Source organism: Microbacterium oxydans (genome assembly GCF_900095745.1).
In the GTDB taxonomy this organism is placed as follows: Bacteria; Actinomycetota; Actinomycetes; order Actinomycetales; family Microbacteriaceae; genus Microbacterium; species Microbacterium oxydans_B.
Genome location: NZ_FMIR01000017.1, coordinates 283,351 through 397,469 on the forward strand (window position 1 = coordinate 283,351; position 114,119 = coordinate 397,469).

Consider the following 114,119-nt stretch of genomic DNA (forward strand, 5'->3'; position numbering starts at 1 on the left):
GCGTACCGGGTCGTCGGTGTTCTCGGCGCGGTGGATGGTCGCGACCTGGAACTCGCCGGGAGTGAGCCCCAGCTCGTCGATGAGCACGGAGGGCTCGCCCGAGAGCTCGTCCCTGGTCGAGTAGAGGACGTCCGTCATCACGTCGCCGACGAGGACGGAACGGGCCTCGAGCCCCTCATCGGCGAGGTGCGCCATGGCGACCTCGGTCGGCGCGAGCAGGATGTCGGCCGCGTGATCGGTGAGCACGCGGTTGTGCTCCTCGGGCATGCGACGGTTGAACGACCGCAGGCCGGCCTCCAGGTGCGCGACGGGAATGTGCATCTTGACGGCGCTCAAGGCGGCCGCCACCGTCGAGTTCGTGTCGCCGTAGACCAGCACCCAGTCCGGTGCGTGGGCGTCGAAGACGGCATCGAGCTGTCCCAGCATCGCGCCGGTCTGCACACCGTGACTCCCCGAGCCGACACCGAGGTGCACGTCGGGGCTGGAGATGCCGAGCTCGGAGAAGAAGATGTCCGAGAGCATCGGGTCGTAGTGCTGACCGGTGTGCACGATGACGTGTTCCACTCCGGCCTCACGCGCGGCGCGGTCGATGGGGGCGAGCTTGACGAACTGCGGGCGGGCGCCGACGACGCTGAGGATCTTCACCCTACGATCCTATGCGGCGCGCGCCGCCCGTCGTGCCCGGCGCTGTGCGAGGAGCGAGGCCGAGAGGAAGCGCAGCGGGGCGTCACGGTCGAGCGTGCGGTGCAGCGAGGGCGTGAGCATCGCGCGGGGCTGCGCATACCGTCGCCGCCGTTCGACGAGCGTGGCGACGTCTTCGACCGGGGCGTTCGCCCGGAGCCGATCGATGAGCTCGCCGTCGAGGCGCGAGAGCGAGCTCAGCGCCGAGGGCGCCGACCTCAGCAGCGTCTCCAGCGCGGACGCCGCATCGCTCACGGCGGTGGCGTCCAGCTCACGTCGGCCCAGCGCCCCGAGCACGTGCACGCGGATGAGTTTGCGGGTCACAGCTGCTCGGGCCATCTCACCGAGACCGCCCCACGTGTCCTCGGCGACGAGCAGCGGCGCGAAGGCGAGCTCGGTCGCGAGAGTTCGAGCGGATTCCGTGACACGGTCGACAGCATCGTCGCCGACGAGGTACGCGTCGCCGTCAGCCGCGGCGACCACCGTGCGCGCACCGAACCACAACCGGATGCTGGGGGCGATGTCCTCCCCCGTCTCCAGCCCCTCCACGGGGCGTGCGTGTTCACGGAGGGCGGCGGAGAAGAGTCCCATCGTGCTCGTGCGATAGCTCAGACGGTCACGCACCGGGTCCAAGACGACACGGCCGGGACGGCGCGGTGGCGTGGGGAACCCCTCCCCGACCGCGGGGATCAGCATCGCCGGCAGCACAGCGTCCGCTCCTCTTTCCTCGGCACGACGGACCCAGCCGTCCAGGGCGCCAGGACTGAGTCGATCGTCGGAGTCGATCTTCGTGAACCACGGAGCCCTCACCCGGTCGAGGGCGAAGTTCATCGGTCCGGCCGGCGACGGGATCCCGTCACGGAACCCGACGACTTCGACCCTGGCGTCCTCGGCATACGGCCCGAGCGCCGCTCGGATGCGATGCTCCTCGATGTTGTGCGCCACGACGAGAAGACGCACCGGCACGTTCGTGTGCTCGAGGACGCTCTGTGCGAGTCTGCGCACCGGCCGCGATGCGGAGTGCACCGGAACGAGCACGTCGACCTGTGCGGGCGTGGCCATCGTCATCGGCCCGCGATCGTGTCGATGGCGCTCTTCCACACCGGCATCTGCGCTTCTGCGGACAGCTCGCGTGCCGCGTCGGCCGCCGCCGCCTTGAATCCGTCGACCCCCTGCGGGGTGAGTGCATCGAGCGCACGCGCCACGGCGTCGGCGGAGAAGTCGTCGGAGACGACACCCAGTCCGTGGCGCGTCAGCGTCGCGGCCATCTCCGGCGACGGTCCGATCACGAGCCCGAGCCGGGCCTGCACGTACTCGAAGAACTTGTTCGGCATGGCATACGCGTTGTTGTAGTTGGTGGGCGCGAGGATGTGGATGCCGACGTCGTAACCGGCGAGGGTGTCGATCAGCGAGTCGAACGGTACCGGGTCATGCATCCGGACCGTCGGCACCCGTGCTGCCGCCGCCCGGAGCTCTTCCAGATACGCCGGATCGTTCGGCGGGAGATACAGGTCGAGCGTGACATCCGCGGAGGTGCGCTCCATCGCCTCGATGAGCGTGCCGAGTCCGCGATTCCGCAGCGCCGCACCGGCGTGGACGACCCGGATCGGCGACGTCGTCGGGTGAGGTTCGCGCTCCGAGTAGGCGGGCGCGTTCATCACGAGCTTCGTGTCGAAGGCGAACTCGCGTCGATAGCGGTCCGCGATCGCTCGGCCGACGGTCGTGGTGGAGGATGCCTTCGAGACGAACTTCCGCAGCTGCCAGCGCAGGAACGGGGCGACGAAGAGCCGGAAGGTCAACTTCTCCGTGTGCAACGTGGGCGCGTACTCGTGCAGATCGACGTGGAAGCCCTTGGTCGGCGCGAGGCCGGCGGCCACACCGGCGGACTCCACCTCGTTGGCGAGGATCACGTCGAATCGGTGGCCGGCGAGATGGTCACGCGCCCACGCCAGGGCACGGTTTCCCCAGTACGCGCGGCGGTACTGTCGGGCGATCATCGCCGCGCGGGGATAACGCCAGACCGCGAGCTCTTCCGGGATCTCGAAGTGCTCGACGCTTCCCTCGGGCTTGGGCCCATAGCCGCAGGTGACGATCTCCCAGTCGTCTTGGAAGAGCTCGATCTGACGCCGCACCCGAGGGTCCGACTCGATTCGGGAGAACGAGAGGACGAGCAGCTTCATCTTTGTCCCTTCCTGTCCAGCGCCGTCTCATACACGGCGTCGAAGGCGGCACGGCGCGCGTCGTCCGAGAAGCGGAGCTCTGCACTGCGGCGGATCTCATCGCGGTCTCGATCCAGAACGTCTTCGACGGCGGCCGCCCAGTCCGTCGCGTCCGTCGTGCCGACGAGTGCCCCGTCCTCGGCGCGGACGAACTCGGTGTGGCCACCTTCATCGCCGACGACGACGGGGAGTCCATGACGGAGCGCTTCTGCGATCGCCACTCCGAAGGTCTCCCCTTCCGTCGGAAGGAGGAAGACGCGAGCCGAGCCGAGCAGGCCCGAGATCTCGGCGGGATCGACGTTGCCCCGTAGCTCCACCCGGTCTCGAACCCCCAGTTCGGACGCACGCGCGAGCACACGATCGCGCTCGGGGCCGTCGCCTGCCCAGATGAGACGGGGGTCCCGGCCTCGTCCCACCAACGCCGCGACGGTTTCGACGGCGAGCACGGGGCGCTTGCGTCCGATGAGCCCACCGACCCCGACGATCACCAGGTCGGTGATGTCGCGTGGCTGCGCCACCGGCGCTGACACCGCGTTCGGTACGACGACCGTCGGGCCCGTGCGCGTGCGGCGGACAGCGGTGGCGAGCTGCTCGCTGACAGCGATCACCACGGCTGGATGCTGAAGCAGTCGCGCCATCCAGCCGCCGACCACGCGCACCGGGAGAGGCGCGGTACGCGGGCTGAGCAGGCCGGACCAGTGCTCCGTGTGCACCCACGGAACAGACAGCGTTCGTGGCACGGCAGGCAGCGCGGAGATCGCGTGGCTGTGCACGATGTCGACACCGGCGGCACGTTCTCGGATGGCTCGACGCGCGCGACGGATCCCCCGGAGCGACGCCGCGGCATACGGGATGCGTTCGACGGCCGCACCGTCGAGCGGTCGATCGGTCGACGTGCTCAGGTGCAGCACCGACACCTCGTGGGACCGGCGGAGAGTCTCGACGTCGCGTTGCACGAAGACGCCGGTCTGCGGGTTCTCGACGGTGGGATACCACGGGGTGACGATGAGGATCCGCATCTCAGCTTCCCTCGCGCCCGGCGATCGCATCGAGGCTGCGCCGCCAGACCTGGACCTGCTCCTGCGCACCCAAGGCGTGGGCGCTGGCGTGCGCACGCTCCTTGTACCGGCGAACGTCTTCGACGGTCAGCGCATCGATCGTGCGAGTGAGGTCGGCGGCGTCGAAGCCGTCGGCGACCGCGCCGAAGCCGTACCGTTCCACGTACTCGCGCATCTCGGGCGATGGGCCGATCAGGACGCCGAGACGGGCCTGCACATAGTCGAAGATCTTGTTCGGCAGGGCCCACGTGTTGTTGAAGTTCGTCGGCGGAAGCAGGTGGATGCCGACGTCATAGGCGTTGATCGTGCGGATCAGGTCCGCATACGGCACGGGATCGAGGATTCTGACCCGCGGGCTCCCCTCGGTGAGAGCGCGCAGCTCCTCGAGGTAGTCCGGGTGGTTGGGGGTCAGATACAGATCCAGGGTCGCATCCGCACTGGACGCCTCGACCGCCTGGATCATCTCGTCGAGGTTGCGGTTACGCAGACACGCACCACTGTGCACCAGGCGCAACGGCCCCGCGACCGGAGTCGGAGTCAGGTCCGCGAAGGGGGCGGCATTCGTGACGAGCTCCGGACGGAAGCCGAACTCCTTCTCGTACTCACGGATCAGGCCGTTGCTCACCGTCGTCCAACTCGCGGCCTTCGACACATACGTCCGGCAGATCCACTCGTGATACGGCTTGATGCGCCGAGCCCACGCCGCATGCTCCTCGTTCAGACGCGGGGTGTACTCGTGGAGGTCGGCATGGATGCCGAGGCGCGGACGGAGCCACTGCGCGACGCCGACCGCTTCGGGTTCGTTCGCGAGGATGATGTCGTACTCACCGCGGGGAAGATGCTCGCGGACCCACTTGACCGCCGAGATCCGCCAGTAGACGGCGCGGTAGGCGTGGAGCGTGATCAGACGCCCGTTGTAGTCCTGGTAGTCGGCAGACCGCGGCACCTCCCAGTGGGCGGCCACCCCCTCGGGTGCGGGACCGTACCCGACTGTGGTGAGCTCGAAGTCGTCGCGGAAGGCGACGACCTGCTTGAGCACGCGCGCATCGGAGACGATCGGCGAGAACGAGATCAGCAGCAGACGCGGCTTAGTCATCCGTCGGGTCTTTCGTCAGACCGGCCAGCGCAGCCTGATGGGCGAACTCGGGCTCCTGCGCGATGACCTCTGCGAAGGTGCCGCGGGCGCGGACCTCTCCGTCCCGGAGGAACCACACCTGATCCGAATGCCGGATCGTCGACAGCCGGTGCGCGACCGAGATAACGGTGATCTCTGCGCCGAGCGCATCGATGGAGGCCGTCACCGCAGCCTCCGTTCGCGTGTCGAGCGCACTCGTGGCCTCGTCGAGGACGAGCACGAGCGGCTCTGCGTAGAGGGCGCGCGCGATCCCGAGACGCTGGCGCTGACCGCCGGAGAGCTGGAGCCCTCGGTCGCCCACGCGTCCGTGGATGCCGTCCGCTCTGGCTTCGACGACGTCGAGCAGCTGCGCCTTGCGCAGCGCTTCGCGCACGCGGGTCTCGTCGAAGTCATCCGTCCAGGTCAGGGCGACGTTCTGTGCGATCGTGGCGTCGAAGAGCGCCACGTCCTGTGGGACGTATCCCACGCGCCCGCGCCACGCGGCCATGACATCGGTGAGGTCCTGGTCCCCCAGCGCGATGTGTCCTGCCGTCGGGGTGAGGAGTCCGAGAAGCAGATCGACGAGTGTCGACTTCCCGGCCCCGGAGGCCCCGACGATCCCGACCCTGGTGCCGAACGGAATCGATCCGGTCACGTCGGCGAGGGCCGGCCGGGGCGCGTTGGGGAAGGTGAACCCCGCACCGTGGAAGTTCAGCTCGGTAGGAGTCCCGACGATGGGATCGTGCCCGATGTGCTCGGAATTGTCGCGGTAGCGCCGCGACGACTCGATGTCGCGCAGCACGGCCTCCACATGGGGGATGTTCGCGGTCATCATCGAGACGAGCGACTGGAATCCGGTCAGCGAGGGGACGAGACGGAACCCGGCGACGCCGAAGAGGGCGATGGCCGAGACGGCGGCCTCGAATCCCGAGAAGAGCATCGCCGCACCGCCGACGAGCAGGAAACCGCCCACGATGCCGGCGTCCAGGACGAAGCGCGGCACCGAGGAGAGGAAGTTCAGATTCGCCCGTGCCTTGGCCGACACGCTGCGATCCGCCTGGACGACGCGAGCGACCTCATCGGACTTGTTGCGCAGCGTGATCTCCTTGAGGGCGGACACCATGTCCGTCATCAGCGCGGCGACCCGGAAAGAGTAGTCGCGGTTCACCCGACCGGCCGTGACTGTGCGGCGCGAGAGCACCACGTACAGCAGCAGCGCGATGAGTCCGAGATAACAGACGGTCACGAGCGCGGTCAGCGGCTGCATGATGACGATGACCACCACCACGAGAAGCGACGTCGTGAGCAGAGCGGGCAGACTCATGAACGGCAGCAGGAAGCCCGACGTGACGTTGGCGATCCCGACGTCCGCGAGACGGACGAGATGCGTCGTGTTCCGCTGGAGCCTGTCGATCCACGGCGCGTGGATATAGCTCTGGAAGAGCTGATCGCCGATCTCGAGCTCGAAACTGGCGAGCCGTCTGGTCGCGAACCACTGCATGATCAGCGACGCCGTCGACTTCAGGATGATGAGTCCGGAGACGAACACGATGATCCAGATGTAGCCGTCGGGTCCGATGGCCCCGACCACCGGCAGCTGCACCGGAGTCCCGGCGAGCATGGACGAAAGGGAGACGGCGAGGATCATGAGCGCCGCGACATCGAGCGCGGCCAGCAGTGCGGAGAGGAGGACGAAGGTGTTGATGTAGCGACGAGCCGAGTCGGGGAGATTCGGCATGATGTCGCGATAGGTGGAGAAGATCGCTTTCATAGGACTTCCTCGCTCCAGGGAGCGGTCACGCCGAGGAAACCGGCGAGAGCGAGCGCCGAGCGCCGCCCGTCATGGACTCGGCGCACGAACGCGGGACCTCGTGCGGCGAGCGTACGGAAACTCTCGGGATCCGCGCAGATCTCGCGCAGGGCGTCTTCGAGTGTGTCGGGGTTCGCGAAGACGCACGGCGGAACAGCGCCGGCCTCCTCGGCCTCACTCACCGCGAGATCGGTGAGGTAGGTCACCACGACGCGCCCGGCCGCCATGGCCTCGACGGCCGCGACGCCGTAGTTGCCCATGCGCAGGGCGTCGATGACGATGTCCGCCGAACGGTACAGATCAGGCATCTCGTCCGCCGGCACCGCGTGCGCCTCCCGGTACTCGATCAGCCCTTCGGCCTCGAGGCGGGCAGCTGCTTCGCGCACGGCCGCCGTGCCTTTGACGATTCCGCTGCTGGGCACGTGCATGACGACCGGCTTCGCGCGGGTCATCGGAGGCTCGGTGCTCGCCCAGCGGTCGGGATCCACCACGACCGGGAGCCAGCTGGCGGCGGGCAGGTGCCGCGCCAGGGTGGCCGTCGAGTAGAACGTCGGCAGGGCCAGCGAAGACGCGAGTGCGCTGCGGACCTGAGCGCTCTGCTCCAGCAGGGGCGTCTGATCCCACTCGGCGCCGTGAAAGGGAGAGTAGGGGTTGTCGGAACGGTGCACGCTCGGGACCCGCACGTCGGTGCCGTGGGCGATCAGCCCCACCTGCAGGCCGGCGTCCTTCATCGCGGCGACCTCCTGCCGGACGTCACCGTCGAAGAGTTCGCCGAAGATCGGACGAACCGCTTCCACCAGCACGTGGGAGAACCCATTCACGACGGCGTCGAACTGCGCGCGCTGCCACCGCCGGCTCTTCAGGAACACGGCCGTGGGCAGGGCGTAGTCGGCAGGGAACCCGAAGTCGCCGGTCGGATTGCGGTACTGCATGTTCACCGCGCCCACCCCGGGGAGGAGCTCGGCGGCTCGCGCCCACCGGAACGCCTGCCCCGCGAAGTTCACCGGCGCGATGTACAGCCGGACGTCACCGTCGGGGGCGACCACCGGTGCGGGGACGTCTGCGGCGTCGAACCCGTAGCGAGAACCGGCGATGCGGAGCCGGATGCCCTCCGGAAGCGCGTCGAGGACGCGACCGGCGCTCCGACGCACGAAGGAACCGCTCATCGTGTCACCGGATCGGAAGGCGTCTGGCCCTGAGCCATGGTTCGACGACTCACAGCCTCACGGAGTCGCCGTCACGTGCGGACTCGAGTGCGGCTTCGACGACCACCAGCGTGCGAAGGCCCTGCTCCATGGTGACCACGTCGGTGCGCTGGCCGAGGACGGCGTCGCGGAACGCCTCGTGCTCGACGCGCAGCGGTTCGCGCTTCGCGAAGGCGAAACGGGTGACATCGCCTTCGGAGACCCCGCGGAACGACGAGACGGACTCCCACTCCAGCGGGATCGTGCCGTTCGCGTAGAAGGTCAGGTCGCCGGTGGACGTGTCGGCGAGGAACGCACCCTTCTCCCCCGTCACGACCGTCAGCCGCTCCTTCATCGGGCTCAGCCAGTTCACGATGTTGTTGACGATGACGCCCGACGCCGTGCGTCCTGTGATGGTGATCATGTCTTCATGCTCGCGGCCGCTCTTGAACGCCGTCTGCGCGAAGATGCGCTCGTAGTCGCTCTGCACGACCCACGCCGTGAGGTCGACGTCGTGCGATGCCAGGTCCTTCGCGACACCGACGTCGGCGATGCGCGAGGGGAACGGCCCCTGCCGGCGCGTGACGACCTGGTACACGGCTCCGAGTTCGCCGGCTTCGATGCGGCGCCGGAGTTCCTGGACAGCGGGGTTGAAACGCTCTATGTGACCGACGGCCCCCACGAGACCGGCTGATGCGAAGGCGTCGACCATGCGCTGGCCGGCCTCGACGCTGTGCGCGATCGGCTTCTCCACCAGGGTGTGCACACCCGCGGCGGCCAGCTTCAGGGCTGCATCCTCATGGAATCGCGTCGGGACCGCGACCACGGCGATGTCGATGCCCGTGGCGATCAGTGCTTCGATGTCGGGGAGGATCTGGAGATCTCCGGCGACGCCGTGCGGGTCGCCCCCGGGATCGGCGATCGCCACCAGTTCGACGCCGTCGATCTCCCGGAGGACGCGTGCGTGGTGACGCCCCATCATCCCCACGCCGAGCAGGCCAGCGCGCAGAGTCATCACGCACCCGCCTTTGCGATCGCGTTGACGGCGGCGACGATGCGTTCGAGATCGTCCTGGGTCAGCGACGGGTGGACCGGCAGGGAGGCCACCTCGCGGGCGGCGCGTTCGGTCTCCGGCAGGTCGAGCCCCGGAGCGAAGTGCGTCAGGGAAGGCAGCCGGTGGTTCGGGATCGGGTAATAGACCCCGGCGCCGACGTTGTATTCGTTCTTGAGCGCGGCGACGAAACCGTCGCGGTCCTCGGGAACACGGATCGTGTACTGGTGGTAGACGTGCACGGCGCCGTCCGCGACCGGAGGCACGATGACGCCCTCGAGATTGGCGTCGAGGAACGCGGCGTTGGACTGCCGGGTCTTCGTCCAGGCATCGACCTTGGTCAGCTGCACGCGTCCGATCGCGGCGTGGATGTCCGTCATGCGGGCGTTGAAGCCGATGACCTCGTTCTCGTACTGACGCTCCATGCCCTGGTTGCGCAGGAGCTTCACCTGGCGTGCGAGTTCGTCGGTCGCCGTGGTGACCATGCCCCCCTCGCCGCTGGTCATGTTCTTCGTCGGGTAGAGGCTGAACATGGCGAAGTCGCCGAACGAGCCCACCGGGCGTCCGTCGAGCGAGGCGCCGTGGGCCTGAGCCGCGTCCTCGTACAGCGCGATCCCGCGCTCGGCGGCGAGGGCCTCCAGCTCCCGCATGCGGGCCGGGTGGCCGTACAGGTGCACGGGGAGGATGCCCTTGGTCTTCGGTGTGATCGCGGCCGCGACCGCCTCGGGGTCGAGCGAGAACGTGTCGGGCTCGATGTCGACGAAGACCGGCGTACCACCGGTGAGGGCGACGGAGTTCCCCGTGGCGGCGAACGTGAACGACGGCACGATGACCTCGTCACCGGCACCGACGCCGGCCGCCAGCAGGCCGAGGTGCAGGCCCGCGGTGCCGGAGTTCACCGCGACGGAGGGGCGACCGGGCACGAAGTGCGCCGAGAACTCCTGCTCGAACGCGGCGACCTCGGGGCCCTGAGCGACCATGCCGCTGCGCAGGACTCGGTCGACGGCCTCCCGCTCTTCGTCGCCGATGATGGGCTTCGCGGGGGGAATGAACTCGCTCACACGGTCTCCTTGCTCAATGTGCCTTCTGATTCGATGTATCTGTCGCCGGTGCTCGGGCAGACCCAGATGTCTGCGTCGTCGGCGGGCTTCAGCGGGATCCCTGCTTCGCCCACCCATCCGATGCGCCGCGCCGGCACGCCGACGACGAGCGCGTATGCCGGGACATCCTTGACGACCACCGCACCGGCGGCGACCGTCGCCCAGGCACCGATCGTCACCGGAGCGACGCACGTCGCTCTGGCGCCGATGGACGCACCCGTCTCGATGGTCACGCCGACCGGCTCCCAGTCGTGTGCGCTCTTGATCGATCCGTCGGGGTTGATCGCCCGCGGGTAGGTGTCGTTGGTGAGCACCACGGCGGGTCCGATGAACACGCCGTCGCCGAGCTTCGCGGGTTCGTAGACGAGGGCGTAGTTCTGCACCTTGCAGTTGTCGCCCATCTCGACGCCGGTGCCGATGTAGGCGCCGCGTCCGACGATGCAGTTCTCCCCCATCCGCACGCCCTCGCGCACCTGCGCGAGGTGCCAGACGGCAGAGCCGTCGCCGATGACGGCGTCAGGGGACACATCTGCGGATTCGACGATCCGCACGCGAGAGGTTTCAGTCACGGGGGCTCCTAGCACGCCGCCGGGAACTGGCAGCACTGACGAGATTCTACTTGGCGCTGCGCCGCGAACCTCGACGCGCGCCGCGAACGACGTCCGCAGCCCGGGCGCCCACCGTACGCAACGACGCGTTGTCGACGGCCCAGGCGACGCGTGCGGGCCGCGCGTGCTCGGTGGTTCCGTCCGCCCACTCGGCGAGCAGTCGCCGCATCGCAGCGGCGACATCATGGGCGTCGAAGCCGACCGCTTCGCCGAGCCCTCCCGCGCGCACGACCTCTCCGCCGGTCTCCGCGCCGGCGAACAGCACGGGCGTGCCGACCGCCGCGGCCGCATACGTCTTGGTCGGTCGCGCGAAGTCGTAGCCGATGCCGGGGACGATGCTCACGAGCGCCGCCACTGCGCCTCTGAGCCACGAGGCGGACTCCGCGGGTCCGACGAGTCCCCCGAAATGCACGCGGCCCGGTGCGATCCGCTCCGCGAGCACCTTGAGTTCCGGTTCCACCGACCCCTGCCCGAAGAACCGGATGTGGACGTCGACCTCGGAGAGCTCCGCCAGGGCACGGATGAACACCTCAGGCTGCTGCCACTCCGACATGGTTCCCGTGTAGACGAAGTACGGGACGTCTGCCGACGGGGCCGGCACGTCGGGCGAGAAGACATCGGTGTCGATCCCGTTGCCGACGCTGATCACGCGCTCGGGACGGCCGCCGATGTCTCCCAGTCGTTCGGCGACCTCCGGCGACACGGCGATGGCGGATGCGGCGCGCCGCAGGACGAAGCTCTCGACGGCGCGCATGACCGCGATCACCGGTCGAGGCGCCTCCATGGACGCGACCGCGTCGGTCCAGACATCGCCCGGGTAGTACACCAGGACGCGTCCGGTGAGCAGGGCGGCGACCGCGGCGACGAGTCCGGTCGTGGGCGGTGCCTCCGCGACGATCACGTCGGCGCGATGCCGCAGCAGACGGAAGAACAACGGGATGTCGAAGGAGAGGTACTGCACGTAACCGCGGATGGCTCCGGTCCGATCGCGAAGGACCCGGGCTCGCCGAACGGTGACGCCCGGAGCATCGGTGGTCGTCATCCCGTGGGGTGGCCGAGTCGTGAGCACCACGACGTCGGAGTCGGGTGCGAGAGCCCGGACGAGTGCGTCCATCCGGAAGCTGGCGGCTGTGACTTCCGGCGTGTACAGCCGCGTCGCGACGACGACCCGTCTTCTCCTCGGCATCCTGCCCCTGTAGCTCGGTTGATGAAGGTCCGTTCGGACACCTGACACAATAGAACCATGTCCTCGAGCGTCCCCGCGCCTCCCTCCCCCGACCGCAGCGCCTGGGTCGTCATCCCCCTCTACAACGAGGCGAGCGTGATCGGCGGCGTGGTGGAGAGCCTGAAACCGTTCTTCGCGCACATCGTCTGCGTCGACGACGGCTCGCGAGACGGATCCGCGCGTGAGGCGGAGAAGGCGGGCGCCATGCTCGTGCAGCATCCCGTGAACCTGGGCCAGGGTGCGGCGCTGCAGACCGGATTCGACTTCGCGCTGGCGCACCCGGAGTGCGAGTACATCGTGACCTTCGACGCCGACGGCCAGCATCGCATCGAGGATGCTATCGGCATGCTGCAGCTCGCCCGCGACGAAGACGTCGCCATCGTCTTCGGATCCCGATTCCTCGACGACCGCACGAACCCCGGTTGGATCAAGAAGGTGATCCTCAAGACGGCCGTGTGGGTCACCAATCTCACCACGAGCCTCAAGCTCACCGACGCCCACAACGGGCTCCGCGTCATCCGACGCGACGCCGCAGCGGCGATCGATCTCCGACAGGACCGGATGGCGCATGCCACCGAGATCGTGCTGGAGCTCGGCCGAACCCATCTCTCCTGGAAGGAGTATCCGGTGGAGCTCCTGTACACGGACTATTCGAAGGCGAAGGGCCAGAGCGTGCTCAACTCCGTCAACATCCTCGTCGACTTGGTGGTGAGGTAGCCATGTGGATCCAGATCCTCCTGATCTCCGCCATCGTGGTGCTCGCGGTGTTCATGATGCGCCGGACGGGCGCAGACAGTCACCTCGCGATCCGTCGACTGCTCATGGGCCTGTTCGTGATCGCCGCAGTGCTCTCGGTGCTCTTCCCGCAATGGCTGAGCTGGCTCGCGCAGCTCGTCGGCGTCGGTCGCGGCACCGACCTCGTGCTCTACGCGCTGATCGTGATGTTCCTCGCGTTCGTGTACTCGCAGTACCGCCGCAACGTCGCCCAGCAGCGGCAGCTCACCCTCCTGGCCCGCAAGATCGCCCTGCTCGAGGCCTCAGAGAACGAGAAGCACCCTACTCACAACCCGTGACCTCGTAGAGGACGGCGTCGCCGACGCGGTCCACCTCGGTGAGGATCGAGGAATCGTCGAGGCCGTGCAGGCCGTCGAAGGTCGTGTAGTGGTTCTCGAACAGCACGCGGTCGCCGAAGTCGAGGGCGTGCGTCACGCCGAGTCTGTCGATCGCGTCGCACACGGCGGGCCCGCCCTCCACCAGGTACCTGGCCAGGGTCGACGCGTCATCGCCGTAGCGCCCGGTCACGTGCGGGAAGACCACGTCGTGCCCGGTGAATGCGAACAACAGGCCGGCTCCGGTCAGCGGGTCGCCGATCACGACGGCGTCGTCGGGCAACTCGTCGTCGATCTCGTCGAACAGAGCCACCTCGTCGGGTGAGAGCCCCTGCGACACCTCGCTGAACTGGAAGCTCACGCTGCGCATGTAGCCCACGTCGTTGCGAAGTCCCACGAGATGGGTCGCCCCTGCGACGGCGACGATCGCGACGACAGCGACCACGAGGCCCCTGCGTCCTGCGCGCCACCAGCCGCGGATCCATTCGACGACGACAGACGCGCCGAGCGCGGCGAGGGGCAGTCCCCACACCGCGATGAGCGCTCCGACGCGGGTCGTGTCGTCGTACCAGACGCCGACGAAGACACTGCGGATCGATTCGACCGGGAACCAGGTCGCCATCAGGAAGAAGAAGATGCTCACGGCGTAGGAGCCGAGGATCCACCACGTCCGGTCCTTCACCACGCGCCAGATACCGATCGCCGCCAGCGGCCCGAGCAGGAGCCCCGTCGACCTGCCGACCGGGCTGAGGAATGCGACCTCGCCGAGAGCCTGCCCCAGAGAGGAGGTGGGAAGCCACTCGTGCGTCGTCACATTGGCCACGATCCAGACCACGGCGAGTGCGACCGCCCCCAGAACCACCGAGAGTGCGACGACGACCCGTGTCGTGGTTCCGCCCGCGCGAGCTGTGCGCCACGCCAACCAGACGAGGTAGGGCACGAGCAGCACCACCGCGCCGAGAAGTGCGGAGGGATGCGCGAGGGCGACCGCACCCGCAGCCGCGAGGGCGATGAGGATACGCAGCGTCCTCCCCGCCCACGAGAGCGCCGGCGCGAAGGCGATCAGGACGACCGCGAGGAAGATCGGGATCAGCGCGGTGCCGAGCAGGTTGGGATAGAGGACGCCCCAGTTGAGGAAGCCGAGGGGGAAGACGCTGAAGCCCAGACCCACGAGCGGCGCCCACGTGGTGGCAGCCGGGCGGGACGGGAACGCCACGGCGGTCAGGCAGGCGAGGGCGACGGGCCACACCAGCGCGACCACCGCGACGGTGGTCACGTTGGTCGCCGCGACGATGCTGCCCGCGGCCGGCACGACGAGACTGACCAGCGCGTGCCAGAGGGTGGGATAGAACGACGTCGCGGCGCCGGGCACCACCATCGTCATGTGCAGCGGGGAGGCGTCGCCGGTCTCAGCGATGAACTCGACGGCGTTCAGGTGGAACAGGCCGTCATAGAGCTGGGAGGGGTTGCCGGGAGCCCCGATGCCCAAGGCGACGATGCCGATCCAGGCGACAACGGCCGCGGCGAGCGCGATCCATGCGCCCCTCCCCGCACGGGGTGCGGTGTCGACCGCGCGCCGGTCGAAGAACCGGAGCGCCGCGGCGACGACCCAGATGACGACGGTGACCACTGCCACGGGGATCAGTCCCCAGCGCATCCCCAGCAGGGGAGCGAGGAGAGACGCGGCAGCGAGAACGCCGAGGGAGACGGCGATCGCCACACCGAGGCGCACGATTCCCCGCACGCCGCGAAGGCAGAGCCCGATGGGCAGCCCAGGGACGATCAGAAGGGCGGCCGCGACGAGCAGCGCTGGGATCTGACCGATCCAGTCGCTCACGCGTCCACCAGAGCGATGGCGCCCTCGACCTCACCGTCGTAGATGACCTCGCCCTTGTTGATCACGATGCCGCGGGTGCACAGCTCACGGACCATCTCCATGTCGTGGCTGACGACGACGAGGGTCTTGCCCGCGGCGATGAGCTCTTCGAACTTGAGTCGGCACTTCTCCCGGAACGGCGCATCGCCGACGGAGAGGATCTCGTCGACGAGGAGCACGTCGAGCTCGACGTGGATCGCGACAGAGAAGGCCAGCCGCATGAACATCCCGGAGGAGTAGTGCTTGACCTCCTGGTCGATGAACTGCTCGATCTCGCTGAACGCCACGATCTCGTCGTAGCGGGCCTCGATCTCGTGGCGTTTCATCCCGAGGATCGCCGCGTTGAGGAAGACGTTCTCGCGTCCGGAGAGTTCGGGGTGGAAGCCGGCGCCGACTTCGATGAGACCGGCGACCCGACCGCGGGTCAGCACCTGTCCGTCATCGGGCTCCATGACGCCGGAGACCAACTTGAGAAGCGTGGACTTGCCCGATCCGTTGAGCCCGAGGATGGCGACGGACTCCCCCTCGCCGATGACGAGGTCCACGCCTTTCAGCGCTTCGAACTGGCTGGTGAGCTTCTGCCGCTTGATCCAGGCGACGACGGTGTCCTTGAGGGAGAACGCGTGGTTGAGCGTGAACCGCTTGCGCACGTCGTCGATGATGATGCTCGGCCTGATCGCCGTCTGTTCACTCATAGGTCCTGTGCGAACTTTCCCTCGAGGCGGCGGAAGACGAACTGCCCGAGCAGCAAGGTGGCGACGGCGATGAGGAACGTCCACAGCGTGTTCCAGCCCAGGTTCGGCGGAAGCGCGACGAGTTCCGTACCCGCGTATCCGGCGGCCGAGACCATGCCCTCGGTCGCCGGACGCCAGAAGGCGTAATGGAAGAGTTCCACGCCCTGGGTGATCGGATTGAGGAGGTACAGGTCCACGAGCCACGACGGCCAGTGCAGCCGGTCTACGACCGCCTCCTGCACCATGATCCACGCGTACAGCACGGGTGATGCCCACGTGGCGAGCAGCAGCATCAGCTCCACGATGTTCTCGGCGTCGCGGAAGCGCACGTTGACGGCGCCGAAGAAGAGGCCGAGACCGAGGCTGAACACCATGACGATGATCATTCCCGCGAGCACGGCGAGGATGCTCAGCACCGAGATGTGCGCGATCCATCCCATCAGGAGGCAGACCACCAGCAGCAGCCCGACCTGCGGGAGGAAGTGCACGAACGCGACGATCACGGCCGAGACCGCGAACAGCTGGCGCGGAAGGAACACCTTGCGCACCAGCGGGGCGTTGCCGACGATCGACGTGGTCGCGTTCTTGAATCCCTCAGAGAACAGGTTGATCACCACGATCCCCGAGAACAGGTAGACCGCGTAGTTCGGGATCCCGTGGTCGAGCTTCATGAAGATGCCGAGGACCACCCAGAACACGAGGAACTGGGCCGCGGGTCGCACGTAGGACCAGGTCCATCCGAGCACCGAGTTGCGGTACCGCGTCGTGACGCCCGTGCGGACGAGAAGGTTCAGCAGATAGCGCCACCGCACCACGTCGATGAGCCCATGGCTTTTGCCGGGGATGTCGAAGTCGGCTCGCGGGATGATGGCGTAAGGATCGGGTTTGATCGTCACAGGTGTTCCATCCGGGAAAGGAGCAGCCTTCATACTAGCCGGGGCATTCTGAGGATCTGCGCTGCCCACGCGCAGACGATCTCAGCATCGACGAAGCTGGCCGATGCCCTCCGCGGAGAGCACCCCCGTCCCGCCGACCAGGGTGACGGTCGTCGCTCCCCTGGTGCGCAGGAACTCCGCCGCCTGGGGGAACATGCAGGTGCTCTGCGAGAGCACGAGCGGGACCCCGAGCCTGCCGGCGAGAGCCGATCCGGTGAGGGCGTCCGGGAAGTCGTCACCCGTGGCGACGAGCACACGCAGTGCCGTCGAGGGGAAGTACGCGTTGTTCACGGCGATGTTCGTCAGGTATCGATCGGTGCCGGAGAGCCGGTTCATCTTGAAGCCCTGGCCCTGCAGCTGGGCGACCACCGAATCCTTGACCACTCCGGCGCCTCCCACGACCGTGATGTTCGCGGCGCCGATCTTGCGGAGCGTCGCGATCGTCGCGGCATCAGCGCTGTTGGCGAGTCCGTCCACGAGCAGCACCGGAATGCGCCCTGCACCACCGGCGGCCGCCGCGCTGAGAGCATCCGGGAAGTCCGCACCGGTCGCCAGGAGAACGTTGGCGCTCGCGCCGGAGCTCTCGACGATGGCACGCGAGGTCGAGTAACGGTCTGCGCCGCTGATCCGCTCGATCTTGGCAGCCGGTACCGCGGCCTTCGTCTGCGCCGCCACGGCGTCCGAGATCACGCCCACCCCGCCGACGAGGACCACCCGGGTGGGTGCGAGCCTCTTGAGCTCCGCCGCGACGTTCGCCGGGATGGCTCCCGGGGTCGTGAGCAGGAGCGATGCCTGCGCCTTGCTCGCCGCCGCCACCGCCGAGAGGGCGTCGGGGAAGTCGAGGCTCGTCGCGAGGAAGACCGTTCTGGTCCCGGTGGGCCATGCGGCGCGGGAGGCTTCGACCGCGGTCTGCTCTCGACTGTTCCCGGAGATCCGGTCGACCTTCACCGTCGTCGCCGTGTAGGCGGCGGACTGTGCCGTCGCATCGACGTAGCCGGCACGCTTCGCCGTCAGCTTGACCTCGAGCTTCGTGCCGCTGTCGGCGACGGTCAGGTTGTACGACCGCCCGGTGGCACCGGGGATCGCTGTCCCGTTGCGGAACCACTGGTAGAGCGTCGTGGTGGCAGCGGGCGTGAAGACGCCCGTCGCCGTGAGGGTCTGACCGGGGATCACGTAGCCGTTGACGAGCGGCTTGCCCGCAGTGAAGGTCAGCGTCCGCGTCGGACCGAACCAGTCGGTGAAGTAGTTGTAGAAGTTCCGGTTGCCGTAGGCCGAGCATCCGTCACCCTCGCCGTAGCCGGCGCGCAGGGCAGCCGCGTTGGGCTGGTACGGCGTGTAGTAGTAGAGAGCCGACGTCGCCTTGTTCGCGACGTACACCGGCGCGGAGCCGCAGGATGCCTTGGGGTTGTAGAGGATGTTCCAGGTCTTGCCCGGCGCATACCACTGGAACCACTTGCCTTCCATGTAGATCTGCATCTGGCGGGCGGCGCCGTAGATCTGGTGGAAGAAGCCGATGAAGTTCGGGTCGCACGGCGCGGTGTCCGGGCATCCCTGCCCGAGAGCGATCCGATAGCGCCAGGCGCTCGGCCACGTGTGGGTGATCAGCCCCTGCTCCTTCTGGAGCATCACGATCAGTACCTGCGGGTTGATGTTGCAGGCCTGCGAGACGCGGTAGATGATGCGCGCGGCCGATTCGTTCGCGGCGCCCGTGTATCCGCTGCAGTACTGGTCTGCCGGGCGGGTGACCGTGGTCATCCGGAAGTCCTTCAGGCAGACGATCGCCTCGTTGTTCTCGTCACGGCCACCCAGGCAGCGCGCGACCTTGCCGTTGAAGAAGGTCTGGATCTGCGCCTCGGTCATCGTGCTCTTGTTCGTGAACACGGCGTCGCTGATGAGGTTTCCCGGTGTGAAACCGGTGAGGCTGCTCTTCGCGATCCCCGCATCGACGGGGGCGGCGGAGGCGTTCGCGACTGTCGCCACGGGTGACGCGACCGTCGCCTGAGCAGCGGCGGCGGGAACGACCGTTCCGAGAACGAGGGCGGAGACAGCGAGGAAACAGGTGAGGAGTGGGGCAGTCCTCAGGGTGTTTCGCGAGCGTGGGGCACGTCGAGACATGTGACCAGTGTGACGGAAGTTGCAGGATGATGCCACTGTTGCGCCTCTTTGGCCACAGCACCCCGGCGTGTCGCACCGATGTGCAGGTGGCTCCCAGCCCTCAGAGGTCGGCGTGCAAAGCCCAGAGCCGCTCCGCCGAACTCGCCCACGAGAAGGCCCTGGACCGATCCGCGGCCAGGACGCGCAGCCGGTCCGCCGCGGCATCCGTCGCCTCCGCCATGGCGTCCGCGATCTCGTCGGCGGCGACCAGCTTCCCGCCATCGGCGATGACATCCCGGTGCGAGCCGCTGTCTACTGCGACGACAGGGATCCCGAGGGCCATCGCCTCGACCGCGCGCCATGGCCACCCGGCAGAACTGCTCGTCGCGCCGAACACCGATGCCCCGGCCAGCACGGCCGCACGGTCCGCGGTATCCAGCGCACCTCGGATATGCGCGCGCCGCTCGGGGAGCCCCGCGGCCGAGGCGAGCTCCGCGTAACGGGGTTCCGCACCATCGGGAGCGCCCAGCACGACGGCATCGATCCCCGCTGCGACAGCGCCGCGGAAACCGTCGTGCAGATCGGCCACCGACCCCGCCAGCACCACATAGCGTGCGGGCAACGACAACGCGGCTCGCCTTTCGGCGGCGTCGACAGGCGCCGCGAATCCACGGGGCGGAGCACCCGCCACCACGCGGACGCGATCGCCGAGACGTGCGAGTTCCGACAGCCGCTCGGCGACGGCATGCGAGGGCACGACCACGGCATCGGCATGCCTCACTGCCCGCCGGAGCATGCCGCGCTGCCAGGCGACGAGGCTCTTGGACAGCTGCTCCGGTGCGTCCCATGCGCGCAGATCCCACAGCGTGACCGTGGTCTGGTGGTTGTCGTGCACGCGGTCATGCCGCACGAGCGGGGCCATCAGCGTCGGCGAATGGATCATTCCTCCGCCGACCCCCGGAGCGATCCCGAGCTGCCAGGAGGCGGCCAACTCGCGACGCCCGAGCCCGAGGGTCCGCACCTCGCCGACACCGGCGACCGGCACCTCCGCACCCGCAGGAACGATGGCGTCCACCGTGCACCCGGAAGGCGCCGTCGCGATCAGTCCGACCGTGAGATCGAGAGAGGCGGAAGCCTCGTCGGGGTCGACGACGTGCACGAGCTGATCCAGAACAACACGCAGCCGAGCACCCATGCGATCAGGCTATCCTCGCCGCGCAGCTCCCCCGTGGAGCGCACCACCCGCGCCGCGACAATGTCAGCGTTCCCACAGTTTTCGCCCACCGCCGCCCCAGCGGTTCGTGCTTGAATGCTCGAGTGAGCGATGGTCGTCTTCCCGTCCGACGCCGATGGATCGGGTGGACCGTCGGCGTTCTGCTGTCGATTCTTCTCATCGCGATCGGCTGGGTGGCGATCCGCGGGATCGGCGCGGTCAACGATCTTCAGCAGGTCGCCAAGGGCGCCACGCAACTGAAGGCATCGATCGCCTCGGGCGACCTCGAAGAGGCGGAGCGGATCTCCGGGAGCATCGCGCGCAACGCGGCATCCGCCGACGACCTCACCTCGGACCCCGTCTGGCAGGCATTCGGCGTTGTGCCGTGGCTCGGACCGAACTTCCGGGCGGTGAGCGAGATCGCCGAGATCGCGAACGACGTCTCGACCGACGCGCTCACGCCGTTGCTCGATGTGGCCGGCGGACTCGATCTGGCGGGCCTGGGCGTCAAAGGCGGCACGATCGACCTCGCCCCTTTCGCCGAGATCCAGAAGCCGCTCGGGACAGCGAGCACCGCCCTCACCGCTGCGGAGCAGCAGGCCAAGCGCATCGATGCGGACGCGACCCTGCCACCCCTCGCCGACGCCGTACGTGAACTGCGATCCGCGGTGACCGGGGCAGCGACAGCGGTCGGCTCCCTGCACGGTGCCTCTGTCCTGCTCCCGACGATGCTCGGCGGCGAAGGCCCGCGCAACTATGTCCTGGCCATGCAGAACAACGCCGAGTTGCGCTCCTCCGGCGGGATCATCGGCTCGATCGCTCTGTTGCATGCGGAGAACGGCACGATCACGCTGCAGAGACAGGCGTCGACCCGGGACTTCCCGCCGCTGGACACCGCTCTGCCGCTCAGCGAGTCCACGATCGCCCTGTTCGACGACCGCCCCGGTCGCTACCTCCAGAACATCACCGCCATCCCGGACTTCGCCGAGGCGGGCGAGATCATCGCGGCCCGGTGGACGGGTCGCTTCGGCGGGACCGTCGACGGCGTCATCGCCGTGGACGCCGTCGTCGCGGAGCACCTCATGAAGGCGACCGGAGACCTCGCTTTCGGACCCTTCACGGCCACAGCGGACACCGTGACGGACATCCTGCTGTCCCAGATCTATGCAGCCGTCCCCGATCCCGCCGCACAGGACGCGATCTTCGCGCAGGCGGCGGGCGGCCTGTTCAGCGCCGCGCTGTCCGGCGGCGACCCCCGGGCTCTCATCGGGGCACTGGCCACATCGGCCGACGAGAGTCGGATCCGCATCTGGAGCGCACACCCGGAGGAGGAGGCCGTGCTCGCAGCCTCCGAACTGGGCGGCACGATCCCCACGGACAGCGACGACGCGACCTACGTGGGCGTGCTGATGAATGACACCACCGGCGGGAAGATGGACTACTACACCCGTGCATCCATCACGACGTCGGTCGGCACGTGTCAGGGCGCTCCGACCACGCAGGTGCGCGTCACGTGGACGAATACGGCCCCGGCGGACGCCGCGACCTCGCTGCCCGCTTATGTCACGGCCGACGGCTTCTACGGCGTCCCCGCCGGCACGGTGCGCACGCTGATCGCGGTGTACGGGCCCGAGGGCGCGACGCCCGCCCATGTCGACCGCGACGGCGAGGAGGAAGGCGTGCAGACGGCCATGCTCGGCGATCGTTCCGTCGTGCAGCACGAGGTCTCCCTTGCCCCCGGCGAATCGACGACGATCACGGTCGAGTTCGAGGGCACGGGCGCCGGAGAGCGATTCACGGAAGTGCGGCACACCCCGCTCATCGAGGCTCCGGAAACCGCACGGAAACCGCTGAACTGCGCAACGTGACATTCCGCGCTCGATAGGGTAGCGTTGAGCCACTGGGGAATATCTGGAGTCTGCAATCTTGCCGTGGGGGCAAGACGACTCCACGCAGTCGGATGCAGGGGTGTATCCGGATGCGATTCCGCGTGAAATTCTGGGGAGAAATCATGCTGAAAAAACTGGCTGCCATCAGCCTTACCGCCGGCGCGCTCGTATTCATGGCGCCCGCCGTCGCATCCGCTGCGCCGTCGACTGTTCCGGCCGCGTCCACCGATTCGTACACGACGCCTCCCGGCGTCAAGGTCGGCGACCCGGTCATCGACATCTGCGAAGTCTCGACCATCGTGTTCGGACCGGGATACTTCCTGCCGTCCGAGAACGTGAATGTCTCCGTCTCCGGCCTCAACGCCGGAAATGCCGCCGTCTCGGGCAACACCGCCGCGACCGACGGCAGTCTGACGCTCACGTTCCGCCCGCCCTCCGATGGTGAGGGCTCCTACGCCGTCTCCTTCGGCGGCTCGCGCTCGTACACCGCGACGATCACCGTCGCGCACGGTCACGATGCAGCTTCGACGTGCGACCACGATCCTGGGGTCGCACCGGCAGGCGCGGAGATGCCGCTCACGGGCGACGGATTCGAACTCGCCCTCACCGGCGGAAGCGTCTCGCCGTGGGTCCTCGGAGGCGGCGCCGCGGCGCTCGTCGCCGGTGGCGCCCTCGTCGCGGTCGGAGCGTCTCGCCGCAAGCGCGCCTAGGTCCGGCTGCCGCCTCGCGCGGTGGTCGACTGGACGACGGTGATCCCTCCCCCTCCGATCACCGTCGTCTGGTGCATCCGGTGGCACCCACCGGAAGCCCACGGCCCGCCCCTTCTGGGACGGGAGGGCCGTGGGCTTTGTCGCGCACTCGTGGCCGGCGGACTGCCCGCCACCATCTCCGGTCGACGCGGGCTAACGTCGTCAGGGAGCGGGGCTCGGCGTCTGCGTCGGGGGATGCAGCGACGTCGCGATCAGGTCGTGGATGGAGCCGTAGTCCGGCTCATGTTCGTCCACGCCGAAGTCGGGCGTGAGCTCGATCGACGTGACCTGCTGCTCCTTCGCCTTGAGCATCAGGTCGAAGAACTCCGGCAGCTTGTCCGAGGGCAGATCGGTGCTGATCAGCGCCGTCCCCGCCGCCGCCACCTCGTTGAACCGCGTGAGCACGGTCTGCGGTGTGAACTGGGCGAGGATCGCCTCCTGGAGCTCACGCTGACGCTTCATGCGATCCCAGTCGCTGGTCGTGTAGCGGGATCGGGCGTACCACTGAGCCGTGTCGCCGTTCATCCGCTGCGTACCCGGCTCGATCCAGCCGATGGCCCATTCGTTCACATCGGTGCCCGTCCACCCCTCGGGCGGTCCGCCCTTCGGAAGGCGCTCGGTGACATCGATCTCCACACCGCCCAGAGCATCGACGAGTTCGGCGAAGCCGTGCATGTCCACGAACACGTAGTACGGGATCTCGATGCCGAGTACCCCCTCCGCTGCGTCCTTGGTCGCCTCGATCCCCGGGTCGGAGCCGTGGGCGACAGCCTCGGGATAGAGCCCTGCTCCCCCGTCTTCGCGGCACACCTCGGCCGCGTTGCGCACGTGGTTCATCCACCCGTTCCAGCCGCACGTCGATGAGCTGTGCCCTTCGAAGCCGTTCGGATAGAGCTCCTGCATCGGGCTGCCCTCGCTGAACGGGGCGTTCGGGAGCTCGCGCGGGATGCCGGTGATGGTCACAGCGCCGGTGTCGGCATTGACCGACACGACCGAGATGCTGTCGAACCGCATCGAGTCACGTCCGTCGCCGCTGTCGGCGCCGAGCAGCAGGATGTTGTAGTACCCGTCGCTCGGCTCCACGCTCGGGCCGCTCTGCCCGAAGATCGAACCGAGCGTATTGCGCACCGAGCCCACGGCGGTCGCCGCATACGCGGCTCCGCCACCGACGAGTCCCAACAGCACCAGGGCGACGACGGGGATGGCCATGCGGGACAGTCCGGGAACCTTCACGAGGCGCACGAGCCGCAGCGTGTCAAACGTCAACACGATCCAGAGCACGACGTATCCGACGATGAGCACCTGGACGATCGTGAGGACGGCGGCCGAGAAGAATCCGCCGCCGATCGTGATCCACAGTAGGACAGGGCGCGCGAACAGCGCGAGGCCGAGGGCGACGATCGCCAGGAACCAGGCGATGAGAGTCGCACCGAGGCCGAAACGACCGAGTCGGCGATTGCCGGCGAGCACCTGCGCCGAGCCCGGCAGCAGGAGATTCATCGCGACGAGCCACCAGCCGCGCTTCGCCATCGTGCCCGGATCGGAGACATCCGGGTGCCGCAGCGGCCGGGTCTCGATCAGTGGGCGCCCTGATGCGCGCGGAGGCGCAAGGGTCACAGTGACCCCTTCAGCCGTTCGTTCTTCTGCTCGACCAGGGCCTCCAGCTCGCGCGCGAAGGCCTCGACCCGGTCGGCGATGTCGGGGTCTGCCGTCCCGAGGATGCGAGCGGCCAGGAGTCCTGCGTTGCGGGCGCCGCCGATGGACACGGTGGCGACGGGGATCCCGGCAGGCATCTGCACGATCGAGAGCAGCGAGTCCATGCCGTCGAGGTAGGCGAGCGGCACCGGGACGCCCACGACGGGAAGCGGGGTCATCGAAGCGAGCATCCCCGGAAGATGCGCTGCTCCCCCGGCGCCCGCGATGATGACGCGGACACCTCGCGAGCGCGCGTCACGCGCGTACGACATGAGCTTGTCGGGGGTGCGGTGCGCCGAGACGACTTCGACCTCGTGCGGGATGCCGAACTCGGTGAGTGCCGCGGAGGCGTCGCTCATCACGCGCCAATCGGAGTCGGATCCCATGACGACGCCGACAAGAGGAACGGCGGAGGAGTGCAGTGGCTCGGTCACCAGATCAGGCTACGGTCTGCCGCTGGGAGAAACCCCGAACGCCGCGCCTGTTCGGGGTCATGTTTCGCGCCCCACGGCGCCGAGAGCGGGCTCTGTTCAGTCGAAGTGCGCGGCGGTGGCCCGCGCCACGTACACGGCATCGTCGAGGTCGTCATCGACGACGTTCACATGACCGACCTTCCGGCCGGGCCGCGGCGCCTTGCCGTACGTGTGGATCTTCGCCTGCGGGTGCGCGGCCATCGCCGCACCGAAGCGCTCTTCGAGCGTGCCCTCTTCCGGACCGCCGAGAATGTTCACCATCACGGACCAGGCGGAGCGGGGCGCGGTACTTCCCAGCGGCAGATCGGCGACCGCCCGCAGGTGCTGCTCGAACTGTCCGGTGACGGCGCCGTCCTGGCTCCAGTGCCCGCTGTTGTGCGGGCGCATGGCGAGCTCGTTGACGAGGATGCGTTCGTCGTCGGTCTCGAACAGCTCCACGGCGAGCATGCCCGTGACACCGAGCCCCTCGGCGATCGTGCGACCGATCGCCTCGGCGACCTCCACGAGGCGGTCCGCGGCGGCGGGCGCCGGGGCGATGACCTCGGCGCACACTCCGTCGCGCTGCACGGTCTCGACCACGGGGTACGCGACGATCTGCCCGCTCGGGCGGCGCGCCACCTGCTGGGCGAGTTCGCGCACGAACGGAACGAGCTCTTCGACGAGAAGTGCGTCATCTCCGGCCAGCGCATCGAGCCAGTCCTGCGCCTCGGAGGCGGCACGGACGACCCGCACGCCCTTGCCGTCGTATCCGCCGCGGGGTGTCTTGACGACTCCCGCACCGCCGTGCGCATCGAGGAAGTCCTGCAGCGCCGCCACGCTGCGCACGGGAGCCCAGTCCGGCTGCGGCACGCCGAGTTCGGCCAGACGGGCCCGCATGACGAGCTTGTCCTGCGCGAACTGCAGGGCATCGGGCCCCGGATGCACGACGACGCCATCGGCGACGAGCGCCCGCAGGACGTCCTGCGGGACATGCTCGTGGTCGAACGTCACGACGTCGACATCCGCGGCGAAAGCGCGCACCGTGTCGAGATCGCGATAGTCACCGACCGCGGTGGCCGCGAGAGCGGCGGACATCCCCTCGCCCTCGGCGAGCACTCGCAGGTCGAGACCGAGCTCCACCGCGGGTGCGATCATCATTCGGGCCAGCTGTCCTCCGCCGATCACACCAACACGCAGCGCCATGTGCCGTCTCCATTCGTCTGCACCCATTCTCGCGCACCGGGACGGGCGGAATCGACACGCTCCGAGTCAGCGGACGAGGGCCCGCCGTGCGGCGAGCAGCGAGCTCACGACGGGTGCGGTTCGTCCCCGACGGCCTGCGCATCGCGATGCGCCAGAATCTGGCCGACCTCGATCTGGTCGGCGAGCGTCTCGTGCACGAGGGTCACATTCGGGACGTTCGCGAGTCGGAGCGGCGCGTCGACGCCGTTCGAGAGAGTGATGTTGCCCGAGCCCCACAGCCGCTGCAGCGGGCCGCGGCGAACCGCGATCGTGTAGCCGCGAGCGTGCGACATCTCGCGGCGCCCACGAGCGCCGATGCCATGGTGCGCGATGACCCGCCGGGTCGTGACCGTGGTGCTCCGCGAATACCAGATCACGAAAGGGATCACGACCGCGAGGACGACCAGGAGCCCGGCTGCGGTGAGCAGCATCCAGTCCTCGAGACCGGCGGGAAGGTTGCCGTAGAAGTATGCGGTCGCACCGAAGGTCGCGATGAGCACGAGCGCCGACCAGAACAGCCGACGTGCGTGGCTCCGGAAGCGCGCGATCAGCAACTCCTCCGAAGGCGTACCGGGCGGCGGCATCAGGGGCCGCCCGCCGAGCGTCACAGGCTGGGTCACACCACCATTGTGCCTGTGATCGCCGACATCGCCGTCTGGACGACGGCGTGTCAGTTTCCGGCAGGGCGGACGTGAACGACATCGCCGGCGGAAATCGCCTGCTGCTCGCCGTCGACGGACACCAGCAGGCGCCCCTCCGGATCGAGCGCTGTGGCCACGCCCTCCAGCATCCGACCGGCCGGCAGCGACACCCGGACCGACTGTCCGATCGTCGCGCACCGGGCGGTTGCCGACGCATGCAGCCCGCTCGTGCCCGCATCGCCCGTCGAGACGAGCGCCGACAGCAGGTCATCCAGCGCGGTCAGATAGGCGGTCAGGAGCCGATCCTCGTCGACGTCGACGTCGAGGGCCGCGAACGACGTTGCGGTCGGCACCGGAAGCTGCGCGGCGGTCATCGCCGTGTTCACACCGGCGCCGACGACCACGGCATCCGCCGTGGCCTCAGCGAGGATGCCGCAGATCTTGCGGCCGTCGACCAGCACGTCATTCGGCCATTTCACCCTGACGTCGTGTTCCGGCAGCTGCGCCCCAACCGCTTCGGCCATCGCCACGCCCGCGGCGAGAGGCACCCAGCCCCGTGCCGCCTGGTCGAGAGGAAGGGTGCGCAGAAGAACGGAGACGGCGAGCGCCGCGCCCTCCGGGGCGACCCAGCTGCGGTCGAGACGACCCCGCCCTGCGGTCTGGTCCCGCGTCACGATGGTCGACAGGTGCGGCCAGCCGACGGCGTCCTCCGCGTGCGCACGAAGGTCGGCGTTCGTCGACCCGGTTCGCGCCAGAACCTCCAGACGAGGGACGATCGTGTGCGCCAGCGGGAAGTCCATGCTCATACTTCCTCGTCGTCGACTTCCTCGTCGTCGTCGTCCTCGTCCTCGCGGATCGCCCCCACCTCGTGAGCCTGCCACCGCTCCCACTCCTGCATGAGCCGGTCGACCGCCGCGTGGAACTTCTCGGTCGCCACTCCCTGCGTCGTGTCGCCGAAGTAGTGCTGCACCCACATGCGCAGACGAGCGGTGGCAGCCTCGTCGGCTCGCACCCGTTCGACCTCGGCGACGATGTCGTTCGCCGCCTCGGCTGTCAGCCATTCGCAATCAGCCAGATAGCCCTGCGTGTCGATGGAGGCACGTTCGTCGGTCGGACGCGTGATCATCAGCGGCTTCCCCGCGGCGAGACGGTCGTAGACCATCGCGGAGATGTCGACGATCGCGACGTCGGCCACCGTCAGCTGCCACCCGAGCTCCGGCGCATGGTCGTAGACGTGCTGCGCGGTCGGGTCCGCCGCATTCGCGGCGTTGATCGCCGCGATGATCCGCCGGTGGGCGGCACCGTAGGCCTCGTCCACGACCCCGCTGCGGGGATGGGGACGGTAGATCACCCGATGCGCACCGGTCGCCAGCAGTCGCGTCACGAGGACTTCACCATGCGTGGCGATCGAGCCGTAATGAGCGCTCGGCCGGTCACCCTCCCAGGTGGGCGCGTAGAGCACGACGGTCCGCGCATCCGGCACGAACGGGAGCGTTCCCGAATAGTGATCCGCCTGCGGCCGGCCGATCTCGATGGTGCGGCGGTCCACGTCGTAATCCCACAGCGTGCGCGACAGCCGATCTCGCGCAGCCTGACCGGCCACGAAGGCGTAGTCGTACGCCTTGTACTGATTCGTGGTCATGTACATCTTGTCGGACTCGCCGTGGTTGATGAACACGTGCCACCGCCGGCCGTAGCGGAACATCTGGAAGTTACGGGTGTTCTGGTTCACGTACAGCACCACGCGGATGTCCTGCGTCGCGATGAACCGTTCGAGGTCGCGGACCTTCGGCACGAAAGCGACAGGAGGGGAATCCTCCTCGAGCAGCCTCTCGGTGCCGGTCGCCTGTCGTGAGAGCACGACGACGGGCCACCGCTTCGCGAGTTCGGCGAGCGGGCGGTACCACTGACGCATCTGGTACATGTTCACGGCACCGTCGGCGAAGTACACCGCCACCTGGAAGTGGTCGGTCGGGAGCGGTTCGCGTTCGGAAAGCCGTCGACGCACGCGTTGCACGGCGGTGCGGGATGCGAGCGCCCGCGTCAGCAGTCGGTACGCCTTCTTCGCATCAGACAGTGCACCCATCCCTCCAGAATAGTTCGTCGAGGCGGCATCGTCCGGCGTCTGGGGACGGATCCATCGCCGGAAGGGCGATAGTCCGCGTCCTGCTCAGGATCACCGGGAGCCACCGTGACATGATCGTCATGTGCCAGCCGACGAAACAGCCGCTCCCCTGCCCGGGGTGTCCTTCGTGATGCCGGTGCTCAACGAGCGCGCCTATCTCGAGCACGCGATCGAATCCGTACTCGCTCAGGACGTCGATGTCCCCACCGAGCTCGTCCTCGCGCTCGGGCCGTCGAACGACGGCACGACCGAACTCGCTCAGCGTCTGGCGGAGAACGACGAGCGCATCCGGCTGGTCGACAACCCCGCGGCGCACATCCCCGTCGGACTCAACGCCGCGATCCGCGCGAGCCGCTATTCGACGATCGTTCGCGTCGACGCACACTCCGAGCTCTCGGCCGGCTACGCCGCCCGGGCGCTTCAGACTCTGGAACGCACCGATTCGGCCAACGTGGGCGGCGTCATGCACGCCGAGGGACGCACACCGTTCCAGAAGGCCGTCGCCCGCCTGTACAACTCCCCCGTCGGACTCGGCGGAGGCGCGTATCACGGCAGCTCCCAGGAGGGCGAGGCCGAGTCCGCCTATCTCGGCGTCATGCGGCGCGAGGTGCTGGACGAGGTCGGCCTGTTCGACGAGTCGATCCGGCGGGGCGAGGACTGGGAGCTCAACCTTCGCATCCGTCAGGCGGGCCACCGCGTCTGGTTCGACCCCGAGCTGTCCGTCACCTACTGGCCCCGTGAGAGCTGGATACGTCTGGCACGTCAGTTCCGCGCGACCGGTGCTTGGCGCGGCGAGCTCGTGCGTCGCTTCGGTCGCCGCAACGGCATCCGCTACTTCGCTCCGCCCGCGCTCGTGCTGCTGGCCGTGCTCGCCCTCGTGACGGGGATTCTTCAGCTCACCGGAGTGCTCAGTGGCGCGGTCTCGCTGGTCGTCTCCCTCATCGTTTACGTACCGCTCGCGCTCTACCTGCTCCTGGTGCTGGGCGTCGCTCTCACGCCCGGCGGCGGCGGCGTACGCCAGCGGCTGTGGACAATGCTCGTGCTGCCGACCATGCATGTCTCCTGGGGCATCGGCTTCATCGGGGGCGTGCTCCGCGGAGCACGCGACACCGTCGATGCCTCACGCCTCGGCACTCGCAACACACCGCTTCCCTGACCCGATCCGGCGGCGACGACGGCGACGTCAGAGCGTGACGAAGCCGAGATCGAGGATGCGGTCGACGACACGCTGAGCAGCGTGGCCGTCGTCACGGGGGTTGAACTGTCGGCGCCACGCCGCATACCGCTCGGCGAATGCGGCTTCGTGACCCGCGTCATCGAGGGCAGCGGTGAGCTCTTGTTGCGTGCGCACCAGGGGCCCGGGTGCACGTTCGGCGAGGTCGAAGTAGAAGCCGCGCAGCTGTCCGCGGTAGTGATCGAGGTCGGGCACCAGGAAGTACATCGGCTTGCCCGTGACGCTGAAATCGAACATCACCGAGGAGTAGTCGGTGATCAGCGCGTCGGCGGCGAGAAGCAGCCGTGCGGTCTCCGGATACCCCGTCACGTCGATGACACGCGCGCCGTCACGGTCGCGGCCCTGCTCCAGGGTGCGGGAATGACCGCGCACGAGCACCACGGCGTTGGCCTGGCGAGCCAGGAGTTCGGGGTCGACGAAGTCGACCATCTCCGTGCGGTCGTCTCGCCAGGTCGGGGCATACAGGAGCACCCTCTCCTCGGCACCGATGCCCAGAGAGCGGCGGATCGCGGCGGCGTCCCCGGAGATCAGCGTGTCGTTCCGGGGATAGCCGTCCACCCAGATCGGTCGCCCGAAGAACGCGTATGCCTTCCGCAGAATGCGCTCCGAATAGGTGTTCTGGGCCAGGAGGACGTCCCAGCGGCGGGATTCCTTGACCACGGCCGCCATGCGTCGCGGATCGAAGCCCGGCCGGTGCAGCGCGAGCCGCTTCAGCGGGGTGCCATGCCAGGTCTGCAGAACCTTCTGTCCCGGTTTGCGGGCGAAGCGACGCCGCAACCAGTCGTTCACGACGAGCAGACGGGCCGCTCCCCGCGCATGCCACCACTGGGGGCTCCCCTCGACGACGGCGATCGCGCCCTCCGGAACCTCGACCGAGAGGTCGACGACGCTCCAGTAGCGCCGCACGTGCGGAGCACGAACCGCGAGCTCGCGGTCGATCGCGCGCGGATTGCAGCCGACGCTGCGGCCGTAGAAGCTCTCGAAGAAGACCGCGTTCTCGGTGCCGCCGCTCTGAGCGACGTAGCGCTCCTCGAGCGTCGACCTGCCCTCCGCCGTCTCATACACGGGCTCGATCGGCGCGGCGATGCGCACGGTGCCGCCGTCGACGGCGATGCGCACGCCGGTCAGGACGACCGGATCGATCCTCAACTCCTGCAGGTCGGCACCCGAGATCCGCAGTTCGTACGTTCCGGTCGGCAGCGGGAGCGACGGTCCTCCCCAGCGCGAGGCCTCGAGCGGGAACGTGGCCTTCCACGTCTTGCCACCGCCACTGATGCGGGCCTCGACCCGAGCGCGCGGTCCGACCAGCGCCGCATCCGCCGGTCGCTCCCCGGTCCCTGCGACGACCAGCGCCTGTGCCGCGTCGTCGATGCGGGCCGTTGTCATACTGCTCCCTTCGGCGCGGGAATCCCCCGTGCGCGGATCACGTCATAGACGCGCTCGGTGTTGCATCCGTCTCGATACGCGTGCATCCCCGCGCTGAGCGTAGCGGACCGCTCGGACGCCGCGTCGTACACGCGACGGTCGGCGAGCAGATGCTCGAGTTGCACGAGCAGCCCGGGCCAGTCCGCGGCCGCATCGTTACCCGCGACCTCTTCATACCCGCCGTAGAAGCCGCGTGTCCGCGCGTACTGCTGCGCATCGGGCGCCAGGAACAGCACCGGCACCGGCAACAGACCGACGTCATACGCGAGGGAGGAGTAGTCGGTGACGAGCACGTCCACTGCTGCCAGCACCGGGGTCACATCGGCGATCACGGACGACCCCAGAGCGCGGACCCGCCTGCTCGGCAGCGGAGGCGCGTAGCCGCCGGCGCCCAACGGGTGCGAGCGCACGAGGAGAACGGCATCCTGCGCTTCGAGGAGGCGGATGATCTGAATCCACTCCGCAGCGGACGGCACGGCCGGGTCGGGAGCGCCGTCCCGCCACGTGGGGGCGTAAAGGACCGTGCGTGCCGACCCGGGGATGTCGCCGACAGCCCGACGGAGAAGTTCGGATGCGGCGCTGCGTCGTTCCTCTCGCGAACCGGCCGAGAGGACGTCGACGCGAGGCTCACCGGTCACGACGACCCGATGGTCGCCGAGACCGAATGCGGACTCCAGCCTGCCCCTCGCGCGATGGGACGCGGCGGGCAGCACGCGGATCCGCTGCGCGGCGGCGCGGTAGAGCACCGCGATCGCGCGACGCAGCAACGGTGCACCGGGAACGTTCGGCACCTCGGTCGTCGCCGGTGAGTCCAGCCCGATCCGCTTCAGCGGGATGCCGTGCCAGAGCTGGACGACGAACGCGCCGCCGTTCGCATAGCGGTTGACATCTCCCAGGCCGTGAGTGACCACCAGCACGCCGGCTCTGGCTGTCGCCCACCAGCCGCGCAGACCGCTCTTGCGGACGAACCGGATGCCGTGGGCGGCCGCCTCGCGGTCTTCACGATCGGAGGAAGTGAGCCAGAGCGTGTCATGGCCGGCCGCTGCGGCGTGCTGCTGCAACGCGAGCGCACCGTCACCGATCCCGGCGCCGCAGCCGAACACCCACCGCCGACCTCGCGGGAGGAGGAGCGTACCGATGCGTCCGACGGCATACAGCGGGATCCGGAGCAGTTTGGCCGCGTTGCCGGTGCCGAAAGAGAAGGACGCCACCCCGCGAGCCTATCGCGCGGGGTGGCGTCCTTCGCTGTGAGGCGCCGGGTCAGCCGGCCAGTTCGCCGAGGGTGACCTCGATGTCGTAGTCCTTGCCGTCGCGGACATACGTGACCTTGGCGTCGCTGCCGGCCGCCGCCGCGCGCACCTGCGCGGTGAGGTCGGTGGCGCTGGTGATCGGCACGCCATTGAACGACGTGACGATGTCGCCCTTCTCGATGCCCGCTGCGGCAGCAGCGCCACCCTCATTGGCCTTGGCGATGTAGGCACCGGCGACGGTCGCGCCCTCGATGCTCGAGGCATCCTGGACGGATGCGTTCAGCAGACCGTGGGTCGCGACGCCGTCGGCGATGATCTCCTCGGACACTCGCTTGGCGATGTTCGAAGGGATCGCGAAGCCGATGCCGATCGAGCCGGACTCCTCGGAGCTGCCCGAACTCGCGATCGCCACGTTGATGCCGATCAGCTCGCCCTTGCTGTTCACGAGCGCTCCACCGGAGTTTCCGTGGTTGATCGCGGCATCCGTCTGGATGACGGCGATCGAGATCGACTCCGAGGTCTGCTGCTGCTCGCCGCTGCCGGGGATGTCGAACTGGAACGGCCCCTGACCCTGGCCCTCGGGAGACTGCTCCTGCGGCGCGTCTTCGGTGGACGAGTCCGGCAGAGCGGAGGACGCGATCTGGATGCTCCGGTTGAGCGCGCTCACGATACCGGTCGTCACCGAGTTCGCCAGGCCCAACGGGGCGCCGAGCGCGACGGTCGTGTCGCCGACGTTGAGTTTCGACGAGTCGGCGAAGTCGATGGGCGTGAGCCCTTCTGCGCCCTTCAGCTTGATCACGGCGAGATCGTAGATCGGGTCGGTGCCGACGACGGTGGCCTCGTAGATCTTCCCGTCGGATGCGGTCACACGGATGGTGGGATCTGCCGCTGCACCGCCGAGGGTCACGACGTGCGTGTTCGTGAGCACGTAGCCGTCGTCGCTGATGATCACGCCGGAGCCGCTGCCGGCCTCCTGCGACCCGGCGACCTCGATGGTGACCACGGACGGCAGAGCAGCGGTCGCAACCGCGGTGGTCTCGTTGACCGAGCCGGGGTTGTTGACCGTCACGGTCTGCGGTCCGGTCGCCGTGCCCGATGACGGGGTGTTCTGGAGCCCGTTCAGCAGAGCACCACCGCCGAAGCCGGCGACACCGCCGACGAGTGCGGCCGCGACGATCAGCGCCGCGAACTTCGTGCCCCCTCGCGGCTTCTGCTCCTTGGTCTTGGTGCCATCGCCGACGAGCGGCTCCGCGCCGTACGGCTGCGTGGGCTGCGTGTGCGACGCCGTCGGGATACCGAAGGCCGCGCCCGAAGCGGTGCCCGTCGCCGGCGCAGATGGCGCGCTGAATGCGTGCGGCACCGGCGCGACCTGCGGCGCGGGCGCCACGTGCGACGTGAACATCGACGGCACCTCGTGCCCCTGCACCGGTGCACCGGGCGTCGGCGCGGCGGGGGTGGGCGCGGCGGATGCCGACCCGGTCGTGTCAGCGGCGGCAGCCGTCGCCGGCTGAGCGGCGACCTCTGCAGCCTCGGTGGACGGCACGGCGTCGTTCGACGCGGGTGCCGAGTGGTCCTGGGGTTCGTTCTCGTTCATGGTGTGCTCCTTCAACGACCACTTCAGAATGACGCCTGTGTCTGTGTGTTCCTTATGTCAAGGATGAGTTTCAGCTATGGCCTTAGCCTGTTCTTCATGAGTGTCATTCCCGGCGCATGGCGGCGCACGGCGGCCGGTGCAGGTCTGCTCGCCGCAGACGGAACCGTCGCGCCCACCATCTTCGCAGAGATGTCCGCAGCAGCAGCCCGTACCGGGGCGATCAATCTCGGACAGGGCTTCCCCGACGAGGACGGGCCGGCGGAGGTGCTCGAAGCCGCCCGGAGCGCGATCGCGCATGGCGCCAATCAGTATCCGCCGGGGCGCGGCATCCCCGACCTGCTCGCCGCCATCAGCGAGCATCAGCGGCGCTTCTACGGTCTCGATGTGGACCCGGCCAGCGAAGTGGTCGTGACGGCCGGAGCGACCGAGGCACTGACGGCGACGCTGCTCGCGCTGATCGACGGTCCCGACGACGAAGTGGTCGTCTTCGAGCCGTACTACGACTCGTACGCGGCGGCGGTGGCACTGGCGGGCGCGCGACTGCGCACTGTTCCCCTCCGCGCTCCCGACTTCCAGCCCGACCTCGATCAGCTCGCCGCCAGCGTGACCGATCGCACCCGGATCATCCTCGTCAACGATCCGCACAATCCGACGGGTGCGGTCTTCGGACGCGACGTTCTCGAGGAGATCGTCCGGCTCGCCACGCGGCACGATGCCGTCATCGTCACCGACGAGGTCTACGAGCACCTCGCGTTCCACGCGCCGCACACGCCGATCGCCACGCTCCCCGGAGCGGCCGAGCGCACCCTCACGATCTCCTCGGCAGGCAAGACCTTCTCCGCGACGGGATGGAAGATCGGCTGGGTCCACGGCCCCGCCGATCTCATCACCGCCGTCCTCACCGTGAAGCAGTACCTCACGTATGTGAACGGCTCGGCCTTCCAGCCTGCTGTCGCCGTGGGGCTCCGGCTGCCCGATTCGTACTTCACGGATGCCGCGGCGACGCTCGCCCGCAAGCACGAGATCCTCGGGGATGGGCTGCGCACTGCCGGGTTCACCGTGTACGCCCCGCAGGGCGGCTACTTCACGGTGGCGGATGCGACGGCACTCGGAGGCACGGATGCCGCAGCATTCTGTCGCGCCCTGCCGGAGCGCGCCGGAGTCGTGGCGATCCCCCTGACGGCGTTCGTCTCCGAGCCCCGCCGGCATGAGTACGCGGGTCTGGTGCGCTTCGCCGCCTGCAAGCGCGTCGATGTGCTCGAGGAGGCGGCTTCGCGCCTGGCGCGGTTCTCCGCCTGACCGGCTCTCCCCGCAGCGGAACCCGCCCTCAGCGCGGTACGACCGCGTACCTCCGCACACGCAGCGAGGGATTGCTCCGTCGCACCCGCTCGATCGCCGCGGCCTCCACGACCGCGACCGCGATGCCGGGGGCTGTCCCGACCCCCGCCAGGACCACGCCCTGCGGGTCGATGATCTGCGAGTGGCCGACGCCGATCGGCGTCGGGTGATCGGCCGCGACCACGTAGACGGTGTTCTCGATCGCCCGTGCGGCGAGCAGCGTCGTCCAGTGGTGCTCCTTGAGCGGTCCTCTGACCCACTCGGCGGGGACGACCAGGACGTCGGCCTGCGCATCGACGAGCGACCGGGCGACTTCAGGGAACCTCAGGTCGTAGCAGGTCATGAGTCCGAACCGGAGACCGCCGAGTTCGAACGTCGCGGCCTCCCCCACGTCTCCGGCCTCGATCCAGTCGGACTCGGTCTGCCCAAAGGCGTCGTAGAGATGCTGTTTGCGATAGACGGCGAGGATGCCGTCGCCGCGGACCGCCACGACCGTGTTCCGCACTCGATGTCCATCGGAGGCACGCTCGACGAGGCCGGCGACGATCACCACCGCGCGGTCGGCGGCCAGCGCGGTCAGCGTCTCGACGAACTCGCCGTCGAGATCTTCCGCATTCGCGGCGAGGGTGTCGTCCATCGGGTCGACGAAGTAGCTCGAGTACTCGGGGAAGACGATCAGCTTCGCGCCCCGGGCGGCAGCGTCGGCGGTCAGCTCCGCGATCTGCGCGAGGTTGTCGGCTCGGGAAGCTGTCGGCGCGAACTGACACACGGCGACGGCGACGGCAGGGGTCTCAGGCATATCCCCATCCTCTCGCATCGACACGCCCGGGGCGTCGCGCAGGGCGGCCCCGATTGGCCGGGCCCCGGGATCCGTGATAAGTTACTTCTTGTGCCGCGGGGTGGAGCAGTTCGGTAGCTCGCCGGGCTCATAACCCGGAGGTCGCAGGTTCAAATCCTGTCCCCGCAACAAATGAAAGGCCCTCTGACTCGGAGAAATCCAGGTCAGAGGGCCTTTTGCTTTTCCCGGACGAGGTCGACTTCCCCGATGAATTCGTCGATCCACGTCGGCCGGAGACGAGAATGGGCGCCCCCGAGGGGGCGCCCATTCTCTTTCACCGTGAAGAGGGAGTGATCACTCCCCCGCCGCGGACTCCAACTGCAGGAGCTTCTCGACCGCTGCGGTGAGGCGTTCGTCCGCCTCGGCGAACTTGGCGAGGTCGCCGGCCTTCAGTGCCGCCTCGCGATCGATCAGGGCCTCCTGTGCAGAGGCCAGGGCGTCCGCCTCGGCATTCGTCGGCTGCGTGGGCTCTGTCGGCGTCTCTCCGGTCTCCGGGTCCTCGGTGCCTGGTTCGGTGGGTTCGACCTCGTCATCGCCACCGGTCGCACCGGAGTCACCGCCGAAGAGGGTGTCGAGCGCCTCGGTGAGGGTGTTCTCGAACGCGACGCGGTCACCGAAGGCGACCAGCACCTTCTGCAGACGCGGCAGCTGCGTCCCCTCGGACGACTGCACGTACACGGGCTGCACGTACAGCAGACCGCCACCGACGGGCAGCGTCAGCAGGTTGCCGTAGATCACCTCGGACTCACCCTGCTGGAGCAGGTTGAGCTGCGGGACCACCGACGTATCGGAGTTGTACGTGTTCTGCACCTGACCGGGGCCAGGAACTGTCGTGTCGGTGTCGATCTCGAGCATGCGCAGCTGGCCGTAGCCCTCTGCCTTCTTGCCCTTCTCGGAACCGGCATCCGAGTCCACCGCGAGGTAGCCCATCAGCACATCACGGCTACCACCCGCGCCCTGCGAGTTCGGGATGAACGTCGAGAACATCGAGAACCGCGGCGAATCCTGGCCGGGCATCTGCATCGTCAGGTAGTACGGCGGCTGCAGCATCGCCTCGCTGCGCGGGTCGTTCGGCGTCTGCCACCGGTTGTCCTGCTGGGCGAACGAGCCGGCCTTGTCGACGTGGTAGACGCCGAGGACGTCGCGCTGCACCTTGAACAGGTCGGTCGGGTAGCGCACGTGACTCATGAGCTCGCCCGACATGTCGCTGATCGGCTTCAGGGTTGACGGGTAGATCTTCTGCCAGGTCTTGAGCACCGGGTCTTCGTCATCCCACGCGTAGAGCGTGACGGAACCGTCGTAGGCGTCGACCGTGGCCTTCACCGAGTTGCGGATGTAGTTGATGTCGTCGATGGCGAGCGTCGGCGACGGGACGTTGGAGTCCGCGATCGCGTCGGACAGGCTGACGCTCGTCGAGTACGGGTAGGTCGAGCTGGTCGTATAACCGTCGACGATCCACACGATGCGGCCGTCCACCACGCTCGGGTACGGATCGCTGTCGAGCTCGAGGTACGGAGCGACCTTCTGCACGCGCGTCTTCGGATCGCGGTCGTACAGGATCTGCGACTCCTCGTTCACCAGGTTCGAGAACAGGATCTGCTCCGACTGGAACTTGAGCGCGTAGAGCAGCTTCGTGAACGTGTCACCGATCTGCGGACCACCGCTCCCCTCGAACGTGGTCTTCGTCTCGCTCGAGCCGTCCTTGCCGCGCGGGTAGTCGATCTCTGCGGGCTCGGATCCGTCGGGAGCGCCGACGATCGAGTACTCGGGTGAGTTCTCGCCGAAGTAGACACGCGGCTCGAAGTTCTCACGGTCCGACAGGAAGCCGGACGTGGGGATGCCGCGCTCGAGGAACACGGGCTCGCCGTCGGTGGTGCGCTGGTTGCCCGCAGCCGCGACGAGGCCGTAGCCGTGGGTGTAGACCGCGACCCGGTTGTTCCAGTTGTCTCCGTCGCCGAGCCCGGACATGTCGAGGTCGCGCACCGACACCACGGTGTCCTGCATCTTGCCGTCGATCTCGTACCGGTCGACGTCCATGGTCTTCTGGAACTGGTAGTACCCGCGGTACTGCTCGAGCTGGCGGACCGTCGGCGGGATGACCTTCGGGTCCATGATGCGCGTGGACGCCGTGGTCTCCGCGTCGGCGCGCAGCTGGCCGGCCTCGGCGTCGGTCTTGGCGGCGAAAGGCGTGGTCTCGAGGTTCGCGACCCCGTACGCCTCCTTCGTGCCGTCGATGTTCCGCTGGTAGTACTCGGCCTGGTAGGCGTTCTGGTTCGGCTTCACCTGGAAGGTGGTGACCACCCAGGGGTAGCCGACGCCGACGACCAGAGCGGCCACGATCAGCAGTGCCGTGGCCGCGAGCGGGAAGCGCCAGCGGCCGATGACGGCCGTGACGAAGAAGAGGATCGCGACGACGCCGGCGATGATGGCGAGGATCGCGAGGCCCGGGATGGTCGCGTTGACTCCCGTGTAGGCCGCGCCGGTGATGCGGTCGTCGGGCTGCACCAGCGTCTTGTACTGATCGAGCCAGAGGCTCGCCGCCTGCACGAGGAGGTAGAGACCCGCGATGACCGCGAGCTGGATCCGGGCGGGCTTGGAGATGCGGAGCTCACCCTGGCCGATGCGCACCGAGCCGTAGAGGTACGACACGAGAGCGGTGACGAGCAGCGAGAGCAGCAGAACGGCCGACACGAAGGCGAGCAGGATCGAGTAGAACGGCATCGCGAACATGTAGAAGCCGGTGTCGATGCCGAACTGCGGGTCGACGCTCGACGTGGCGACGCCGTTGGCCCAGAGCCATACGGTCTTCCACTGCCCCGCGGCGGCGAAGCCGGCGAACAGTCCGAAGAAGATCGGCATGCCCCACATCGCCAGACGGCGCAGGGGTTCGATGACCTCCTGGTACCGGTCCAGCTGCGAGCTGAGTCGCACGTAGACCGGGCGCAGCCGGTAGGCGAGCTGGATGGCGACGAACAGCGGCACGGCCATCCCGAGGAAGCCGACGACGAACATCACCGCCGTGGCGATCCACTGCGTGGTGAGCACCCCCGTGAAGCCCACCTGATCGAACCACAGGAACTCGGTGTACAGGGAGGCGAACACGAAGAACACCGCGATCAAGGCGGCGATGATCACCAGGGAGATGCCGAGAATACGTCGGGACGTTCGAGGCGTGGCCGGAGTCGATGCTGAGGGTGAGGTCACCCTTCCATCCTAGGCATCGCTCACTGTGCGCGGGCTGTCATCCCGATCACGGCGAGGTCACGGCCGCTCCCGCGGATCAGCCGGCGACGCGTTCGCAGGTGGGCAGCGAGGCGACGTCGCCGTCGTCCGCGATGACCTCGAGCGCCGCGAGCGACTCGTCGAGCGTGGCCGTGCGGATCACTTGCAGCCCGTCGGGAACGTGTCCGACGACCTCGTCGCAGTTGGCCTCCGGGGCGAGGAAGTACTCCGCTCCGGCGTCGCGCGCGCCGTACAGCTTCTGTCGGATCCCACCGATCGGCCCGACCGTGCCGGCGGCGTCGATCGTGCCGGTGCCGGCCACGTTCTCCCCGCCGTTGAGCTCGCCCTCGGTGAGGGTGTCGATGATCCCGAGCGCGAACATCATCCCGGCGCTCGGTCCGCCGACGTTGTCGAGCTGGATCGTGACGTCGATTTCGAAGTCGTAGTCGGTGCGGAGCGTGACGCCGATGAGCCAGGTCGTCACTCCCCCCTCGGTGTGTTCCTCCGGCGTCACCTCGACGCTCTGCTCCTTGCCGTCTCGCAGCACCGTGAGCGTCACCGGGTCTCCCCCGGCCTTCTGGATCGCGGTCCGCAGCTCCGTCGCCGACTCGACGGCCGTGCCGTCGATCGCGGTGATCACGTCGTCGGCCTCGAGCGTGCCGTCGGCTGGAGTGTCGGCGACCGCCTCCACGACGACGACCTCTGCGCCCGTGTCGTAGCCGAGCTCGTTGAGTGCGGCCGCCGTCGCCTCGTGCTGCGAGTCGACCATCAGCGTGGCGTTGCGCTCGTCGCGCTGCTCGGTGGTGACCCCCTCGGGGAAGACCGAGTCCAGCGGCACGACAGCGCGCGAGGAGTCCATCCAGGCCAGCGCCAGCTCGAACCAGCTCGGGGTGCGCTCGCGATTGCCGACGACCTGCACGGTGGTGAGGTCGAGGGTGCCCGCCGTCTCGAACGTCTCGGCGCCTTCGACCTTGATCAGGGGAACCTCGTCGCCCTCCTTGTCCGTCGCGGTACCGAGGGTGTCGTAGACCGGTCCCGGCCGCTGGATCACGTACGGCGACGGCAGGAACGTCAGCACGACCAGGGCGACGAGTGCGACGATCAGCGCCCAGACTCCGAGTCCGAGCTTTCCAGACCGCGTTCGATCCACTGCATTCCTCCGTCGTTCGCGGGCGGCGTACACCGATCTGCCCGCATCGGGTTCGCGCGCAGAAACCTGTGACTAGCGTAGAGGCCACGGCTTCAGACCTGCTGAGAGGCGAGCGACATGGCAGACAACGACCCCACCCCCGAGGACTTCCAGGAGTTCCTGCGAAGGATGCTCGCGAATCAGGGCGGTGGCGACATCGACCCCGAGGCGCTTCGGGGCGCCTTCGAAGGCATGGACGGCTTCACCCTCGACCCCGCGATGATGCAGACGATCATGTCGCAGCTCCAGGGCGCGTTCGGTGGCGACCCGTGGGAGAACGCGCTGCGGCAGGCCCTGTTCATCGCCAACCGCGATGGCCAGGGCGTCACCGACGGCGCCCGCACGTCGCTCGCGGATTCCTTCTCCCTCGCGAACCTGTGGCTCGGCGAAGCCACCACGATCTCCGAGCTCTCCGAGGCGCCCACCGCGATGACCCGCGGGGAATGGGTCGAGAAGACGCTGCCGGTGTGGAAGGAGATCGCCGACCCGGTGTCGACCAGCATCGCCGACGCGCTCACCTCCGCACTCGACACGCAGGTGCCCGAGGAGATGCGCAGCGTCGTCCAGGGCGCGGGCAAGCTCATGCGCGGGCTCGGCGGCTCGGTGTTCGCCGCCCAGTTCGGCCAGGTGCTCGGCAACCTGTCGCTCGAGGTCGTCTCCGGAGGCGACGTCGGGATCCCCGTGCTCCCCGCGGGCACGGCCGCCGTCATCCCCCAGAACCTCACGGCATTCGGTGATGGCCTCGAGATCCCGGAAGACCAGATCGCGCTCTATCTCGCCACCCGGGAGCTCGCCTACGCCCGGCTCTACCGGCACGCGAAGTGGCTGCACCTGCACGTGATGGCGCAGATCACGGACTTCGCTCGGGGTGTGACCGTCGACGTGGACGCCCTCGAAGACGTCGCGAGCCGGTTGGACCCCTCCGATCCTGAGGAGCTGCGTGCGGCCATCGAGGGTGGCGCGCTCCTACCCGTGCAGAGCGAAGCGCAGCGCGAGGCCCTGACCCGGCTCGAGAACCTCATCGCGACGATCGACGGCTGGGTCGACGTGGTGACCGCACAGGCCACGTCCCGCCTTCCGGACGGCGCACGGATCGCCGAGGCCGCCCGTCGCCGCCGCGCAGTGGGCGGACCCGCCGAGGACGCGCTCGGTGCGCTGGTTGGACTGAAGCTGCGACCACGGCGCATGCGCGAAGCGTCCGCGATGTGGCAGGCGGTGACGGATGCCGTCGGCATCAGCGCCCGCGACTCCCTCTGGGACTACCCCGACCTGATGCCGACGGCCGAGGACATCGACGATCCGAGCGCCCTCGTCGCCCGGTTGCAGGCGGTCGAACGCGGCGAACAGCCCGTCGCGGACGAGTTCGACGAGGCGCTCGCCCGCCTGCTCGACGGCGACGACTTCTCGGAAGAGGCACCGGCCGACGGCGCGGACGACGATGCCGAGGACGATGGCGACGCCGCCCCGGAGGGGGACCGCCCGGTCTGAGGACCAGACCTCGACGGGGGCGGAGGGTGTCAGCACCTCTCCTCCCCCGTCGGGGGCACGCGCGGCAGTTGTCCACGGATGCCTCGACAGCACCCTGCGGCCTCCGGTGTCCCTCCAGAATCGGAGAGATGCCTCTCACACCGCCGATCCTCACGCGCCTCGACCCCAGCGCACCGCTGCTGTGGCGGGACGAGCACACACTGCAGCTCGGCGACGGCGACGGACTGCGCATCGAGGCGGACGCCGCCTGGGTGGAGCTCCTCCTCAGCCGCCTGCGCACGGGTTTCCGCCGCGGGTCGTTCGACGTGATCGCGCACGCCGCCGGCGCACCGCGCGGGGCGGCCAGGGCTCTGCTCGCGCGCCTGGAGCCGGTTCTCCTCGATGAGCCCACCGCGCCCCGCCCGGCCTGGGTCGAGAGCATCGGCATCGACGACGGGCGCAGCGAATACCGCATCCGGGAGGCGCTCACCGATGAGGGAGTCTCCCTCGTCGATCACGGCCACCGACCGGGAGTGGGCGTCGTGCTCGTGCGAGGCGCCGCTGCAGCTCTGCAGTTCGCGCGCCACCTGCGCGAAGACACCCCGCATCTGCCCGTCTCCTTCGAACCGGGCAGGGTGACCATCGGGCCGCTGGTGGTCCCCGGTGAATCCGCCTGTCTCGCCTGCCGCGATGCGCACGCCACCGAGCTCGACCCGGCCTGGCCGCTGCTGCACACCCAGATGATCGACCGTGACCCCGGCCCGATCCGCGCCGCGCAGGTCGCCGAGGCCGGACGCCTCGCAGCCCTGCTCCTCGCAGGCGACCGACGAGCTGACGGGCGCGTGGTGCGCGTCAGCGCGGACGGTTCCCGCGTGTGGCGTTCGGTGACATTTCACGAAGAATGCCGGTGCCGCGGGCTGTGGTCCCCATCTCAGCGAGGAACCTCGACGGAGCACGCTCCCCCCGTCCTGCCGATCTCGACCAGGACAGCGAGAGCGTTCGCGCGGCCCGCGTGACGCCCACGTAGGCCAGGCGCCGCTCTTCGTCGACCGACTCGAAGCTCGTCGCGTACGAGATCGGGAGTGAGCCCTCGGCCCAGCCGGAGAGATGGACATGAGGCCATTCCAGGCCCTTCGCCGCGTGCAGGGTCGAGAGGGTCACCGTCCGCATCGTGGGCTCGTGCTGGTCTTTCGCCCGCGCCATCAGTGCGTCGCTGAAGCTGCGCAGAGTCGCGTCCGGCCCCGCCTCCTCGGCGAGCCGCAGGATGGCGCGTCGCGCCTCCCAGCCGCCGCGCTGGGCCCCGCCGGCCGCCGGCGGCTCTTCGGTCAATCCGAGCTCGCGCAGCACCCGCTGCACCCCGGGCAGGAACCCCTGCTCGGTGGGCGCCACCGCCGCGGCACGCAGCGCCAGGATCGCCTGGCGCACCTCGGGCATCGAGAAGAAGCGGGTCCCGCCCAGCACCGTGGTTGCGATGCCCTCCGCGGCGAGGGCCTGTTGCAGCATCGCGGACTGCGCATGCGCTCGATACAGCACGGCGATCTCCGAAGGGGATGCTCCCGCCGCGATCTGCGCGGAGATGGCTGCGGCGATGCCCGCGGCCTCTTCGCCCTCGGTGTCGTACGCGGTGACGGTGGGGGCGTCGGCGGTGAACTGCTCTCGCGCCGGCATGAGTTCCAGCGCGCCGGGACGACCCTGCATCAGCGCGTTCGCGACGGTGAGGATGGGGGGCTGGGAGCGGTAGTTCGTCTCGAGCCGCACGACCGTGGCGTCGGGATGACGACGCTCGAACTCGAGCAGGAACCGCTGCTCCGCCCCGGCGAAGGAGTAGATGGTCTGGCTGGCGTCGCCGACGACGCAGATGTCGTGTCGATCGCCGAGCCACAGCTCCAGCAGCCTGTTCTGCAGCGGCGAGACGTCTTGGAACTCGTCGACCGTGAAGTGACGGTACTGCTCGTGGACGGATGCAGCGACCCGCGGCTCCGCCTCCAACATGCCGGCGCACGCGAGCAGCACATCCTCGAAGTCGAGTTGACGGCGATCGTCCTTCAGCGCTTCGTAGCCCCGCATGAGCTCGACCAGCTGACCGGCGTCGACGCCGCTGATCGGACGCCCGCGCGCGGCGTACTGCTCGATCGAGAGCATCGAGACCTTGCGCCATTCGATCTCGGACGCGATGTCACGAAGGGTGGCCGTGCTCGGGCGGAGCCGGATCGCATCGGCGGCCTGCCCCAGCATCCGCACCTTGTTGTCGATGATCGACGGCGCAGGCGAGCCGGCGAGCGTCGGCCAGAAGAAGTTGAGTTGCGCGAGGGCTGTCGCGTGGAAGGTCCGGGCGGCGACGCCCTCGACGCCGAGCGCCCGCAGCCGCCCCCGCAGTTCGCCGGCCGCCTTGGCAGTGAAGGTGACGGCCATGACGCGCGACGGCGAGTACGCCCCGGTGTCGACACCGTGCGCGATGCGATGCGTGATGACACGCGTCTTGCCGGTACCGGCTCCGGCGAGCACCACGACGGGCCCGCGAAGGACGGATGCTGCAGCCCGCTGCCGCTCATCGAGGGCATCGAGTGCACTCACGCGTGATCCTCGTACCAGTCGACGATCAGTGCGCGGGCGATCGACGCGTGACCCGGAAGCCCGACCGGACCGTCTCCGGCGAGGGCAGAACCGATCTCGGCGCGCGTGAACCACCGCACATCGATGATCTCCTCGCCGTCTGCGAGCGCCGCGGACTCGTCGTCGACGACGGCGCGGAACCCCACCATGAGCGAACGTGGGAACGGCCACGCCTGCGATGAGATGTAGCGCAGCGACGACAGGCGCACGCCGGACTCCTCCTCGATCTCGCGGTGGACGGTCGATTCCAGCGACTCCCCCGCCTCGGTGAAGCCGGCGAAGCACGAGTACATGCGGCCGCCCCAGTTCGCGTTGGCGCCGAGGAGCAGGCGTTCGCCGTCACGGCTCTCGACAGCGACGATCACAGCCGGATCCGTGCGCGGGAAGTGCTCCCGCCCGCAGACCAGGCAGCGTCGCGACCATCCGCCGTTGCGCAGTTCGGTGCCGCCCCCGCAGGTGGGGCAGAACGGTGCATCGCGGAGCCACCCGGCGAGCGCGATGGCACCGGTGAGCAACTCCGTCTCCTGCCCGTCGATGCGACCGCCGAGATCACGCAGTCCGAGCCAGACCTCATCGGGTGCGGTGTCGAGCGCATCGGTCTCGGGCGGGGCAGCGGCGAGGAGCAGCACGGTGCCGTCGGCGTCGCGGCCGAGGAGAGCCCAGGTCGCCTCGGCCGCGGTGTCGGCGGGGACCCGCAGGAGTGTCGAATCGACGACTCGGACACGCCCCTCGCGGACGACCACCACCCGGGTGGCCGGGTCGTCACGGAGGCGGTCTATGACGTCCGGCTCGTCGCGGAGTTCGGCTGCACGGTCGAGGGACGGGCGCTGAATGGTCATCGACTCCCTCTTTCACGGGCGTGGCGGAGGCGGGACCGCCCCTGAGCCCACCTACCCTGGGGGCATGGGACGCTCTCCATTCACTCTAGCCGCGGCAGTGACCGCCGCACTGCCCGGGGCGGAGGTCACCGGCGCCCGGAGCTTGAGCGCGGACGGCGACGCGCGGTTCGACTCGGCGGTGGCCTCGCTCGCCGACGGCCGTGAGCTCGCGATCCGTGTCGCAGACGATGACGACACCGCGCGTGAGCTCGCTGCCGAGGCACTCGCGTTGCGCGCACTGACCGACGGCGCACGGGCGATGCTCCCCTTCCGCGCTCCCGCCTACATCGGCGAGACCCGACTCGGCGATGCACGCGCCCTCGTGACCGAACTCCTCCCCGGGTTCCAGATCGAAGCCGCGCTGGTGCCGGCCGGGCGTGGCGCCGCCGAATCCATGGGCTCGTCGATCGCCGCCGTGCACGGCCTGCCGACATCGGTCGTCCGGGGTGCAGGGCTCGCCACTCGCAGCGCCGAGGAGAGCCGCGCGGAACTGGATCGCCTGATCGACACGGCCGCTGCCACCGGCCGCGTTCCCGCCCGACTCACGGTGCGCTGGCGCGATGCCGTCGCCGACGACGAGCTGTGGCGTTTCGAGTCCACCGTCATCCTGGGCGGCGTCCAGGCGACCTCGTTCCTGTTCGAAGACGACCCCGAGCGCGGCCCCGAAGTGGTCGGACTGCTCGGATGGCATGGACTCTCCGTCGGCGATCCGGCCCTCGATCTCTCCTGGCTCTCGGCGGCCCCGGACGCCGCCGCCGACGTGCACGCGTCATACGCCCGTGCTGTCGACCGCGCACCCGACAGCGGCCTCGAGGTGCGGGCGCGCCTGCTCGCCGAGCTGGAATTCGCCCGGTGGCTGGTGCACGGCGATTCGATGCGCCGCCCGGACATCGTCGACGATGCCGCCGCCCTGCTGGAGGCACTCGCCGAAGGTATCCGCGACGACGACCTCAACCTCATCGACTCTCGCGGCGTCGGCGTCGACTCCGCCCTCGACGCCCTCGACCGTGTTCCCCAAGACGCCGCCGCGGAGATCGACACGTCGATGCACACCGATGCGTACAACCCGGAAGAGCTGTGGGCGAACGCCCCCGACGACTCGGACCCGGCGCAGACCGAGACCGCATCGCACGACCGGCTCCCGACCACCGGGACCGAAACCGGCCGTCGCCCCGACGAGAGCGCGCACCGGGCGGAGATGCTGAACATCGAGACCGAAGACCTCTCGGGCGTCGCGAGCCTGTTCGCCGGCACCAGCGGCGCCGCCGGAGCACGCGAGGACTCGCACCCCCTCGCCCCGCGCGAGGACACCGACGACGACGGGGAAGACTCCGATGAGGCTCAGCGCGCCGCGCGAGCGGCACTCCAGCGCTGGAAGAGCTCTTCCTCCGAATAGACGCGGTCGCCGCGGATGATCAGATCGTCCGCCACGTAATACAACGCCACGTCGATGTCGTCGAGCGGCACCTCGAATCGCCGATGATAGGCCAGGCGGTAGAGCGCGAGCTGCAGCATCCGCTCGTCGCGCTCCTGTGGTGTGCGCGGCGCCCGACCGGTCTTCCAGTCGACGATCTCGATTCGGTCGCCGCGGTCGGCGCGCCGGTACACCGCGTCGAGCTTGCAGATCACGATGTGGGCCCCACCCCGGTGTTCCGCCTCAGGCAGTCCGGACCCGAGGGCGAAATCGATCTCGATTTCCACGGCGATCGGCTTGAGCGCGCCCCATTCGCTGCGCTCGAAGGTCTCCTGCAGGGCAGCGAGGTCGGCCGCGTCGGCTGACGCGCCCGAGCCTTCTCGGACGGGATCCGGCCCGGTCTCGTCCTCGTCGATCTCCCAGAGCGCCTCGTCGACGCGACTGCCGACTCCGACGAGCTCGGACCGCTGCTCGACCCAGGCGTGGAACAGGGTGCCGAGGCGCGTCTGCCGATAGGGGCGTTCCGGCATGGGGCGCACGATCGACGACAGCGTTCCCGAGAAATCGGTCACGTAGTCCTTGAATCGTGAGGCGGGCACACGCGTCGGGGCCTCGGCATCGGTCCCGCGCTGGCGGGCCGCGCGCTCGGCCAGCAGACGCTCGAGCTCGATCGTCGGCTCGGCCGTCCCGGCCCGCATCGCCTCCTCGACAGACGTGGCGGCTGCGGAGACGACCGCCCTCCGCGCTCCCAGCGGATCGAGCGGCCAGCGAAGCGTGGACCCGGGACCGTCGTACGGATTGTCGTCCGGGTCCACCGTCTCGATCGGCTCGAGGCCACGCACCTCGATCGCCTCGATGAGGAAGGGACTCGGCGTGCGCGGGGCCTTCTGACCGGCCCAGTGCGCACCGCTGAGAAGCAGATCCGTCCGCGCACGGGTGACCGCGACGTAGGCGAGGCGCCGCTCTTCTTGCTGCTGGTACGCACGGTAGGCGTCCTTGAACCGCTTGAGCGCGCCCCCGTGCGGATTCGCTTTCGTCGCACCGCCCGAGAGCGAGGCCTGCGCGAGCTTCTGCCTCTTCGCGGGATCGGCCTCGCCGCCCATGGCCTCGACGGGGTCCCACTCGAACCGCGGCAACGCGTCCCGGTCACCCCGCAGGGCGAACGGCACGACGCCGAACCCGAACCAGCCGGAGGTGTCGGAGACCCTGCTCGGAAGCTCGTCGGCCACCAGCCGGACCACGGCGACTGCATCCCACTCGAGTCCCTTGGACCCGTGGATGGTGAGCAGCTGCACGACACCCGCCTCCGGCGGCTCGGGCCGCGGCATCAGCTCATCCGTGCTCTCGGCCTTGTCGAGCCAGGCGAGCAGGCTGCCGATGCTCCCCCGCTCGTCGGCCGCGAGGAACGCCCGCACCTCGTCGGCGAAGGCACGCAGCTGCGTGGCCGCGATACGTGCGGGGCCCCTGGTCTCGTTGGCCGCGAGCTCGATGTCCAGGCGGAGTTCGAGCTCGATGAGTCGGATCAGCTCCGGGATCGGCTGCGACGAGGCGCGTCGGAGCCGTTCCAGCATCTCCCCCGCTGCTCTGACCCGCGCCCGCCCGTCGGGGGTGATCGATTCGAGCAACCGGTAGTCGTCGCGCACCGCGCGCACCACGTCGACCGCGTCGATGATCGACACCGCCTCGTCCGCGCCGCGGGAAGATCGCAGCCGTGCCCGCACTTCTTCAGGGAGGGGCGCCATCGCGGTGTCGCGCTCGGACAGTGTGCGCCCCAGGTCATAGAGGGCCGCCATGTCGGCGACGCCGACGCCGAACCGGGGGCCGGTGAGCAGGCGGATCAGCGCAGACCCCGCGGTGGGGTCGTGCACGACGCGAAGGGTCGAGACGACGTCGACGACCTCCGGTGTCGCGAGGAGTCCACCGAGGCCGAGGATGCGGTGCGGGACGCCGCGGCCGGCGAGCGCCGCCGCGAAGGTCTGCATGTGCCGTTTGGAACGGAACAGGATCGCGCCGGTGTGGGGAATCGTTGTGTGGCCCGCGCCGCCCGCACGCGCTTCGTGTTCCGCCCGCCGCTCGACGAACCAGTCCGCGACGGCTGCGGCCTCCTCGTCGACCGTGAACGGGAATCTCACGGTGACCGTGCCTTCGCCCGCTCCGGGGCGGGGTTCGAGCGGCGGGACATCGAGCCCCGGCCGCTGCAGCGGCTCGAGCACCCGGTTCGCGATGTCGAGGATGCCCCGGTCGTTCCGCCAGCTCGTCATGAGGCTGTACGTCGTCGCTGTTCCCGTTCCCGAGAAGGTTCCCGAGAAGGCGTACAGGTTGTCGGCGCTCGCACCGCGCCAGCCGTAGATGGACTGGTGCGGGTCGCCGACCGCCATCACCGCGGAATCACGGAAGAGCTCGGCGAGGAAGCGCGTCTGGATCACCGAGGTGTCCTGGTACTCGTCGAGGAGCACGACGCGATGCTGCTCACGGAGTTCAGCGCGGACGTCGGGAGCGGACTCGACGATGTCGTAGGCGCCACTGACCTGATCGGCGAAGTCCAGCACGCCACGGCGTTGCTTCGCATCGATGTAGTCGCGCACCAGGCGTGCGATCGTCGGCAGACTGAGCAGGTTGACCGCCGCCTTCTCGACATCGGCGTTGCCGCGATACGGCTCGAACGCCAGCGCCTGCTCCTCCGCGATCCGCTCAGCCAGGTCGAGGTCGACGCGATGATCGAGGGCGTCGCCCGCGAGCCGCTGCACCGCGTCGATGACCGTGGCGAGCGCGTAGTCGATGTTCTCCAGCTCGGGAAGATCGCTGCGGAGCACGACCTCGCGCGCCAGCATCCACGAGGCTGCCTGGCTGAGCATGGCGACGTCGGGATCCCGGCCGATCCGTGCCGCGTGTTCGCGGACGATGCCGTCGGCGAACGCGTTGTACGTCGAGACGCGCGGCCGGACCATGAGGTCTTCGGCCGATCGAGGCGTCGCCGGATCCCACCCGGTGCCGTGGTGCGCGGCAAGCTCATCGAGCACGTGCGCGCGCACGAGCTCGCGCTGGCGGCCCGGCACCGCCTCGTCGACACGACGCAGTGCCCCCGCGCGCACGATCTCGGGCACGTGCGGCAGAAGACCTCGGCGTCCGTACTCGTCGATGACCGCGAGCCGGTGTCCGATCCGTTCTGCGAGCTCGCCCGCCGCCTTCCTGGTGAACGTCAGACCGAGGATCTCGTCTCGCCGCACGTGTCCGTTCGCGACCAGCCACACCACGCGCCCCGACATCGTCTCGGTCTTGCCGCTGCCGGCGCCGGCGACGACGAGCGCGGGCTCGGGTGGCGCCTCGATCACGCGCTGCTGCGCAGGTGTGGGCGACGGCTGGCCGAGCGCGGCGGCGATATCGGTGGCGGAGATCCCCTCGCCACCGCTCCACGCGGTCACGAGCTCACCGCCGGCACCGTGTGGATGCGACACGGATGCACGCGGCGCTGCGTGTCCGCACAGTGCGACTCCACCTGCGCGGTGAAGCTTGATGCCGACATGCCGCGCGCGGCATCCGACACCCGCCGCAGGAATGCGGAGCGCGATTCGTCACTCAGCGTGTGCTGATGAGCGATGCGATAGTCGCTCTTGGAGAGCGTCTTCGAGACGATCACGAGCCGCGCCCCCGCCAGCGACGTCGGCGGAGCACCCTCGACGAGCCCCTCCTGGACCGCGACCTGATAGGCGGCCAGCTGCGCGTGCTCGACGACGCCGGAGTCGGATTCCGGGTCGTTCTTCCCGGTTTTCAGATCGACGACGACCACCGGGCCTTCTTGACCGCCCGACATCGGCTCCCAGCCGCGCCCGCGGGCGTGGGAATGCTCGCCGGCCGCCGGCGGATAGGCCTCGACTCGGTCGATGTACCCGTGGATGACGGCCTGATTCGCCCGGTCATCCCCCACCGGGTGCACGGTCGGCACAGCTTCGCCCTCCGCTTCCGGCGCCACGTCGACGGCGAAGCGGAACTCCATCTCACTGCCGATCACGCGGCCGCCCTCGCGCCGCACATCGCCGAGATAGGTGTGCAGGCGGTTCACGAGCACATCTGCGCGCCGCCGCTCCTTGCGGCCGATCCACTCGGTCTCGAAGTCGAGCTCGGGCCAGTGCTCCTCGACGATCGCCCGCATCCGCTCCAGGTCGCCGTCGGGAACGCGCTCCATCGCCTCGTGCACGATCGTGCCGATCCCGGCGGTCGGCGGCATCACCGTATCGCCGCCGAGCGCCGAGACGACCCAGTTGAGGCCGCACTCCTCATACGACTCCATCTTCGACGGCGAGACCCGCGCACCCGTGACCGCGAGATCTCGGAGTGGGGCGTCGCTCGACGCGGGGGTCATTCCGTACCACTCGGCCGGATCGGACCCAGGCACCCCCTCCCGGGCGAGCACGGCGAGCTGCCCGGCGGCGTCGCGTCTGAGCGACTCCGCGTGGGCGGTGGTGAGGCTGCGTCGATGCCGTGCGACCAGTCCGCGCAGGGTGAGAGGATGCTCGGCTGACGCGTGGCGTTCCGGTGGTTCCGGGGCCGGCAGGAACCCGAAGAAGGGACTCGGCGTGAGATCGTCGTCGTCGACCGCCGTGATCAGCAGGCGATCGCGCGCACGCGAGACCGCGCGGACGAACAGCCGGAGTTCGTCGTGGAGTGCCGCTCGCCGGCGATCCAGCACACCCGCGGGCTCGGTGCTGATACCGGTGCGAGCCGCGTGCATCGCATCCGCCAGCCGCCACGTCTGCAGCAGTCCGCCGCGCAGGCGCACGTTCGGCCAGATGCCGTCCTGCACCCCCGCGACGACCACCGCGTCGAACTCCGTTCCGAGGGCGGTCGCCGGGGTCAGGAGCGTGACCCGGCCCGGGCGGTCGGGGGTCGACAGCGAATCTTCGGGGACTTCGCTGTCGAGGATGTCGCGCACGAAGGTGTGCGGCTTCTCGTTCGGAGTGCGCTCGACGAACCTCTTCGCCGCATCGAAGAGCGCGACGAGGGCGTCGAGTGAGCGCGCCGTCTCGGCGCCGGTCGGCACCTGCGAGATCTCTCGCCAGACGACCTGCAGCCGACGACCGTCCACGGCGCGGGCCTGGTCCCACACCCGCCACAGCAGATCGTGGATCGTCTCCCCCTGAGCGGCCGCTCTGGCCGTGGCCTCGATCGTCTCGGCGAAGCGCTCCGCCGTGCGCGACTCCGGCGCATCGATGAGGGTCAGGTGCGACGGATTGGCCATGGCCTGCCGCAGCAGCTCCCGCGCGGGGGTCGCGCCGCCCTGCTCGAGCTCGACGTGTCGGAGCCGCGCGCGGAGTCGCCGCAGTCCGATCGCGTCCATCCCCCCGAACGGGGTGCGCATGGCCTCTTCGAGCGCTTCGGATGTGCGCTCCTCCATCGGGGTCAGCGCCAGCCGGACGATGCCGACGATGTCTCGCACGATGCCCTCGCTGCCGAGCGGACGCTGCACTCCGGCGGCCCGGGTGGGGATCTCCCGGGCGGCGAGCTCGGTCTCGAGGGTCGTCACCTGTCGGGTGTCGTGGGCGATGACGGCCATCCGGTCCCAGCGGATCCCCTCGGCGAGATGCCATTCCCGCATCACACCGGCGATGCGATCGAGCTCCTCGTAGGGCGAGGGGGCGACGAAGGTCGAGACCCGGGCGTCGATCTCCTCCGCTGTCACCGGCACGGGAGCACGTCGATGCTCCACCCTGCCGGAGACACCGATCGCCTGCGTCACGGTCCGCGTGAGGGCGGTGAGCGCCGGCTGCTGGCGATGCGCACCGTCGAGCACATGCACCTCTCCGAGCGCGCCCGCGAGCTGGGCGAACAGCTCAGGGCTCGCTCCGCGGAAGGAACCGGACGAGATGTCGGGGTCGCCGAACGCCAGGACGGCGATGCCGCGGCCACGCAGGCTCCGGACCATGGCGATCCCGCCGCGGGTGAGCTCCTGCGCGTCGTCGATCAGCACCACGCGCAGGGGCGCCAGAGGGCCGAGCGTCGCGGCGTCCGCTCCGTGCAGGATCGTGCTCGCCTCGCTCAGGAGATCGGCCGCGTCGCGGTGCGCGGAACGCAGCGCATCGAGCACCGTCCGATACTCGACCAGGAACTCGGCCGCCGCGGCCCACACATCGTTGCCCGACGCTCGGAGCTCGTCGGGGTGGACACCGATCTCGGTGCACTCCGCCAGGAACGCCCGAAGCTCGGAGCGGAATCCCTTCGATGCGCGAACGGAGGCGCTGAGGGCATCCGGCCAGGGGATGCGCCCGTCTTCCGTGTCACCGGCGAGGAGCTCGGCGATGATACGGTCCTGGTCTGCGCCGGTGAGCAGCGCGGGCGGTTCCGCGCCCTCGCGCACCATCGCTCCGCGGACCAGCTGGAAGGCGAAGGACCCGAGTGACCGCGCCAACGGCCCGGGGGTGGCCTGACCGATGCGCACGCCGATGCGATCTCGCAGCGCCGTCGCCGCCTGACGACTCGGGGTGAGCGCGAGGACCTCTTCGGGTCGCAGCCCCTGCGCGTCGAGCAGATGCACCACACGGTCGACGAGGGTGCGGGTCTTCCCCGTTCCCGGTGCGCCGATGATGACGCCCGATGCCGACGGCTCCGCGGCGATCACAGCTCGCTGCGCGGCATCCGATGTCATGTCCTCCACGCTATCCGGACGCGCGGACATCGGCGTGCGTCCTCGCCTGTGCGCTCAGGGCGAAACCACCGCGGTCGGCCGATCCGGCCCGAGGCGCGCGGGGTAGAGTTGGGCCAGTCCCCGAACTTCAAGGAGCACGCGTGGAAATCCGCATCGGCATCATCAACACCGGCCGTGAACTGAGCTTCGACACCGGCGCGAGCGCGGACGAGGTCCGCACCCAGGTCGCCACGGCGCTGGAGCAGAACTCGACGCACGTGAGCTTCGCCGATGTGAAGGGCAACTCGTACATCGTCCCGACCGCGAACCTCGCCTACATCGAGCTGGGCACCGAGGAATCGCGCCGCGTCGGCTTCGTCGCCTGATCCGACGATGTACATCCTCCTCGCACTCGTCGGGGCGTGCGCGCTGGGAATCGCGGTGCACTTCCTGATCGGTGACCGCGAGCTGCGCGGGGTCGTCCTCGCCCCCGCCATCGCGACGGCCGCATCGGCGATCCTCTACACGGGCCTGCAGTGGCTGGGCGTCGGCGAGGACAGCATCTGGCTGTGGCTCGCGAGCGTGCTCGGCGCCGCCGTGATCGCCGCCGTCGGGACCATGGCCATCACGGCGCTGCGCAAGCGCTCCGACTCGGCGACGAGGACCGCACTGGGCATCTGACCCGGACGCCCCTGGTCCGCGGCGGCCTCTAGGACGCGAGGCCCATCGCATCCATGCGTCGCGCGTGCGCGCCCATCAGCTCGGTGTACACCGGCTCGATGCGGGCGTCGTCGACGTCGAGCAGCTCGGGACGCAGTGCCGAGCGGCAGACGAGGATCGTGTCTCCGACCAGTCGCCGCGCCCACATGGACAGCAGCGAACGCCACTCCTCGTCGCTCTCGATCGTCTCCTGGATGATCGCGACGATCTCGTGGCCGGCGTCGTCCTCCCGCAGGATCTGCGCGACCCGGCGGCCGGTGTCGCCGTAGCTCGAGGCCAGCGCGAGGTAGAAGTCGTCGAGCATCCCTGCGGTGATGTACACCGACAGCAGGGTCTCACGCGGACGCGCACCGATCGTCTTGCGTCGGAACGCATCGAGGTGCTCGCGGAACGGCAGCATCACCTGCGTGGGATCTCCGCCACGCTCGGCGATGACCTCGACGATGCCGCGGTGTTTCGTCAGCGCTGCTCCGGCCGCGCGCGACAGCGACTCTTTCTCGGACAGCTCCGGCGTCGCCCGGATCAGCCGGGTGAGCGTCTCGAAGTACCCCAGCTGCAGGTAAGCCGCCTGGCCGAGGAAACGATCCAGTTCGGGGGCGAGTTCGGCGAAGTCGATGCGCGTGGCATCGCTCTGCTCCCCTCGACTGCGAAGTGCGAGGGTACGCCGCGGCGCGTCTTCGCGCTGCCAGAACCACTTAACCACGAGGTCTTCCTCCCGAGTCCACCACGTCGTTCACAATACCCGCGCTGCGACCTTCTCCCGGGTCCTGACGACCCCTCGGGTAGGCTGGGCGTGTCCCCGCCGTCGGAGCGGGGCCCCGCGCCTGTGGCACAAGAGACGGCGTGGCTCCGTTTACGTGGCGATCCCCCAGGCTCGCCGGACAGGCAATCTGAATAAAGTGACAACTTTCGCCGATCTCGGCATCGATCAGGACATCGTCGACGCGCTCGCCGCCAAGGGCATCGTCGACGCGTTCCCGATCCAGGAGCAGACCATCCCCCTCGGCCTTCCCGGCCAGGACATCATCGGCCAGGCGAAGACCGGAACGGGAAAGACCTTCGGGTTCGGCATCCCCGTCGTCCAGCGCCTCGGCAAGGACCCGGAGCACGGCGTCAAGGCACTCATCGTGGTGCCGACCCGCGAGCTCGCGGTGCAGGTCTACGAAGACATCGACCTGCTCACCAGCAACCGTTCCACCAGCGTCGTCGCCATCTACGGCGGCAAGGCGTACGAGGGGCAGATCGACCAGCTCAAGGCCGGCGCACAGATCGTCGTCGGCACCCCCGGTCGCCTGATCGACCTCGCGGGCCAGCGCCTGCTCGACCTCTCGAACGCGACCGAGGTCGTGCTCGACGAGGCCGACAAGATGCTCGACCTCGGCTTCCTCGCCGACATCGAGAAGATCTTCCAGAAGGTCCCGGCGGTCCGCCACACGCAGCTGTTCTCGGCGACCATGCCCGGCCCGATCGTGGCGCTCGCCCGCCGCTTCATGTCGAACCCGATCCACATCCGCGCGAACGACCCCGATGAGGGCCTCACGCAGGCGAACATCAAGCACCTCGTCTACCGCGCGCACTCGATGGACAAGGACGAGATCATCGCCCGCATCCTGCAGGCCGAGGGTCGCGGCAAGACGGTCATCTTCACGCGCACAAAGCGCGCTGCACAGCGCCTCGTCGATGAGCTCGGCGACCGCGGCTTCAACGTCGGCGGCGTGCACGGCGACATGGGCCAGGACCAGCGCGAGCGCTCGATGGCCGCGTTCAAAGCCGGCAAGCGCGACGTGCTCGTCGCCACCGACGTCGCGGCCCGCGGCATCGACGTCGACGACGTCACGCACGTGATCAACCACACGATCCCGGATGAGGACAAGACGTACCTGCACCGCGCCGGCCGTACCGGTCGCGCGGGCAAGACCGGCATCGCGGTCACGTTCGTCGACTGGGAGGACCTGCACAAGTGGGCCCTCATCAACCGCGCCCTCGAGTTCGGCCAGCCGGATCCGACCGAGACCTACTCGTCGAGCCCGCACCTGTTCGAGGACCTCGACATCCCGCAGGGCACCAAGGGCCGTCTCGTTTCGGCTCCGAAGACCGAGTCGGTCAAGACCGAGCGCACCCGCCGTCCCGAACGGGCTGCGGATGTCGCGGCCGAGGGTACCGAGGAGGGCGGCACGCGCCGCCGCCGGCGTCGCCGCAACAGCACCACCCCGGTCGGTTCGACCTTCGCCGAAGGCGCTGCCGAGTCCACGTCGGACGAGGGTCAGTCCGCGCCGGCAGCCGACCGTGGCGCCGAGGGCGCCGGCACGCACGACGGTGCAGGCAAGGAGCACCACGACGGCAAGCCGGCTCCGGCACGTCGTCGCCGGCGTCGTCGCGGCGGTTCCGGCGCGGGAGCGGCTCCGGTCGCCGGAGCCTGACAGGCCTCAGCACCTCACGAAGGGCGCGTCCTGCGGACGATCATCCGCAGTGCGCGCCCTTCGTCGTGCACCCGGATCAGACCGGCGCTCGAGCAGCCTGCCCGCGTTGCAGCAACGCGGCAGGAACCTGTGGCGGATACACCCACGCGACGAGGACGACCGAGATGATCATGAGCAGGAACCACGAGGTCAGCTTGCTCGGAGACACCGGCTGCCAGCCCTCGGCCTGGTCGGGATACGCCCAGGCACCCGCCCAGGTGCCGATGTTCTCGGCGAGATAGATGAACACGGCGACACCGGCGAAGACGGCCAGGAGCGGTAGCCGGATCGTGCGTCGCCACACGCGGGCGTGCATGACCGTGGGCAGCCACAGCAACACGACGCCGACCAGCAGCACCCAGCGCGCATCCCACCACCAGTGGTGCGCGAAGAAGTTGACGTAGATCGCGACCGCGAGGATCGCCGTCATCCACCGACGCGGATACCTCTCGAAGCCCAGGTCGAAGAGGCGGTAGACGCGCACCATGTAAGACCCGACCGCGGCATACATGAAGCCGCTGAACAGGGGCACCCCGCCGATGCGCAGGAATCCGTCCGCGGCATAGGCCCACGATCCGACATCGGTCTTGAACAGCTCCATCACGGTGCCGGTGATGTGGAAAAGCACGATGACCCACAGCTCGCGACCGCTCTCCAGCCGGAAGACGAGCATCGCCGCCTGGATGAGCACCGCGGCGATCGTCAGCGCATCGTTGCGGGCGAGCGCCGCATCGTCGGGGTACCAGATCCGCGCTGCGACGATCACGACGAGCAGTGCCGCCCCGAAGATGCATGCCCATGCCTGCTTCAGCACGAACACCGCGAACTCGATCAGGCCGGCACGGATTCCGTTCGCCGGGGCGCCGCGGAGGACGCGGTGAGCGATCGCATCGACGCGCCGCTCCAGGGAAGTCGCTCGCTGCATGCCTCGGACGGTATCGGTCGCCGTCGACAGCCCGCCGGGAGATGACCGACAGAATGCCGAGGATCAGGGATAACGCGGGGAGATACCGGTGCCGCGTGCTATGAGCCGCGCGACCATCTCGTCGGACGTGGTGTTCTCGCCCGGACGGTTCGGCTTGCCGCTGCCGTGATAGTCGCTGGACCCGGTAATGATGAGGTCATGCTCGGCGGCGATCTCCCGCAGCTTCCGCTTGCCGGCTTCTGTGTTCTCGCGATGGTCGATCTCGAAGCCACCGAGGCCGGCGTCGATCAGTCGCTCGATGAACGACACCGGCATCATCCGGTCGCGGCCCGACGTCACGGGGTGCGCGATGACGGCAACTCCCCCAGCCTCCGTGATCAGCCGTACCGCGGTGAGGGGATCCGGTGCGTAGTGCGGCTCGTAGTACCCCTCGCGCGGGTGCAGGATGCCGTCGAACGCCTCGGTCCGGTCCCGGACGATGCCGCGGGCGATCAGCGCGTCGGCGATGTGGGGGCGCCCCACCGTCGCATCCAGGTTCGTCTGCGCGACGACGTCCTCCCAGTGGAGGTCGTAGTCCCGCCCGATGTTCCGAACGATGCGCTCGGCACGGCCGATCCGGTCTCCGCGGATGCGATCGGTCTCGGCGCGCAGCGCCTCGTTCTCGGGGTCGAAGAGATAGCCCAGTACGTGCACACTGCGCCATTCGTGCTTGGCTGAAAGCTCCATGCCGGGGATGAAGGTCATTCCGAGCGCGACGGCCGCATCGCCCGCCTCGGCCCACCCGGTGGAGCGGTCGTGGTCGGTGAGCGCCGCCGTGCGGATCCCGTGCGCGTGGACCTGCCGCATCACCTCGGCCGGCGACTCCGTGCCGTCGGACTGGTGGGAGTGCAGGTGCAGGTCGGCGGGACCGGCGAACCCGGCAGACGGAGTGGCCATCCTCCGAGCGTACCGAGCGTCACCCGCACCGGGCGCGGAGGCGCACGGAGGGGATGTCGGGGCAGGGACTTCACAGGCGGCGCTTCTAGGCTGGAGGGGATGTTTCGACTACTGGGGATCCTCTTCACCGTGCTGCTCGCGATCGCGACGGCGATCGTGGTGTGGCCGCAGTTCTTCCACCTCGAGCAGACCTATCCCTTCGCGCAGCTCGTCTCCGTCCGCGGCCTGGTCCTCGGCGGCTTCCTCATCATCGTGGTGCTCGCCCTCCTGCTGCTGTTCGCGCGGCCGCTTCGCGGGTTCGCCGCGTCGGTGCTGATCGTCGCGCTGTTGGGAGCGAGCGCCACCGCATTGATCGGAGCCAGCAGGGGCTACGGAGCGACCGCCCTTCCGGAGAAGACCGACAGCAGCGTTCGAGTGCTCACCTGGAACACCGCGGGCGAGGCCGTGTCGGCCGACGTGATCGCACAGCGCATCCTCGACCAGGGCGCGGACGTGGTCGCGCTGCCCGAGACCACCGAAGAGGTCGGCGAGCGGATCGCCATCATGCTGAGGGAGCAGGGGCACCCGATGTGGGTGCACCACGTGCAGTTCCGTCCCGATGTGCAGGACGGACCGCAGTCCTGGCAGACCACGGTCCTGGTCGCCCCCGATCTCGGCGAGTACTCCGTGATCGAGTCGGCGAAGGACGGCACCAGCAACACGGGTTCCGTGCCCAGTGTCGTCCTGATGCCGATCGACGGCACAGGTCCCACGATCGTCGCCGTGCACGCGGTCGCACCGCGCATGGAAGAGATGCAGCAGTGGCAGACCGATCTGCAGTGGATCGCCGACCAGTGCCCGCAGGGGGACTTCATCCTGGCGGGAGACTTCAACGCGACGATCGACCATATGGCCGGACTCGGCGTGGAGGGCGGCGACATCGGCTACTGCCGTGACGTGGCGGCGCGCACCGGCAACGGCGTCACCGGCACCTGGCCGAGCTCGCTCCCGCCGCTCGCCGGTGCGCCGATCGACCACGTGATGGCCTCGCAGAACTGGACGCCGACCGGCTCCGTCGTGCTCGACGATGCCGGCGGCAGCGACCACCGTGCGCTCGTCGTGCAGCTGGAGCCCGCCGGCTGAGCTCCCGTGTACTCCCTGCAGATGACAGACTGGAGGGATGAGCACCGGAGAGCGCGACACGATCGCAGAACCCACCGTCGAAGCATCGGCCGAGAACAGCACCACGAACCGCAAGCAGCCGTTCCCTCAGGGCTTCCTCGACACCATCTCCACCGGCTGGGCCGAGCGCCCGGAGACCCTTCCGGCTCCCCGCGCACAGGCCGCCTACGCCGCCGTCCGCCGTGCCGCCGTCTCGGCCGCGTTCCCCGGCAAGCGCCTGGTGATCCCCGCCGGCTCCCTCAAGCAGCGCAGCAACGACACCGACTACGTCTTCCGGGCGCACTCCGCCTTCGCGCACCTCACCGGATGGGCGTCGGACGCGGAGCCCGACTCGGTACTGGTCTTCGCGCCCACCGACTCGGGGCATGACATCACGCTCTTCTTCCGCGAGCGTGCCGACCGGACGACGACCGAGTTCTACGCCGATGCCACGGTCGGCGAGTTCTGGATCGGCCCCCGCCCGTCCCTGGCCGGCGTCGCCGCCGACCTCGACATCGCCACCGCCCACCTCGACGAGCTCGAGGCCGTGGCGGGCGAGCTCGTGCTCGAAGACGACGAGGCGCTGACCCGATTCGTCTCCGAGCTGCGCCTCATCAAGGACGAGTTCGAGATCGCCGAGATGCGCCGTGCGGTCGAGATCACGGCCGACGGGTTCGACGACATCATCCGCGAGCTTCCCGCCGCCGTCGCCCACGCCCGCGGCGAGCGCGTCGTCGAAGGAGTGTTCCACCGCCGGGCCCGCGAAGACGGCAACGGCGAGGGCTACGACACGATCGCCGCCTCGGGTCCCCACGCCTGCTACCTGCACTGGACGCGCAACGACGGCACCGTCGTCCCCGGCGACCTGATCCTGGTCGATGCCGGTGTCGAGGCCGACAGCCTGTACACGGCCGACATCACCCGCACGCTTCCCGTCTCCGGCACGTTCACCGAGGTGCAGCGCCGCGTGTACGAGACGGTGCGCGAAGCAGCGGATGCGGCCTTCGCTGCAGCGCGGATCGGTGTGCGGTTCCGCGATGTGCACGGCGCGGCCATGAAGGTCATCGCCGAGCGCACCGCCGAGTGGGGCCTGCTTCCGGTCACCGCCGAGGAGGCGCTCGATGCAGACAAGGGCGGCCAGCACCGCCGGTACATGGTGCACGGCACCTCGCACCACCTCGGCATCGATGTGCACGACTGCGCGCAGGCACGTCGGGAGATGTACTACGACGGCATCCTGGCCCCCGGCATGGTGTTCACGATCGAGCCCGGCCTGTACTTCCAGATCGACGACCTGACGGTTCCGGCCGAGCTCCGCGGGATCGGCGTGCGCATCGAAGACGACATCCTCATGACCGAGGACGGTCCGGTCAACCTGTCGGCGGACATCCCGCGCACGGCCGACGAGGTCGAGGCCTGGATCGCCCGGCTGAAGGCCTGACGCCATGTTCGGAGTCGTCAGCTTCTTCGCCATCGTCCTGATCTACGCCGTCGCAGCGCTCATCGCCGGCGCGGTGATCTACTTCGCCGTGCTGCTCGCGCTCAAGTCGCACACGCGCTGGGTGGATCAGGGGAAACCAGGCCGTTCCCGGCCGTTCTGACGTATGCACGTCGCCGAGTTCGCCCTGCTAGCGGCGGACGAACTCGGCGACGATCGGCGCGAGAGATTCGCCGATCTCGGAGGCGGGACGCTTCTGTCCCTTCACCTCGAAGGTGTGGCCGCCGCCCTCGATCCAGACGACTCGGGCATCCTGACAGGACGCGACCGCTTCTTCGAACTGCGAGATCGGCTGGATGAAAGGGTCGTTCGTCCCCTCGACGAACAGCTGCGGAACCGCGATGGCCGGCAGATGCTCCACGCGCGGCTTCTCGGGCCTGCCCGGTGGGTGCAACGGATAGCCGAGGTACGCCAGGCCGTCGACGATGAGTCCGTCCGCGACGGCCATGGACGCCATGCGTCCGCCGTAGGACTTGCCCGTCGCCCACACCGTGTTTCCCGGTTCCTGCGCGCGGGCGAACGCCACAGCGGCCTGCCACGTCGACATGGCGTGCGCCGCGGGTCCGGGCATCTTCCTGCCCTGCTCCACGTACGGGAAGTTGAAGCGCAGAGTGGAGAAACCTAGTCCGCCGAGGGCCTCCGTGAACCCTGTGAGGAACGGATGGCCCTTGCCGGTGCCGGCACCGTGCGCGACGAGCACCGTCATGCCGTTCTCGCCCGCGGACCAGTCCGCGCTGACCACGGTCGGCTCCGTCGGGAGATCGACCTGGATCGTCGCCATCAGGCGCGTGCGAAGGGGATGGCGAAGGGGACGCGCATGACGCCTCCCGACGACACCCGCACCGTACCGATGATCACGAGCACGACGTGGAGCAGTGAGACGGCGAAGTACAACGTGATGGGGATGCCCAGCGGGAAGAACCCGGTGGACGCGGTGCCCTGCGAGGTCAGGGTGATGAGCAGCACGAAGTGCATGACGAGGAGCACCGTCGACACCATCAGGTAGGTCAGTCCCCAGTTCAACGCCGATCGCGCGTTCTCCGCAGCGGGTCCGCCGGCTCGTCGCGCCGATGCTCCGCTGACAGCCATCGCGAGGCCCGACGCGAGCCCTCCGATGAACGGGAAGGGGATGAGCACCAGGAAACCGAGGGCCCACGGGAGCAGACCGCGCGCCGGCGCGACCGCTGGGGGGAACTGCCCGGGGTAGCCGGGGGCGGGGTACGTCTGCGACGGATATCCGGGTCCTGGGTACGCCGGCGGGGCATACCCGGGCGGCACCGCAGCAGCCGGTTGGCCGGGTGCCTGGTAGGTGGGCGCCGGGTATCCGGGTGCCGGGTTTCCGGGTGCCGGATATCCCGCGGGCGCCCTGGGGGCATCGTATGTCTGAGCAGGGGGCGCGGCCGGTGCAGGTGGCACCGGCGGCGCAGGTGGCGGCGGCGGAGCGAACTCCCCCGGCTGATGGGGCTCGGGAAGCGTCATCGTCGGTCACCTTCCGGCGCATCCGAGCCGGGCACGATGCCGGGTTCGGGAACGGGCAGCGGGGAGATCGGCTCGGCCTCGTCGGCCGCGGGCGCCGCAGGGGCGGCTTCGGGGGCGGGACCGCCGTCCGGCTGCTGCGGTTCCGCGACGGGATCGGCCGGACGCGGCGGGACCACGGGCTCCGCGGGCTCGGGAGTCACCGCACCGGGCGTGATCCGCTCGCCGTAGCGCGGCGGCTCGTCGAGGTTCACGGGCGGCCGCACCGGCGCCGTCTTCGTCGCGCCGAGCACCTGACGGGCCTTCGCGAGCGATGCTGCCTGCACCGTCACCTCGTAGTGGTCGGCGGCGAACTGCGTGACGCTCGCGAAGTCGCGTCGGCGACGAACGATCGCGTAGGTGACGAGGCTCAGCAGCATCCCGAGCGCGACGCCGATGAAGACGAAGCCGACGAAGAGCTGGATCGGCACCTCGGGGTTGCCGATCACGAGGATCGCCGAGAGGAACAGGCCGATCAGGACGCCGTTGACGGCGCCCGAACGCGCGGCCGCCGCATACCCCAGCTTTCCGGTGACGCGCTCGACCGTGCGCACGCTCTGCCCGACGATCGCGATGTCTCTGGCCGGCACCTCCCCCGCGATCAGCTTCGACACCGTCTTCTGCGCGCTCTCGTAGTCGCGCGTCGAAGCGACCATCTCGCCGGTCTCGGTGCCGCTCGCGGGGCGGTTCAGCATGCTCATCCGGCTATTCTTCCACGCGCACCCGTCGACGGCCCGAGGCGCGACCATCCCGCCCTCGGCCGGACCCGCCGACTACTCTGGAGAAGTGAGCACACAACGGGTTTTCGCCGCGCGCCTGGCCGGGTGCGCCGTCTTCGACCCCCTCGGCGACCGGCTCGGCAAGGTCCGGGATGTCGTCGTCGTGTATCGAAGTACCGCGGCGCCCCGCGTGATCGGCCTGGTCGTCGAGATCCCGGGGCGACGTCACGTGTTCCTCTCGATCGGCCGGGTCACGTCGATCCGGTCCGGACAGGTCATCACCACCGGACTGATCAACGTGCGACGCTTCTCTCCCCGCGCCGGCGAGGTGCGCGTGCTCGCCGAGATGCTCGGACGGCGCGTGAGCTTCGCCGACGGCAGCGGCACGGCCGTCATCGAAGACGTCGCGATCGAACCGAACCGCCTCGGCGAATGGGCGATCAGTCAGCTCTTCCTCCGCCGCCCGAAGACCAGCGCCTCGCCGTTCGCGAAGGGTCCGACCACGTTCGCCGCCTGGAGCGAGGTCGCCGAGCAGCGTGCACCGGGCGAGTCTCAGTCCGCTGAGCAGCTCGTCGCCTCGTACTCGGAGCTGCACGCCGCCGACCTCGCCAACACCCTTCTCGATCTTCCGCAGCAGCGCATGATCGAGGTGGCCGAAGAGCTGTCGGACGACCGTCTCGCCGACGCACTCGAGGAGATGCCCGAAGACGAACAGGTGCACATCCTCGACCGTCTCGGCGATGAGCGCGCGGCCGACATCCTCGACCAGATGGAACCGGACGACGCCGCCGATCTGCTCGCCCAGCTGGCCCCGGACCGACTCGAACAGCTTCTCGAGCTGATGGAGCCGGAAGAGGCCGAAGACGTCAGGATGCTGCTGCGCTACGGTCCCGACACCGCGGGTGGTCTGATGACCCCGGAGCCGATCATCCTCTCCGCAGACGCCACCGTCGCGGAGGCATTGGCCCTGATCCGCCGTCACGAGCTGCACCCCGCACTCGCCGCCGCCGTGTTCGTGACCCTGCCGCCGTTCGAGACGCCGACCGGACGTCTGCTCGGCCTCGTGCACTTCCAGCGGATGCTGCGCTACCCGCCCCACGAGCGCCTCGGAGCGATCCTCGACGACAGCCTCGAGCCCGTTCCCGTCACCGCATCCGCCGCCGAGGTGGCGCGACTGTTGGCGAGCTACGACCTCGTCTCGCTCCCGGTGATCGACGCGGCGCACCGGCTCGTCGGCGCGATCAGCATCGATGATGTGCTCGACTATCTGCTCCCCGATGACTGGCGATCGCACGACAGCGACACGCCGTCCCCCGCGAAGGAGGCACGCTGATGCCCCGCTCGCCGCGCCTCGATGCCCCCGGCCGCAGCACGACGAGGCCCCGCACGACCTCGCGCGACCGGTTCGGCCGGTTCACGGAGTGGGTGGCCCGCGCGATGGGCACACCGACCTTCCTGCTCATGCTCAGCCTGTTCTGCGTGGCCTGGATCGTCTGGAACACCTTGGGGCCTGACGAGCTGCGCTTCGACGACGCCGCCCTCGGCTTCACCGCCCTCACCCTCATGCTCTCTTTGCAGGCCTCTTATGCCGCGCCGCTGATCCTGCTCGCCCAGAACCGACAGGACGACCGCGACCGCGTGCAGATCGAACAGGATCGCCAGCGCGCGGAACGCAACCTCGCTGACACCGAGTACCTCGCCCGGGAGATCGTGGCGCTGCGGATGGCGCTCGAGGAGCGCAATTCGCAGGCCGTCACGCGTGACGTTCTCCGACAGGAGCTGAAGGCTCTCCTCGCCGAGCTCGAAGACACCGGGGACAAACCGACGGCGGGCGCCGCATCGTGACCGAGACCGACCTCGTCCGTGCCGCGGTCTCCGCGGTGACGGACCCGGAGCTGCGCCGCCCCATCGGCGAGCTCGACATGGTGCGTGAGATCGCCGTGGACGGAGACCGCGCTCAGGTCGGCATCGTCCTGACGATCGTGGGCTGCCCTGCAGCGGCGCGCATCGAGTCCGAAGTGCGCGAGGCTGCGGCATCCGTCCCCGGCATCGCCTCGGTCGACGTCGAAGTGGGCGTCATGACGCCGGCGGAGCGCAAGGCGCTGACCGAGAAGCTCCGCGACGGCAGGCCGGCCCGCCAGATGCCCTTCGGGCCCGACTCGCTCACCCGCGTGATCCTCGTCTCCAGCGGCAAGGGCGGCGTGGGTAAATCGACGGTCACCGCCAATCTCGCCGTGGCACTCGCAGACCAGGGTCTGTCCGTGGGCCTCGTCGATGCCGACGTGCACGGATTCTCGATTCCCGGGCTCCTCGGCATCCCCGCCGGGACGCAGCCGACTCGTATCGACGACCTCATGCTGCCCCCGGTGGCGCACGGGGTGAAGACCATCTCGATCGGGATGTTCCTCCGCGACGGCGAGGCCGTCGTAGCGTGGCGCGGACCGATGCTGCACCGCACGGTGCAGCAGTTCCTCACCGACGTGTTCTTCGGCGACCTCGATGTGCTGCTCATCGACATGCCGCCCGGCACCGGCGACATCGCCATCTCGATCGGCCAACTCCTCCCCCACGCCGAGGTCCTTGTCGTCACGACGCCGCAGACCGCCGCCGCAGAGGTGGCCATCCGCAGTGGACTCGTCGCGCGGCAGACAGGTCAGCGGGTGATCGGCGTCATCGAGAACATGGCGGCGTACACGCTCCCCGACGGCACGGTCATCGATCTGTTCGGCTCAGGTGGAGGTGCGGCGGTCGCCGAAGCGCTCTCCGAGCCGGGCGCCACGGTCCCGCTGCTGGCCTCGATCCCGCTGAGTCCCGCGCTCCGTGAGGGGGGCGACGCCGGCCTCCCGATCGTCGCCGGCGAGACGACGGATGCCGCGGCCACGACGATCCTCGACCTCGCGCGCACGCTCGCTCGGCAGGGGCGGGGCCTCTCCGGCCGCTCGCTGCCGATGACGATCGGCTGAGTGCAGCTCCCCTACAGCTCCGGGGACTCCGTCCAGGACTCGTGCGCGTGCTCGGCATCTCGCGTGCTTCTCCGTCCGGTGACCCGACGGCGGACCAGGATGATGACGGGCAGCAACGCGGCGACGGGAAGACAGAACACCGCACCGAACGCCAGGAGCGTCCCCGTGGCGAAGTCGTTCCCCCCTGTGCGGCCGAGTCCGATGGAGCCACTCCCGAAGGCGTCCCCGGCGACGAGGAACTCGCCGTCGTAGGTGTCGAGCGAGTCGATGCAGGTGACGGTGTGGACGCCCTCATGAGCAGCGGTGAACTGCGCATGCTGCTCGAACCCGCGTTTCGGGGTCATCCACCAGAGCGTGTCGTCCCACGACAGCGAGGGTCCTCCGCGCTGAGGGAGAGCGGCGCCGTCCGGGCCCGACACCGAGCACTCCAACGTCCCCAGCATCGCGGAGATGCCGCTGCCCCAGATGCCGACTCGCTCGCCCGCCCGCAGCTCGACCGTATCCCCCCGTCCCAGCGGAACCGGGTCCGCATCTCTCACGGAGGCTGCGACGGGCAACACCCAGAGCGCCCAGATCAGCACACCGATGCACGCGCACAGCGCGGAGAACCCGAATGCCACGGCATCGCGATCGGCGAGCCGCCCTCGGGTCACGTGGCTTCGGGGTCGAACGGAGGCCGGTTGCTCGCGCTGAACTCCTGCGGGAGCGCACGGGGAGCGACAGGCTCCGCGATCGTCTCTCGCGCCTGCGTCGGCGTCGCGGCCGGCTGCGGCTCCTCGAACAGCGCGTCGCGGATGATGCGTCGCGGATCGTACTGACGGGGGTCGAGCTTGCGCCAGTCCACATCGTCGAGCTCCGGACCCATCTCCTCGCGCATGCGGGACTTGGTCGAGCGAAGATACTCGCCGGCCTTGCGGACCATGCGGGAGAAGCCTTCGGCAGCTCGCGGAAGACGTTCCGGGCCGATGATGAGGACCGCGATGAGGCCGATCAGCAGCAGCTTCTCGAAGGTGAGCCCGAACGTCATCTCTACAGGCTACCGTCGCGCCTGCGGTCCGCGGGTACACCGAGCGAATACTCTGGAGGGAACCACCGGGCAGGCAGGGAGAAACAGGCCATGAGCGAGCACGACGCGAACGCGCGATTCCTTCGCGAGTCCATCGTGGAACCCGACGCCATCGCACGTGCGCGCGCGCATGCGGTCGAGCTCGGCGCGATGCCGATCAGCACCGTCGTCGGTTCCCAGATCGCCGTGCTCGCCGCCGCGACCGGCGCGCGCTCGATCGTCGAGATCGGCACCGGCGCCGGCGTCTCCGGACTCTGGCTGCTGCACGGAGCGCCGCAGGCCGTGCTCACCTCGATCGACAACGAGCCCGAGCACCTCGCAGCAGCGCGACAGGCTTTCACCGACGCGAAGGTGCCGTCCACCAAGGTCCGATTCATCACCGGTCGCGCCATCGACGTGCTCCCCCGCATGAATGAGGCCTCGTACGACATCGTGCTCGTCGACGCCGACCCCGACCACATCATCGAGTACGTCGAGCACGGACTCCGCCTCGCCCGCACCGGCGGCATCGTGCTGGTGCCGCGGATCCTCGGCGGCGGCCGCGTGGCCGACCCGGTGCAGCGCGATGAAGTCACGTCGGCCTACCGCTCTCTGGTGCAGGAGACGCAGGAGTCTTCGGCCGTGTTGGCGACCGTGTCACCCGCAGGTGAAGGACTGCTCCAGCTGATCAGACTCGCCGACCGCGACTGAGAATCGCCTCGCTCGGGTATTTCCCGGAATCGACAAAGGGCGGTGGATCCGAGGATCCACCGCCCTTTCGGTCCGCGGATGCGGACCTCAGATCGTTTAGGCCGGTGCCACGACGGCTGCAAGCACGTCGTGAAGTTCCTTGGCCTCGGCGTCGTTCACGGAGACGACCAGACGGCCGCCGCCTTCGAGCGGAACGCGCACGATGATGAGTCGTCCTTCTTTCACGGCCTCCATGGGTCCGTCTCCGGTCCTCGGCTTCATCGCTGCCATCGTGGCTCCCTTTCCTCCGGTGGTATGGAATGAGTTTATCGGGTGTCACCGGGACCTGGAGGTCACCGAGCAACAATTGGGTCGCCGGACACGGTCAGGGCACCTGCCAGAACGTGCTTCCGAGCGCATACACGTGGTAGATCCAGAGCCACTGGCCCAGGAGGCAGAGGGCCACCACACCGACGCGCCACCACCGCGATCGAGGAACCGCGACGGCGCCCCAGAGCGGGCTGAGGGGCAGCAGCAGGCGGAACGTGCTGGACTGCGGGAAGAACACCGCGAGGAGGTACAGGAGATAGCTGGCGCTCCACAGACGCAGGTCACCGCCGAGGGCGCGCACCTGGGGCGAGCGCAGGAGGGCGACGGCGGCCGCCGCGACGAGCAGCACGAGCGCCACCGGCCCCCACCACTGCGGCATGCCCCAGAGCGCGAACCAGAACTGCGAGGCCTGAACCCATCCTTCGAACGGCAGGAAACCGTCGACGCCGCCGACGATCCAGTGCCGGCGCCACGCGAGTTCGGTCGCGAGATAGGCACCGGGATCGCCCGTGACGACACCGGCGATCAGTTGCCAGGCGAAGCCCGCCGCGGTCGCGAGCGCCCCGAGCGCGACGATGTGCGTGATCTCGCGCCCGGTGAGCGGTTCCTTCTTCCGGCGGAACCAGCGCACGACACCGTGCAACCCGAGGTACAGGGCGAAGGCGAGGATCCCGGGGCGCGTGAAGGCCATCACCGGGATCAGGAGGTAGAGCCGGCCGTACTCGTGTCTGATCGTCGCATCGAGCGCGAGGAACAGCAGCAGCAGGAACAGAGTCTCGGCATAACCGACCTGGAACATCGCGGCGATCGGCCCGGCAGCGAAGAACACGACTGCCCAGAGCGCCGCAGAAGCGCCGATGCGGTCACGGAGCAGACGATGAAGCGCGAGGCACGCGAGATACCCCGCGGCCAGCGAGATCAGGAGAGCGCCGACTCCCCAGGACCCGAAGACGAAGCCCACCGCCTTCGCCGCATATGCGAACACGGGCATGAATGCCCAGGCGTTCTCGGCGACTTCGCCCGACTCCGTCAGGGGAAGCTCGGTCGGATAGCCGGACTCCGCGACCAGCCAGTACCACTGGGCGTCCCAGCCGAGGATGAAGTCATCGAGTCCGGCATCGGCCCCGAAGCGCGAGAACGACGTCGACAGCGACGCGGCGATGAGCAGGAAGATCGTGGTCGTTGCCCGTGCCGCGAGGTAGATGATCGCGATCCGCAGCGCGATCGGCGCCTGCGCCCAACGGCGAGCCGTGCTCAGCGCGAGGTGAGCCATGCGCGCAGGCCCCGCTCCACGGCGTCGATCTGCGCGAGCGGTACGCGCTCCTCGTCGTGGTGCGCGAGGTGCGGGTCGCCGGGACCGTAGTTCACCGCCGGAATGCCGAGCGCCGAGAAGCGGGCGACGTCGGTCCAGCCGTACTTCGGGCGCGGCTCGGCGCCCACAGCCGCCACGAACTGCTTCGCGATCTCGGCGTCGAGTCCGGGGCGCGCGCCCTCGGCGGCGTCGGTGATCTCGATCTCGAAGCCGGCGAGAACCCCGCGGAGGTGCGCTTCAGCGTCCGCGGCGGACTTGCTGGGCGCGAAGCGATAGTTGACCTCGACCTCGCACGCGTCGGGGATGACGTTGCCCGCGACGCCGCCGGCGATTCGCACGGCGCTCAGGCTCTCCCGGTACAGGAGCCCCTCGACCGGCACCTCCCTGGCGCGGTACTCGGCGAGCCGCGTCAGGATCGGCGCCGCACGGTGGATCGCGTTCTCGCCGATCCACGCTCGTGCACTGTGTGCGCGAACGCCGGTCGTGCGCACGATCGCGCGCAGCGTGCCGTTGCATCCGCCCTCGACCTCGCCGTTGGAGGGTTCGCCGAGGATCGCGAAATCCGCCCGGAACAGGTCGGGTCGCACCGCGGCGAGCAGGCCGAGGCCGTTCTTGGACGCCTCGATCTCTTCGTTGTCGTACCACATCCAAGTGATGTCGATCGCGGGATCGGTGAGCTCCGCCGCGAGCTTGAGCTGCACGGCCGTGCCCGCCTTCATATCGACGGTTCCGCGCCCCCAGAGATAGGGCACGCCGTCGATCTCGATGTCCCTGGTCGGCAGGTTCGCATTGATCGGCACGGTGTCGATGTGACCGGCGATGGCGACGCGCTGCGCGCGCCCGAGATCGGTGCGGGCGACGATCGTGTTGCCGTGGCGGAAGACTTCGAGGTGCGTCAGCGGCGTGATGGCCGCCTCGATCGCGTCGGCGAGGGTCTTCTCGTCGCCGGACACGCTCGGGATGTCGCAGATCGCACGGGTGAGGTCGACGGAGGACGCGGTCAGATCGAGCACCATGGGTCAAGCCTACTTACCCCGTCATGCGTGAAGTCCCCCGCCTCCCGGCGCGATAGCGTGGAGGGATGAGCGACGCACGCACCGTATGGGGTATCGGCCTGACCACGATCGCCGGCGATGGCACGGTTCTCGATGCGTGGTACCCGGATGTCCGCACGGGATCTGCCTCCGCAGACGATGCCGCCGTCGCCGCGCTCGAGCCCCTCGTCGGCGCCGATGAGCGACGGAACGTGACCGTCGAGATCGTCCGGCTCCAGATCGACCTCGACGCAGCTCCCGCTTCCACGGCCGACGCGTACCTGCGACTGCACGCCCTCTCGCACCTCGTCGTGCGCCCCAACGAGCTGAACCTGGAGGGCATCTTCGGCCACCTGCCCAACGTCGCCTGGACGAACGCCGGCCCGGTGCTCCCCGCCGACGCCGCCCGACTGCGGCCGCACCTCCAGCGCGCCGGCATCCAGGTGCAGGGACTGGACAAGTTCCCGCGCCTGACCGACTACGTGCAGCCTGCGGGCGTCAGGATCGCCGACGCCTCGCGCGTGCGGCTCGGCGCACACCTCTCCCCCGGCACCACCGTGATGCATGAGGGCTTCGTCAACTTCAACGCCGGAACGCTCGGCTCCTCCATGGTCGAGGGACGCATCTCGCAGGGCGTCGTCGTGGGCGACGGCAGCGACATCGGCGGCGGTTCCTCGATCATGGGCACGCTCTCGGGCGGTGGCACGCACCGGGTGTCGATCGGCGCGCGCACCCTGCTCGGAGCGAACGCCGGCATCGGCATCTCCCTCGGCGACGACTGCGTCGTCGAGGCGGGCCTGTACGTGACCGCCGGGACGAAGATCGTGCTGGTCGACGGCCCGATGACGCCGGACGGCGGACGCAAGACGGTGAAGGGCGGAGAACTCTCCGGCCAGGACGGGCTGCTCTTCCGCCGGAACTCCCTCAGCGGGGCCGTCGAGGCCGTGCGCCGTGCCGGCGTGGGCGTGACGCTCAACGAGGCCCTTCACGCCTGAGAGCCCTCCCTGCGCGTGCGTCGGCCGCCCGCGACCCGCGCGTGGAGGCGGCATGCAGCCGACGGCATGCACGCACTGGTAGACTGACACCGTTGTCCGCACCGCCGGTGCTGCAACATCGTCGTCGTCATGGGGTCTCCGAGGACCGAAGCGAGCAGAACTGCTCCCACCACCAGCATGAGCTGGCATTTCGAACGGCGAACCGATGCGCAATTCCTGCGCCGTCGCCCACCTCACCCCTTATCTCGCGCCGATCACTCGTGCGCTGACGGAGTTTCTGCATGTCTACTTTCCTTGAACTCGGCGTTCCCGCCGAGCTCGCCGCCGTTCTCGCCGATTCCGGCAAAACCGAGGCCTTCGCGATCCAGCGCGACACCCTTCCCGACTCCCTCGCGGGTCGCGACCTCCTCGGCCGCGGACGCACGGGCAGCGGTAAGACCATCGCCTTCGCCCTGCCGCTCGTGGCGCGCCTCGCCGCATCCGGTGGTCAGCGCCGCGCCGGCCTCCCGCGCGGACTCGTCCTCGCCCCGACCCGTGAACTCGCGACGCAGATCGCCGCGACCATCGCCCCGCTCGCCGAGGCTGCCGGCCTGCGCGTCACGACCGTCTTCGGTGGCGTCAGCCAGCGTCCGCAAGAGCAGGCGCTGCGCGGCGGCGTCGACATCGTCGTGGCCTGCCCCGGTCGACTCGAAGACCTCATGAAGCAGCAGGTCGTGCGCCTCAGCGCGATCGAGGTCACCGTGCTCGACGAGGCCGACCACATGGCCGACCTCGGCTTCCTCCCCGGCGTCACCCGCATTCTCACCGCGACGCCGGCCGGTGGCCAGCGCCTCCTGTTCAGCGCGACGCTGGACCGCGGCATCGACACCCTCGCCCGCCGCTTCCTCTCGAACGCGGTCAGCCACGAGGTCGATGAAGAGAGCGTGCCCGTGGGCGAGATGACCCACCGCGTGCTGGTCGTCGACTCCACCGACAACAAGACCGCTCTCGTGAAGGAGCTCGCCTCCGGCACCGGCCGCCGCATCCTCTTCACCCGCACCAAGCACCAGGCGAAGAAGCTCGCGAAGCAGCTCACGGCTGCCGGCATTCCGGCCGTCGACCTGCACGGAAACCTGTCGCAGAACGCTCGTGAGCGCAACCTCGGCGCCTTCTCCGCCGCACCGGAAGACGGCGGAGTGCGCGTCCTCGTCGCGACCGATGTCGCCGCCCGTGGCGTGCACGTCGACAACGTCGACCTCGTCGTCCACGTCGACCCGCCCGTCGAGCACAAGGCATACCTGCACCGTTCCGGACGTACGGCCCGTGCCGGTGCTGCCGGCACCGTCGTGACCGTCGTGCTCCCCGAGCAGCGCCGTGACGTCAAGGACCTGCTGCGCAAGGCGGCCATCTCGGCTCCGCTGGAAGATGTCACGACCGCTGCCGTCACGGCCCTGGTCCCCGAGCGCGCCCCGCACGTGCGCCCGGCTCCCGTGCAGGCTCCGCAGCAGCAGCAGCGTCAGTCGTCCAAGCAGCGTCCCGCCGGTGGCGAGAAGAGCGGTGCGGCGAACCCGCCCGCGCGTCGTCGTCGCCGCCCCCGCGCCGGTGGCGCCGGTGGCCAGGGCAGCGGCTACCAGGGCGGTGGCTACTCCACGCAGAGCGGACAGTCCCGTCAGGGCGGCCGCAGCGCGCAGGGTCGCTGACCCGCGGACGCAGCTCGACAGCAAAGCGCCCCTTCCGTTTCGGCGGAAGGGGCGCTTTCTCGTTCTGTGCTCAGCGAGTCGGGAACGACCGCTCGGGAGAGCCCGTGTACAGCTGCTGCGGGCGGCCGATCTTGGTCTGCGGGTCGAGCTGCAGCTCGCGCCACTGCGCCAGCCAGCCAGGCAGCCGACCGATGGCGAACAGCACCGTGAACATCCGGGTCGGGAAGCCCATCGCCTTGTAGATGACGCCCGTGTAGAAGTCGACGTTCGGGTACAGGCGACGCTCACGGAAGTAGTCGTCGGCGAGGGCGAGTTCCTCGAGCTCCTTCGCGAGGTCGAGAAGCGGATCGGTGACGCCCAGCGAGGAGAGCACCTCATCGGCGGCGTCCTTGACCAGCTTGGCGCGCGGATCGTAGTTCTTGTAGACGCGGTGCCCGAAGCCCATGAGCTTCACGCCCTCCTCCTTGTTCTTCACCCGCTCCACGAAGCGCGAGACGCTCTGGCCGGAGTCGCGGATCTGCCCCAACATCGTCAGGACGGCCTCGTTCGCACCGCCGTGCAGCGGACCGGAGAGTGCCTGGATGCCGGCGGAGACCGAGGCGAACTGGTTCGCGCCGGTAGAGCCCACCAGGCGGACAGTCGAGGTGGAGGCGTTCTGCTCGTGGTCTTCGTGGAGGATCAGGAGAAGCTCGAGAGCCTTCGACATGACCGGGTTGACCTCGTACTCCTCGCTGTGCACGCCGAAGTTGAGCTTGAGGAAGTTGTCCACGAAGCTCAGCGAGTTGTCGGGGTACAGGAAGGCCTGGCCGACGCTCTTCTTGTGCGCATAGGCCGCGATCACGGGCAGCTTGGCGAGCATGCGCACCATGTTCAGCTCGACATGCTCGGGGTTGTGCGGGTCGGTCTGCCCCTCGTAGTACGTCGAGAGGGCGGCGACCGCCGACGAGAGCACCGACATCGGGTGCGCCGTGTGCGGCAGAGCCGAGAAGAAGCGCTTGAGGTCTTCGTGTAGCAGCGTGTGGCGACGGATCTTCTCGTCGAACTCCGCCAGCTCGGAAGCCGAGGGCAGTTCCCCGTAGATCAGGAGCCAGGCGACCTCGAGGTAGCTCGTCGATCCTGCCAGCTGCTCGATGGGATATCCGCGGTAGCGCAGGATCCCCTTGTCGCCGTCGATAAACGTGATGTCGGACTTGGTGGACGCCGTGTTGACGAAACCGTAGTCGAGGCCGGTGTAGCCGGTCTGCCGGGTCAGCGTCGAGAAGTCGATGCTGTCGTGGCCTGCCGTACCGCGCAATACCGGGAATTCGGCGGTTGTATCGCCGATCGTCAGCTTCGCCGTCTGCTCTGCCGCTGCGCTCACGCGGTCCTCCTCCTGGCGTCCGACCCCGCTGGTCGCGGTGCATCGGACAAGATCTTGATCAAGTCGGAACTGGCGATCTCACGGCGCTGTGGCACCAGGTCGAGACACGACCGAATCGCCTTTACAGCCTAGTAGGCACACAGGCCTACTGTGACATCCGCCAAACAGATGCGATCTTCACGGAGAAAACCTACAGAGCCGAAGCGGTGAGCCGGCGCGCGGCTTCTCGCACCCGCTCGGTGGGAGCGGTCAGCGCGAGGCGCACATGCTGCGAGGAGTCCGCGCCGTAGAACGGACCGGGACCGGCGAGGATGCCGAGATCGGCGAGGCGTCCCATCGACTCCCAGGCATCGCGCCCTTCCGTCGCCCAGAGATACAGCCCGGCCTCCGAACCATCGATGCGGAAGCCGGCGGCCTCCAGCGCGGGGCGCAGTGCTTCTCGCCTGGTGCGGTACAGCTCCTTCTGGGCGGCGACGTGCTCGTCGTCCCCCAGCGCCACCGCCATGGCGTGCTGCACGGGCGCGGGCGGCATGAGTCCGAGGTGCTTGCGCGCCGTGAGCAGGTCTCCGACGACGCGCGCGCAGCCGGCGACGAACGCGGCTCGATAGCCGGCGAGATTCGACTGCTTGCTCAGCGAGTACACGCTGAGCAGGTTCGCCCTGCTGCCGCCGGTCACCCGAGGGTCGAGGATCGAGGGGATCGGCTCGGTCGCCCAGATTCCGTCCCAGCCCAGCTCGGCGTAGCATTCGTCACTCGCGAGGACGGCTCCGAGTTCGCGCGCACGGCGCACGGCCGCAGCGAGCTCGTCGACCGTCCAGGTCCGGCCGTCCGGGTTGCCCGGAGTGTTGATCCAGATGAGCTTGGTGCCCTCCGGCCACTCGGCGGGATCGTCGGCCGGGAGCGGAGTCGCGCCGACCACGCGGGCGCCGACCTCGTACGTGGGGTACGCCACACGGGGATGCACCACGATGTCGCCCTCGCCGAGTCCGAGGAGAGTGGGCAGCAGTGCGACGAGCTCCTTGGACCCGATCGTCGGCAGGACGTTGTCGACGCGGAGGTCGGACACTCCCCTGCGCCGCGCGTACCACTCGACGATGGCTTCGCGCAGCGTCGGCGTGCCGACCGTCTGCGGGTAGGCGTGCGCGTCGGTGGCCTCGGCCAGCGCACGACGGATGAGCTCCGGCGTCGGGTCCACCGGTGATCCCACGGAAAGGTCCACGAGGCCCTCGGGATGCTCAGCGGCACGCGCACGGAAGGGGACGACGGCGTCCCACGGGTAGTCGGCGAGGTCGCGGACGCTCACGGAAGACGCCTACTCGCCCTGGGGCGGGAGCGCGGCGATGATCGGGTGGTCGAACGTGTAGACGCCGACCTTGGCGGCGCCTCCGGGCGAGCCGATCTCATCGAAGAACTCGACGTTCGCCTTGTAGTAGTCCTGCCATTCGTCGGGCAGGTCGTCTTCGTAGTAGATGGCCTCGACCGGGCACACCGGTTCGCAGGCGCCGCAATCCACACACTCGTCGGGGTGGATGTACAACGACCGTTCACCCTCGTAGATGCAGTCAACGGGGCACTCGTCGATGCAGGCGCGATCCTTGACATCGACGCACGGGAGGGCGATCACATACGTCACCCCTCCAGTCTACGACTCGTGGCGCTCGGGTTCCTGCGCGGCAGGCGCGACCGTGCGGACCGGAACCCGTGAGAAGGAGGGCCAGGCGATCACGAGCAGCACGATTCCCGCGACCAGGTACGTCCAGATCTGCCCACTCAGGGAATCCGGGACGACGACGGATCCGCCGGGACCCACGCCGGAGATCAGCACCAGCATGCCGATCATCCCGAGGCCGGCTGCCACCGCCGCCCCTCTGTCGTGGGTGAGTGCTCGTACGGCGACGAGGATCGCCGCGCAGGCGATGGCGGCGACGATGAGCCCCACCGGGATCGGTCCCCACATCACACTGTGCGCGATCGTGCCGGCGATGCCATAGACGCCGCCCACCAGGGCCGCAGCGACCCACGACAACACTCTCGACACCCAGCTCACGCGCACCCGTCGATCTTACCGGCGCCCCCTGTGACCGAGCAGTCCGTCACGAGGCGAGGCCGAAGAGCCGCAGGAGCGCGGCGACCAGTGCAGCCGCCGCCACGACGACGAGGAACGACTGTCGGAGCCACAGGAGCCCTCCCGCGACGAGCAGGGCGGGCACGCGCGCGTCCACCGTGATGGACTGGCCGTCGCCGAGGGTCTGCACCGCGACGAGCGCTGCCAGCAGCGCGACCGTCAGCAGGTCGGAGATGCGAGCAGTGCGAGGCGCTTCGAGGACCTTGGGCGGCACCAGGTATCCGGCGGCCTTGAGCGCGACGCAGATGAGCGCCGCGAGGAGGATCGCACTCCACAGGCTCATGGCGCCTCCTCCGTTCGGATGCCGGCGGGACCACCCGACGGCGTCTCGCGGCCGCCCAGCCAGTTGAACCAGCCGACGGCGATCGCCACGACGGCCGCGACGAGCACCGGGAGACCCGGCATGAGGAAGGGGGTGAACGCTGCAGCGACCACCGCGGCCGCCACACCCACCGCGATGGCCTGCCGCTGCCGGAGCCGAGGCCAGAGCAGTGCGAGGAATGCGGCCGCGGCAGCGGCGTCCAATCCCCACGTCCGCGGGTCGCCGAGCACGTCACCGACGAGCGCGCCGACGAGGGTCGTGATGTTCCAGCCGATGAAGATGCCGATGCCGGTGACCCAGAAACCCACCTGGCGCAGCCGCGGGTCGCTCTGCGAGATCGCCACGGCCGTGGACTCGTCGATCGTGAAATGCGCAGCGGCAGCCTTGCGCGCCGGCCCCCCGCCCACGATCGGCGACATGCGCATCCCGTACGCGACGTTGCGCACGCCGAGCAGGGCGGCGGACGCGACCGCGGAGGGCAGAGCGGCGAGGCCTCCCGCAGTGAAGACGCCGATGAACGCGAACTGCGATCCTCCGGTGAACATCAGCAGGCTGAGGACGCACGTCTGCCAGACGTCGAGTCCGGACGCCACGGCCAGCGCGCCGAAGGAGACGCCGTAGGCGCTGGTCGCGAGCACGACGCCGAGCGCCTCGCGCCAGACCTCACGCTCGGCGGTCATCGCCCGCCCCGAGGACCTCTGTTCGCTTCGCTGAACACATGACGATAATTCTGAACACTCGCGGACGGATAGTCAAGCGAACGAACGTTTGGCATGATGAACGCATGGAAGACCTCCGCACACGCATCGCCCGCACTCTGCGCCGAGAACGAGAGGCCGTCGGCCTGTCGATCTCGGAGCTCGCGCGCCGCGCCGACGTGTCCAAAGCGACCGTCTCGCAACTCGAGGCCGGAGCCGGCAATCCGAGCGTCGAGACGCTGTGGGCGCTCGGCGTCGCCCTCGGAGTACCGTTCGCGGTGCTCGTCGACCAGCAGAGCAACGCCCCGACGCTGATCCGCGCCGATGACCTCGCCGGCGTCCCGTCGTCCGCAGCCGCGTACAGCGCCACCCTGCTGGCGGCCAGCCCTCCCGGCGCGCGACGCGACATCTACCTGATCCAGGCCGAACCGGGCGATGCTCGACGCTCTGACCCACATCACCCCGGCACCATCGAGCACGTCATCCTGATCTCCGGGCAGGCCCTGATCGGACCGGCGGATGAGCCGGTGCTGCTCGAGCCCGGCGACTATCTGACGTATGCCGGCGACGCCCCGCACATCTTCGAGGCGACGACAGCGGCCACGAGCGCCGTGCTCGTCTCCGAGCTCCGCTGAGCCTCCCTCCCCGCCGGCGACAGGCGACGGGTTGGGATCTCACGGTCTCAGTACCAGTTCATCGCCTGCGAGTGCGACCAGGCGCTGCACGGACTTCCATAGGCCGCCGAGATGTACTCGAGGCCCCAGGCGATCTGCGTGGCGGCACTGGACTGCCAGTCTGCTCCCGCGGATGCCATCTTGCTGCCGGGCAGAGCCTGCGGAATCCCGGTGGCCCCGCCGTCGGAGTTGTAGGCCTGGTAGTTCCAGCCCGATTCCTTGGTCCACAGCGAGTCCAGGCACGAGAACTGATCCCCGCCCCAGCCGTACCGGCTCGACATCTGCTGCTGCGCGGAGGCCTTGGCACCCTCGACGGTGTTGGCGGAGGCGAGCGCCGCGGCGGCTGCCCGCTCGGCGGCCGCATGCTCTGCCGCAGCCTTGGCCGCCGCTGCGGCCGCTTCCTCCGCGGCGCGCTTCTCCTGCGCCGCGGTGAGCGCGGTGCGGAGATCCGCGGTGTCCGAGATGACCTTCGTCAGTTCCGACTCCACGTCGTCGGTGACGATGCCCACGAGGAGCAACGGCGTCACCTCACTGTCGGAGAGCTTGTCGATGCCGCTCTCGAGCTCGGCCGTGTCGACGGATGTCGAGACGCCCACATCGAGACCGGAAGCCGCCACGTCGGCGCTCACCGCCTCGGCCGCCGCGACGGCACTCCGGGCCTCCGCGCGCGTGGACGAAGCGTCTGCGGTGATCTTCGCCAGAGGCTCGGCACCGGACAGTGCGGGCGCGGCGACGGCGATGGCCGGGCTCATGGCGGCCGCGGCGGAGGTGGAGGCCAGACCGACGCTGAGCGTGATTCCGACCAGGGTGGCGGCGGTCACTCCGAGGATGGTCATCGGGCGGCGGGCGGTGACGGCGGCGCGGGCCGACGCCGCGTCGGAGGCGCGCCGAAGCGCACGGGTTTTCTGAAGCATTGGGTTCGACTTTCGGGTTGTCGTACGCCCTTGCAGGAGACTCATCGGGAGCTCGTCCCGGGCGCAAGCCAACGAGTCTGCACCATCAACCTGAGTGAAAACCATCCCTGACCTGGGATTTACATGAGAAGAGGGCCCCGCGCTCGCCTTTCGGCGGCACGAGGCCCTCTTCTCGGAGCAGGCTCAGGCTCAGGAGCCGGCGTCCTGACGCTTCAGGCGCGCGGTGTCGCGGGCGCGCGTGTTCGCGTCGAGGTTCACCTTGCGGATGCGGACGACCTCGGGCGTGACCTCGACACATTCGTCGTCACGCGCGAACTCGAGGCTCTCCTCGAGCGTCAGCTGGCGCGGAGGCGTCATCGACTCGAAGGTGTCGGAGCTCGCCGCACGCATGTTGGTGAGCTTCTTCTCCTTCGTGATGTTCACGTCCATGTCGTCGGCGCGGGAGTTCTCGCCGATGACCATGCCCTCGTAGACCTCCTGCGTGGGCTGCACGAAGAACGACATGCGCTCCTGCAGGGCGATCATGGCGAACGGGGTGACGACGCCCGAACGGTCGGCGACGATGGAGCCGTTCTGACGCGTCGAGATCGAGCCCGCCCACGGCTCGTAGCCGTGCGAGATCGCGTTCGCGATGCCGGTGCCGCGCGTCGTGGTGAGGAACTCGCTGCGGAAGCCGATGAGGCCGCGCGACGGGACGACGAACTCCATGCGCACCCAACCGGTGCCGTGGTTCGTCATGTTCTCCATGCGGCCCTTGCGGCCCGCAAGCAGCTGGGTGATCGCGCCGAGGTGCTCCTCCGGCGTGTCGATCGTGAGGTGCTCGAAGGGCTCGTAGGTCTTGCCGTCGATCTTCTTCGTGACCACCTGCGGCTTGCCGACGGTGAGCTCGAAGCCCTCGCGACGCATGTTCTCGACGAGGATGGCGAGGGCGAGCTCGCCGCGACCCTGCACCTCCCAGGCATCCGGACGCCCGATGTCGACGACCTTGAGCGAGACGTTGCCGATGAGCTCCTTGTCGAGACGGTCCTTGACCATGCGAGCGGTGAGCTTGTGGCCCTTGACCTTGCCCATGAGGGGGGAGGTGTTGGTGCCGATGGTCATCGAGATGGCGGGGTCGTCGACCGTGATGGCCGGCAGCGGACGCACGTCCTCGGGATCGGCGATGGTCTCGCCGATGGTGATGTTCTCGAAGCCGGCGATGGCGACGATGTCGCCGGGGCCCGCGGATTCGGCCGGGTAACGCTCGAGCGCACGGGTCTTCAGGAGCTCGGTGATGCGCGCGTTCTGGTGCGTGCCGTCGGCACGGACCCAGGCCACGGTCTGGCCCTTCTTGAGCGTGCCGTTGAAGACGCGCAGCAGCGCGAGGCGGCCGAGGAACGGGCTGGAGTCGAGGTTCGTGACCCAGGCCTGCAGCGGGTGCTCGTCGTCGTAGGACGGCGCGGGCACGTGCTCGAGGATCGCCTCGAACAGCGGCTCGAGGTCGTCGTTGTCGGGCAGCGAGCCGTCGGCGGGACGGTTCTGCGACGCGGCGCCGGCACGACCGGAGGCGTAGACGACCGGCACGTCGAGCAGCGCGTCGACATCGAGGTCGGGCACGTCGTCGACCAGGTCGGAAGCGAGGCCCAGCAGCAGGTCGTGCGCCTCTTCCTCGACCTCGGCGATGCGGGCGTCGGGACGGTCGGTCTTGTTGACGAGCAGGATGACCGGCAGCTTCGACTCGAGCGCCTTGCGCAGAACGAAGCGGGTCTGGGGCAGCGGGCCCTCGCTGGCGTCGACGAGCAGCACGACACCGTCGACCATGGACAGGCCGCGCTCGACCTCGCCACCGAAGTCGGCGTGACCGGGGGTGTCGATCACGTTGATCGTGATCTCCTTGCCGCCGGCGTGCTTGCCCTTGTAGGTGATCGCCGTGTTCTTGGCGAGGATCGTGATGCCCTTCTCACGCTCCAGATCGTTCGAGTCCATCGCGCGCTCATCGACGTGGGCATGTTCGCCGAAGGAGCCCGTCTGACGCAGCATGGCGTCGACGAGAGTCGTCTTGCCGTGGTCGACGTGGGCGACGATTGCGACGTTGCGGAGGTCAGAGCGAAGGGCGTGCGCCATGCAGGTGTCCTAAAGAGTGTGGGATTTTGCCGGGAAGCCGACGTTCCAGGATAACGCAAGCTCAGGGCGAGTTCCTGAAAACAGGTCGTAGCATCGAGATCGTGACCCGACCGCAGGCCTCCGGAGACCTTCCCGAGCTCTCCCCCACGCCCTCTCGCGCGCGGCTGTGGTGGGAGATCTCGATCGTCCTGGCGCTCGGGCTCGGGCAGTCCGCCGTGTACGCGATCGTGCAGCTCGCCTACCGCCTCACCGACGAGATCCCGATCGCCGATCAGGTCGCGAAGCTGAATCCCTCGCGCAGCGACAGGGAGATCTTCGACCTCATCTACCAGGTGCTCGCGATCGGGTTCTCGCTCGTCCCCGTGCTGCTGGTGTGCTTCCTGCTCTGGCAGTCGCGCCGACCGCACCTGGGCCGGCTGGGACTCGACGGCACCAGGACGGGGCGCGATATCGGTCGCGGCATCCTGCTGGTCCTGGCCATCGGCGTGCCCGGCATCGGCCTCTACCTCGCCGGTCGCGCACTCGGGATGACCGTGGCGATCGATCCCGCGGGCATCGACGCCTACTGGTGGACGGTGCCCGTCCTCCTTCTCGCTGCCGCACGGGCCGCACTGCAGGAGGAGTTCGTCCTGCTCGGCTACCTCTTCACGCGGCTGAAGCAGCTCGGCTGGGGACCGTGGTCGATCATCATCGGCACGTCGGTGCTGCGCGCGAGCTACCACCTCTATCAGGGCTATCCCGCGTTCTTCGGGAATCTCGCGATGGGTCTGCTGTTCGGCTGGCTGTATCAGCGCTCAGGGCGCCTGATGCCGTTCCTGGTCGCGCACTTCCTGATCGATGCGGCCGCGTTCGTCGGCTACCCGTGGGCAGCGGCGATGTGGCCCGATCTCTTCGGATTGCCGGGCTGAGCAGAGGATTCGGGGTCAACCCGCGTTCGCCACGAGGACGGCCAGCACCGCCCAGACGACGATCACGACCAGCGCGATCGTGGCCGGACGATCCCAGCTGCGGCGGATCGGGGCATCTGCGGTGTCTGACGCGGCTTCCCAGCGCTCCTCGATCTCGGTGAGCGCACGGATGCCTGCGGGCATCTTCTCCTCGCCGTCGCCCCCGCGAGCGGGCATCCGGAACGGGCCGGCCTTGGCCGGTCCCCCGTAGCAGGCGAGATCCGTCCCGTCATCGAGCGAGAAGATCAGCTGCCACCGCAGGTCGACGGCGCGCACGCGCTGCCAGCCGAACGTGATGCGGCGGAGCAGGTTCTGCACCACCACACCGTCGTCGTCGATGCGCACGGCCGAGGCGAAGGAGCTCACATACACGAGCCAGAGCACCAGCAGCACCCACGGGGCGAGCAGGAGCATCGGCCCCCACCCTGCCCGCAGAACGGCATCGCCCAACAGGAACAGGGCCAGAAGCGAGCCGATCACGAGCGCGGCGGGACCGGAGGGCGCACGAAATGTCCGTACGCCCTCCGACCTGTCGTCCGTCGTCACCGTCAGTTGCTCCCGAGGGTGATCGACGCACCGGGAATCGCTTGGAGCAGTCGCTCCGTGTACTCCTGCTGCGGGTTCGCGAAGATGTCGTCGACCGTGCCGTGCTCGACCACACGCCCCTGCTCCATCACGCAGACCCGATCCGCGATCACCCGCACGACCGCGAGGTCATGGGTGATGAACAGATACGTCAGGTCGAGCTCGGACTGGAGTTCGGCGAGCAGGTTCAGCACTTGCGCCTGCACCAGCACATCCAGCGCCGACACGGCCTCGTCGAGGACGACGATCTCCGGCTTGAGCGCGAGGGCCCTGGCGATGGCGACTCGCTGGCGCTGACCGCCCGAGAGCTCGTTCGGATACCGGTCGGCCACACTCGACGGGAGCGCGACCTGGTCCAGCACCTCGAGAACACGCTTGCGGCGCGAGGAAGTGTCGCCGACCCCGTGGACGCGCAGCGGCTCCGCCACCGTGTTTCCGATGTTGTGCAGCGGATCCAGCGAACCGTACGGGTCCTGGAACACCGGCTGCATCTCGCGACGCAGTGCCTGCAGCTCGGGCCGCGAGAGCGTGTCGGTGTCCCGACCGTTCACCAGGATCGAGCCCGACGTCTTCGTCTCCAGACGCAGCAGCATCTTGGCGGCGGTCGACTTGCCGGAACCAGATTCACCGACGATGGCCATCGTGGAACCCTTGGGCACCTGGAAGGACATCTTGTCGACGGCCGTGAAATCGGTGGAGCGGAAGCCGCTCCCCCGGATCTTGTAGACCTTCGTCACATCACGGAACTCGATCACCGGCTCGGCCGGAACCGCCTCGGTGTGCGCGATCGATGCGAGATCGACCGTGCCCGTGGCCTCCGTGAGCACCTCGGCGAGAGGGTCGACGTGGCCCGTGACCGCCGTCTGGATGCGCTTCGACGCCAGGCTCGGCGCCGCGGCGACCAGCCGCTGGGTGTACGGATGCTGCGGGTTCTGCAGGATCTCGAGCGCAGGACCCGATTCCACGATGCGTCCGCGATGCATCACGACGAGGTTCTCCGCCCGCTCCGCGGCGAGGCCGAGGTCGTGGGTGATGAACAGGACCGCAGTGTTGCGCTCCTTCGTGAGGGTGTCGAGGTGATCGAGGATCCGCTTCTGCACCGTGACGTCGAGCGCGCTGGTGGGCTCGTCGGCGATGAGCAGCTTCGGATCGGACGACAGCCCGATGCCGATGAGCACCCGCTGGCGCATGCCGCCGGAGAACTCGTGCGGGAACTGCCGCAGACGCCGATCGGCATCCGCCAGTCCCGCCTCCTTCAGCACCTGGATCGCCTGCTTGCGCGCGGCCTTGCGGCCGTCGGCCTGCCCGTTGGCGAGGATGGTCTCCTCCACCTGGAAACCGATGCGGTGCACGGGGTTGAGGCTGTTCATCGGGTCCTGGGGAACCAGGCCGATGAGGTTGCCGCGCACATGCTCGATCTCGGAGCGTCCGAGTTTCGTCAGGTCGCGACCCTCGAACTTGACGGCGCCACCGGTGACCTTCCCGCTACCGGGCAGCAGGTTGATGATCGCGTGTGCGGTCGTCGACTTGCCCGAACCGGACTCGCCGACGATCGCCATGGTCTCGCCCGGGTAGATGTCGAAGCTGACGCCGCGCACCGCAGGGACGAAGCCGTCCTGCGTCTTGAACGCGACCTCCAGGTTCTCGATCGACAGGAGCGGGACATCGGGGTTGTGTTCGGCGGTCATCGCAGTGCCCTCGCCTTCGGGTCGAGCGCGTCTCGTACCGTCTCGCCGAGCATGATGAACGACAGCACGGTGAGGGAGAGAGCGATCGACGGATAGATCAGCGGCATGGGGTCGGTGCGCAGACGCTGCTGCGCCATGGCGATGTCGTTGCCCCAGGAGATGAACTCCGGCGGCAGACCGACACCCAGGAAGGACAGCGTCGCCTCGGCCGTGATGGCCGCGGCGAGACCGACCGTGCTGAGCACGATCACCGGGGCGATCGAGTTCGGCATGACGTGCGAGAACATCGTCCGCACACGGGAGACACCGAGGGCCTCGGACGCCATCACGAAGTCGGCCGAGCGCACGCGCAGGATCTCGGCGCGCAGGATGCGCGCGACCGACGGCCATCCGAAGAAGCCGATCGCGAGGGAGACCACGAGGATGTTCCGGTCGTTGAGGAACATCGACATGATGACCACGGCGGCCAGCACGTAGGGGATCGCGAAGAACATGTCGCCGATGCGCATGAGCAGCGAATCGATCCAGCCGCCGAAGAAGCCGGCGAACGCACCGATCACGATGCCCATGGCAGCGATGATGATCGTCACCAGGATGCCGACCGACAGCGAGGTGCCTGCGCCGTGCACGACTCGGGAGTAGACGTCGCAGCCCTGGAAGGTGTATCCGAACGGATGTCCTGCAGACGGCCCGTCGTTCGAGAAATTCAGGTCGCACTGGAACGGGTCGACCGGAGCGAACAGGTCGGGGAACGACGCGATGACGACCAGCAGCACGACGAAGACGCCGGCGGTCCAGAACATCCAGCGACCACGGAGGTCACGCCAGGCATCGAGCCACAGGTTGCTCTTGCGCTCGCTGACACGGACGGCGTCGACGGCCCCGAGGCCACCCTCGTCGGCCTCGGCCACATAATGCGCCATACGGCGGGTACGAGTGTTATCGGACATAGCGGATCCTCGGGTCGAGCACACCGTAGAGCAGATCGATGAACAGGTTGACCAAGACGTAGATCACGACGAGCACGGTCACGATCGAGACGATCTCCGGACCATCGTGTTGATTGATGGCCTTGAAGAGCTCGTTTCCGATGCCGGGCACGTTGAACACGCCCTCGGTGACGGTGGCGCCGACGATCAGGATGCCGAAGTCGGCAGCGAGGTTCGTCGTCACAGGAATGAGCGAGTTGCGCAGCACATGCACCGGGATGACGCGCCGCGTGGGGAGTCCCTTGCCGAACGCCATCCGGACGAAGTCCTGCTGACGCGTCTCGATGACCGAGTTGCGCGTGAGCCGGACCACGTAGGCGAAGTTCAGTGCGGCGAGCACGATGGCCGGGAGTATCAGATCCGACCAGGGCGCCCCTCGGCCGACCGTTGGTCGGAACAGATGCAGCTCGATGGCGAGGAAGTACTGCGCGATGAAGGCCAGCACGAACACCGGGATCGAGATGAGCAGAAGGCTCACCAGCATCGAGGCGTGGTCGAACAGGCTGTTCTTGCGCAGGCCGGAGATCAGACCGACGACGACGCCGAAGACGAGTTGGATGACGATCGCCAGCAGCGCGAGGCGCAGCGTCACCGGGAACTTCGCGGCGAGGATCTCATTGACGCTCTGGCCGCGGAAGGTCGTTCCCAGGTCACCCTGGAACAGGTCGCCGAGGTAGATCAGGTAGCGCGTGAAGAACGGCTGGTCCAGGTGGTACTGCGCCTGCAAGGCGGCGTACTGCGCATCGGTCGGTGTCTTGTCACCGAACAGAGCGAGAATCGGGTCACCCGGTAGCAGGAAGACCATCGAGAAAATCAGGAAGGTCGCCCCGAGGAAGACGGGTATCGCCTGAAGAAGGCGACGAATGATGTAGGCAGTCATAGCGTGAACTCAACCGCGCCGTGCGGGGCGACGCTTGCGCATCGCCCCGCACGGCGGGTTCAGATCAGAGCGGGAGTGTTACTCGCCGGCCTTGGTGATCTCGTACACGATCGGCCAGCTGTCCCAGCCGTACTCGACGTTGTCGACGAGCGTGGAGAAACCGGCGTTGGTCGAGCGGTACCAGAGCGGCAGGACGGGAAGGTCCGTGAACAGGACCTCCTGCGCCTGCTCGAAGAGCTTGTTGCCCTCTTCGACCGAGGGCGCCGTGGAGCCCTTCGTCACGAGCTCGTCGTACTCGGGGTTCGAGTAGTCGCCGTCGTTGGAACCGGCACCCGTGATGAACAGCGCGCCCAGGATGTTGTAGGCACCCGGGTAGTCGAACTGCCAGCCCGAACGCGTCGCCGCGTTCAGCGTGCGGTTCTTGATCTCCTCGCGGAGCGTCGCCAGGTCGGGGAAGGACTGACCGGCGGCGTCGATGCCCAGCGTGTTCTTGATCTGGTTCGACACCGCGTCGACCCACGCCTGGTGTCCACCGTCGGCGTTGTACGCGATGGTGAACGTGCCGCTCCACGGGGAGATGGCGTCGGCCTGAGCCCACAGGTCCTTCGCCTTGTCGGCGTCGGCGTGCGTGACCTCGGAACCGGCGATCTCGTCGTTCCAGCCCGCGATGACCGGCGAGGTGTAGTCGACGGCCGGCGTGCGGGTGCCCTCGAAGATCACGTCTGTGACCTGTTCGCGGTCGATCGCGTAGGAGATGGCCTGACGACGCAGGTTGCCCTCTTCGTCATTGCCGAAGTGGGCGAGGCGGGCCGGGATGGTCAGGCCTTCCCAGATCGCGGCCGGCTGGTCGACGGCACGGTCGCCCAGGTCGTCCTTGTACGTGGCCAGAGCCGTCGGCGGCACGCCGGGGTTGAGCACGTCGAGGTTGTCCGAGAGCAGGTCGGTGTATGCGGCCTCGGCGGTCGCGTACATGGCGAGGTCGACTCCGCCGTTCTTCGCCTTGCGCGGACCGTCGTAGCTCTCGTTCGGAAGCAGCGAGATCACGGAGTCGTGCTCCCACTTGTCGAGCACGTACGGGCCGTTGCCGACCGGAGCCTGGCCGAACGCCTCGGGGTCGTCGAAGAACGACTCGGGGAGCGGCGCGAACACCTGGTAGCCCAGAGTGGTCGGGAAGTCCGACTGCGGAGCGGCGAGCTCGACCGTGAACGTCGTGTCGTCGACGACCTCGAGAGCGAGGGAGTCTTCCTTCACGGCGTCGGCGCTGTAGCCGGAGAAGTTGGCGAACCACCACTGGTTCTCGAAGGCGGGGTCGGAGGCGGCGTACTGCCATGCCTCGACGAAGGACTCAGCGGTCACGGGGGTGTCGTCGCTGAACTTCTCACCCTCCTTGATCTTGATGGTCCAGGTCTGGTTGTCGTCCGACTCGATCGAGTCGGCGAGGTCGTTGGCGAGGGCGCCGTCGGCTTCGTAGTAGACGAGACCGGCGAAGATGTTCTGCAGAACGAGTCCGCCACCGACCTCGTTGGTCACGGCGGGGAGGAGCGGGTTCTGAGGCTCGTTGCTCTGAACCGTGACGATTCCGGTCGACGCTTCGCCGCCTTCTTCACCACTGCCGTTATCGCCGCCGGATGCGCAGCCTGCGAGCGCGATAGCGCCGACGGCGAGCAGAGCGGTGCCCGCGAGGGCAGTCCTGTTTCTTTTCACTTTTGTCCTCCTGTGGACACGGGGATTCTGCACACTCACCATCGAGCGGGCAGGGATACCTGAGCGTAACCCGCACCTCTTCGCCCGAGACGCTCAGCTAACGAACTGTTACTGAGTGGTGACCATACGTAACAAGGCCGAAACACCGGGAAAAGAGAGACGGTGCCGCACCCCACAACAGGGGTGCAGCACCGTCTGCTCACATGAGCACGAGACTCAGGCGAAAGCCTCCACCGGAGGGCAGGCGCAGACCAGGTTGCGGTCGCCGTATGCCTGGTCGATGCGACGCACCGGCGGCCAGTACTTGCCCGCGATGAGGGCGCGCACGGGGTACGCCGCCTCTTCCCGCGAGTACGCATGATTCCACTCCCCCGCGATGAGCGAGACCGCGGTGTGCGGCGCGTGCACGAGCGGGTTGTCGTCGGCCGGCCAGCGACCGGCGGCGACCCCCTCCGCCTCGGCCTTGATCATGACCATGGCCTCGATGAAGCGCTCGATCTCGTCGAGGTCCTCCGACTCGGTCGGCTCGACCATCAGCGTGCCCGCGACCGGGAACGACATGGTCGGCGCGTGGAAGCCGTAGTCGATGAGGCGTTTGGCGACATCGTCGACCGTGATGCCGGTGGCCTCCTTGAGCGGACGCAGATCGAGGATGCACTCGTGAGCCACCCGCCCGTTCTCGCCCGTGTAGAGCACCGGGAAGTGGGAACCGAGCCGCTCCGCCATGTAGTTGGCGGAGAGCACGGCTGCCGCGGTGGCGCGACGCAGTCCGTCGGCACCCATCATCCGCACATACGCCCACGAGATCGGCAGGATCCCGGCCGAGCCGTACGGGGCTGCCGAGATGACTCCGCCGTCGAACGTGTACCCGCCGAAGTGCTCCGCGCTCTGGGCGAGCGGGTGCGAGGGCAGGAACGGCGCGAGGTGGGCCTTCGCCGCCACCGGACCGATGCCGGGGCCGCCGCCGCCGTGCGGGATCGCGAACGTCTTGTGCAGGTTGAGGTGCGAGACGTCGCCACCCAGGTCGCCGAAGCGCGCGTAGCCGAGCAGAGCGTTGAGGTTCGCGCCGTCGACGTAGACCTGCCCACCGGCGTCGTGCACGGCTGCGGTGATGTCGACCACCTGCTCCTCGTACACGCCGTGTGTGGAGGGGTAGGTGATCATCAGAGCCGAGAGGTCATCGGCGTGCAGCGCGATCTTCGCGCGCAGATCGTCGAGGTCGACGTTGCCGAGCTCGTCGGTCGCGACGACCACGACCTTCATACCGGCGAGGACGGCCGATGCGGCGTTGGTGCCGTGGGCCGAAGACGGGATCAGGCAGATCGTGCGGTGCTGGTCGCCGTTGGCGTGGTGGTAGCCGCGGATCGCGAGCAGCCCCGCGAGTTCACCCTGCGAGCCCGCGTTCGGCTGCAGCGACACCGCGTCGTACCCGGTGACCTCGGCGAGCCAACCCTCGAGCTGATCGATGAGCTCGAGGTAGCCCTGCACATCGGCCGCCGGAGCGAACGGGTGGATGCCCGCGAACTCGGGCCACGTGATCGCCGCCATCTCGGTGGCCGCATTGAGCTTCATCGTGCAGGAGCCCAGCGGGATCATGCCGCGGTCGAGCGCGTAGTCGCGGTCGGCGAGGCTCTTCAGATACCGCATCATGGCAGTCTCGCTGCGGTGTGCGTGGAACACCGGGTGCGTGAGGTACTCGTCCTGACGCCCCAGGTCCGACGGGAGGGAGTTGCTGCCACGCTGCAGGAAGCCGAATGCACGCTCCTGCGCGCCGCCGAAGACCATCGCCACCTGATGCAGCTCGGTCACCGTGGTGGTCTCATCGACCGAGATGCCGATCGTGTCGGCATCGGCCACGCGGAGCAGGATGCCGTATCCGTCGCGCGCCTGCGCGGCGTGCTCGGCCGCACGCCCCGGCACCCGCACCGTGACCGTGTCGAAGAACGCGTCGTGCACGACCTCGGCGCCCGCCTCGGTGAGCCAGGTACCGAGCAGGGCCGCCTTCGTGGCTGCTTCTGAGGCGATCGCGCGGAGCCCATCCGGGCCGTGATAGACCGCGTACATCGCCGCCATCACGGCCAGCAGCACCTGGGCGGTGCAGATGTTCGACGTCGCCTTCTCACGGCGGATGTGCTGCTCGCGCGTCTGCAGAGAGAGACGGTACGCGGGCTTGCCGTCGGCATCCACCGACACCCCGACCAGCCGGCCCGGCAACTGACGCTCCAGGCCCGAGCGGACGGCCATGTAGCCGGCATGCGGCCCCCCGAAGCCCATCGGCACTCCGAAGCGCTGCGTCGTGCCGACGGCCACATCCGCGCCGAGCGACCCGGGCGACGCGATCAGTGTGAGCGCGAGCAGATCCGCCGCTGCGACGGCCAGTCCACCCGCGAGGTGCGCGGCGTCGAACACGGCGGACGGATCCCAGACCCGACCCGATGCGCCCGGGTACTGGACGAAGACACCGAAGAGATCACCGGGAAGCTCCTCCCCCGCAGCGAAGTCGACGGACACGATCTCGATCCCGAGGGCTTCCGCGCGGGTCGCGAGCATCGCCCTGGTCTGCGGCAGTGCGTCGGCGTCGACGGCGAACACGTTCGACGACGACTTCGAGGCGCGCCGCGCCAGCAGCATCCCCTCGACGACGGCCGTGGACTCGTCCAACATCGAGGCGTTGGCCGTGGTGAGCCCCGTGAGGTCGGAGACCATGGTCTGGAAGTTGATGAGCGCCTCGAGACGACCCTGCGAGATCTCCGGCTGGTAGGGCGTGTACGCCGTGTACCAGGACGGATTCTCCAGCACGTTGCGCTGGATCACCTGCGGCGTGATGGTCCCGTAATAGCCGAGGCCGATCATCGGGCGGTTCACGGTGTTGCGGGACGCGAGGGTCCGCAACTCTGCGAGCGCCTCGGTCTCACTCGCTGCCGCGGGGATGCGAGACGGCGTTCCCCCCTCGGCTTCGGGAGACGGACCGGTGTAGATCGACGCCGGCACGGCCTGACGCATCAGCGCCTCGACCGGGCTCAGCGCGTCGTCCGCTCCGGCGGTGTCGAGACCGAGGGCGGCGAGCATCGTGCGCTGCGCAGCATCCGTGGGTCCGATGTGACGATCGGCGAAAGTGACCACTGGTGAATCAGCCCTCCGTCAGCGCGACGTAGGCGTCGCGGTCGAGCAGACCGTCGAGCGCACCGGCGGCGACGGTGACCTTGAGCAGCCAGCCGCCCTCGAACGGTGCGGAGTTGACGAGCGACGGGTCGTCGACGGCCGCGTCGTTGATCTCGACGACCGTGCCGGTGACCGGCGCGTAGAGCTCGCCGACCGACTTCGTGGATTCGATCTCACCCACGACGGAGCCGGCGGTGACCTCGGCGCCGACGGCGGGGAGCTCGACGAACACGACGTCGCCCAGCTTCTCGGCGGCGTAGTCGGTGATGCCGATCGTCACGGTGTCGCCGTCAGCGGCGATCCACTCGTGTTCTTCGGTGTAGCTGAGGGCGGCGAGGTCGGTCATTTGGTCCTCCGATAGAAAGGCAGGGCGGTCACGGTCGCGGGGATCCTGGTCCCCCGCACATCAAGGAATACTGCTGTTCCCTCTTCAGCGGAAGAAGGGTGCACGTAGGCCATCGCGATCGGATGGCCGAGAGTCGGGCTGAGGGCTCCGCTGGTGATCTCACCGAGCTTCTCCCCTTCGCCGTCGACGACGGCGTAGCCGGCGCGCCCGGCGCGCTTGCCCTCGGCGACGAGGCCGACCAGCACGGGGGCGTCGGATGCGCCGGCCTGCTCGACGGCGACGAGCGCTTCCTTGCCGACGAACTGGTCCTTGGCAGTCACGACGACGCGTCCGAGGCCGGCCTGGACGGGCAGTGTGTCGAGGCTCAGCTCGTGTCCGTACAGCGGCATGCCCGCCTCGAGGCGAAGGGTGTCGCGCGCCGCGAGACCGGCGGGCACGAGACCGTGCGGTTCGCCGGCCGAGACCAGCGCGTCCCACAGGGCGGGCGCGTCAGCCGCCGAGACGAGCAGTTCGAAGCCGTCTTCGCCCGTGTATCCCGTGCGGGCGATGAGCAGCGGCTCACCGAGGAAGCGCGCGTCGGCCCACGCGTAGTACTTCTGATCGGCCCACGGCGTGCTCAACTCGGTGAGGCCGAGGGTCGCCTCGAGGATCGCCTCCGCAGCGGGCCCCTGCACGGCGAGCAGCGCGTAAGAGTCCGACACATCTTCCACATCGACGCCGCGGTCGCCGAGGAAGCCGGCGAAGCTGCGGTCCTCCCCCGGCGTCAGCGGTGGCAGCTCGCGCTCGATGAGCGAGGGGAAGTCGCGGACGCGCTTCGCGAACGCGGAGTCGACGAAGCCGCGGTTGCCGGCGTTCGCGATCACGAGGTAGCGGTCGTCCGCCAACCGGTACGCGATGACATCGTCGACGATGCCGCCGTTCGCCGCCAGCATCAGCGAGTACTTCGCCTTGCCCACCGGCATCGCGGAGATGCGGCCGGCGAGTGCGAAATCGAGGAACTCCGCTGCCTTCTCACCCGTGACGAGGAACTCCGCCATGTGCGAGATGTCGAAGATGCCGGCGGCGTTCCGCACGGCGTGGTGCTCGGCGAGGTCGGAGGTGTAGCGCACCGGCATCTGCCAGCCGCCGAAGTCGGTGAACGACGCGCCGAGCGCCTCATGGCGTTCACGCAGCGGGGTGTAGCGGGGGTCGGACATGGAGTTCTCCCGGGCTGTGACGGGCGGAACGGCGGCATCGCCGCTCCTCGGAACTCCCCCTCTGTCATAGGCCTGAGAGCTTCACCCGTTCACGGAGGCGGGGTTTTCACCGTCGGCGGATCCGCAGTTTCGCGGGATCGCTTTTCAGAGTGGCCGGAACCGCGCGGTACGCGTACCTGAGAGATTGGCGGGGAGGCTTGCTCCTTCGGTGCCCGGCTGCGTTCGCCGGGGCTCTCCCGCGTGGTTCATTCGGCCTGTCTTCAATTGTGGGTTCAGTCTAGCCCGTCCGATCCCTGGCGCCGGGTTTCCGGGACGCGCGTTCGAATCGCGGGAATGGTCCCACTCGGGGCTCCGAGAGGACCATTCGCGCGATTCGAAAGCGGTCTGGCAGGGCGTCAGTGCGCGATGCCGAGCTCGGCGCGCACCTCGTCGCGGAGGCGGCCGAGGTTGTCGGGCTCGGGTGCGGCGCCCAGAAGCGTCTTGGTGTATTCGTGCTGCGGGTTGAGGATGACCTCGTCCGCAGGCCCGCGTTCCACGACATCTCCCTTGTACAGCACCATGATCTCGTCCGAGAAGTGCCTCGCGGTCGCCAGGTCGTGGGTGATGTACAGGACGCCGAGGTTCTCCTCGCGTTGCAGGTCCGCGAGCAGGTTCAGCACCCCGAGACGGATCGAGACGTCGAGCATCGACACCGGCTCGTCCGCGACGATGAACCGTGCTCCGGGAGCCAGTGCCCGCGCGATCGCGACGCGCTGACGCTGCCCGCCGGACAGCTCGTGCGGGCGGCGATCGGCGTAGCTGTCCCCCGGCGTGAGCCGGACGCGCTCCAGCAGCTCCACGGCCCGCTCCCGCACCTCGCCACGAGAAAGCTCCGGATGGTGCAGGCGGATCGGGCGCTCGAGGTGATGCACGATCGTGTGGAAAGGGTTGAGCGAAGCGAACGGATCCTGGAACACCATCTGCACATCGGCGCGGTAGCGTTCCAGCGCCCGGCCGCGGGTTCCGGACGGTTTCCCGTCCAACAGGATCTCCCCGCTGGTGGGGGTCTCCAGCTTCATGAGCATCCGCGCGATCGTCGACTTCCCCGACCCCGATTCGCCGACCAGCGCGACCGTCTTACCCGCCTCGATCGTGAAGGACACGTCTTTCACCGCGTGCAGGATGTTCGTCTTGAAACCGGAGCGCAGGGGGAAGTCCTTCACCAGGTTCCGCGCCTCCAACCGCGCCGGCTGCGGCGTGGTCGTGGCGGTCGTGTTCGCGCTCATCGGACGCCCTCCTGGCTGACACCGGTGCGGACGAAGTCGCCCCGTTCGCCCTTGAGCGACGGGAAGCTCGACAGCAGCCGTTTCGTGTACTCGTGCTGCGGGGTCCGGTAGATCTCCTCCGCCGTGCCCTCTTCGACGATCTGTCCCTGCAGCATGATCGCGATCCGGTCGCTGATCTCGATCAGCATGGGCAGGTCGTGGGTGATGAAGATCACCGCGAACCCGAGCTTCTCGCGCAACCGCATGATCTCGCGGATGATCCCGCGCTGCACCACCACGTCGAGCGCGGTCGTCGGCTCGTCCATGATCATCACCTGCGGATCGAGGGCGAGCGCCATCGCGATCATCATCCGCTGCCGCATGCCGCCCGAGAGCTCGTGCGGAAAGCTCGTCAGGCGGTTCGGGTCGACGCCGACCAGGGTGAGCAGTTCTTCTGCCCGCGCGGTCTTCGCCTTCTTGCCCATACCGGGGCGATGCGTGTCGAAGATGTCGAAGATCTGCGCCTTGACCGAGATCACCGGGTTGAGCGAGTTCATCGCACCCTGGAAGACCATCGAGATCTTGTCCCACCGGAACGCCCGGAGGCCCTCGCCGTCGAGGCCGACGATGTCGATGTCATGACCGTCGCGGTCATGGAAGACGATCTCCCCCGCCGTCATCAGGGCAGGCGCCTTGAGGAGGCGGTTCATCCCATAGGCCAGGGTCGTCTTGCCGCAGCCGGACTCCCCCGCGAGGCCCAGGATCTCTCCCCGGTTCAGTGTCAGGGACACGTCGCGCACAGCCTTCACCGGCGGGTCGACCTCGTACTCGATCGACACATTCCGCGCCGTCAGCACCGGCTCGCTCATGCGGTGACCCCCTTGGTCTTCGCGGCCTTGCGCACACGGCGCGCGGCATCGGGCGCGTTGCGCAGTTTCGGGTTGATGACCTCATCGATCGCGAAGTTGATCAGCGCGAGGCCGGCGCCGAGGATGGCGATCATGATGCCCGGCGGCACGAACCACCACCACGCTCCGCGGCCGAGTGCCTGACCGGACTGGGCGTCGTTGAGGATGGTTCCCCAGGTGATCGAGTCCGTCGGTCCGAGCCCCAGGTACGACAGCCCGGCCTCGCCGAGGATCGCGAAGATCAGAGCGAAGAGGAACTGCGCGGTCAGCAGCGGCAGGAGGTTCGGCATGATCTCGACGAGGATCACGCGGAGCGACCGCTCGCCGGCCACCTTCGAGGCGTAGACGTAGTCGCGCGTGCGGAGGGAACGGGTCTGGAGGCGCAGGACGTAGGCGGCGCCGGCCCAGGAGGTGATGCCGAGGAAGATCGCGACCAGTTGCCAGGTGCGCTGCGGCACGAAGGAGGCGATCACCATGACCAGCGGCAAGGCGGGGATGACGATCATCACGTTGGTGATGAGGGCGAGTCCGTCTTCGCGCCAGCCGCCCAGGTATCCGGCGAGGACACCGAAGACGAGCGACAGCACGATCGCGATCACGCTGGCGATCAATCCGACCATGAGCGATCCCTGAGCACCGATCGCGAGCTGGGCGAACATGTCGTTGCCGAGCTTCGTGGTGCCCAGCCAGTGCTCGGCCGACGGCGGCTGCAGTGCGGGGTTGTCGGTGCTGCGCGGGTTCTGCGTGAAGAACGGCGCGATGATCGCGAACAGCACGATCGCGAGCACGAGGAGCGAGCCGACGATGAACTTCGGCGATGTGCTCGGCAGGATGCGCCGCTTGCGGCCTCGGCTCTGCGTCGCGAGTGAGACGGTGCTGGCCGGCGCCGTCATGGGCGCGTCCTCGACGGTCAGGAGACCGGCGGTGTTCTGCGGATCAGACATTCTGGCGCGCCCTCGGGTCGATGAAGCCATAGACGAGGTCCATGAAGAAGTTGGCGGCGAGCACCGTGATGGTGATCACCAGGAACAGGCCCTGCATCAGTGCATAGTCGTTGTTCGTGACGGCCTGGAACATCAGTTTGCCGATGCCCGGATACGTGAACACCTGCTCCATGACGATGGAGCCGGAGACGACGAAGCCGAGCGTGATCGAGAATCCGGCGATCGACGGGATGGCCGCGTTCCTCGCGGCGTACGTCGTCATGATGCGGCGGTGCCGGAGGCCCTTGGCCTCGGCGGTGAGGACGTAATCCTCGGCGAGGGTGGCGACCATCATGTTGCGCATGCCGAACAGCCAGCCGCCCACGGAGCTGATCACGATCGTGATCGCCGGAAGCAGCGAGTGCGCGAACGCGTCGGAGAAGAAGGCCCAGGTGGGCTCCGGCCCGTCCGGGAAGTCGAACACGTCGTAACCCCCGAAGATCGGGAACCAGCCGAGTCCGACCGCGAACACCGACACCAGGATCAGCGCCAGCCAGAAGTACGGGATGGACTGCAGCACGGTGGTCGCCGGGATCACGTGGTCGACCCAGGTGCCCCGCTTCCATCCGGCCCAGGCACCGAGTGCGACGCCGAGGACGAACGAGATGACGGTCGCCGTGCCGACCAGGACGAGTGTCCACGGCAGGGCCCCGGCGATCAGCTCGGTCACCGGGGTCGGGTACTTCGTGACCGAGATCCCGAGGTCACCGCGGAACATGCGGCCCCAGTACGCCAGGTACTGGTCCCAGAGCGAGGAGTCGTCGCCACCGAGCAGGAGCTTGATGTTGCGGATCGTCGTCTCCGAGATCTCGCCGCCGGCCCGCTGCATCTTGGCGATCATGATGTCGGCGGGGTTCCCCGGCATGAGACGGGGAAGCAGGAAGTTGAGAGAGATCGCGGCCCACAGCGTGAACGCGTAGAACCCGATTCTTCGTGCATAGAACTTCATGTCACTCTTTCCTGACTTCCTGCTTCCCGTCTCCTCTTGATTACTTGGCCGGCTGCAGCTGCGTCAGGACGTAGCCTGCCGCGATCGCGCCCCAGGACGGCGGGAAGGCGTAGAGGTCCTCCTCCGTCGGCCAACCCGTGAAGTCCTTCGTGTTGTAGAAGGTCTGGGTCGCGTTGATCACCAGCGGGATGTAGGGCAGGTCGCGGACGATCTCGGTCTGGATCGTGCCGTACAGCTCCTTCTTCTCGGCCTCGTCATCGGTGCTGATCGCGGCCTGCACGGCAGCGTCGACCTTCGGGTTGTTGTACCGGCTGAAGTTCCAGCGACCGGCCGGGACCTCGGAGCCGACGGGGCTCGTCGACTGCACCGCGGTGCCGCCGAACCAGTCACGGTAGATCTGGAACGGGTCCGCAACCGACGTGCCGATCATGCCGCCGACGATGAGCTGGAACTCTCCACCCTGACGGGAGTCGGAGAACTCCTGCCACTGCACGGTGGAGACGTTGATCTTGATGCCGGCTGCGGCCGCCTGCTCGGCGATCAGCTTGGCGGCATCGTTGTAGTCCGTCCAGCCGTCGACCGAGGTCAGCGTCAGCTCGAGCGGCACGCCGCCCTTCGCGTAGAAGTCGCCGTCCTTCGTGTAGCCGGCGGCCTCGAGGATCGCGTCCGCCTCTGCGACGTTCGCCTCCTGCGGGCTGACCTCGTTGGCGGGATCAGCGACCCACTTCTCGTCGCGGGGCAGCAGGGCGTATGTCGGAGAGATGTCACCGGTGAGCCCGACGAACGCCTTGTCCTTGATGGTGGCGCGGTCGATCGCTGCGTTGAGCGCCTGACGCACGGCGACGTCGGTCTGCGGACCGGTGCAGCCGAGCTCTGCGTTCGAGCACGTGTACAGGACGGTCGGGTCCTGAGGGGTGTTGATCCAGTCGATCTTCCCGTTGCCCGTCACATCGTCGGGGTTCGGGATGAACATGCCGGTCCAGTCGAGCTCGCCGGCGGCGAGCAGGTCCTGCGCGGTCTGGTTGTTGTCGACCGCGATGTACTGGACCTTCTTGACGCCGAGCTTGTCGGCGTCGCGGAAGTTCTCGTTCGCGACGAGGGTGTACGACTCGCTGGTCGTCTTCTCGACGACGTATGCGCCGGAGCCGACGGGCTCCTCGTTGGCGAAGTTCGCGAAGTCGGTGACGTCGGCCCAGATGTGCTCGGGGAGGATGTACGTCGAGCCGAGACGCTGGAACTCGGTCGTGTACTGCGCGGACGAGTACGTCAGCACGACGGTGGTGTCGTCGGTGGCCTCGGCGGAGACCAGGCCGTTGCCCTCGGGGTTGTTGGCCTCGTACTTGAACGAGAACGCGACGTCCTTCGCGGTGAGGGGCTCGCCGTCGCTCCACTTGAGGTCGGGCTTGATGGCGATCGTGATCACCGTGCCGTCCTCGTTGTACTCGAAGGTGTCGCCGATCAGGCCGACGGGCTCGGTGTCGGCGGTCTTGTTGTAGAAGAACAGCGGCTCGTAGATGGGGCCGAGCGCACCGTGGAGCACGGTGGGCGCGAACGGGTTGTAGTTCGCGGCGATCGGCGTCTGGCTGCCGGCCCAGACGCGAAGGGCGCGGTCGCTGTCGGCATTGCCGTCGTCGCCGCCGCCGGTGCCGCAGGCGGTGAGGCCCATGGCGAGGACGGACGCTCCGGCGATCGCGGTGAGCGCGATTCTGCGCTTTCCGTTTCGGATCATTTCTCTTGTTTCCTCTCGGTGCTGCACTGCAGGAGGGATCGCTCCGGACGGAGCGGGAACCCCGACTGTGGGGTTCGTGGGGCCCGAGGAGTTGCCTGGTCGGCCTCTCCCGGGGAGGGGGTTTGTTAGGACAGTAACCTAACAAACCCCGATGCGAGTAGACAACCCTCCCGGAGCGTGCCAGATAACGTTTCGGCCTCGACGCGAGAAGGCGTCACATGCGCGCACTAAGGGTCTCGATGACACTAAGATCGAGAGCGGAGGTTAAGGTGTCTATGACTCAAAGCGGGGAGATCCGGGTAGCCGTCTCGACGGTCATCCTGACGCTGCGGCGTACCGACGACGCACGCGCCGTCCTCGCGCTGCCCCTCGTCCTGCGCACCCGCGAACCCTTCGCCGAACAGTGGGCCCTCCCCGGAGGCTGGCTCACTGCCACCGAGTCGCCCGTCGACGCCGCGGCCCGCACCCTCGCCGAGACGACCGGTCTCGCCCCCAGCTACCTGGAGCAGCTGTACGCCTTCGGTGCCGTCGACCGCTCCCCCACCCGGGTCGTCTCGATCGTGTACTGGGCACTGCTGCGACAGGATGACGTGACCGCGCAGATCTCGGCCCACCGGGCATCCGGTCATGCGCCCGAGAACGTGCGCTGGTTCGACGTCGATCAGTTGCCCCCGCTGGCCTTCGACCACGCCAAGATCGTCGAATACGCCCTCTGGCGCCTACGCAACAAGGTCGGTTACAGCCGGGTCGCCCAGGGCTTCCTGCCGGCCGAGTTCACGCTGGCGGAGCTGCGCGAGGCGTATGAGTCGATCCTCGGCAAGAACCTCGATCCCGCCAACTTCCGCCGCCAGGTGGAGTCGGCGGGGAATCTACTCCCCACCGATCGCTTCCGCACGGGAAGCCACCGTCCTGCACGTCTGTACCGCGACAACACCGATGTCGAGTTGGCCGACCGCGGCCCCCTCGGTCCCGAAGAAACGAGCACCCGATGAGCATCACCTTCGTCCCCGCTCCCGCCGTCCCGCCGCTGGACGCCTCGGTGGACCACGCGATCCAGGCGATCGTCGCCGGCGCGTCCACCGACCCGACCTGCGCCACAGACCTGGCCGCCGGGCCGTGGGACTTCGATTCCCGCCCCGGATACGGGCCCGGGTCATCGATGGGAGACGTGATCCCCACAGGATCCCCTCGTCAGGGCGAGCTCCCGGTCGCGTATCGGGAGGCGTCCGAAGACGAACTCGACGCACGCATCCGCGCGGCGAAGGCCACTCTCGGCGACCGCGTCGTGACCCTCGGCCACTTCTACCAGCGGGAAGAGGTCGTGCGGCACGCGGACTACGTCGGCGACTCCTTCCAGCTCGCCACGGCGGCCAAGGGCAGAGCCGACGCCGAGGCCATCGTCTTCTGCGGAGTGCACTTCATGGCCGAGACGGCCGATCTGCTCTCGCAGCCCGAGCAGGCCGTGATCCTGCCGAACCTCGCTGCCGGATGCTCCATGGCCGACATGGCCGACATCGACCAGGTCGAGGAGTGCTGGGAGCAGCTGGCGGACGTGCTCGGCGATCTCGACACCCCCGACGCCGACGGCCGCGTGCCCGTGATCCCCGTGACCTACATGAACTCCTCGGCGGCGATCAAGGGCTTCGTCGGCCGGCACGGCGGGATCGTCTGCACCTCGTCCAACGCCCAGACCGTGCTCGAGTGGGCCTTCGAGCGTGGCCGGCGGGTGCTCTTCTTCCCCGACCAGCACCTGGGGCGCAACACCGCCAAGGCGATGGGCGTGCCGCTCGAGCAGATGCCGATGTGGAACCCGCGGCGAGCGCTCGGCGGCTCCTCAGCCGCCGAGCTCGTCGATTCCCGGGTGATCCTGTGGCACGGCTTCTGCTCCGTGCACCGACGCTTCACCGTCGGGCAGATCGAGCAGGCCCGCGCCGACCACCCCGGCGTGCGGGTGATCGTGCACCCGGAGTGCCCGATGGAGGTCGTCGACGCGGCGGACGAGGCCGGCTCGACCGAGTACATCCGCCGAGCGATCGACTCGGCGACCGAACCCACGACGTTCGCCATCGGGACCGAGATCAACCTCGTGCGCCGACTCGCGGCGCAGTATCCGCAGCACGAGATCTTCTGCCTGGATCCGGTCGTCTGCCCCTGTTCGACGATGTACCGCATCCACCCGGGCTACCTGGCCTGGGTGCTGGAGGAGCTCGTCGCCGGTCGCACGCCGAACCGGATCACGGTCACCGGCGACGTCGCCGATCCCGCCCGAGTGGCGCTGGAGCGGATGCTCGCCGCGAGGCCCCCGGTGGCTGCGGGCGCCCGATGAACACCCTGGTCGTCGGTTCGGGCATCGCCGGTCTCACGGCGGCGCTCCATGCGCACGAGGCCGGACACGCGGTGACGCTCGTCACCAAGGGATCGCTCGGCGACGGGTCCACCGGCCTCGCTCAGGGCGGCGTCGCGGGCATCTACGGGCCCGACGACTCGGCGCAACAGCACGCAGCCGACACGATCGACGCCGGCGCCGGTCTCTCGGACCCGGGAGCGGTCGGCGTGCTGGTGGCCGAGGGGGCTGAGCGGATCGCGGAGCTCATCGCCCGCGGCGTCGCGTTCGATCGGACGGCCGACGGGACGCTGCAGCTCGGACGCGAGGCGGCCCACCGCCACGCGCGCATCGTGCACGCCGGCGGGGATGCCACGGGCGCAGCGATCTCCGCGGCGCTGATCGCTGCCGTGCGGCGCGCACCGATCACCGTGGTCGAGCACGCTCTGCTCACCGAGCTCGTCGTGGCCGACGGCACCGTGCACGGCATCCGTGTGCTGCGTGACGGGGACACCACCGCGCTCTACGCCGACGCGGTGATCCTCGCGACGGGTGGCGCGGGCCGTCTCTACGCCCACACGACCAACCCGACCGGCGCCACCGGGGATGGCATCGCCGTGGCCCTGCGCGCAGGAGCGGCCGTCGCCGACCTGGAGTTCGTGCAGTTCCACCCGACGATCCTGGCGTCGGGTCCGGCCTTCCTCATCTCGGAGGCCGTGCGCGGTGAGGGTGCGACCCTGATCGACGACACCGGTCGACGCTTCACGTTCGACAGCCATCCCGACGGCGAGCTCGCGCCTCGCGATGTCGTATCCCGGGCCATCGCGCGACAGGCGGCCGCGCAGGGGCGGCCGGTGGGCCTGGACGCCACGATGCTCGGGGCCGAGACCCTCGCCGCGCGCTTCCCGACCATCGATCGAGTGACGAGGGAGCGCGGATTCGACTGGTCGCGCGAGCCGATTCCGGTGACACCGGCGGCGCACTACCTGATGGGTGGGGTCGTGACCGACCTCGACGGCCGCACGACACTCCCGGGACTCTTCGCCGTCGGCGAGGTCGCCCGCACCGGCGTGCATGGGGCGAACCGTCTGGCGTCCAACTCGCTGCTCGAGGGCGCCGTCTTCGGTGCGAGGGCCGCTGCTGCCCTGGCGATGCCCTGGCGTCGGGTGCCCGCGCACCCTGCCGGTGTCTCGCACCCGATGGAGGACCGCGGATCCGACGCACCCGCCTTCAGCCGTGCCGCACTGCAGCAGCTGATGTGGGACGAGGTCGGGTTGCTGCGCACCCACGACGGCCTCGCACACGCACTGGCCACTGTGCGCACGTGGGCCGCGACCCTGGCAGCACCGACCACGACCACCGAGCACGAGGATGCCAACCTTCTGCTCGTCGCTGAGGTGACTGCCACAGCCGCGCTGGACCGCACCGTCTCGGTCGGTGCCCACCACCGAGTCGACGCCGCAGCCTCCGCGGACGCCGCGCCGGCCCGCCCCCGCTCATCGATCCTGGAGACCGTCTGATGCTCACCCGCTCCACCCTGACCCGCGTCGTCGGCGCAGCCCTCGAAGAAGACGCGCCGTGGGGCGACCTCACCAGCACGACGCTGCTTCCCGCCGAGGCGACAGCCACCGCCGACCTCGTCGCGCGCGAGGCGGGGGTGTTCAGCGGCGGTGAGGTCTTCGCTGCCGCGTTCGCCCTCACCGACCCCACCCTGGCCGTCGACCTGCACGTCGGCGACGGCGACGAGTTCACTGCAGGTGACGTGCTCGCCTCGGTCTCCGGATCGGCGCGCAGCGTCCTCACCGCGGAACGCGTCGCCTTGAACTTCACCCAGCGGATGAGCGGCATCGCGACTCTCACCGCGGCATACGTCGCGGCTGTCGACGGCACCCGCGCGCGCATCGCCGACACGCGCAAGACGACCCCGGGCCTCCGTGCGTTCGAGCGGCACGCCGTCGAATCCGGCGGCGGCCGCAACCACCGGTACTCCCTGTCGGACGCCGTGATGGCCAAGGACAACCATCTCGCCGTGCTCACCCGCTCCGGCCTCGACCTCGCCTCAGCGCTGCGCGAGGCACTGTCCCGTCTGCCGCACACCACTCACGTCGTGGTCGAGGTCGACCGTCTCGACCAGATCCCGGCGGTCCTCGACGGCGGCGCCCACACCGTGCTGCTCGACAACTTCTCACTCGACGACCTGCGCGAAGGCGTCGCCCTGATCGGCGATCGGGCCACGGTCGAGGCATCCGGAGGCGTGAACCTCGACACCGTCGGCGACATCGCACGCACCGGCGTCGACGTGATCTCGGTGGGGGCGCTCACGCATTCCGCGCGCGCTCTCGACCTCGGCCTGGACCTGCGGATCGACTGAGCATCGTGCTCTACCTCGACCATGCCGCGACCTCTCCGGTGCGACCGGAGGTGCTGGAGGCGATGCGCCCGTACCTGACGGGCGTGTTCGGCAACCCGTCCAGCCACCACACCGCGGGAGAGGCTGCGGCGAGCGCCCTCGACGACGCCCGCGCCCGGGTCGCACGTGTCCTGGGGATGCGTGCCGGTGATGTCGTGTTCACCGCAGGCGGCACAGAGGCGAACAACCTCGCGGTCAAGGGCATCGTGCTCGCAGGCCTCGAGGCCGGGCGACGACACCTGGTGATCTCCCCCATCGAGCACGAATCGATCCTGGAGTCGGCCGAGTACCTGAAACGCTTCCACTCCGTCGACGTGACCCTGCTGCCGGTGGATGCCGGCGGACGGATCTCTGCGGATGCCGTCGCCGCGGCGATCCGCCCCGACACCGCGCTGGTCTCGGTGGGACACGCGAACAACGAGATCGGCACCGTTCAGGATGCAGCGGCGCTGTCGGCCGTCACCCGCGCCGTCCGCGTGCCCCTCCACCTCGACGCCGTGCAGTCGGCCGGATGGCTTCCCCTGCACGAGCTCGGTGCCGATGCAGCATCGATCGCCGGGCACAAGCTCGGCGCACCCAAGGGGATCGGCGCACTCGCCGTGCGCGGACGTGTGCCCATCGAGCCGCTGCTGCACGGTGGCGGTCAGGAACGCGGGCGGCGCTCGGGCACCGAGAACGTCGCCGGGGCTGTTGCGCTCGCGACCGCGCTGGAGCTCGCGGAGCAGGAACGGGCGACCGTGACGGCGCGGGTGGGTTCGGCCACCGCGCGGTTCATCTCCCTCGTGCTGAACAGCGTTCCGGAAGCCGCGCTCACCGGCGACGCCGTGCGCCGTCTGCCCGGGACAGCGAGCTTCACGTTCCCCGGCACCAGCGGGGAGTCCGTGTTGCTGGAGCTGGAGCGTCGCGGAGTCATCTCCTCCAGTGGCTCGGCGTGCGCGGCCGGCAGCGATGAGCCTTCGCATGTGCTCCTCGCGTGCGGCGTGCCTCCCGAGGTCGCGCAGACATCCGTCCGGTTCACCTTCGGTCGGGAGGAACTGGCCGAGGACGCACCCGAGCGGCTGTCTGCGCTCGTCGCGGAGTCCGTGCGCGCGGCGCGAGGCTGATGCACAGCCATAGACTCGGCTGGTGACCGCCGCCGCCCCGATCGTGACCGTGATCGTCCCCGGACGCGACATCGCCGCCTTCGCCCCCGCCGCACTCGACTCGCTGCGGGCACAGACCGAGTCTCGATGGCGCGCGATCCTCATCGACGACGGTTCGACCGACGCCACCGGTGCGATCTTCGACGCGGCGGCCGCCGCCGACGACCGGTTCACGACCATTCGCCATGCCGCATCCCGCGGCCTGGGCGCCGCGCGCAACATCGCCCTCGACCTCGTCGACACGCCTTACCTGGGGTTCCTCGACGGCGACGACGAGCTCCGTCCCCGGGCCCTCGCCCGGATGACGGGCACACTCGAAGCGACCGGGAGCGACTTCGTGGCGGGCGCCTACGTGCGCTCACGCTCGCAGGGAGCAGCGTATGTCGCGGGGCGCGTGCAGCCCTGGGTGACGGCGGCGACCTCGCCGGAACGTCTCGGCACCACGCTCGTGGCTCACCCGCAGGCGGTGTCGAACATCGTCGCGTGGTCCAAGCTGAGCCGCACCGAGTTCTGGCACGACCTCCGCTTCCCCGAGGGGATCGCGTACGAGGACCAGGTGGTCGCCCAGCTCATGTACACCCGGGCGCGGGCGTTCGATGTGATCCCCGACGTCGTCGTGCAGTGGCGACTCCGGGCCGACGGCACCTCGATCACGCAGGGCAAAGCGCAGCTGCCCGTGCTGAGGGACTACCTCGCGGCGTTGCGCGGCGGTATCCGTGTGCTGCACGAGGCGGGTGCCCGACCCTCGGTCGTCGCACGGCTCGACCTGATCCTCGCCATGGACATGCCGTCCCTCCTCGACATCGCGCACAGCCACCCTGACCCGGCATACGCCGCCGAGGTCGACACCTTCATCGCAGAGCTGCGGGCTCTCCCCGAGTTCGCCGATGCCTCCCCCGATCCCACCATCACCGCCGCACTCGCGTGGTGACGCCGCACCGCCGAACGAACGACACGGATGACCGCATGAACGATTACCTCGCCTCCCTCTTCTCGCTCGAGGGCCGCACTGCGGTCATCACCGGCGGCAGCTCTGGAATCGGCCGCGGCATCGCCACGGCACTCGCCCGGTCCGGTGCCGCGACGGTCGTGGTCGCTCGCGGCGAGGCCCGCATCGAGGAGACCGTCGAGGAACTCCGCGCGCACGGCTGCCGCGCGGCCGGAGTCGTCGGCGACCTCAGCACGCGGTCGGGCATCCATGCCGTCGCGGAGGCCGCGGCCGAGCCGTTCGGGGAGCCCGACATCCTGGTCAACTCCGCGGGCATCAACATCCGTCCGCCGTTCGTGGAGATCACCGAAGACGACTGGGACGCGACGATGACCGTCAACGCCCTCGCGCCCTTCCTGCTCGGTCAGCGCTATGCGCAGGGCATGGCGGAGCGCGGCTACGGCAGACTCATCCACATCAGCTCCCAGCAGGCGCATCGAGCCTTCGTCGGCAGTGGCGTCTACGGCGCCTCGAAGGGGGCGGTGGAGTCGCTGATGCGCTCCGAGGCCGAAGCATGGGGAGGGACCGGAGTGACCAGCAACACACTGGTACCCGGGTTCGTGCTGACACCGTTGAACGCCCGGCTGCAGCAGGACCCGGCGAAGATCGCCGAGCTGGCCGCCCGCACGATGATCGGCCGCAACGGGCTCCCGAGCGACTTCGCCGGCGCGGCCGTCTTCCTCGCCGGAGCCGGTTCGGGCTATGTCACCGGCCACTCCCTGTTCGTCGACGGCGGACTGTCAGTGCACTGACACCCGGAGCGGTTCAGGGTTCGGGCGGGTAGACCCGTTCATCGGGGCGCGGCTCGGCGAGCAGCGGCACCGCAGCGGTGATGGCCGCGACGGCATCGGCGCCGGCGGAGTCCGCGGGCGCACGATCCGCACGGCGGTCGGTGAGCGCGGCCCCGACTCCCCCGGTCACGGCCTCTTCGACCGCGGCCTCGGTGTCGAGCACGCGCGATGCCGCGACCTGCTGAGCGGCGAGTTCCGCATACAACCCGCCCCGCGCGAGCAACTCGGAGTGGGTTCCCGACTCGACGATGCGCCCCGCCTCGAGCACGTGGATCACGTCGGCGCCCATCACGGTGGACAAGCGGTGCGCGATGGACAGCGTCGTGCGCCCCTTCGCCGCCTCGTCCAGTGCCTCCTGCACCACGCGCTCCGACACGGTGTCGAGGGCCGACGTCGCTTCGTCGAGGAGCAGCACCGGAGGATCCTTCAGCAGCACGCGCGCGATCGCGATGCGCTGCTTCTCCCCGCCCGAGAGCCGGTACCCGCGCTCACCCACCACGGTGTCGTAACCCTGCTCGAACCCGGCGATGATGTGGTGGATGTTGGCCGCGGTGCACGCGGCGATCAGCTCCTGCTCTGTCGCATCCGGCTTGGCATAGCGGAGGTTCTCGCGGATCGTCGCGTGGAACAGGTAGGTCTCCTGCGACACGATGCCCACGTGGTCGATGATCGACTCCTGCGTGAGCGTGCGCACATCGGCGCCCGCGAAGAGCACCGAGCCGCCCTTGGCTTCGTACAGCCGCGGCGCGAGGTACAGGATCGTCGTCTTGCCCGCACCCGAGGGACCGACGAACGCCACGTGCTGCCCGGGTTCGGCGACGAACGAGACGCCGTCCAGCGTCGGTCGGGCATCGGCCGAGGCGTCCGGGTAGCGGAAGAGCACATCGGCGAACTCGAGCCGCCCCTTGGGACCCGGTGCCTCGTCGACGGTGATCGCATCCGGAGCGTCCTGGATCTCGGGCACCAGGTCGAGGTACTCGAAGATGCGGGCGAACAGCGCCGAAGATGTCTGCAGATCGAGCGAGACCCGCATCAGGCCCATCAGCGGCATGAGGAGCCGCGCCTGCACCGTGGTGAATGCGACGACGGTTCCCGCCGTGATCGCCCCGGTGCCTCCGGCGATGAGGTAGCCCGAGACGAGGTAGATGACCGCAGGCACGCTGGCCATGAGCACCTGCACGACCGCGAAGAAGCCCTGACCGCTCATGGCCCTGCGCACCTGAAGAACGACCTGGTTGCGGTTCTCGGCCTGATAGCGCTCCGACTCCGTGCGCTGACGGTTGAACGACTTCGAGAGCAGCATGCCCGAGACGCTCAGCGTCTCCTGCGTGATCGAGGTCAACTCCGACAGGGATTCCTGCGTCTCCCCCGCGATCCGCGCCCGAACCTGGCCCACCTTGCGCTGGACGAAGATGAGGAACGGCATCATGATCACGGCGATGAGGGTGAGGCGCCAGTCGATCAGGATCATCGCGACGAGCGAGGCGATGACGGTCACGACGTTACCCAGGATGCTGGTGACGGTGTTGGTCAGCACTCCGGAGACGCCGCCCACGTCGTTCTGCAGTCGCGACTGGATCACCCCGGTCTTCGTCCGCGTGAAGAATCCGAGTTCCATGGCCTGGAGGTGCTCGAAGAGTTTCACCCGCAAGTCGCCGGTGACGCTGTTGCCGACGGTGGAGGTGAGCCACGTCTGCGCGACGCCGAGGACGGCGGAGAGAAGGAAGAGCACGACCATCGCGGCGACGAGCCAGGCCAGCAGCTCGAGATGCGGCCCGCCGCCGGCGACCGGGAACAGCGCGTCATCGAAGATGCGCTGCACGATCAGAGGCGGGATGACGGCGATCGCCGCGCCGACGACCACGAGCGCTCCCGTGAGGAAGATGCGCGCGCGGTAGGCACGGAACAGGGAGACGACCCGTGAACCGAGGCCGCTGATCCGCGGCGCCTCGGCATTCAGCTTCCGCTGCGTATCCTCATCGACCCCGCGGAAGCTCACTCCTCCACCTCGTCCACCGCCCATGCTCATGGCGCCAGCGTACTCAGCCCCCACGACATCGAGGCCGCCCGGATCTGCCGACAGCGGATTTCTGTGAGTTCGGAATGAAATGTCGGCGACCGCCGTTACGCTGAAGGACTCTTGCGAACTCTCGCGATATCTCCATTTCTTCTTCGCCCAGGAGGCCGCCCATGTCTGCCGTCGATACCGGCTCCATCTCGACGACCCCCGCACCGGCAGCGGGTGAGATCTCGCGCAAGGACATGCGCGTCATCTGGCTGCTGCTCGTCGCCGCGTTCGTCGCCATCCTCAACGAGACCACGATGGGGATCGCGATCCCCCACCTGAACGCCGATCTCGGCATCCCGCCCGAGCTCGGCCAGTGGCTCACCAGCGCCTTCATGCTGACGATGGCCATCGTGATCCCGACCACCGGATTCATCCTGCAGCGGTTCACCACGCGTCAGGTCTTCATCGCCGCGATGATCGCGTTCTCGCTCGGCACGCTCGTCGCGCTGGTCGCTCCCGGCTTCTCGATCCTGCTCGTCGGGCGCGTCATCCAGGCCGCCGGTACCGGCATCATGATGCCGCTGCTGATGACGACGATCATGAACGTCGTTCCGCCGCAGTCCCGCGGCCGCATGATGGGCCGCGTCGGCCTGGTCATCTCGCTCGCCCCGGCGATCGGACCCACCGTCGCCGGTGCCGTCCTCGAGACGCTGAACTGGCGCGCGCTCTTCGCGATCATCCTTCCGATCGCGCTCATCGCGCTCTTCATGGGCGTGAAGTGGATGACGAACCTCGGGGAGACCCGCCTCGTCCCGCTCGACGTGCTCTCCATCCCGCTCGCGGCGCTCGGCTTCGGCGGGATCGTGTTCGGCCTCAGCCAGTTCGGCGGCGAAGGCGGATCGGGCGAGACCACGGGCATCATCGCCCTGGTCGTCGGCGCCGTGTCGCTGGCGCTGTTCGTGTGGCGTCAGCTCATCCTGCAGCGTGTCGACGACGCACTGCTCGACCTGCGCGTCTTCCGCTCGAGCAACTTCACGTTCTCGGTGATCATAATGACCATCCTGGCGCTGTCGATGTTCGGAACGCTGACCCTGCTGCCGCAGTACCTGCAGAACGTCGCCGGCCTGAACGCACTCGAGTCCGGCCTGATCCTGCTCCCCGGCTCGGTGCTGATGGGTCTGCTCGGCCCGATCATGGGTCGCGTGTACGACGCACGCGGCACGCGGCCGCTGCTGATCCCGGGCACGATGCTCGTGTCGGCGGCGCTGTTCTTCTACTCGACGGTCGGCGAGCACACCGTGTGGTGGGTGCTCATCATCGTGCAGGCGGCCATGTCCGTCGGGCTCGCGATGTCGTTCACGCCCCTGTTCTCCGCCTCGCTGGGTTCGCTGCAGAGGTCGTTGTACTCGCACGGTTCCGCTGTGCTGAACACGCTGCAGCAGGTCGGTGGCGCGGCCGGTGTCGCTCTGCTCACGGTCACCTACTCGGCGATCCTGCATGCGGGCGAGGGCGAAGGCCTGTCACGAGCGGCGGCCGGAGCACCGGGTGCGCGCATGGCGTTCCTGATCGCCGCGATCATCTCGCTCGCCGCGGTGGCGCTCAGCCCGTTCGTGCGCAAGCCGGCCGACGACGCCGGCGAGGGCTTCCACGGCGGTCACTGACCCCAGCGCTCGCACGCGACGGCGTCTGCTTCTTACTCGGCCTTCGGGGCGGGGAAGTGGCAGACGCCGTTGCTGCAATAGCCGGCGGCATCGCCCTCGAGCAGGTCCAGGGCTCCCGGGAGCGGCTGCAGCCCGATGGGCGCTTCCTGCTGCACGGTGTCCTCCGGCGTCTTCTTCATCCCTCGATCGTACGCCTGCTCCGAGGTAGTGGCTCCGAACCCGCGCGCGGGGTGCGGAGAGCGGCTCGACAGCCGTTCTCCCCTACGGTTGATCCATGGTCAAACGACTCCTCGCCCGCATGTTCTGGGCGTTCAGCAGATGGACGCTCACGAGCGAGGCAGCACCCACGCGCCCGACCGTGCTCGTCGGCGCCCCCCACACCAGCAACTGGGACTTCGTCCTGATGCTCGCCATCGCCTGGCGCCTCGGCATCGACGTGCACTGGCTCGGGAAGAAGAGCCTCTTCCGCGGCTGGCGCGGTCCGCTCATGCGCGGACTCGGAGGGATCCCCGTGGATCGTGCGGACCCCGCGCGCGTGGTGAACGATGTCGTCGGGCAGGTGCACGCGGGAACGGTCTTCGGCCTCGTCGTCACCCCCGACGGCACCCGTGGCGGCAACGAGTACTGGAAGTCGGGCTTCTACCGCATCGCGCGGGAGACGGGGATGCCGGTCACGCTCGGCTTCGTCGATCGCACCACGATGACGACGGGTCTCGGCCCCACCCTCGACCTGACCGGAGACGTCGCCGCGGACATGGATCGGATCCGCGCGTTCTACGCCGACAAGGCCGGGGCACGACCGGAGCGACGCACCGAGCCGCGGCTTCGCGAGGAGCAGCCCACTCCGGATCCCGACGCCCTGGGGTGAATCACCACGGCTGCCGCCCGCATCAGTCGGCCGGCTCCTCCGCGTGTGCGCGGGCGTAGTCGAGGTCGTCATCGGTCAGGCTCTCCACCATTCCCACGACCGCTCCGGTGATGACGCGGATCTCCTCCCGAACGTCCGCGTCGAGGTGCGGAGAGTCGCCGTCGAGCACAGAGCGGCGTGCGTCCCCTGAGAGTTCGGACCACCAGTCGCTGATCGGCGGGAGCGTCATGGTGCCTTCTTTCGATCCGTCGGTGCAAGATCCTGGACATCGTGCGAGCGTCGGCACGACACTGTGATCATGACATCGGACCCTCCGCGCGGCGAACACGAACTCGATGACCGCAGGGACGGACGTGACGAGACTGCGAACGAGCGCGCGGATCGCAACTGGGAAGAACTTCTGCAGGAACTCCGCGTGATGCAGACGGGGACCCAGATCCTCACGGGATTCCTCCTCGCCGTCGCCTTCCAGCCGAGATTCACCGAGATGGACGAGTTCCAGCGCGACCTCTACGTCGTGCTCGTCGCCCTGTCCGCCATCGCGACGATCCTGGCGCTGGCTCCGGTGGGGATGCACCGTGCTCTGTTCGGCCACCGCCGTAAGCCCGAGCTCGTGCGGATCGCCTCGCGGATCGTGAGGATCGATCTGATGGTGATCGGTGCTCTGACGATCGGGGTGACGACGCTGATCGTCGATTTCACCGTGAATCGCACGGCCGGGCTTGTGGCGTTGATCTCGGCGCTCGTGCTGGTCGTCGCACTGTGGGCAGCGTTGCCGCGAATCATGCGCGGCCGACCCCGCGCCCCCGGAGCCGAGACGAACTGATCCCGGTCCGAGGGGCAGGGGCGATCTCAGCGACCGGCGGGGCTGCGGTTCTCGGCGCTGACCATCCAGGCGAACTGCTCGAGTCGTTCGATGACCGCGTGCAGGAGATCCGCCGACGTCGGGTCTTCCTCGTCGACGGCGTCGTGCACGTCGCGCATCGTCCCGACCGCCGCTTCCAGGCGCTCGGTCACCAAGTCGATGGTCTCGGTGGTCGAGACCTCCCCCGCGGGGAACGCGGGCAGAGTCGTGGTCTTGGCGATGGTCGCGCTGCGCCCGTCGGGCACGGCGTGCAGGGCGCGCATCCGCTCGGCGATCGTGTCGCTGAACGCGCGCGCATCGTCGATGATCTCGTCGAGCTGGCGGTGGGTGTCTCGGAAGTTGCGGCCCACGACGTTCCAGTGCGCCTGCTTCCCCTGAATCGCCAGTTCGAGCAGGTCGACGAGCACGAGTTGCAGGTTGCTCGCGAGCGCGGGCGAGGCGGTGAAGCCCTTCTCCGCATTCTGCTGGCGCGTGGTCTTCACGGCACCCTTCGTCGAGGTGCCGGTCTTCTTCGTCTTGCTATCAGCCATGTCTGTGACCTCCTGCCGGTGAGGATAACGGCGACCTGGGCCCGGACCCGAGGGGGTTGACACCGGAAGCGCGGAGCCCGAGTGTGGCGACCGGACCTGAATGCGCGACAGAAAGAGAACCCCGCATCGTGACAGAACAGAACGACCCGAACGACCGCGAGATCGTCATCTCCCCCCTCAGCGAAGCGGACGCCGGTGAAGTGCTCACCGTGCAGCGTGCGGCCTTCGTCTCGGAAGCCGCGATCTACGGGAGCGTGGACATGCCTCCCCTGACGCAGACCCTCACCGAGCTCGAGGCGGAGCTGCGCGCGGAGTCCGGCTTGGCGGCGCGCATCGACGGACGCCTCGTGGGCGCGATCCGCTTCGTGGAGAAGGACGGGATGCTCCTCATCGGGAGGATCGCGATCGCCCCCGACGTGCAGGGCGAGGGAGTCGGGCGGACGCTGCTCGATCACGCAGAGAGCGCATCCAACGCACAGGTCGCCGAGCTCTTCACCGGCAGCCTGAGCGAGGCGAACATTCGCCTCTACGAGAGGTGCGGCTACGTCGAGCACGAGCGCGTGCCGGACGGCGACGGCACGGAGCAGGTGTTCCTGCGGAAGAACCTGCGAGGAGGATAAGAGCCTCCTCCGAATCGGCACAAGGGGGTTGAGGTGATCGTCCGAGTTCGGCATCGTGGCCCGGACATGTTGCGACCGTGACATGCCCCGAACGGAAGGAGAGTCTCGTGCTCACCCTCACCGACAACGCCTCCGCCATCGTGACGACGCTCGTCAGTCGTCAGACCGACGCCCCGGATGCCGGACTGCGCATCCACTCGTCCGAACCTCAGAACGCGGAGGGCGGCGCGCGTCTCGCGGTGCTCGTCGCCGCAGATCCGGAGCCCCAGGACCAGGTCGTCGAGGTCTCCGGCACCCGGCTCTTCCTCGATGAGTCCGCCGTCGCCGCACTCGACGACAAGATCCTCGACGCGGGTGTGGACGACGAGGGCTCCGTGTCGTTCGCGGTGCTCCCTCAGGTCGCCTGACCGAAGGATTCCGGATGCCGCGGCCGATTCGGTCGCGGCATCCGTCGTGTCACGGAAGCGTCGGTTCTCACGATTCCATCTCGACGACACGCCCTTGCGCGATGCGGGCGCAGGTGGGCGCTACGCTCCGAACCATGCCACGTGTTCTCGCACCT

Annotated in this window: 103 protein-coding genes, 1 tRNA gene and 2 riboswitches (2 of these 106 only partly in view); of the genes, 36 read left to right on the forward strand and 68 right to left on the reverse strand. The window is 68.8% G+C overall.

The genetic code is table 11. The features are described 5' to 3' along the window. The 11 genes in view from wecB to BQ2383_RS11750 are tightly spaced (at most 49 nt apart) and all read right to left on the reverse strand, a layout consistent with a single transcriptional unit that may run on beyond the window. Positions 1–645: the 5' portion of a non-hydrolyzing UDP-N-acetylglucosamine 2-epimerase gene (wecB, locus tag BQ2383_RS11700; protein WP_091033999.1), read on the reverse strand. The gene continues 417 nt to the left of window position 1, outside the view; the window shows 645 of its 1,062 coding nt (coding positions 1–645); the start codon lies at positions 643–645; the stop codon falls past the left edge of the window. A gap of 9 nt (positions 646–654) precedes the next feature. Beyond that, entirely contained in the window at positions 655–1,749 is a 1,095-nt protein-coding gene (locus BQ2383_RS11705) for a glycosyltransferase family A protein (protein ID WP_091034001.1), read from the reverse strand. Beyond that, entirely contained in the window at positions 1,746–2,861 is a 1,116-nt protein-coding gene (locus BQ2383_RS11710) for a hypothetical protein (protein WP_091034004.1), read from the reverse strand. The genes BQ2383_RS11705 and BQ2383_RS11710 overlap by 4 nt, the downstream gene beginning before the upstream one ends. Beyond that, positions 2,858–3,919: a glycosyltransferase gene (locus BQ2383_RS11715; RefSeq protein WP_167381612.1), complete on the reverse strand. Its 1,062-nt coding sequence runs from the start codon at positions 3,917–3,919 to the stop codon at positions 2,858–2,860. The genes BQ2383_RS11710 and BQ2383_RS11715 overlap by 4 nt, the downstream gene beginning before the upstream one ends. A 1-nt stretch (position 3,920) precedes the next feature. Further along, a complete protein-coding gene (locus BQ2383_RS11720; protein ID WP_091034009.1) occupies positions 3,921–5,054 on the reverse strand; it encodes a hypothetical protein in 1,134 nt (377 codons plus the stop codon). Next, entirely contained in the window at positions 5,047–6,843 is a 1,797-nt protein-coding gene (locus BQ2383_RS11725; protein ID WP_091034012.1) for an ABC transporter ATP-binding protein, read from the reverse strand. Before BQ2383_RS11725 ends, BQ2383_RS11720 begins: the two co-directional genes overlap by 8 nt. Continuing rightward, positions 6,840–8,048, reverse strand: a complete 1,209-nt coding sequence (locus tag BQ2383_RS11730; RefSeq protein WP_091034015.1) for a glycosyltransferase — start codon at positions 8,046–8,048, stop codon at positions 6,840–6,842. The genes BQ2383_RS11725 and BQ2383_RS11730 overlap by 4 nt, the downstream gene beginning before the upstream one ends. A gap of 49 nt (positions 8,049–8,097) precedes the next feature. Continuing rightward, positions 8,098–9,084: a Gfo/Idh/MocA family protein gene (locus BQ2383_RS11735; protein ID WP_208617662.1), complete on the reverse strand. Its 987-nt coding sequence runs from the start codon at positions 9,082–9,084 to the stop codon at positions 8,098–8,100. Continuing rightward, positions 9,081–10,178, reverse strand: a complete 1,098-nt coding sequence (locus BQ2383_RS11740) for a DegT/DnrJ/EryC1/StrS family aminotransferase (protein ID WP_091034020.1) — start codon at positions 10,176–10,178, stop codon at positions 9,081–9,083. Before BQ2383_RS11740 ends, BQ2383_RS11735 begins: the two co-directional genes overlap by 4 nt. After that, positions 10,175–10,786 carry an acyltransferase gene (locus BQ2383_RS11745; protein WP_036303408.1) on the reverse strand — a complete coding sequence of 204 codons (612 nt, stop codon included), beginning with the start codon at positions 10,784–10,786 and terminating at the stop codon, positions 10,175–10,177. The genes BQ2383_RS11740 and BQ2383_RS11745 overlap by 4 nt, the downstream gene beginning before the upstream one ends. Before the next feature lie 46 nt (positions 10,787–10,832). After that, positions 10,833–12,011: a glycosyltransferase family 4 protein gene (locus BQ2383_RS11750; protein ID WP_091034023.1), complete on the reverse strand. Its 1,179-nt coding sequence runs from the start codon at positions 12,009–12,011 to the stop codon at positions 10,833–10,835. Between the two features lie 57 nt (positions 12,012–12,068). Here BQ2383_RS11750 and BQ2383_RS11755 point away from each other — a divergent pair, with 57 nt between their 5' ends. After that, positions 12,069–12,767 (forward strand): glycosyltransferase family 2 protein, encoded by a 699-nt coding sequence (locus tag BQ2383_RS11755; protein WP_091034025.1) that lies wholly within the window; start codon positions 12,069–12,071, stop codon positions 12,765–12,767. A gap of 2 nt (positions 12,768–12,769) precedes the next feature. Next, positions 12,770–13,123, forward strand: a complete 354-nt coding sequence (locus BQ2383_RS11760; protein WP_029262010.1) for a DUF2304 domain-containing protein — start codon at positions 12,770–12,772, stop codon at positions 13,121–13,123. Here the strand turns inward: BQ2383_RS11760 and BQ2383_RS11765 are convergent. From BQ2383_RS11765 to BQ2383_RS11785, 5 genes are all read right to left on the reverse strand, one after another. Further along, positions 13,107–14,996, reverse strand: a complete 1,890-nt coding sequence (locus BQ2383_RS11765; protein WP_091034028.1) for a DUF6541 family protein — start codon at positions 14,994–14,996, stop codon at positions 13,107–13,109. The two genes, BQ2383_RS11760 and BQ2383_RS11765, sit on opposite strands and share 17 nt — an antisense overlap. After that, the gene (locus BQ2383_RS11770; protein WP_091034031.1) at positions 14,993–15,730 is read right to left on the reverse strand and encodes an ABC transporter ATP-binding protein; all 738 of its coding nucleotides are present in this window, start codon (positions 15,728–15,730) and stop codon (positions 14,993–14,995) included. Before BQ2383_RS11770 ends, BQ2383_RS11765 begins: the two co-directional genes overlap by 4 nt. Next, complete coding sequence (locus BQ2383_RS11775) at positions 15,727–16,665, reverse strand: ABC transporter permease (protein WP_244176001.1); 939 nt, start codon at positions 16,663–16,665, stop codon at positions 15,727–15,729. Before BQ2383_RS11775 ends, BQ2383_RS11770 begins: the two co-directional genes overlap by 4 nt. A gap of 81 nt (positions 16,666–16,746) precedes the next feature. Beyond that, complete coding sequence (locus BQ2383_RS11780; protein ID WP_091034037.1) at positions 16,747–18,819, reverse strand: cell wall-binding repeat-containing protein; 2,073 nt, start codon at positions 18,817–18,819, stop codon at positions 16,747–16,749. 100 nt (positions 18,820–18,919) lie between these two features. Further along, positions 18,920–19,993: a glycosyltransferase gene (locus tag BQ2383_RS11785; protein WP_091034039.1), complete on the reverse strand. Its 1,074-nt coding sequence runs from the start codon at positions 19,991–19,993 to the stop codon at positions 18,920–18,922. 122 nt (positions 19,994–20,115) lie between these two features. On the opposite strand from BQ2383_RS11785, the gene BQ2383_RS11790 reads away from it, so the two are divergent. Together BQ2383_RS11790 and BQ2383_RS11795 are read left to right on the forward strand one after the other, a co-directional pair. Further along, a complete protein-coding gene (locus BQ2383_RS11790; RefSeq protein WP_091034042.1) occupies positions 20,116–21,879 on the forward strand; it encodes a DUF4012 domain-containing protein in 1,764 nt (587 codons plus the stop codon). A 143-nt stretch (positions 21,880–22,022) separates the two neighbouring features. Then, a complete protein-coding gene (locus BQ2383_RS11795; RefSeq protein WP_091034530.1) occupies positions 22,023–22,610 on the forward strand; it encodes a hypothetical protein in 588 nt (195 codons plus the stop codon). Positions 22,611–22,811: 201 nt separating this feature from the next. On the opposite strand, the gene BQ2383_RS11800 is transcribed toward BQ2383_RS11795, so the two are convergent. The 6 genes from BQ2383_RS11800 to BQ2383_RS11825 all read right to left on the reverse strand — a co-directional run bounded on the left by BQ2383_RS11800 (position 22,812) and on the right by BQ2383_RS11825 (position 28,765). Then, positions 22,812–24,266: an LCP family protein gene (locus BQ2383_RS11800; protein WP_091034044.1), complete on the reverse strand. Its 1,455-nt coding sequence runs from the start codon at positions 24,264–24,266 to the stop codon at positions 22,812–22,814. Continuing rightward, entirely contained in the window at positions 24,263–24,730 is a 468-nt protein-coding gene (gene purE / locus BQ2383_RS11805; RefSeq protein ID WP_091034535.1) for a 5-(carboxyamino)imidazole ribonucleotide mutase, read from the reverse strand. The genes BQ2383_RS11800 and purE overlap by 4 nt, the downstream gene beginning before the upstream one ends. Before the next feature lie 144 nt (positions 24,731–24,874). Then, complete coding sequence (locus tag BQ2383_RS11810) at positions 24,875–25,999, reverse strand: 5-(carboxyamino)imidazole ribonucleotide synthase (RefSeq protein ID WP_091034047.1); 1,125 nt, start codon at positions 25,997–25,999, stop codon at positions 24,875–24,877. Positions 26,000–26,103: 104 nt separating this feature from the next. Then, complete coding sequence (locus BQ2383_RS11815) at positions 26,104–26,622, reverse strand: PH domain-containing protein (RefSeq protein WP_091034537.1); 519 nt, start codon at positions 26,620–26,622, stop codon at positions 26,104–26,106. Positions 26,623–26,708: 86 nt separating this feature from the next. Further along, positions 26,709–27,485, reverse strand: a complete 777-nt coding sequence (locus BQ2383_RS11820) for a biotin--[acetyl-CoA-carboxylase] ligase (RefSeq protein ID WP_244176002.1) — start codon at positions 27,483–27,485, stop codon at positions 26,709–26,711. Continuing rightward, the gene (locus BQ2383_RS11825) at positions 27,482–28,765 is read right to left on the reverse strand and encodes a CDP-glycerol glycerophosphotransferase family protein (protein WP_091034052.1); all 1,284 of its coding nucleotides are present in this window, start codon (positions 28,763–28,765) and stop codon (positions 27,482–27,484) included. The genes BQ2383_RS11820 and BQ2383_RS11825 overlap by 4 nt, the downstream gene beginning before the upstream one ends. Positions 28,766–28,886: 121 nt before the next feature. Between BQ2383_RS11825 and BQ2383_RS11830 the strand changes: the two genes are divergently transcribed. Continuing rightward, on the forward strand, positions 28,887–29,960 hold the full coding sequence (locus BQ2383_RS11830; RefSeq protein WP_279627354.1) for a glycosyltransferase family 2 protein: 1,074 nt from the start codon (positions 28,887–28,889) through the stop codon (positions 29,958–29,960). Between the two features lie 27 nt (positions 29,961–29,987). On the opposite strand, the gene BQ2383_RS11835 is transcribed toward BQ2383_RS11830, so the two are convergent. Genes BQ2383_RS11835 through BQ2383_RS11845 form a run of 3 tightly spaced genes read right to left on the reverse strand, consistent with a single transcriptional unit; the run spans position 29,988 to position 34,307 of the window. Then, entirely contained in the window at positions 29,988–31,424 is a 1,437-nt protein-coding gene (locus BQ2383_RS11835) for a CDP-glycerol glycerophosphotransferase family protein (RefSeq protein WP_091034057.1), read from the reverse strand. Beyond that, complete coding sequence (locus BQ2383_RS11840) at positions 31,421–32,674, reverse strand: CDP-glycerol glycerophosphotransferase family protein (RefSeq protein ID WP_091034059.1); 1,254 nt, start codon at positions 32,672–32,674, stop codon at positions 31,421–31,423. Before BQ2383_RS11840 ends, BQ2383_RS11835 begins: the two co-directional genes overlap by 4 nt. A gap of 49 nt (positions 32,675–32,723) precedes the next feature. Beyond that, complete coding sequence (locus tag BQ2383_RS11845; protein WP_244176003.1) at positions 32,724–34,307, reverse strand: S1C family serine protease; 1,584 nt, start codon at positions 34,305–34,307, stop codon at positions 32,724–32,726. Positions 34,308–34,403: 96 nt separating this feature from the next. Here BQ2383_RS11845 and BQ2383_RS11850 point away from each other — a divergent pair, with 96 nt between their 5' ends. Continuing rightward, a complete protein-coding gene (locus tag BQ2383_RS11850; RefSeq protein ID WP_091034062.1) occupies positions 34,404–35,606 on the forward strand; it encodes an aminotransferase class I/II-fold pyridoxal phosphate-dependent enzyme in 1,203 nt (400 codons plus the stop codon). 28 nt (positions 35,607–35,634) lie between these two features. Here BQ2383_RS11850 and BQ2383_RS11855 read toward each other — a convergent pair whose 3' ends face one another. Further along, a complete protein-coding gene (locus tag BQ2383_RS11855) occupies positions 35,635–36,444 on the reverse strand; it encodes a carbon-nitrogen hydrolase family protein (protein WP_091034064.1) in 810 nt (269 codons plus the stop codon). A gap of 94 nt (positions 36,445–36,538) precedes the next feature. Between BQ2383_RS11855 and BQ2383_RS11860 the strand changes: the two genes are divergently transcribed. Then, a tRNA-Met gene (locus BQ2383_RS11860) sits at positions 36,539–36,612 on the forward strand. 165 nt (positions 36,613–36,777) lie between these two features. Here the strand turns inward: BQ2383_RS11860 and BQ2383_RS11865 are convergent. Both BQ2383_RS11865 and BQ2383_RS11870 read right to left on the reverse strand, forming a co-directional pair. Then, a complete protein-coding gene (locus tag BQ2383_RS11865) occupies positions 36,778–39,687 on the reverse strand; it encodes a UPF0182 family membrane protein (RefSeq protein WP_091034067.1) in 2,910 nt (969 codons plus the stop codon). A gap of 76 nt (positions 39,688–39,763) precedes the next feature. Further along, positions 39,764–40,855, reverse strand: coding sequence for a YlbL family protein (locus BQ2383_RS11870; protein WP_091034069.1), 1,092 nt, complete (start codon positions 40,853–40,855; stop codon positions 39,764–39,766). A gap of 117 nt (positions 40,856–40,972) precedes the next feature. On the opposite strand from BQ2383_RS11870, the gene BQ2383_RS11875 reads away from it, so the two are divergent. Further along, positions 40,973–42,382 carry a zinc-dependent metalloprotease gene (locus tag BQ2383_RS11875; protein WP_091034072.1) on the forward strand — a complete coding sequence of 470 codons (1,410 nt, stop codon included), beginning with the start codon at positions 40,973–40,975 and terminating at the stop codon, positions 42,380–42,382. A gap of 831 nt (positions 42,383–43,213) precedes the next feature. Here the strand turns inward: BQ2383_RS11875 and BQ2383_RS11880 are convergent. Next, positions 43,214–44,935, reverse strand: coding sequence for an ATP-dependent helicase (locus BQ2383_RS11880; protein ID WP_091034075.1), 1,722 nt, complete (start codon positions 44,933–44,935; stop codon positions 43,214–43,216). Then, positions 44,932–45,813 (reverse strand): NAD(+) diphosphatase, encoded by an 882-nt coding sequence (gene nudC, locus BQ2383_RS11885; protein ID WP_091034077.1) that lies wholly within the window; start codon positions 45,811–45,813, stop codon positions 44,932–44,934. The genes BQ2383_RS11880 and nudC overlap by 4 nt, the downstream gene beginning before the upstream one ends. Before the next feature lie 64 nt (positions 45,814–45,877). Here nudC and BQ2383_RS11890 point away from each other — a divergent pair, with 64 nt between their 5' ends. Next, positions 45,878–47,248 (forward strand): hypothetical protein, encoded by a 1,371-nt coding sequence (locus BQ2383_RS11890; RefSeq protein ID WP_205828953.1) that lies wholly within the window; start codon positions 45,878–45,880, stop codon positions 47,246–47,248. Here the strand turns inward: BQ2383_RS11890 and BQ2383_RS11895 are convergent. Further along, complete coding sequence (locus tag BQ2383_RS11895) at positions 47,194–50,721, reverse strand: ATP-dependent DNA helicase (RefSeq protein ID WP_244176004.1); 3,528 nt, start codon at positions 50,719–50,721, stop codon at positions 47,194–47,196. The genes BQ2383_RS11890 and BQ2383_RS11895 overlap by 55 nt on opposite strands. Then, entirely contained in the window at positions 50,685–53,906 is a 3,222-nt protein-coding gene (locus BQ2383_RS11900) for an ATP-dependent helicase (RefSeq protein WP_091034544.1), read from the reverse strand. The genes BQ2383_RS11895 and BQ2383_RS11900 overlap by 37 nt, the downstream gene beginning before the upstream one ends. A gap of 140 nt (positions 53,907–54,046) precedes the next feature. Here BQ2383_RS11900 and BQ2383_RS11905 point away from each other — a divergent pair, with 140 nt between their 5' ends. Together BQ2383_RS11905 and BQ2383_RS11910 are read left to right on the forward strand one after the other, a co-directional pair. Next, positions 54,047–54,271 (forward strand): DUF3107 domain-containing protein, encoded by a 225-nt coding sequence (locus tag BQ2383_RS11905; protein WP_091034081.1) that lies wholly within the window; start codon positions 54,047–54,049, stop codon positions 54,269–54,271. 7 nt (positions 54,272–54,278) lie between these two features. After that, positions 54,279–54,566 carry a hypothetical protein gene (locus BQ2383_RS11910; RefSeq protein WP_091034084.1) on the forward strand — a complete coding sequence of 96 codons (288 nt, stop codon included), beginning with the start codon at positions 54,279–54,281 and terminating at the stop codon, positions 54,564–54,566. Between the two features lie 28 nt (positions 54,567–54,594). Here the strand turns inward: BQ2383_RS11910 and BQ2383_RS11915 are convergent, their stop codons facing one another. Further along, on the reverse strand, positions 54,595–55,308 hold the full coding sequence (locus tag BQ2383_RS11915) for a ferritin-like fold-containing protein (RefSeq protein WP_091034087.1): 714 nt from the start codon (positions 55,306–55,308) through the stop codon (positions 54,595–54,597). Positions 55,309–55,504: 196 nt separating this feature from the next. Here BQ2383_RS11915 and BQ2383_RS11920 point away from each other — a divergent pair, with 196 nt between their 5' ends. Then, the gene (locus tag BQ2383_RS11920; RefSeq protein ID WP_091034090.1) at positions 55,505–57,025 is read left to right on the forward strand and encodes a DEAD/DEAH box helicase; all 1,521 of its coding nucleotides are present in this window, start codon (positions 55,505–55,507) and stop codon (positions 57,023–57,025) included. 76 nt (positions 57,026–57,101) lie between these two features. Here the strand turns inward: BQ2383_RS11920 and BQ2383_RS11925 are convergent, their stop codons facing one another. Both BQ2383_RS11925 and BQ2383_RS11930 read right to left on the reverse strand, forming a co-directional pair. Next, complete coding sequence (locus BQ2383_RS11925) at positions 57,102–57,989, reverse strand: DUF817 domain-containing protein (protein ID WP_091034093.1); 888 nt, start codon at positions 57,987–57,989, stop codon at positions 57,102–57,104. A 63-nt stretch (positions 57,990–58,052) separates the two neighbouring features. Next, entirely contained in the window at positions 58,053–58,925 is an 873-nt protein-coding gene (locus tag BQ2383_RS11930; protein ID WP_091034096.1) for a PHP domain-containing protein, read from the reverse strand. A 99-nt stretch (positions 58,926–59,024) separates the two neighbouring features. Here BQ2383_RS11930 and BQ2383_RS11935 point away from each other — a divergent pair, with 99 nt between their 5' ends. The 3 genes from BQ2383_RS11935 to BQ2383_RS19380 are packed head-to-tail and all read left to right on the forward strand — an operon-like array spanning position 59,025 to position 61,666. Further along, positions 59,025–60,047: an endonuclease/exonuclease/phosphatase family protein gene (locus BQ2383_RS11935; RefSeq protein WP_091034098.1), complete on the forward strand. Its 1,023-nt coding sequence runs from the start codon at positions 59,025–59,027 to the stop codon at positions 60,045–60,047. 37 nt (positions 60,048–60,084) lie between these two features. Beyond that, on the forward strand, positions 60,085–61,506 hold the full coding sequence (locus tag BQ2383_RS11940) for an aminopeptidase P family protein (RefSeq protein WP_091034101.1): 1,422 nt from the start codon (positions 60,085–60,087) through the stop codon (positions 61,504–61,506). A gap of 4 nt (positions 61,507–61,510) precedes the next feature. Further along, positions 61,511–61,666 (forward strand): hypothetical protein, encoded by a 156-nt coding sequence (locus tag BQ2383_RS19380; RefSeq protein WP_167381614.1) that lies wholly within the window; start codon positions 61,511–61,513, stop codon positions 61,664–61,666. A 27-nt stretch (positions 61,667–61,693) separates the two neighbouring features. On the opposite strand, the gene BQ2383_RS11945 is transcribed toward BQ2383_RS19380, so the two are convergent. The 3 genes from BQ2383_RS11945 to BQ2383_RS11955 form a co-directional block, all read right to left on the reverse strand. Then, positions 61,694–62,344, reverse strand: coding sequence for an alpha/beta hydrolase family protein (locus tag BQ2383_RS11945; protein WP_091034104.1), 651 nt, complete (start codon positions 62,342–62,344; stop codon positions 61,694–61,696). After that, complete coding sequence (locus tag BQ2383_RS11950; RefSeq protein WP_140403348.1) at positions 62,344–62,700, reverse strand: DUF4870 domain-containing protein; 357 nt, start codon at positions 62,698–62,700, stop codon at positions 62,344–62,346. The genes BQ2383_RS11945 and BQ2383_RS11950 overlap by 1 nt, the downstream gene beginning before the upstream one ends. A gap of 338 nt (positions 62,701–63,038) precedes the next feature. Then, positions 63,039–63,779, reverse strand: a complete 741-nt coding sequence (locus BQ2383_RS11955) for a general stress protein (protein WP_237682423.1) — start codon at positions 63,777–63,779, stop codon at positions 63,039–63,041. Positions 63,780–63,864: 85 nt separating this feature from the next. Here BQ2383_RS11955 and BQ2383_RS11960 point away from each other — a divergent pair, with 85 nt between their 5' ends. The 3 genes from BQ2383_RS11960 to BQ2383_RS11970 are packed head-to-tail and all read left to right on the forward strand — an operon-like array spanning position 63,865 to position 66,760. After that, on the forward strand, positions 63,865–65,130 hold the full coding sequence (locus tag BQ2383_RS11960) for a magnesium transporter MgtE N-terminal domain-containing protein (RefSeq protein WP_091034547.1): 1,266 nt from the start codon (positions 63,865–63,867) through the stop codon (positions 65,128–65,130). After that, positions 65,130–65,642 (forward strand): DUF1003 domain-containing protein, encoded by a 513-nt coding sequence (locus BQ2383_RS11965; protein ID WP_091034110.1) that lies wholly within the window; start codon positions 65,130–65,132, stop codon positions 65,640–65,642. Before BQ2383_RS11960 ends, BQ2383_RS11965 begins: the two co-directional genes overlap by 1 nt. Then, positions 65,639–66,760 (forward strand): Mrp/NBP35 family ATP-binding protein, encoded by a 1,122-nt coding sequence (locus BQ2383_RS11970; protein ID WP_091034113.1) that lies wholly within the window; start codon positions 65,639–65,641, stop codon positions 66,758–66,760. Before BQ2383_RS11965 ends, BQ2383_RS11970 begins: the two co-directional genes overlap by 4 nt. An 11-nt stretch (positions 66,761–66,771) precedes the next feature. Here BQ2383_RS11970 and BQ2383_RS11975 read toward each other — a convergent pair whose 3' ends face one another. Together BQ2383_RS11975 and BQ2383_RS11980 are read right to left on the reverse strand one after the other, a co-directional pair. Further along, positions 66,772–67,413, reverse strand: a complete 642-nt coding sequence (locus tag BQ2383_RS11975; RefSeq protein WP_091034116.1) for a hypothetical protein — start codon at positions 67,411–67,413, stop codon at positions 66,772–66,774. Further along, on the reverse strand, positions 67,410–67,787 hold the full coding sequence (locus BQ2383_RS11980; protein WP_091034118.1) for a twin-arginine translocase TatA/TatE family subunit: 378 nt from the start codon (positions 67,785–67,787) through the stop codon (positions 67,410–67,412). The genes BQ2383_RS11975 and BQ2383_RS11980 overlap by 4 nt, the downstream gene beginning before the upstream one ends. A 90-nt stretch (positions 67,788–67,877) precedes the next feature. On the opposite strand from BQ2383_RS11980, the gene BQ2383_RS11985 reads away from it, so the two are divergent. Beyond that, on the forward strand, positions 67,878–68,516 hold the full coding sequence (locus tag BQ2383_RS11985; protein WP_091034121.1) for an O-methyltransferase: 639 nt from the start codon (positions 67,878–67,880) through the stop codon (positions 68,514–68,516). A 96-nt stretch (positions 68,517–68,612) separates the two neighbouring features. Here the strand turns inward: BQ2383_RS11985 and BQ2383_RS11990 are convergent, their stop codons facing one another. The 3 genes from BQ2383_RS11990 to dapE form a co-directional block, all read right to left on the reverse strand. Then, on the reverse strand, positions 68,613–68,786 hold the full coding sequence (locus BQ2383_RS11990; RefSeq protein WP_017203323.1) for a DUF3117 domain-containing protein: 174 nt from the start codon (positions 68,784–68,786) through the stop codon (positions 68,613–68,615). A gap of 94 nt (positions 68,787–68,880) precedes the next feature. Beyond that, entirely contained in the window at positions 68,881–70,098 is a 1,218-nt protein-coding gene (locus BQ2383_RS11995; RefSeq protein ID WP_091034123.1) for a hypothetical protein, read from the reverse strand. Continuing rightward, complete coding sequence (dapE, locus tag BQ2383_RS12000) at positions 70,080–71,153, reverse strand: succinyl-diaminopimelate desuccinylase (protein WP_091034126.1); 1,074 nt, start codon at positions 71,151–71,153, stop codon at positions 70,080–70,082. Before dapE ends, BQ2383_RS11995 begins: the two co-directional genes overlap by 19 nt. Before the next feature lie 65 nt (positions 71,154–71,218). Here dapE and dapD point away from each other — a divergent pair, with 65 nt between their 5' ends. Further along, entirely contained in the window at positions 71,219–72,166 is a 948-nt protein-coding gene (dapD, locus tag BQ2383_RS12005) for a 2,3,4,5-tetrahydropyridine-2,6-dicarboxylate N-succinyltransferase (protein ID WP_091034129.1), read from the forward strand. A 281-nt stretch (positions 72,167–72,447) separates the two neighbouring features. Further along, positions 72,448–73,845: a DEAD/DEAH box helicase gene (locus BQ2383_RS12010; RefSeq protein WP_091034132.1), complete on the forward strand. Its 1,398-nt coding sequence runs from the start codon at positions 72,448–72,450 to the stop codon at positions 73,843–73,845. Between the two features lie 70 nt (positions 73,846–73,915). On the opposite strand, the gene BQ2383_RS12015 is transcribed toward BQ2383_RS12010, so the two are convergent. The 6 genes from BQ2383_RS12015 to BQ2383_RS12040 form a co-directional block, all read right to left on the reverse strand. Further along, complete coding sequence (locus BQ2383_RS12015; protein ID WP_081859847.1) at positions 73,916–75,205, reverse strand: citrate synthase; 1,290 nt, start codon at positions 75,203–75,205, stop codon at positions 73,916–73,918. Between the two features lie 190 nt (positions 75,206–75,395). Continuing rightward, positions 75,396–76,508, reverse strand: coding sequence for a succinyldiaminopimelate transaminase (dapC, locus tag BQ2383_RS12020; protein ID WP_091034135.1), 1,113 nt, complete (start codon positions 76,506–76,508; stop codon positions 75,396–75,398). 9 nt (positions 76,509–76,517) lie between these two features. After that, positions 76,518–76,838, reverse strand: a complete 321-nt coding sequence (gene fdxA, locus BQ2383_RS12025; RefSeq protein ID WP_046013877.1) for a ferredoxin — start codon at positions 76,836–76,838, stop codon at positions 76,518–76,520. Between the two features lie 9 nt (positions 76,839–76,847). After that, positions 76,848–77,258, reverse strand: a complete 411-nt coding sequence (locus BQ2383_RS12030) for a hypothetical protein (RefSeq protein WP_029262902.1) — start codon at positions 77,256–77,258, stop codon at positions 76,848–76,850. Positions 77,259–77,298: 40 nt separating this feature from the next. Then, positions 77,299–77,613 (reverse strand): AzlD domain-containing protein, encoded by a 315-nt coding sequence (locus tag BQ2383_RS12035; RefSeq protein ID WP_091034138.1) that lies wholly within the window; start codon positions 77,611–77,613, stop codon positions 77,299–77,301. Then, positions 77,610–78,332, reverse strand: coding sequence for an AzlC family ABC transporter permease (locus BQ2383_RS12040; RefSeq protein WP_091034140.1), 723 nt, complete (start codon positions 78,330–78,332; stop codon positions 77,610–77,612). Before BQ2383_RS12040 ends, BQ2383_RS12035 begins: the two co-directional genes overlap by 4 nt. A gap of 104 nt (positions 78,333–78,436) precedes the next feature. Between BQ2383_RS12040 and BQ2383_RS12045 the strand changes: the two genes are divergently transcribed. Beyond that, entirely contained in the window at positions 78,437–78,985 is a 549-nt protein-coding gene (locus BQ2383_RS12045) for a helix-turn-helix domain-containing protein (protein ID WP_091034142.1), read from the forward strand. A 47-nt stretch (positions 78,986–79,032) separates the two neighbouring features. On the opposite strand, the gene BQ2383_RS12050 is transcribed toward BQ2383_RS12045, so the two are convergent. Both BQ2383_RS12050 and typA read right to left on the reverse strand, forming a co-directional pair. Further along, complete coding sequence (locus BQ2383_RS12050) at positions 79,033–79,938, reverse strand: phospholipase (RefSeq protein WP_208617663.1); 906 nt, start codon at positions 79,936–79,938, stop codon at positions 79,033–79,035. Positions 79,939–80,127: 189 nt separating this feature from the next. Then, the gene (typA, locus tag BQ2383_RS12055; protein ID WP_091034144.1) at positions 80,128–82,041 is read right to left on the reverse strand and encodes a translational GTPase TypA; all 1,914 of its coding nucleotides are present in this window, start codon (positions 82,039–82,041) and stop codon (positions 80,128–80,130) included. A 101-nt stretch (positions 82,042–82,142) separates the two neighbouring features. Between typA and BQ2383_RS12060 the strand changes: the two genes are divergently transcribed. Further along, on the forward strand, positions 82,143–82,949 hold the full coding sequence (locus BQ2383_RS12060) for a CPBP family intramembrane glutamic endopeptidase (RefSeq protein WP_091034147.1): 807 nt from the start codon (positions 82,143–82,145) through the stop codon (positions 82,947–82,949). A 15-nt stretch (positions 82,950–82,964) separates the two neighbouring features. Here the strand turns inward: BQ2383_RS12060 and BQ2383_RS12065 are convergent, their stop codons facing one another. From BQ2383_RS12065 to BQ2383_RS12125, 13 genes are all read right to left on the reverse strand, one after another. Then, positions 82,965–83,534, reverse strand: coding sequence for a PH domain-containing protein (locus BQ2383_RS12065; protein ID WP_091034149.1), 570 nt, complete (start codon positions 83,532–83,534; stop codon positions 82,965–82,967). A gap of 2 nt (positions 83,535–83,536) precedes the next feature. Beyond that, the gene (locus BQ2383_RS12070; RefSeq protein WP_091034152.1) at positions 83,537–85,261 is read right to left on the reverse strand and encodes an ABC transporter ATP-binding protein; all 1,725 of its coding nucleotides are present in this window, start codon (positions 85,259–85,261) and stop codon (positions 83,537–83,539) included. After that, the gene (locus BQ2383_RS12075; RefSeq protein WP_091034155.1) at positions 85,258–86,211 is read right to left on the reverse strand and encodes an ABC transporter permease; all 954 of its coding nucleotides are present in this window, start codon (positions 86,209–86,211) and stop codon (positions 85,258–85,260) included. Before BQ2383_RS12075 ends, BQ2383_RS12070 begins: the two co-directional genes overlap by 4 nt. Continuing rightward, the gene (locus BQ2383_RS12080; protein WP_091034157.1) at positions 86,201–87,130 is read right to left on the reverse strand and encodes an ABC transporter permease; all 930 of its coding nucleotides are present in this window, start codon (positions 87,128–87,130) and stop codon (positions 86,201–86,203) included. The genes BQ2383_RS12075 and BQ2383_RS12080 overlap by 11 nt, the downstream gene beginning before the upstream one ends. Positions 87,131–87,208: 78 nt before the next feature. Further along, the gene (locus BQ2383_RS12085) at positions 87,209–88,834 is read right to left on the reverse strand and encodes a peptide ABC transporter substrate-binding protein (protein ID WP_244176005.1); all 1,626 of its coding nucleotides are present in this window, start codon (positions 88,832–88,834) and stop codon (positions 87,209–87,211) included. 216 nt (positions 88,835–89,050) lie between these two features. After that, positions 89,051–91,903: an aminomethyl-transferring glycine dehydrogenase gene (gene gcvP, locus BQ2383_RS12090; RefSeq protein ID WP_244176010.1), complete on the reverse strand. Its 2,853-nt coding sequence runs from the start codon at positions 91,901–91,903 to the stop codon at positions 89,051–89,053. Positions 91,904–91,964: 61 nt separating this feature from the next. Further along, on the reverse strand, positions 91,965–92,342 hold the full coding sequence (gene gcvH / locus BQ2383_RS12095) for a glycine cleavage system protein GcvH (protein ID WP_091034164.1): 378 nt from the start codon (positions 92,340–92,342) through the stop codon (positions 91,965–91,967). After that, complete coding sequence (locus BQ2383_RS12100) at positions 92,339–93,538, reverse strand: glycine cleavage system aminomethyltransferase GcvT (protein WP_091034166.1); 1,200 nt, start codon at positions 93,536–93,538, stop codon at positions 92,339–92,341. The genes gcvH and BQ2383_RS12100 overlap by 4 nt, the downstream gene beginning before the upstream one ends. 54 nt (positions 93,539–93,592) lie before the next feature. Further along, positions 93,593–93,691: riboswitch (glycine riboswitch) on the reverse strand. 1 nt (position 93,692) lies between these two features. Next, positions 93,693–93,787, reverse strand: a riboswitch (glycine riboswitch). Between the two features lie 146 nt (positions 93,788–93,933). Then, positions 93,934–94,803 carry an ABC transporter ATP-binding protein gene (locus BQ2383_RS12105; RefSeq protein WP_091034169.1) on the reverse strand — a complete coding sequence of 290 codons (870 nt, stop codon included), beginning with the start codon at positions 94,801–94,803 and terminating at the stop codon, positions 93,934–93,936. Then, complete coding sequence (locus BQ2383_RS12110; RefSeq protein ID WP_029262918.1) at positions 94,800–95,651, reverse strand: ABC transporter ATP-binding protein; 852 nt, start codon at positions 95,649–95,651, stop codon at positions 94,800–94,802. The genes BQ2383_RS12105 and BQ2383_RS12110 overlap by 4 nt, the downstream gene beginning before the upstream one ends. Beyond that, positions 95,648–96,634: an ABC transporter permease gene (locus tag BQ2383_RS12115; RefSeq protein WP_091034171.1), complete on the reverse strand. Its 987-nt coding sequence runs from the start codon at positions 96,632–96,634 to the stop codon at positions 95,648–95,650. The genes BQ2383_RS12110 and BQ2383_RS12115 overlap by 4 nt, the downstream gene beginning before the upstream one ends. Then, positions 96,627–97,622 (reverse strand): ABC transporter permease, encoded by a 996-nt coding sequence (locus tag BQ2383_RS12120; RefSeq protein WP_091034174.1) that lies wholly within the window; start codon positions 97,620–97,622, stop codon positions 96,627–96,629. Before BQ2383_RS12120 ends, BQ2383_RS12115 begins: the two co-directional genes overlap by 8 nt. A 40-nt stretch (positions 97,623–97,662) precedes the next feature. After that, positions 97,663–99,351, reverse strand: a complete 1,689-nt coding sequence (locus BQ2383_RS12125; protein WP_091034177.1) for an ABC transporter substrate-binding protein — start codon at positions 99,349–99,351, stop codon at positions 97,663–97,665. A gap of 275 nt (positions 99,352–99,626) precedes the next feature. Here BQ2383_RS12125 and BQ2383_RS12130 point away from each other — a divergent pair, with 275 nt between their 5' ends. From BQ2383_RS12130 to BQ2383_RS12160, 7 genes are read left to right on the forward strand one after another with little or no spacing between them, the layout of a single operon-like run. Further along, complete coding sequence (locus BQ2383_RS12130) at positions 99,627–100,343, forward strand: NUDIX hydrolase (protein ID WP_091034179.1); 717 nt, start codon at positions 99,627–99,629, stop codon at positions 100,341–100,343. Then, positions 100,340–101,677 (forward strand): quinolinate synthase NadA, encoded by a 1,338-nt coding sequence (nadA, locus tag BQ2383_RS12135; protein WP_091034182.1) that lies wholly within the window; start codon positions 100,340–100,342, stop codon positions 101,675–101,677. Before BQ2383_RS12130 ends, nadA begins: the two co-directional genes overlap by 4 nt. Further along, positions 101,674–103,194 carry an L-aspartate oxidase gene (gene nadB, locus BQ2383_RS12140; RefSeq protein ID WP_091034184.1) on the forward strand — a complete coding sequence of 507 codons (1,521 nt, stop codon included), beginning with the start codon at positions 101,674–101,676 and terminating at the stop codon, positions 103,192–103,194. Before nadA ends, nadB begins: the two co-directional genes overlap by 4 nt. After that, positions 103,194–104,045: a carboxylating nicotinate-nucleotide diphosphorylase gene (gene nadC, locus BQ2383_RS12145; protein ID WP_091034187.1), complete on the forward strand. Its 852-nt coding sequence runs from the start codon at positions 103,194–103,196 to the stop codon at positions 104,043–104,045. Before nadB ends, nadC begins: the two co-directional genes overlap by 1 nt. Positions 104,046–104,050: 5 nt before the next feature. Further along, positions 104,051–105,187, forward strand: a complete 1,137-nt coding sequence (locus BQ2383_RS12150; protein ID WP_091034191.1) for a cysteine desulfurase family protein — start codon at positions 104,051–104,053, stop codon at positions 105,185–105,187. Positions 105,188–105,209: 22 nt separating this feature from the next. Beyond that, a complete protein-coding gene (locus tag BQ2383_RS12155) occupies positions 105,210–106,157 on the forward strand; it encodes a glycosyltransferase family 2 protein (protein WP_091034193.1) in 948 nt (315 codons plus the stop codon). A gap of 35 nt (positions 106,158–106,192) precedes the next feature. Then, positions 106,193–106,966 carry an SDR family NAD(P)-dependent oxidoreductase gene (locus tag BQ2383_RS12160; RefSeq protein ID WP_091034552.1) on the forward strand — a complete coding sequence of 258 codons (774 nt, stop codon included), beginning with the start codon at positions 106,193–106,195 and terminating at the stop codon, positions 106,964–106,966. A 13-nt stretch (positions 106,967–106,979) separates the two neighbouring features. On the opposite strand, the gene BQ2383_RS12165 is transcribed toward BQ2383_RS12160, so the two are convergent. Further along, positions 106,980–109,028 carry an ABC transporter ATP-binding protein gene (locus BQ2383_RS12165; protein ID WP_091034195.1) on the reverse strand — a complete coding sequence of 683 codons (2,049 nt, stop codon included), beginning with the start codon at positions 109,026–109,028 and terminating at the stop codon, positions 106,980–106,982. Positions 109,029–109,195: 167 nt separating this feature from the next. On the opposite strand from BQ2383_RS12165, the gene BQ2383_RS12170 reads away from it, so the two are divergent. Then, a complete protein-coding gene (locus BQ2383_RS12170; RefSeq protein WP_091034199.1) occupies positions 109,196–110,674 on the forward strand; it encodes a DHA2 family efflux MFS transporter permease subunit in 1,479 nt (492 codons plus the stop codon). 32 nt (positions 110,675–110,706) lie between these two features. Here the strand turns inward: BQ2383_RS12170 and BQ2383_RS19385 are convergent, their stop codons facing one another. Then, positions 110,707–110,853: a hypothetical protein gene (locus BQ2383_RS19385; protein WP_167381615.1), complete on the reverse strand. Its 147-nt coding sequence runs from the start codon at positions 110,851–110,853 to the stop codon at positions 110,707–110,709. 95 nt (positions 110,854–110,948) lie between these two features. On the opposite strand from BQ2383_RS19385, the gene BQ2383_RS12175 reads away from it, so the two are divergent. Beyond that, on the forward strand, positions 110,949–111,542 hold the full coding sequence (locus BQ2383_RS12175; protein ID WP_091034202.1) for a 1-acyl-sn-glycerol-3-phosphate acyltransferase: 594 nt from the start codon (positions 110,949–110,951) through the stop codon (positions 111,540–111,542). Positions 111,543–111,564: 22 nt separating this feature from the next. Here BQ2383_RS12175 and BQ2383_RS12180 read toward each other — a convergent pair whose 3' ends face one another. Beyond that, positions 111,565–111,771, reverse strand: coding sequence for a hypothetical protein (locus BQ2383_RS12180; protein ID WP_091034205.1), 207 nt, complete (start codon positions 111,769–111,771; stop codon positions 111,565–111,567). Between the two features lie 69 nt (positions 111,772–111,840). On the opposite strand from BQ2383_RS12180, the gene BQ2383_RS12185 reads away from it, so the two are divergent. After that, a complete protein-coding gene (locus BQ2383_RS12185; RefSeq protein WP_091034555.1) occupies positions 111,841–112,368 on the forward strand; it encodes a DUF6328 family protein in 528 nt (175 codons plus the stop codon). A 26-nt stretch (positions 112,369–112,394) separates the two neighbouring features. Here the strand turns inward: BQ2383_RS12185 and BQ2383_RS12190 are convergent, their stop codons facing one another. After that, positions 112,395–112,937, reverse strand: a complete 543-nt coding sequence (locus tag BQ2383_RS12190; RefSeq protein WP_091034207.1) for a Dps family protein — start codon at positions 112,935–112,937, stop codon at positions 112,395–112,397. 128 nt (positions 112,938–113,065) lie between these two features. On the opposite strand from BQ2383_RS12190, the gene BQ2383_RS12195 reads away from it, so the two are divergent. The 3 genes from BQ2383_RS12195 to BQ2383_RS12205 all read left to right on the forward strand — a co-directional run. Beyond that, positions 113,066–113,557: a GNAT family N-acetyltransferase gene (locus tag BQ2383_RS12195; RefSeq protein WP_208617664.1), complete on the forward strand. Its 492-nt coding sequence runs from the start codon at positions 113,066–113,068 to the stop codon at positions 113,555–113,557. A gap of 107 nt (positions 113,558–113,664) precedes the next feature. Continuing rightward, complete coding sequence (locus BQ2383_RS12200) at positions 113,665–113,964, forward strand: Fe-S cluster assembly protein HesB (RefSeq protein ID WP_029262936.1); 300 nt, start codon at positions 113,665–113,667, stop codon at positions 113,962–113,964. A gap of 134 nt (positions 113,965–114,098) precedes the next feature. Beyond that, positions 114,099–114,119, forward strand: partial view of a hypothetical protein gene (locus BQ2383_RS12205; RefSeq protein ID WP_140403349.1) — the beginning only. It continues 636 nt past the right edge of the window; the window shows 21 of its 657 coding nt (coding positions 1–21); the start codon lies at positions 114,099–114,101; the stop codon falls past the right edge of the window.

Bases quoted from the DNA above. Each gene is read 5' to 3' on its own strand.
- BQ2383_RS11705 (WP_091034001.1), bottom strand. From the start codon at position 1,749: ATGACGATGGCCACGCCCGCACAGGTCGACGTGCTCGTTCCGGTGCAC.
- BQ2383_RS11710 (WP_091034004.1), bottom strand. From the start codon at position 2,861: ATGAAGCTGCTCGTCCTCTCGTTCTCCCGAATCGAGTCGGACCCTCGG.
- BQ2383_RS11715 (WP_167381612.1), bottom strand. From the start codon at position 3,919: ATGCGGATCCTCATCGTCACCCCGTGGTATCCCACCGTCGAGAACCCG.
- BQ2383_RS11720 (WP_091034009.1), bottom strand. From the start codon at position 5,054: ATGACTAAGCCGCGTCTGCTGCTGATCTCGTTCTCGCCGATCGTCTCC.
- BQ2383_RS11725 (WP_091034012.1), bottom strand. From the start codon at position 6,843: ATGAAAGCGATCTTCTCCACCTATCGCGACATCATGCCGAATCTCCCC.
- BQ2383_RS11730 (WP_091034015.1), bottom strand. From the start codon at position 8,048: ATGAGCGGTTCCTTCGTGCGTCGGAGCGCCGGTCGCGTCCTCGACGCG.
- BQ2383_RS11750 (WP_091034023.1), bottom strand. From the start codon at position 12,011: ATGCCGAGGAGAAGACGGGTCGTCGTCGCGACGCGGCTGTACACGCCG.
- BQ2383_RS11755 (WP_091034025.1), top strand. From the start codon at position 12,069: ATGTCCTCGAGCGTCCCCGCGCCTCCCTCCCCCGACCGCAGCGCCTGG.
- BQ2383_RS11760 (WP_029262010.1), top strand. From the start codon at position 12,770: ATGTGGATCCAGATCCTCCTGATCTCCGCCATCGTGGTGCTCGCGGTG.
- BQ2383_RS11770 (WP_091034031.1), bottom strand. From the start codon at position 15,730: ATGAGTGAACAGACGGCGATCAGGCCGAGCATCATCATCGACGACGTG.
- BQ2383_RS11780 (WP_091034037.1), bottom strand. From the start codon at position 18,819: ATGTCTCGACGTGCCCCACGCTCGCGAAACACCCTGAGGACTGCCCCA.
- BQ2383_RS11785 (WP_091034039.1), bottom strand. From the start codon at position 19,993: ATGGGTGCTCGGCTGCGTGTTGTTCTGGATCAGCTCGTGCACGTCGTC.
- BQ2383_RS11795 (WP_091034530.1), top strand. From the start codon at position 22,023: ATGCTGAAAAAACTGGCTGCCATCAGCCTTACCGCCGGCGCGCTCGTA.
- purE (WP_091034535.1), bottom strand. From the start codon at position 24,730: ATGGGATCCGACTCCGATTGGCGCGTGATGAGCGACGCCTCCGCGGCA.
- BQ2383_RS11810 (WP_091034047.1), bottom strand. From the start codon at position 25,999: ATGGCGCTGCGTGTTGGTGTGATCGGCGGAGGACAGCTGGCCCGAATG.
- BQ2383_RS11815 (WP_091034537.1), bottom strand. From the start codon at position 26,622: ATGCCGCCGCCCGGTACGCCTTCGGAGGAGTTGCTGATCGCGCGCTTC.
- BQ2383_RS11820 (WP_244176002.1), bottom strand. From the start codon at position 27,485: ATGAGCATGGACTTCCCGCTGGCGCACACGATCGTCCCTCGTCTGGAG.
- BQ2383_RS11825 (WP_091034052.1), bottom strand. From the start codon at position 28,765: ATGGGTGCACTGTCTGATGCGAAGAAGGCGTACCGACTGCTGACGCGG.
- BQ2383_RS11835 (WP_091034057.1), bottom strand. From the start codon at position 31,424: ATGACAACGGCCCGCATCGACGACGCGGCACAGGCGCTGGTCGTCGCA.
- BQ2383_RS11845 (WP_244176003.1), bottom strand. From the start codon at position 34,307: ATGAACGAGAACGAACCCCAGGACCACTCGGCACCCGCGTCGAACGAC.
- BQ2383_RS11850 (WP_091034062.1), top strand. From the start codon at position 34,404: ATGAGTGTCATTCCCGGCGCATGGCGGCGCACGGCGGCCGGTGCAGGT.
- BQ2383_RS11855 (WP_091034064.1), bottom strand. From the start codon at position 36,444: ATGCCTGAGACCCCTGCCGTCGCCGTCGCCGTGTGTCAGTTCGCGCCG.
- BQ2383_RS11875 (WP_091034072.1), top strand. From the start codon at position 40,973: ATGGCAGACAACGACCCCACCCCCGAGGACTTCCAGGAGTTCCTGCGA.
- nudC (WP_091034077.1), bottom strand. From the start codon at position 45,813: ATGACCATTCAGCGCCCGTCCCTCGACCGTGCAGCCGAACTCCGCGAC.
- BQ2383_RS11890 (WP_205828953.1), top strand. From the start codon at position 45,878: ATGGGACGCTCTCCATTCACTCTAGCCGCGGCAGTGACCGCCGCACTG.
- BQ2383_RS11900 (WP_091034544.1), bottom strand. From the start codon at position 53,906: ATGACATCGGATGCCGCGCAGCGAGCTGTGATCGCCGCGGAGCCGTCG.
- BQ2383_RS11910 (WP_091034084.1), top strand. From the start codon at position 54,279: ATGTACATCCTCCTCGCACTCGTCGGGGCGTGCGCGCTGGGAATCGCG.
- BQ2383_RS11925 (WP_091034093.1), bottom strand. From the start codon at position 57,989: ATGCAGCGAGCGACTTCCCTGGAGCGGCGCGTCGATGCGATCGCTCAC.
- BQ2383_RS11930 (WP_091034096.1), bottom strand. From the start codon at position 58,925: ATGGCCACTCCGTCTGCCGGGTTCGCCGGTCCCGCCGACCTGCACCTG.
- BQ2383_RS11935 (WP_091034098.1), top strand. From the start codon at position 59,025: ATGTTTCGACTACTGGGGATCCTCTTCACCGTGCTGCTCGCGATCGCG.
- BQ2383_RS11940 (WP_091034101.1), top strand. From the start codon at position 60,085: ATGAGCACCGGAGAGCGCGACACGATCGCAGAACCCACCGTCGAAGCA.
- BQ2383_RS19380 (WP_167381614.1), top strand. From the start codon at position 61,511: ATGTTCGGAGTCGTCAGCTTCTTCGCCATCGTCCTGATCTACGCCGTC.
- BQ2383_RS11945 (WP_091034104.1), bottom strand. From the start codon at position 62,344: ATGGCGACGATCCAGGTCGATCTCCCGACGGAGCCGACCGTGGTCAGC.
- BQ2383_RS11955 (WP_237682423.1), bottom strand. From the start codon at position 63,779: ATGAGCATGCTGAACCGCCCCGCGAGCGGCACCGAGACCGGCGAGATG.
- BQ2383_RS11965 (WP_091034110.1), top strand. From the start codon at position 65,130: ATGCCCCGCTCGCCGCGCCTCGATGCCCCCGGCCGCAGCACGACGAGG.
- BQ2383_RS11980 (WP_091034118.1), bottom strand. From the start codon at position 67,787: ATGACGTTCGGGCTCACCTTCGAGAAGCTGCTGCTGATCGGCCTCATC.
- BQ2383_RS11985 (WP_091034121.1), top strand. From the start codon at position 67,878: ATGAGCGAGCACGACGCGAACGCGCGATTCCTTCGCGAGTCCATCGTG.
- BQ2383_RS11990 (WP_017203323.1), bottom strand. From the start codon at position 68,786: ATGGCAGCGATGAAGCCGAGGACCGGAGACGGACCCATGGAGGCCGTG.
- BQ2383_RS11995 (WP_091034123.1), bottom strand. From the start codon at position 70,098: ATGGCTCACCTCGCGCTGAGCACGGCTCGCCGTTGGGCGCAGGCGCCG.
- dapE (WP_091034126.1), bottom strand. From the start codon at position 71,153: ATGGTGCTCGATCTGACCGCGTCCTCCGTCGACCTCACCCGTGCGATC.
- dapD (WP_091034129.1), top strand. From the start codon at position 71,219: ATGAGCGACGCACGCACCGTATGGGGTATCGGCCTGACCACGATCGCC.
- BQ2383_RS12010 (WP_091034132.1), top strand. From the start codon at position 72,448: ATGTCTACTTTCCTTGAACTCGGCGTTCCCGCCGAGCTCGCCGCCGTT.
- BQ2383_RS12035 (WP_091034138.1), bottom strand. From the start codon at position 77,613: ATGAGCCTGTGGAGTGCGATCCTCCTCGCGGCGCTCATCTGCGTCGCG.
- BQ2383_RS12040 (WP_091034140.1), bottom strand. From the start codon at position 78,332: ATGACCGCCGAGCGTGAGGTCTGGCGCGAGGCGCTCGGCGTCGTGCTC.
- BQ2383_RS12045 (WP_091034142.1), top strand. From the start codon at position 78,437: ATGGAAGACCTCCGCACACGCATCGCCCGCACTCTGCGCCGAGAACGA.
- BQ2383_RS12050 (WP_208617663.1), bottom strand. From the start codon at position 79,938: ATGCTTCAGAAAACCCGTGCGCTTCGGCGCGCCTCCGACGCGGCGTCG.
- typA (WP_091034144.1), bottom strand. From the start codon at position 82,041: ATGGCGCACGCCCTTCGCTCTGACCTCCGCAACGTCGCAATCGTCGCC.
- BQ2383_RS12070 (WP_091034152.1), bottom strand. From the start codon at position 85,261: ATGACCGCCGAACACAACCCCGATGTCCCGCTCCTGTCGATCGAGAAC.
- BQ2383_RS12075 (WP_091034155.1), bottom strand. From the start codon at position 86,211: ATGTCCGATAACACTCGTACCCGCCGTATGGCGCATTATGTGGCCGAG.
- BQ2383_RS12080 (WP_091034157.1), bottom strand. From the start codon at position 87,130: ATGACTGCCTACATCATTCGTCGCCTTCTTCAGGCGATACCCGTCTTC.
- gcvP (WP_244176010.1), bottom strand. From the start codon at position 91,903: ATGCTCGCCGCCCTCGGTCTCGACACCGCCGGAGCGGACGACGCGCTG.
- gcvH (WP_091034164.1), bottom strand. From the start codon at position 92,342: ATGACCGACCTCGCCGCCCTCAGCTACACCGAAGAACACGAGTGGATC.
- BQ2383_RS12100 (WP_091034166.1), bottom strand. From the start codon at position 93,538: ATGTCCGACCCCCGCTACACCCCGCTGCGTGAACGCCATGAGGCGCTC.
- BQ2383_RS12105 (WP_091034169.1), bottom strand. From the start codon at position 94,803: ATGAGCGCGAACACGACCGCCACGACCACGCCGCAGCCGGCGCGGTTG.
- BQ2383_RS12110 (WP_029262918.1), bottom strand. From the start codon at position 95,651: ATGAGCGAGCCGGTGCTGACGGCGCGGAATGTGTCGATCGAGTACGAG.
- BQ2383_RS12115 (WP_091034171.1), bottom strand. From the start codon at position 96,634: ATGTCTGATCCGCAGAACACCGCCGGTCTCCTGACCGTCGAGGACGCG.
- BQ2383_RS12120 (WP_091034174.1), bottom strand. From the start codon at position 97,622: ATGAAGTTCTATGCACGAAGAATCGGGTTCTACGCGTTCACGCTGTGG.
- BQ2383_RS12125 (WP_091034177.1), bottom strand. From the start codon at position 99,351: ATGATCCGAAACGGAAAGCGCAGAATCGCGCTCACCGCGATCGCCGGA.
- BQ2383_RS12130 (WP_091034179.1), top strand. From the start codon at position 99,627: ATGACTCAAAGCGGGGAGATCCGGGTAGCCGTCTCGACGGTCATCCTG.
- nadA (WP_091034182.1), top strand. From the start codon at position 100,340: ATGAGCATCACCTTCGTCCCCGCTCCCGCCGTCCCGCCGCTGGACGCC.
- nadB (WP_091034184.1), top strand. From the start codon at position 101,674: ATGAACACCCTGGTCGTCGGTTCGGGCATCGCCGGTCTCACGGCGGCG.
- nadC (WP_091034187.1), top strand. From the start codon at position 103,194: ATGCTCACCCGCTCCACCCTGACCCGCGTCGTCGGCGCAGCCCTCGAA.
- BQ2383_RS12160 (WP_091034552.1), top strand. From the start codon at position 106,193: ATGAACGATTACCTCGCCTCCCTCTTCTCGCTCGAGGGCCGCACTGCG.
- BQ2383_RS12165 (WP_091034195.1), bottom strand. From the start codon at position 109,028: ATGGGCGGTGGACGAGGTGGAGGAGTGAGCTTCCGCGGGGTCGATGAG.
- BQ2383_RS12170 (WP_091034199.1), top strand. From the start codon at position 109,196: ATGTCTGCCGTCGATACCGGCTCCATCTCGACGACCCCCGCACCGGCA.
- BQ2383_RS19385 (WP_167381615.1), bottom strand. From the start codon at position 110,853: ATGAAGAAGACGCCGGAGGACACCGTGCAGCAGGAAGCGCCCATCGGG.
- BQ2383_RS12175 (WP_091034202.1), top strand. From the start codon at position 110,949: ATGGTCAAACGACTCCTCGCCCGCATGTTCTGGGCGTTCAGCAGATGG.
- BQ2383_RS12180 (WP_091034205.1), bottom strand. From the start codon at position 111,771: ATGACGCTCCCGCCGATCAGCGACTGGTGGTCCGAACTCTCAGGGGAC.
- BQ2383_RS12185 (WP_091034555.1), top strand. From the start codon at position 111,841: ATGACATCGGACCCTCCGCGCGGCGAACACGAACTCGATGACCGCAGG.
- BQ2383_RS12190 (WP_091034207.1), bottom strand. From the start codon at position 112,937: ATGGCTGATAGCAAGACGAAGAAGACCGGCACCTCGACGAAGGGTGCC.